The organism is Pseudomonas sp. NPDC089752 (genome assembly GCF_044748725.1).
In the GTDB taxonomy this organism is placed as follows: Bacteria; Pseudomonadota; Gammaproteobacteria; order Pseudomonadales; family Pseudomonadaceae; genus Aquipseudomonas.
The window spans coordinates 1-115,343 of record NZ_JBIVGP010000001.1; the positions used below are offsets into that span (position 1 = coordinate 1).

General features: G+C 62.0%; 86 protein-coding genes and 1 tRNA gene (1 of these 87 running past the window's edge). 50 read left to right on the plus strand and 37 right to left on the minus strand.

Translation table 11 applies throughout. The features are described 5' to 3' along the window. Together ACIPZF_RS00005 and ACIPZF_RS00010 are read left to right on the plus strand one after the other, a co-directional pair. Positions 1–10,593 (plus strand): amino acid adenylation domain-containing protein (locus tag ACIPZF_RS00005; RefSeq protein WP_400794052.1); only part of this gene is annotated, 10,593 nt, incomplete at its 5' end. A 65-nt stretch (positions 10,594–10,658) separates the two neighbouring features. Further along, positions 10,659–11,630 carry an alpha/beta hydrolase gene (locus ACIPZF_RS00010; RefSeq protein WP_400794054.1) on the plus strand — a complete coding sequence of 324 codons (972 nt, stop codon included), beginning with the start codon at positions 10,659–10,661 and terminating at the stop codon, positions 11,628–11,630. 49 nt (positions 11,631–11,679) lie between these two features. On the opposite strand, the gene ACIPZF_RS00015 is transcribed toward ACIPZF_RS00010, so the two are convergent. The 5 genes from ACIPZF_RS00015 to pvdM form a co-directional block, all read right to left on the minus strand. Further along, positions 11,680–14,160, minus strand: a complete 2,481-nt coding sequence (locus ACIPZF_RS00015) for a TonB-dependent siderophore receptor (RefSeq protein ID WP_400794056.1) — start codon at positions 14,158–14,160, stop codon at positions 11,680–11,682. Between the two features lie 103 nt (positions 14,161–14,263). Beyond that, on the minus strand, positions 14,264–15,925 hold the full coding sequence (locus ACIPZF_RS00020; RefSeq protein ID WP_400794058.1) for a cyclic peptide export ABC transporter: 1,662 nt from the start codon (positions 15,923–15,925) through the stop codon (positions 14,264–14,266). Between the two features lie 80 nt (positions 15,926–16,005). Next, the gene (locus ACIPZF_RS00025) at positions 16,006–16,872 is read right to left on the minus strand and encodes a formylglycine-generating enzyme family protein (RefSeq protein ID WP_400794060.1); all 867 of its coding nucleotides are present in this window, start codon (positions 16,870–16,872) and stop codon (positions 16,006–16,008) included. Positions 16,873–16,887: 15 nt separating this feature from the next. Continuing rightward, the gene (locus ACIPZF_RS00030; protein ID WP_400794062.1) at positions 16,888–18,159 is read right to left on the minus strand and encodes an aminotransferase class V-fold PLP-dependent enzyme; all 1,272 of its coding nucleotides are present in this window, start codon (positions 18,157–18,159) and stop codon (positions 16,888–16,890) included. Positions 18,160–18,176: 17 nt separating this feature from the next. Further along, complete coding sequence (gene pvdM, locus ACIPZF_RS00035; RefSeq protein WP_400794064.1) at positions 18,177–19,523, minus strand: pyoverdine-tailoring dipeptidase-like protein PvdM; 1,347 nt, start codon at positions 19,521–19,523, stop codon at positions 18,177–18,179. 213 nt (positions 19,524–19,736) lie between these two features. Here pvdM and ACIPZF_RS00040 point away from each other — a divergent pair, with 213 nt between their 5' ends. After that, positions 19,737–21,359, plus strand: a complete 1,623-nt coding sequence (locus tag ACIPZF_RS00040) for a PvdJ/PvdD/PvdP-like protein (RefSeq protein WP_400794066.1) — start codon at positions 19,737–19,739, stop codon at positions 21,357–21,359. Between the two features lie 27 nt (positions 21,360–21,386). Here ACIPZF_RS00040 and ACIPZF_RS00045 read toward each other — a convergent pair whose 3' ends face one another. Genes ACIPZF_RS00045 through ACIPZF_RS00055 form a run of 3 tightly spaced genes read right to left on the minus strand, consistent with a single transcriptional unit; the run spans position 21,387 to position 25,934 of the window. After that, complete coding sequence (locus ACIPZF_RS00045) at positions 21,387–22,790, minus strand: efflux transporter outer membrane subunit (protein ID WP_400794068.1); 1,404 nt, start codon at positions 22,788–22,790, stop codon at positions 21,387–21,389. 3 nt (positions 22,791–22,793) lie between these two features. Further along, positions 22,794–24,758, minus strand: a complete 1,965-nt coding sequence (locus tag ACIPZF_RS00050) for a MacB family efflux pump subunit (protein WP_400794070.1) — start codon at positions 24,756–24,758, stop codon at positions 22,794–22,796. Further along, the gene (locus ACIPZF_RS00055; protein ID WP_400794072.1) at positions 24,759–25,934 is read right to left on the minus strand and encodes an efflux RND transporter periplasmic adaptor subunit; all 1,176 of its coding nucleotides are present in this window, start codon (positions 25,932–25,934) and stop codon (positions 24,759–24,761) included. Positions 25,935–26,130: 196 nt separating this feature from the next. Here ACIPZF_RS00055 and ACIPZF_RS00060 point away from each other — a divergent pair, with 196 nt between their 5' ends. The 3 genes from ACIPZF_RS00060 to ACIPZF_RS00070 all read left to right on the plus strand — a co-directional run bounded on the left by ACIPZF_RS00060 (position 26,131) and on the right by ACIPZF_RS00070 (position 28,636). Beyond that, entirely contained in the window at positions 26,131–26,607 is a 477-nt protein-coding gene (locus ACIPZF_RS00060) for a sigma-70 family RNA polymerase sigma factor (RefSeq protein WP_400794074.1), read from the plus strand. Positions 26,608–26,779: 172 nt separating this feature from the next. Then, positions 26,780–27,256 (plus strand): histidine kinase, encoded by a 477-nt coding sequence (locus ACIPZF_RS00065; protein WP_400794076.1) that lies wholly within the window; start codon positions 26,780–26,782, stop codon positions 27,254–27,256. Positions 27,257–27,328: 72 nt separating this feature from the next. Beyond that, positions 27,329–28,636 (plus strand): MFS transporter, encoded by a 1,308-nt coding sequence (locus ACIPZF_RS00070; RefSeq protein ID WP_400794078.1) that lies wholly within the window; start codon positions 27,329–27,331, stop codon positions 28,634–28,636. 166 nt (positions 28,637–28,802) lie between these two features. Here the strand turns inward: ACIPZF_RS00070 and ACIPZF_RS00075 are convergent, their stop codons facing one another. Beyond that, the gene (locus ACIPZF_RS00075; RefSeq protein ID WP_400794080.1) at positions 28,803–29,090 is read right to left on the minus strand and encodes a hypothetical protein; all 288 of its coding nucleotides are present in this window, start codon (positions 29,088–29,090) and stop codon (positions 28,803–28,805) included. 108 nt (positions 29,091–29,198) lie between these two features. On the opposite strand from ACIPZF_RS00075, the gene ACIPZF_RS00080 reads away from it, so the two are divergent. Next, positions 29,199–30,458: a hypothetical protein gene (locus ACIPZF_RS00080; protein ID WP_400794082.1), complete on the plus strand. Its 1,260-nt coding sequence runs from the start codon at positions 29,199–29,201 to the stop codon at positions 30,456–30,458. Positions 30,459–30,527: 69 nt separating this feature from the next. On the opposite strand, the gene ACIPZF_RS00085 is transcribed toward ACIPZF_RS00080, so the two are convergent. Next, complete coding sequence (locus ACIPZF_RS00085) at positions 30,528–32,192, minus strand: electron transfer flavoprotein-ubiquinone oxidoreductase (protein ID WP_400794084.1); 1,665 nt, start codon at positions 32,190–32,192, stop codon at positions 30,528–30,530. A 555-nt stretch (positions 32,193–32,747) separates the two neighbouring features. On the opposite strand from ACIPZF_RS00085, the gene ACIPZF_RS00090 reads away from it, so the two are divergent. From ACIPZF_RS00090 to ACIPZF_RS00130, 9 genes are all read left to right on the plus strand, one after another. Then, positions 32,748–33,497, plus strand: coding sequence for an electron transfer flavoprotein subunit beta/FixA family protein (locus tag ACIPZF_RS00090; protein ID WP_400794086.1), 750 nt, complete (start codon positions 32,748–32,750; stop codon positions 33,495–33,497). Next, positions 33,498–34,427: an electron transfer flavoprotein subunit alpha/FixB family protein gene (locus ACIPZF_RS00095; RefSeq protein WP_110745645.1), complete on the plus strand. Its 930-nt coding sequence runs from the start codon at positions 33,498–33,500 to the stop codon at positions 34,425–34,427. Positions 34,428–34,505: 78 nt separating this feature from the next. Beyond that, entirely contained in the window at positions 34,506–35,327 is an 822-nt protein-coding gene (locus tag ACIPZF_RS00100) for a substrate-binding periplasmic protein (RefSeq protein WP_400794088.1), read from the plus strand. A 9-nt stretch (positions 35,328–35,336) separates the two neighbouring features. After that, on the plus strand, positions 35,337–35,690 hold the full coding sequence (locus ACIPZF_RS00105) for a DUF4398 domain-containing protein (RefSeq protein WP_400794090.1): 354 nt from the start codon (positions 35,337–35,339) through the stop codon (positions 35,688–35,690). Further along, positions 35,687–36,499: an OmpA family protein gene (locus ACIPZF_RS00110; RefSeq protein WP_400794092.1), complete on the plus strand. Its 813-nt coding sequence runs from the start codon at positions 35,687–35,689 to the stop codon at positions 36,497–36,499. Before ACIPZF_RS00105 ends, ACIPZF_RS00110 begins: the two co-directional genes overlap by 4 nt. 186 nt (positions 36,500–36,685) lie before the next feature. After that, on the plus strand, positions 36,686–38,128 hold the full coding sequence (locus tag ACIPZF_RS00115; protein ID WP_400794094.1) for a PLP-dependent aminotransferase family protein: 1,443 nt from the start codon (positions 36,686–36,688) through the stop codon (positions 38,126–38,128). A gap of 63 nt (positions 38,129–38,191) precedes the next feature. Continuing rightward, positions 38,192–38,638, plus strand: coding sequence for a hypothetical protein (locus ACIPZF_RS00120; protein WP_400794096.1), 447 nt, complete (start codon positions 38,192–38,194; stop codon positions 38,636–38,638). 121 nt (positions 38,639–38,759) lie between these two features. After that, on the plus strand, positions 38,760–39,014 hold the full coding sequence (locus tag ACIPZF_RS00125) for a YkgJ family cysteine cluster protein (RefSeq protein ID WP_400794098.1): 255 nt from the start codon (positions 38,760–38,762) through the stop codon (positions 39,012–39,014). A gap of 34 nt (positions 39,015–39,048) precedes the next feature. After that, complete coding sequence (locus ACIPZF_RS00130) at positions 39,049–39,654, plus strand: START domain-containing protein (protein WP_400794100.1); 606 nt, start codon at positions 39,049–39,051, stop codon at positions 39,652–39,654. A gap of 67 nt (positions 39,655–39,721) precedes the next feature. Here the strand turns inward: ACIPZF_RS00130 and gltA are convergent, their stop codons facing one another. Further along, positions 39,722–41,011: a citrate synthase gene (gltA, locus tag ACIPZF_RS00135; protein ID WP_400794101.1), complete on the minus strand. Its 1,290-nt coding sequence runs from the start codon at positions 41,009–41,011 to the stop codon at positions 39,722–39,724. 352 nt (positions 41,012–41,363) lie between these two features. Here gltA and sdhC point away from each other — a divergent pair, with 352 nt between their 5' ends. The 11 genes from sdhC to ACIPZF_RS00190 all read left to right on the plus strand — a co-directional run bounded on the left by sdhC (position 41,364) and on the right by ACIPZF_RS00190 (position 55,300). Continuing rightward, positions 41,364–41,750: a succinate dehydrogenase, cytochrome b556 subunit gene (gene sdhC / locus ACIPZF_RS00140; RefSeq protein WP_012315350.1), complete on the plus strand. Its 387-nt coding sequence runs from the start codon at positions 41,364–41,366 to the stop codon at positions 41,748–41,750. After that, entirely contained in the window at positions 41,744–42,112 is a 369-nt protein-coding gene (gene sdhD / locus ACIPZF_RS00145) for a succinate dehydrogenase, hydrophobic membrane anchor protein (protein ID WP_008091903.1), read from the plus strand. The genes sdhC and sdhD overlap by 7 nt, the downstream gene beginning before the upstream one ends. A 3-nt stretch (positions 42,113–42,115) precedes the next feature. Further along, complete coding sequence (gene sdhA / locus ACIPZF_RS00150; protein WP_172287553.1) at positions 42,116–43,888, plus strand: succinate dehydrogenase flavoprotein subunit; 1,773 nt, start codon at positions 42,116–42,118, stop codon at positions 43,886–43,888. An 11-nt stretch (positions 43,889–43,899) separates the two neighbouring features. Further along, on the plus strand, positions 43,900–44,604 hold the full coding sequence (locus tag ACIPZF_RS00155; protein WP_133331444.1) for a succinate dehydrogenase iron-sulfur subunit: 705 nt from the start codon (positions 43,900–43,902) through the stop codon (positions 44,602–44,604). Positions 44,605–44,850: 246 nt separating this feature from the next. Further along, complete coding sequence (locus ACIPZF_RS00160) at positions 44,851–47,682, plus strand: 2-oxoglutarate dehydrogenase E1 component (RefSeq protein WP_400794104.1); 2,832 nt, start codon at positions 44,851–44,853, stop codon at positions 47,680–47,682. A gap of 42 nt (positions 47,683–47,724) precedes the next feature. After that, positions 47,725–48,945 carry a 2-oxoglutarate dehydrogenase complex dihydrolipoyllysine-residue succinyltransferase gene (gene odhB / locus ACIPZF_RS00165; RefSeq protein WP_400794106.1) on the plus strand — a complete coding sequence of 407 codons (1,221 nt, stop codon included), beginning with the start codon at positions 47,725–47,727 and terminating at the stop codon, positions 48,943–48,945. 93 nt (positions 48,946–49,038) lie between these two features. Further along, on the plus strand, positions 49,039–50,475 hold the full coding sequence (lpdA, locus tag ACIPZF_RS00170; protein ID WP_400794108.1) for a dihydrolipoyl dehydrogenase: 1,437 nt from the start codon (positions 49,039–49,041) through the stop codon (positions 50,473–50,475). A 172-nt stretch (positions 50,476–50,647) separates the two neighbouring features. Beyond that, a complete protein-coding gene (gene sucC, locus ACIPZF_RS00175) occupies positions 50,648–51,814 on the plus strand; it encodes an ADP-forming succinate--CoA ligase subunit beta (protein WP_023629628.1) in 1,167 nt (388 codons plus the stop codon). After that, a complete protein-coding gene (gene sucD, locus ACIPZF_RS00180; protein WP_016393102.1) occupies positions 51,814–52,698 on the plus strand; it encodes a succinate--CoA ligase subunit alpha in 885 nt (294 codons plus the stop codon). The genes sucC and sucD overlap by 1 nt, the downstream gene beginning before the upstream one ends. 362 nt (positions 52,699–53,060) lie before the next feature. Continuing rightward, positions 53,061–54,374 (plus strand): branched-chain amino acid transport system II carrier protein, encoded by a 1,314-nt coding sequence (gene brnQ / locus ACIPZF_RS00185; RefSeq protein WP_400794109.1) that lies wholly within the window; start codon positions 53,061–53,063, stop codon positions 54,372–54,374. Positions 54,375–54,556: 182 nt separating this feature from the next. After that, on the plus strand, positions 54,557–55,300 hold the full coding sequence (locus ACIPZF_RS00190) for a DUF599 domain-containing protein (protein ID WP_400794111.1): 744 nt from the start codon (positions 54,557–54,559) through the stop codon (positions 55,298–55,300). Positions 55,301–55,367: 67 nt separating this feature from the next. Here ACIPZF_RS00190 and ACIPZF_RS00195 read toward each other — a convergent pair whose 3' ends face one another. Beyond that, positions 55,368–55,628, minus strand: coding sequence for a hypothetical protein (locus ACIPZF_RS00195; protein ID WP_400794113.1), 261 nt, complete (start codon positions 55,626–55,628; stop codon positions 55,368–55,370). Between the two features lie 147 nt (positions 55,629–55,775). Between ACIPZF_RS00195 and ACIPZF_RS00200 the strand changes: the two genes are divergently transcribed. The 4 genes from ACIPZF_RS00200 to ACIPZF_RS00215 all read left to right on the plus strand — a co-directional run bounded on the left by ACIPZF_RS00200 (position 55,776) and on the right by ACIPZF_RS00215 (position 59,496). Then, on the plus strand, positions 55,776–56,252 hold the full coding sequence (locus ACIPZF_RS00200) for a PaaI family thioesterase (RefSeq protein WP_400794115.1): 477 nt from the start codon (positions 55,776–55,778) through the stop codon (positions 56,250–56,252). Next, the gene (locus tag ACIPZF_RS00205) at positions 56,249–56,731 is read left to right on the plus strand and encodes a PaaI family thioesterase (RefSeq protein ID WP_400794117.1); all 483 of its coding nucleotides are present in this window, start codon (positions 56,249–56,251) and stop codon (positions 56,729–56,731) included. The genes ACIPZF_RS00200 and ACIPZF_RS00205 overlap by 4 nt, the downstream gene beginning before the upstream one ends. A gap of 70 nt (positions 56,732–56,801) precedes the next feature. Then, the gene (gene htpG / locus ACIPZF_RS00210; RefSeq protein ID WP_400794118.1) at positions 56,802–58,706 is read left to right on the plus strand and encodes a molecular chaperone HtpG; all 1,905 of its coding nucleotides are present in this window, start codon (positions 56,802–56,804) and stop codon (positions 58,704–58,706) included. 64 nt (positions 58,707–58,770) lie between these two features. Next, complete coding sequence (locus ACIPZF_RS00215) at positions 58,771–59,496, plus strand: dienelactone hydrolase family protein (protein ID WP_400794120.1); 726 nt, start codon at positions 58,771–58,773, stop codon at positions 59,494–59,496. A 30-nt stretch (positions 59,497–59,526) separates the two neighbouring features. Here ACIPZF_RS00215 and ACIPZF_RS00220 read toward each other — a convergent pair whose 3' ends face one another. Further along, positions 59,527–60,390 (minus strand): pirin family protein, encoded by an 864-nt coding sequence (locus tag ACIPZF_RS00220; protein ID WP_400794122.1) that lies wholly within the window; start codon positions 60,388–60,390, stop codon positions 59,527–59,529. A 114-nt stretch (positions 60,391–60,504) separates the two neighbouring features. Here ACIPZF_RS00220 and ACIPZF_RS00225 point away from each other — a divergent pair, with 114 nt between their 5' ends. Then, a complete protein-coding gene (locus ACIPZF_RS00225) occupies positions 60,505–61,509 on the plus strand; it encodes an amidohydrolase family protein (protein WP_400794124.1) in 1,005 nt (334 codons plus the stop codon). 47 nt (positions 61,510–61,556) lie between these two features. Here ACIPZF_RS00225 and acnB read toward each other — a convergent pair whose 3' ends face one another. Then, positions 61,557–64,166 (minus strand): bifunctional aconitate hydratase 2/2-methylisocitrate dehydratase, encoded by a 2,610-nt coding sequence (gene acnB / locus ACIPZF_RS00230; RefSeq protein ID WP_400794995.1) that lies wholly within the window; start codon positions 64,164–64,166, stop codon positions 61,557–61,559. 405 nt (positions 64,167–64,571) lie between these two features. Between acnB and ACIPZF_RS00235 the strand changes: the two genes are divergently transcribed. Beyond that, complete coding sequence (locus tag ACIPZF_RS00235) at positions 64,572–65,051, plus strand: DUF1289 domain-containing protein (RefSeq protein WP_400794126.1); 480 nt, start codon at positions 64,572–64,574, stop codon at positions 65,049–65,051. Positions 65,052–65,145: 94 nt separating this feature from the next. On the opposite strand, the gene queD is transcribed toward ACIPZF_RS00235, so the two are convergent. Further along, positions 65,146–65,502, minus strand: coding sequence for a 6-carboxytetrahydropterin synthase QueD (queD, locus tag ACIPZF_RS00240; protein WP_400794128.1), 357 nt, complete (start codon positions 65,500–65,502; stop codon positions 65,146–65,148). Positions 65,503–65,650: 148 nt separating this feature from the next. Here queD and ACIPZF_RS00245 point away from each other — a divergent pair, with 148 nt between their 5' ends. The 5 genes from ACIPZF_RS00245 (at position 65,651) to ACIPZF_RS00265 (ending at position 69,689) form a co-directional block, all read left to right on the plus strand. Continuing rightward, positions 65,651–65,959 carry a PepSY domain-containing protein gene (locus ACIPZF_RS00245; protein WP_400794130.1) on the plus strand — a complete coding sequence of 103 codons (309 nt, stop codon included), beginning with the start codon at positions 65,651–65,653 and terminating at the stop codon, positions 65,957–65,959. Continuing rightward, entirely contained in the window at positions 65,959–66,273 is a 315-nt protein-coding gene (locus tag ACIPZF_RS00250) for a PepSY domain-containing protein (protein ID WP_400794132.1), read from the plus strand. The genes ACIPZF_RS00245 and ACIPZF_RS00250 overlap by 1 nt, the downstream gene beginning before the upstream one ends. Next, complete coding sequence (locus tag ACIPZF_RS00255) at positions 66,274–66,942, plus strand: response regulator transcription factor (protein ID WP_400794133.1); 669 nt, start codon at positions 66,274–66,276, stop codon at positions 66,940–66,942. Further along, positions 66,939–68,258 carry a sensor histidine kinase gene (locus ACIPZF_RS00260; RefSeq protein ID WP_400794135.1) on the plus strand — a complete coding sequence of 440 codons (1,320 nt, stop codon included), beginning with the start codon at positions 66,939–66,941 and terminating at the stop codon, positions 68,256–68,258. The genes ACIPZF_RS00255 and ACIPZF_RS00260 overlap by 4 nt, the downstream gene beginning before the upstream one ends. Positions 68,259–68,531: 273 nt before the next feature. Next, entirely contained in the window at positions 68,532–69,689 is a 1,158-nt protein-coding gene (locus tag ACIPZF_RS00265; RefSeq protein ID WP_400794137.1) for an HPP family protein, read from the plus strand. Here the strand turns inward: ACIPZF_RS00265 and ACIPZF_RS00270 are convergent. Beyond that, positions 69,663–70,529: a LysR family transcriptional regulator gene (locus tag ACIPZF_RS00270; RefSeq protein WP_400794139.1), complete on the minus strand. Its 867-nt coding sequence runs from the start codon at positions 70,527–70,529 to the stop codon at positions 69,663–69,665. The genes ACIPZF_RS00265 and ACIPZF_RS00270 overlap by 27 nt on opposite strands. Before the next feature lie 181 nt (positions 70,530–70,710). Between ACIPZF_RS00270 and ACIPZF_RS00275 the strand changes: the two genes are divergently transcribed. Further along, positions 70,711–72,600 carry a propionyl-CoA synthetase gene (locus tag ACIPZF_RS00275; protein WP_400794141.1) on the plus strand — a complete coding sequence of 630 codons (1,890 nt, stop codon included), beginning with the start codon at positions 70,711–70,713 and terminating at the stop codon, positions 72,598–72,600. A gap of 6 nt (positions 72,601–72,606) precedes the next feature. Here the strand turns inward: ACIPZF_RS00275 and zapE are convergent, their stop codons facing one another. Together zapE and ACIPZF_RS00285 are read right to left on the minus strand one after the other, a co-directional pair. Then, positions 72,607–73,692: a cell division protein ZapE gene (gene zapE, locus ACIPZF_RS00280; protein WP_400794143.1), complete on the minus strand. Its 1,086-nt coding sequence runs from the start codon at positions 73,690–73,692 to the stop codon at positions 72,607–72,609. Between the two features lie 104 nt (positions 73,693–73,796). Next, positions 73,797–74,039, minus strand: a complete 243-nt coding sequence (locus ACIPZF_RS00285) for a hypothetical protein (protein ID WP_400794145.1) — start codon at positions 74,037–74,039, stop codon at positions 73,797–73,799. A 270-nt stretch (positions 74,040–74,309) separates the two neighbouring features. On the opposite strand from ACIPZF_RS00285, the gene ACIPZF_RS00290 reads away from it, so the two are divergent. Continuing rightward, positions 74,310–74,384 (plus strand) — tRNA-Gln (locus tag ACIPZF_RS00290). Between the two features lie 128 nt (positions 74,385–74,512). Here the strand turns inward: ACIPZF_RS00290 and ACIPZF_RS00295 are convergent. The 3 genes from ACIPZF_RS00295 to ACIPZF_RS00305 are packed head-to-tail and all read right to left on the minus strand — an operon-like array spanning position 74,513 to position 79,662. After that, positions 74,513–76,900 (minus strand): response regulator, encoded by a 2,388-nt coding sequence (locus tag ACIPZF_RS00295; RefSeq protein ID WP_400794147.1) that lies wholly within the window; start codon positions 76,898–76,900, stop codon positions 74,513–74,515. A 14-nt stretch (positions 76,901–76,914) separates the two neighbouring features. Further along, positions 76,915–77,376, minus strand: coding sequence for a response regulator (locus ACIPZF_RS00300; protein ID WP_400794149.1), 462 nt, complete (start codon positions 77,374–77,376; stop codon positions 76,915–76,917). 15 nt (positions 77,377–77,391) lie between these two features. Beyond that, positions 77,392–79,662 (minus strand): ATP-binding protein, encoded by a 2,271-nt coding sequence (locus ACIPZF_RS00305; RefSeq protein WP_400794151.1) that lies wholly within the window; start codon positions 79,660–79,662, stop codon positions 77,392–77,394. A 262-nt stretch (positions 79,663–79,924) separates the two neighbouring features. Here ACIPZF_RS00305 and ACIPZF_RS00310 point away from each other — a divergent pair, with 262 nt between their 5' ends. From ACIPZF_RS00310 to ACIPZF_RS00340, 7 genes are read left to right on the plus strand one after another with little or no spacing between them, the layout of a single operon-like run. Continuing rightward, positions 79,925–80,452: a spore coat U domain-containing protein gene (locus tag ACIPZF_RS00310; RefSeq protein WP_400794153.1), complete on the plus strand. Its 528-nt coding sequence runs from the start codon at positions 79,925–79,927 to the stop codon at positions 80,450–80,452. Positions 80,453–80,482: 30 nt separating this feature from the next. Next, positions 80,483–81,019, plus strand: coding sequence for a spore coat U domain-containing protein (locus ACIPZF_RS00315; RefSeq protein ID WP_400794155.1), 537 nt, complete (start codon positions 80,483–80,485; stop codon positions 81,017–81,019). A gap of 19 nt (positions 81,020–81,038) precedes the next feature. Continuing rightward, positions 81,039–81,572, plus strand: a complete 534-nt coding sequence (locus tag ACIPZF_RS00320) for a spore coat U domain-containing protein (RefSeq protein ID WP_400794157.1) — start codon at positions 81,039–81,041, stop codon at positions 81,570–81,572. A gap of 9 nt (positions 81,573–81,581) precedes the next feature. Continuing rightward, entirely contained in the window at positions 81,582–82,085 is a 504-nt protein-coding gene (locus ACIPZF_RS00325) for a spore coat U domain-containing protein (RefSeq protein WP_400794158.1), read from the plus strand. Positions 82,086–82,124: 39 nt separating this feature from the next. Next, entirely contained in the window at positions 82,125–82,901 is a 777-nt protein-coding gene (locus tag ACIPZF_RS00330) for a molecular chaperone (RefSeq protein WP_400794160.1), read from the plus strand. 54 nt (positions 82,902–82,955) lie between these two features. Beyond that, positions 82,956–85,301, plus strand: coding sequence for a fimbria/pilus outer membrane usher protein (locus ACIPZF_RS00335; RefSeq protein ID WP_400794162.1), 2,346 nt, complete (start codon positions 82,956–82,958; stop codon positions 85,299–85,301). Continuing rightward, positions 85,298–86,269, plus strand: coding sequence for a spore coat protein U domain-containing protein (locus ACIPZF_RS00340; protein ID WP_400794163.1), 972 nt, complete (start codon positions 85,298–85,300; stop codon positions 86,267–86,269). Before ACIPZF_RS00335 ends, ACIPZF_RS00340 begins: the two co-directional genes overlap by 4 nt. Positions 86,270–86,354: 85 nt before the next feature. On the opposite strand, the gene ACIPZF_RS00345 is transcribed toward ACIPZF_RS00340, so the two are convergent. The 8 genes from ACIPZF_RS00345 to icmH form a co-directional block, all read right to left on the minus strand. Continuing rightward, a complete protein-coding gene (locus ACIPZF_RS00345; RefSeq protein WP_400794164.1) occupies positions 86,355–87,503 on the minus strand; it encodes a M14-type cytosolic carboxypeptidase in 1,149 nt (382 codons plus the stop codon). Positions 87,504–87,634: 131 nt separating this feature from the next. Then, positions 87,635–87,892 carry a PAAR domain-containing protein gene (locus ACIPZF_RS00350; RefSeq protein WP_400794165.1) on the minus strand — a complete coding sequence of 86 codons (258 nt, stop codon included), beginning with the start codon at positions 87,890–87,892 and terminating at the stop codon, positions 87,635–87,637. Positions 87,893–87,937: 45 nt separating this feature from the next. Next, positions 87,938–88,744, minus strand: a complete 807-nt coding sequence (locus ACIPZF_RS00355; protein ID WP_400794166.1) for a DUF6708 domain-containing protein — start codon at positions 88,742–88,744, stop codon at positions 87,938–87,940. A 148-nt stretch (positions 88,745–88,892) separates the two neighbouring features. Then, complete coding sequence (locus ACIPZF_RS00360) at positions 88,893–89,684, minus strand: DUF6708 domain-containing protein (protein ID WP_400794167.1); 792 nt, start codon at positions 89,682–89,684, stop codon at positions 88,893–88,895. A 13-nt stretch (positions 89,685–89,697) separates the two neighbouring features. After that, positions 89,698–92,856, minus strand: coding sequence for a T6SS effector BTH_I2691 family protein (locus ACIPZF_RS00365; protein ID WP_400794168.1), 3,159 nt, complete (start codon positions 92,854–92,856; stop codon positions 89,698–89,700). Further along, on the minus strand, positions 92,856–93,785 hold the full coding sequence (locus ACIPZF_RS00370) for a hypothetical protein (RefSeq protein WP_400794170.1): 930 nt from the start codon (positions 93,783–93,785) through the stop codon (positions 92,856–92,858). The genes ACIPZF_RS00365 and ACIPZF_RS00370 overlap by 1 nt, the downstream gene beginning before the upstream one ends. Positions 93,786–93,787: 2 nt before the next feature. Then, on the minus strand, positions 93,788–95,899 hold the full coding sequence (locus tag ACIPZF_RS00375; protein ID WP_400794172.1) for a type VI secretion system Vgr family protein: 2,112 nt from the start codon (positions 95,897–95,899) through the stop codon (positions 93,788–93,790). An 18-nt stretch (positions 95,900–95,917) separates the two neighbouring features. After that, positions 95,918–96,754: a type IVB secretion system protein IcmH/DotU gene (icmH, locus tag ACIPZF_RS00380; protein ID WP_400794174.1), complete on the minus strand. Its 837-nt coding sequence runs from the start codon at positions 96,752–96,754 to the stop codon at positions 95,918–95,920. Positions 96,755–97,138: 384 nt separating this feature from the next. Here icmH and tssM point away from each other — a divergent pair, with 384 nt between their 5' ends. Beyond that, on the plus strand, positions 97,139–100,675 hold the full coding sequence (gene tssM / locus ACIPZF_RS00385; protein WP_400794176.1) for a type VI secretion system membrane subunit TssM: 3,537 nt from the start codon (positions 97,139–97,141) through the stop codon (positions 100,673–100,675). Between the two features lie 23 nt (positions 100,676–100,698). On the opposite strand, the gene ACIPZF_RS00390 is transcribed toward tssM, so the two are convergent. Then, entirely contained in the window at positions 100,699–101,214 is a 516-nt protein-coding gene (locus ACIPZF_RS00390) for a DUF4880 domain-containing protein (protein ID WP_400794178.1), read from the minus strand. A 439-nt stretch (positions 101,215–101,653) separates the two neighbouring features. Further along, complete coding sequence (locus ACIPZF_RS00395; protein WP_400794180.1) at positions 101,654–101,965, minus strand: DUF6124 family protein; 312 nt, start codon at positions 101,963–101,965, stop codon at positions 101,654–101,656. An 88-nt stretch (positions 101,966–102,053) separates the two neighbouring features. Here ACIPZF_RS00395 and ACIPZF_RS00400 point away from each other — a divergent pair, with 88 nt between their 5' ends. Beyond that, positions 102,054–102,761: a S24 family peptidase gene (locus tag ACIPZF_RS00400; RefSeq protein WP_400794182.1), complete on the plus strand. Its 708-nt coding sequence runs from the start codon at positions 102,054–102,056 to the stop codon at positions 102,759–102,761. A gap of 33 nt (positions 102,762–102,794) precedes the next feature. Here ACIPZF_RS00400 and ACIPZF_RS00405 read toward each other — a convergent pair whose 3' ends face one another. The 4 genes from ACIPZF_RS00405 to ACIPZF_RS00420 are packed head-to-tail and all read right to left on the minus strand — an operon-like array spanning position 102,795 to position 108,353. After that, positions 102,795–104,747, minus strand: a complete 1,953-nt coding sequence (locus ACIPZF_RS00405; protein ID WP_400794184.1) for an acetyl-CoA carboxylase biotin carboxylase subunit — start codon at positions 104,745–104,747, stop codon at positions 102,795–102,797. Then, positions 104,744–105,559 (minus strand): gamma-carboxygeranoyl-CoA hydratase, encoded by an 816-nt coding sequence (locus ACIPZF_RS00410; RefSeq protein ID WP_400794186.1) that lies wholly within the window; start codon positions 105,557–105,559, stop codon positions 104,744–104,746. Before ACIPZF_RS00410 ends, ACIPZF_RS00405 begins: the two co-directional genes overlap by 4 nt. Before the next feature lie 3 nt (positions 105,560–105,562). Then, complete coding sequence (locus tag ACIPZF_RS00415; protein WP_400794188.1) at positions 105,563–107,170, minus strand: carboxyl transferase domain-containing protein; 1,608 nt, start codon at positions 107,168–107,170, stop codon at positions 105,563–105,565. A 19-nt stretch (positions 107,171–107,189) separates the two neighbouring features. Next, on the minus strand, positions 107,190–108,353 hold the full coding sequence (locus ACIPZF_RS00420; protein ID WP_400794189.1) for an isovaleryl-CoA dehydrogenase: 1,164 nt from the start codon (positions 108,351–108,353) through the stop codon (positions 107,190–107,192). Between the two features lie 324 nt (positions 108,354–108,677). Here ACIPZF_RS00420 and ACIPZF_RS00425 point away from each other — a divergent pair, with 324 nt between their 5' ends. Then, positions 108,678–110,351 carry an AMP-binding protein gene (locus ACIPZF_RS00425; protein WP_400794191.1) on the plus strand — a complete coding sequence of 558 codons (1,674 nt, stop codon included), beginning with the start codon at positions 108,678–108,680 and terminating at the stop codon, positions 110,349–110,351. A gap of 57 nt (positions 110,352–110,408) precedes the next feature. Here the strand turns inward: ACIPZF_RS00425 and ACIPZF_RS00430 are convergent, their stop codons facing one another. Together ACIPZF_RS00430 and ACIPZF_RS00435 are read right to left on the minus strand one after the other, a co-directional pair. Beyond that, a complete protein-coding gene (locus ACIPZF_RS00430; RefSeq protein WP_400794193.1) occupies positions 110,409–110,615 on the minus strand; it encodes a hypothetical protein in 207 nt (68 codons plus the stop codon). Between the two features lie 183 nt (positions 110,616–110,798). Beyond that, positions 110,799–115,343, minus strand: partial view of a neuraminidase-like domain-containing protein gene (locus ACIPZF_RS00435; protein ID WP_400794195.1) — the 3' portion only. The gene runs 3,327 nt beyond the window's last position; only the last 4,545 of its 7,872 coding nucleotides appear in the window; its start codon lies beyond the right edge, outside the window — the gene reads right to left on this strand; the stop codon is at positions 110,799–110,801.

A 115,343-nucleotide genomic window follows, 5' to 3' on the forward strand; every position in this document is an offset into this window, starting at 1 on the left:
CTGTACGGCCCGACCGAGGCCGCCATCGACGTCACCCACTGGACCTGCCGCGACGAAGGCCTGGACAGCGTGCCGATCGGCCAGCCGATCGCCAATCTGGGCACCTACGTGCTGAGCAATGACCTGGCGCCGGTGCCGGCGGGCGTGGTCGGCGAGCTGTACCTGGGCGGTGAAGGCCTGGCGCGCGGTTACCACCGCCGCCCGGGGCTGACTGCCGAGCGTTTCGTCGCCAGCCCGTTTGGCGAGGGTGAGCGCCTGTACCGCACCGGCGACTTGGCGCGCCAGCGCGCCGACGGGGTGATCGAGTACATGGGCCGGATCGACCACCAGGTGAAGATCCGCGGCTTGCGCATCGAGCTGGGTGAGATCGAAGCGCGGTTGCTGGAACAGGACGAAGTCCGCGAAGCCGCCGTGCTGGCGGTGCAGATCAGCGGGGGCTTGCAGTTGGTCGCGTATCTGGTGCCCACCGACAAAACCTTGGTGCATGCCGGTGCCGATGCGCAGCAGGCCCTGCGTGAACACTTGAAAGCGCAACTCAAGGTGCACCTGCCCGAGTTCATGGTGCCCCACCATATGCTGCTGCTCGACCTGCTGCCGCTGAGCCCCAATGGCAAGCTCGAGCGCAAGGCGCTGCCCAAACCGGATGCCAGCGACGCGCAACGCCGCTACGTGGCGCCGCGCTCCGAGCTGGAAGCCCAGATCGCCCAGGTTTGGCAGGACGTGCTGAAGCTGCCACAGGTCGGTGTCACCGACAACTTCTTCGAACTCGGCGGTGATTCGATCATTTCCATCCAGGTGGTCAGCCGTGCGCGCCAGCTGGGTATCCGCTTCACCCCCAAGGAGCTGTTCCAGCACCAGAGCGTCGAAGCGCTGGCTGGCGTGGCGCGCCAGGGCGGCGAGGGCCTGGTGATCGACCAGGGGCCGGTGACCGGCGCGGCGCAGCTGCTGCCGTTTCAGCAGGTGTTCTTCGAAACGGTCAGCGAGCAACGCCACCACTGGAACCAGTCGGTACTGCTCAAGGCCGAACGCCGCCTCGAATCGGCACTGCTCGAACAGGTGCTGCAGGCGCTGGTCGCGCACCATGACGCCTTGCGCCTGGGCTTCAGCGAACAGGCCGAGGGCTGGCAGGCACAGCACCGCAGCATTGCCGAGCAGCGTCGGCAACCGCTGTTGCAGACCGCCCAGGCCACCGACGGCGATGCCCTGGAGGTGCTGGCCGAACAGGTACAGCGCAGCCTCGACCTGGCCCACGGGCCGTTGTTGAAGGCGTTGCTGGTAGACCTGGACGATGGCAGCCAGCGCCTGTTGCTGGTCATTCACCACCTGGTGGTCGATGGCGTGTCCTGGCGGGTACTGTTCGAGGACGTGCAGAACGCCTACCAGCAACTGGAGCGCGGCGAGCCCCTGGCGCTGCCGGCCAAGACCAGCGCCTTCAAGGCGTGGGGCGAACACCTGCAGGCCTATGCCGGTGAGCCTGCACGTCAGCAGGAGCTTGCCTACTGGCAGGCCAGCCTGTCGGGCGCAGCCAACACATTGCCGTGCGAGCGCCCTCAGGGCTCCTTGCAAAACCGCCACGCCGCTGCGGTGCGCGGCAACCTCGACAAGGGCCATACCCGGCAATTGCTGCAGGACGCGCCGGCGGCCTACCGCACGCAGATCAATGACCTGCTGCTGACCGCCCTGGCTCGCGTGATCGGGCGCTGGGCCGAGACGGAAGACGTGCTGATACAGCTGGAGGGGCATGGGCGCGAGGACCTGTTCGAGACCCTTGACCTGACCCGCACCGTTGGCTGGTTCACCAGCCTGTTCCCGGTGCGCTTGTCACCTGGTGGGCAACCGGGCGCGGCGATCAAGCGCATCAAGGAGCAACTGCGCGCGGTGCCGGAAAAGGGCATCGGCTTCGGTGTGTTGCGCTACCTGGGTGATGCCCAGGCCCGTCAGGCCTTGCAGGCGCTGCCGGTGCCGCGCATCACCTTCAACTACCTCGGGCAGTTCGACGGCAGTTTCGACAGCGCGTCCGCGGCATTGTTGAGCCCGGCCGGCGAGAGTGCCGGCCGCGAGCAAAGCCCGCTGGCGCCGCTGGGCAACTGGTTGACCCTGAACAGCCAGGTCTACGGCGGCGAGCTGCGCGTGACCTGGACCTATAGCCAAGCGATGTTTGACCACGCCACCGTGCAAAGCCTGGCCGATGACTACATGGCCGAGTTGCAGGTGCTGATCGCGCATTGCTGCGACACTGAGGTGCAAGGCGTGACGCCTTCCGACTTCCCGTTGGCGGACGTCTCGCAGGCCTGGCTGGACGCGCTGGCGCTGCCGGCACGGCAGATCGAGCACCTGTATCCGCTGTCGCCCATGCAGCACGGCATGTTGTTCCACAGCCTTTACGAGCGCAGCAGCGGGCAGTACATCAACCAGATGCGCCTGGACGTCCAGGGCCTGGACGCCGAGCGCTTCCGCCAGGCCTGGCAGGCCACCGTGGATGCCCACGATATCTTGCGTACCGCGTTCCTCTGGCAAGGTGACCTGGCGCAGCCGCTGCAACTGGTGCAGCGCCAATTGCAGGTGCCGTTTCGGGTAATCGACTGGCAAGGCCGCGAAGACCACGAGTTGGCCTTGGCACAACTGGCCGACGACGAACAGCAAGGGTTCGAACTCGACCGCGCACCGCTGCTGCGCCTGGTGCTGGTGCACCTCGGCGAGGGTCGCCAGCACCTGCTCTACACCCATCACCACATCCTCATGGACGGCTGGAGCAATTCGCAGCTGATGGGCGAGGTGCTGCAACGCTACCACGGCCAAGCCGTGCCTCAGGCAGGGCACTACCGCGACTACATCGATTGGCTGCAGCGCCAGGACGGCGAGGCCAACGCGCGCTTCTGGAAACAGCAGCTGGCCAACCTGGAGCAGCCGACCCGTCTGGCCAGTGCCATCGGCCAGGCGTCGGCCGAACAGGGCCAGGGTGATCATTACCTGACGCTGGATCCCTCGCGCCTGAGCGCCTTCGCCCGTGAACAGAAGGTCACCGTGAACACCGTGCTGCAGGCAGCCTGGCTGTTGCTGCTGCAGCGTTACACCGGCCAGCCCAATCTCTGCTTCGGCGCCACGGTTTCTGGCCGGCCGGCAGACCTCAAGGGCGTGGAACAGCAGATCGGCCTGTTCATCAACACCCTGCCGCTGATCAGCCAGGTCAGCCCCGAGCGTTTGCTGGGCGACTGGTTGCAGGCGCTGCAGGCGCAGAACTTGGCGCTGCGCGAGCACGAGCACACGCCGCTGTTCGAGGTGCAGCGCTGGTCGGGCCACGGCAACGATGCCTTGTTCGACACCTTGCTGGTGTTCGAAAACTACCCGATTTCCGAGGCGCTGCAGGAAGAAGAACGCGATGAACTGCGCTTCGGTGCGCTGACAACGCGCGAGCAGACCAACTACCCGCTGACCTTGTCGGTCGGCCTTGGCAGCAACCTGGCGCTGCATTTCAACTATGCCCGCGCGCACTTCAGTGATGCCACCATCGCCCGTATCGGGCGTCACCTGGAGCAACTGCTGGCGCAACTGCCGGATGCAGCGGGCAAAGCGCTGGGCGAGCTGCAGATGCTCGCCGACGACGAGCAGCAGTGGCTGCTGCACAGCTGCAACGCCCTGGCGCTGGACTACCCCGGCGAGCAGTGCATTCATCAACAGATCGAACAGCAAGCACGCCGCACACCCGACCAGGTCGCGCTGATCGCAGGCACCGAGCAGGTCAGCTACGCCGAACTCGACGCCCGCGCCAACCGCCTGGCCCATCGCCTGATCGAGCTAGGCGTCGGCCCCGAAGTGCGGGTCGGTGTGGCGATGGCGCGTTCCACCGAACTGCTGGTGGCGCTGCTAGCGGTGCTCAAGGCCGGAGGCGCCTACGTGCCGTTGGACCCGGACTACCCGAGCGACCGCGTGGCCTACATGCTGCAGGACAGCCGCGCCCTGGTGCTGCTGACCGAGGCCGAGTTGCTGGCGGGCCTGCCCACCGACGCGTGTGAGCACGTGCTGCTGATGACGGCGCACGACCCCCGTCTGGCGAGTTACCCCAGCACCTGCCCAGGCAGCGACGTAAGCGCTGATAACCTGGCCTATGTGATCTACACCTCGGGCTCCACCGGGCTGCCCAAGGGCGTGGCGATTGCCCACCGCAACGTCGCGGCGCTGATCGCCTGGACCCGCCAGGTCTACAGCCAGGACGACCTGCAAGGGGTGCTGGCCTCGACCTCGGTGTGCTTCGACCTGTCGGTGTGGGAGCTGTTCGTCAGCCTGGCCTGCGGGGGTTCCATCGTGCTCGCGCGCAACGCCTTGCACCTGCCCGAGCTGCCGTGCCGCGATCAGGTGCGGTTGGTCAACACGGTGCCGTCGGCCATTGCCGCTCTGCAGCGGGCAGGGCAGATTCCTCCCAGCGTGCGTATCGTCAACCTGGCCGGTGAGCCACTGAAGCAATCGGTCGTTGAGGCGCTGTACCAGCAGCCAGGCATCGAGCACGTCTACGACCTGTATGGCCCTTCGGAGGACACCACCTATTCGACCTGGACCCGACGTGAAGCGGGTGGCAAGGCCAACATTGGCCGGCCGCTGCACAACACTCGCGGTTATTTGCTCGATGCCCAGCTGCAGCCGGTGCCCGAAGGCGTGGCCGCCGAGCTGTACCTGGCCGGTGCGGGCATCACCCGTGGCTACCTGAGGCGACCTGGGCTGACGGCCGAGCGTTTCGTGCCCAACCCCAATGCGGCGCCGGGCGAGCGCATGTACCGTACCGGTGACCTGGTGCGTTACCAGCCAGGCGCGCTGCTGGAATATGCCGGGCGTATTGACCACCAGGTGAAAATTCGCGGGTTCCGTGTGGAGCTTGGCGAGATCGAGGCACGTCTGCTGGCCTTGCCTGGCATGCGCGAGGCCGCCGTGGTGGCGGTCGACGGTGCCAGTGGGCAACAGCTGGCCGCCTACCTGGTGCCCGGTGAGGTGCCTGCGGACCTGGACAACTGGCGCGAACAGCTGCGCCAGGCGCTGAAGGTGCAGCTACCGGAATACATGGTGCCGGCTTACCTGATCTTGTTGCCCAAGCTGCCCTTGACCCCTAACGGCAAGCTCGACCGCAAGGCGCTGCCGGCGCCGGATGCGGCGCAGATGCAAAAGGTCTACGAGGCCCCGGGCAACGCCCTGGAGCAAACCCTGGCGAGCATCTGGGAGCAGGTGCTTGGGTTGCCGCAGGTGGGGGTTGGCGACAACTTCTTCGAACTGGGTGGCGACTCGATCGTGTCGATTCAGGTCGTGCGCCTGGCCGCCCAGGCTGGCGTGGTGTTCACGCCCAAGCAATTGTTCGAACAGCAGAGCGTGCGCAACCTGGCCGCAGCCATTGCGGCAGCGCCGGACCAGGCGGCGGACGCTGCTGGCGACCTGCGCCAAGCGCAGCAAACCGAGCTGGCCTTCTGGCAGCGACAGTGTGCAGGCGCGGCGACCGTGCTGGGCCAAGGCGTGCCATCGGCGACCGTCTGGCAGCGCAGGATCGCCCTCGACATCCCTGCACTCGATCTGGCGGCGCAGGCCTACCGCTGCGTCCGGGGTGAACTGTTGCTGGCGGTCCTGGCCCAGACCCTGGGCGGCCTGCTGGTGCGTGTTACTGCCGCGTCGAACCGTCAGCTGTTCATCGCCGACGGCGTAGCGGACGGCGCCAGCTTCCCGTTGCGGCTGGACGCCGAAACCGAGCTGGCAGCGACCCTGCAGCAGGTCAAGGCCCAGTTGCGTGCGGTCACCCATGCCGGCCAAGGCTTTGCTGCGCTGCAGCACTCGACTGATCGCAGCATCCGCGAAGCGCTCGCCGCACTGGCTCAGCCCTGCGTGGCGTTCAGCGCAGGCCAGGCTGCTTCGATTGCGGCCTTCGAGGGGCTGGCTGTGCACTGGGCGGAAGAAGGCAAGGCCCTGCACTTCGTCGCTCGCCACCTGCCGGGCGACGAAGCCTGGTTCGACGCGTTGGTCGCCGGCTATCAGCACGCCCTGGCGGCGTTTTGCGAGCAATCCCAGGCGTCGGGGTGCCAGCCTTTGGTGCCGATCGACTTCCCGTTGGCGCGCCTGTCCCAGGCTGACCTTGATCGCCTGCCGGTGGCAGGCCAAGACATCGAAGACATCTATGCGCTGTCACCGATGCAGGAAGGCATGCTGTTCCACTCCGCCGGGGACAACGAAACCGGGCTGTACATCAACCAGGTCAGCCTGCCGATCGACGGTGTCGACCCGCAGCGCCTGCTGGCAGCCTGGCATTTCGTCTGCGAGCGCCACGACATTCTGCGCAGCAGCTTCCATTGGCAGGGCGACCTGGCCAAGCCGTTCCAGGTGGTGCATCGCCAAGTCGAGCTGGCCATGGCCGAGCATGACTGGCGCGGCCAGGCTGACCAGGCGCAGCGCTTGCAGGCCTTGGCCGAGCATCAGCTGGGCCTGGGCTTCGACCTTGGCCAGGCGCCGTTGCAGCGCCTGGTGCTGGTGCGCCTGGACGAGCAGCGTTACCAGCTGATCTGGACCAGCCATCACATTCTCATGGACGGCTGGAGCCAGTCGCGCCTGTTCGGCGAAGTGCTGCAGTACTACGCCAACGGTCAGGTGGCCGGGGAGGTGGGGCGTTATCGCGACTTCATCGCCTGGCTGGCCGACCAGGATCAGCAGGCGTTGCGGGGCTTCTGGGAGCAGCGCCTGGCGCAACTCGACCAGCCTACCTCGCTGAGCCAGGCCATCCACCCGCGCCACAGCGCCACCGCGTTCGGCCACCGTGCCCTGTACTCGAACTGGGACGTGCAGCAGACTGCGCGGATGCAGGCGTGGTGCCGCAACCAGCGGATCACCCTCAACACCCTGGTGCAAGGTGCCTGGCTGCTGGTGTTGCAGCGCTTTACCGGCCAACGCACGGTGACCTTCGGCGCCACCGTGGCCGGGCGGCCGCAGAACCTGGCGGGTGCCGACAACATGCTTGGCCTGTTCATCAACACCCTGCCGGTGATCCAGACCCTGGAGCCAAGCCAGCCACTGGAGCAGTGGCTGCTGCAACTGCAGGACTACAACCTGGATATCCGTGACCATGCCCATGCGCCGCTGGCCGATATCCAGCGTTGGTCCGGGCAAGGCGGCCAAGGCCTGTTCGACAGCATCATCGTGTTCGAGAACTACCCGATCGATGAACGTCTGAATGAGGAAGCCGACTCAGGCCTGAGTTTTGGCCAGTCGAAGAACCACGGGGTGACCAGCTTCCCGATGGACCTGGCAGTGATGGTCGGCGAGCGCCTGAGCATCGAGTACATGTACATGCTGGAGGCCTTCTCCGAGGTGGCGGTGGAGCAGATCCGCCACTGCATGGAGGTGACCCTCGAGGCCATGCTGGTGGGCGCGGGGCAAGCGCTGGGCAGCCTGCAGCGCCTGGCTGAGGACGAGCGTGGTGCGTTACTTGACTGGGGCCGCACAGCGGCCAGCAGCGCGCAGCCGCAGCTGCTGCCGGTGCTGATCCAGCGCCAGGCTCAGGCGCAGCCGCACGCCATCGCCGTGCAGTGTGCCGGCGCGTCGTTGAGCTATGACGAACTGGACGCGCGGGCCAATCGCCTGGCCCATGCCCTGCAGGCCCAGGGGGCTGGGCCGGAAGTGGTGATTGGCGTGGCCATGCCGCGTTCGGTCGACACCGTGGTGGCGTTCCTGGCCGTGCTCAAGAGCGGTGCTGCCTATGTCCCGTTGGACATCGCGTATCCACCCGAGCGGCTGGCCTACATGATGGAAGATTCGGCCATGGCGCTGCTGATCGGCCACAGCACGGTGAATGACCGCTTGCCGACCCCGCCAGGCCTGGCGAGCATCGCGCTGGACCACGTCGACCTGTCGGGTTACCCGGCCTCGGCGCCGCACAGTCAGGCGGATGCCGATACCCTGGCCTACCTGGTCTACACCTCGGGTTCCACCGGCCGCCCGAAAGGGGTGGCAGTGCCCCAGGGGCCGCTGAGCGGGCATTGCCAGGCCATCGCCAAGCTGTACGAGATGGACAGCAGCAGCTGCGAACTGCACTTCATGTCGTTCGCCTTCGATGGCGCCCACGAGCGGTGGTTGACCACGCTTTACAGCGGTGGCCGCCTGGTGTTGCGTGACGAGGAATTGTGGACGCCGGAGCAGACCCACCGCGTGCTCGTCGAGCAGGCGGTGACCATCGCCTGTTTCCCGCCGGCATACCTCAAGCAACTGGCCGACCATGTGCGTGAACGTGCAGTGGCCCCGGCACCAGTGCGCATCTACTGCTTTGGCGGCGATGCGGTCCCGGAGCAGACGTTCGAGCTGGTCAAGCAGACCCTGCGGCCGCAGTACTTCACCAACGGTTACGGCCCGACTGAAACCGTGGTCACCCCGGTCTTGTGGAAAACCCCGGCCAGTGCCCAGTGTGAAGCAGCCTACGCACCGATCGGCCGTGCCGTGGGCGAACGCAGCCTGTCGGTACTGGATGCCGACCTTGAACTGCTGCCGCGCGGCCTCGCCGGCGAGCTGTACATCGGTGGTCAGGCCTTGGCGCGAGGTTACTATCGCCAGCCGGCGCTGACCGCCGAGCGTTTCGTGCCAGACCCCCATGGTGCCCCGGGTGCACGGGTGTATCGCTCGGGTGACCTGGTGCGCCTGCGTGACAGCGGCGTGCTCGATTACGTCGGACGCATCGACCATCAGGTAAAGATCCGCGGCTTCCGCATCGAACTGGGCGAAATCGAAGCCAGCCTGCGCTTGCAAGCCGGCGTGCGCGATGCCCTGGTGGTAGTGCGCGATGGTCCTTCGAGCAAGCAACTGGTGGGGTATGTGGTCAGCGACGATGGCCGCGATTGCAGCGAACGTCTGCGGGCCGGGCTGCGCCTGAGCTTGCCCGAGCACATGGTGCCGGTTCAGGTGATCAGCCTGACCAGCTTCCCGCTCACGCCCAACGGCAAGCTCGACCGCAAGGCGCTGCCTGAGCCGCAGTTCGAAAGTGATGCCTATGTGGCGCCGACCACTGACGCCGAGGGCTGGATGGCGCAGATCTGGGCGCAGGTACTGCAGCTGGAAAAAGTCGGCATCACCGACAACTTCTTCGAACTGGGGGGCGACTCCATCCTCAGCCTGCAAGTGATCTCGCGGGTGCGCAACCACGCCGAGCTGCACATGGACTTGAAACTGCGCGACCTGATGCGCTACCAGACCATCAAGGGCCTGTTCGAGCAGAAGTCGGCCGGCAGCGTACGCCAGGGCGAAGATGTCACGCACCAGACCAGCGCCGGGCTGTTCAGCCTGCTGCCGATCCAGGAATGGTTCTTCGAACAGGACATGCAGGAGAAACACCACTACAACCAGGGCCTGCTGCTGCGTGCCCGTCAACCGCTGGACCACGACCGCCTCCAGCAGGCCCTTGGCCTGATGCTGCAGCAGCACGATGCACTGCGCTTGCGTTTCCGCGAGGAAAACGGCCGCTGGTATCAGCAGTACGCTGCACTGGAAACCCTGGACCCGGCCGATTGCCTGTTGCATTGCGCGGCGGCCGACGATCAGGAGGTCGCCGAGTTCGCCGACTGGGCGCAACGCAGCCTCGACCTGGAAAAGGGGCCGGTGATGCGCGTGGTGCATTTTGTCCTGGCCAATGGCGAGAGCCGGCTGTTGCTGGCCATTCACCACCTTGTGGTCGACACCGTGTCCTGGCGCATTCTGCTGCAGGACCTGCAACAGGCCTATCAGGCCTTGGCTGTCGGCAGCGAAGTCAACCTGCCGCTGCGCAGCAGCAGCTACAGTGCCTGGGTCGAGCGCCTGCGCGCGCATGCCCCGACCCTGGTGCAAACCGAGCTGGACTGGTGGTTGCAGCAGCTGGATCGGCCAAGCGTTGAGCTGCCGTGCGACAACCCGCGCGGCAAGGACGTGGTCGAGCACCTGGTGGGCCTGCCGGTGACCCTCTCGGAAAGCTGCACCACGCAGCTGCTCAAGCGTGTGCCGGTGGTGTACCAGACGCAGATCAACGATGTGCTGCTGGCTGCCCTGAGCCGGGTGCTGTGCCGCTGGAGTGAACAGCAAAGCGTGTTGATCCAGTTCGAGGGCCATGGCCGCGAGGACCTGTTCGATGAGGTCGAGCTGTCGCGCACCGTCGGCTGGTTCACCAGCATGTATCCGATCCGCCTGGAACCCGGCGTGGAGGCCGATTTCGGCCACTCCATCCAGGCCGTCAAGGCGCAACTGGCGGCCTTGCCGAACAAGGGCCTGGGCTATGGCGTGCTGCGTCACCTGGCGGAACCTGCGGTGTGCCAACGCTTGCAGCAACTGCCGCCGGCGCGGGTAACGTTCAACTACATGGGCCAGTTCGACCAGAGTTTCGACGACCAGGCGCTGCTGGTGCCCGCCGAGCAGGGAGCTGGGCAGTGCTACAGCCGCAAGGCACCGCTGGGCAACTGGCTGGAGATCGTCGGCCAGGTGTTCGATGGCCAGCTGACCCTGCGCTGCCTGTTCAGCAAGCGTCGCTACCGGCCGCAGACCATCGAGTGGTTGATGGCCGAGCTGCAGCGTGAACTGGAAGCGCTGGTGGCGCACTGCATGGAAGAAGCGCTGGCCTGATGGCCGTTTGACGATCCTCTCGGGCGAGCCTGGCTCGCCCCTTTTTTTTACAAGGAGTGCCTTCGATGGCATTGCACCCGGAACTGGACGCTTTTCTCGACCTTGCCGACGACGCTGCGGCGGGCGGCACACTGCCTTTTCATCAATCCACGGCGCAACAGGCGCGCGACGTCTTCGAACAGACCACCCGGCAACTGGCCTGGGCACTGCCGGAGGACGTCGCGTGGCGCGACCTGCAGGCCTTGACGCGTGACGGCCAGGCCTTGCCCTTGCGCTTGTATCTGCCGCGCGGGCGTGCGCTGGGCGAGCTGCCGGTGATGGTCTATTTCCACGGTGGCGGCTACGTGGTGGGCAGCATCGATTCGCACGACGGGGTATGCCGCGAGTTCTGCTCGAAAACCCCGTGTGCGGTGCTTTCGGTAGGCTACCGCAGGGCACCTGAACACAAGTTTCCGACGGCTTTGCACGATTGCGCCGATGCCTTGGCCTGGTTGCACGAGCACGGGCAGGCCGAGGGCCTGGACTGTGCGCGGGTCATCTTCGCCGGCGATAGCGTGGGGGCCTCATTGGCCGCGACCTTGGCCACCCAGGCCGTGCATCAACCGAGCGAAGTGGCGATCCGGCCAGTGTTGCAAATGCTCTGCTACCCGATGACCGATGCTTCACGGCGTAGCGTCTCGGTGGAGTTGTTCGCCGAAGGCTACCTGCTGGAGAGCGAGACCCTGGAGTGGTTCTACACGCAGTACGCCAACACCGCAGAGGATCGGCAGGACTGGCGCTTCTCGCCCTTGCTGACCCCGGACCTGCGCGGTGTGGCCCCGGCTTTGGTCGTGCTGGCCGGTTTCGATCCGCTGCTCGATGAAGGGCGTGAGTACGCCGCGCGGTTGCAAGCTGCTGGCGTCGAAGTCGCGTTGATCGAGTACGCGGGGCTGACCCACGATCTACTGCGCCTGCGTTCGGTGGTCAGTGAGGTGGCAGCGATTCACCAGGCACTGGCTGCGCGGGTGGGGGTAATGCTCGAGTCCGCGGCGGGTTGAATGCGAAAGGGCCGCTAAGCGGCCCTTTTTTTGTGGCTGTTGTGAGCGATCAGAAGGTGCCGCGCAAGGTCAGCATGTAGTTGCGTGGGGCGCCATACCAGTTGCCGCCATCGCTGGAGTCGACGGTCTGGTAGTAAGTCTTGTCGAAGATGTTGTTGGCGTTGACCTGGGCGGTCCAGTGATCGTCGATCTTGTACTCGACCAGGCTGTTCCACACCGCATAGCCCGCTTGGTCGAAGGAGTAGGCTTCAGCCGTGCTTAGGCCGCCGGTAGGCAGGCGATGCTGGACGAAGCCGCTCTTGGAACTGTCGCTCTGGATAGTCGCGCCGAGGCCGACTTTCCAGCGGTCGAAGTCACCCGGCAGCTGGTAGGTGGTGAAGAACTTGAACAGGTGCTTGGGCGTTTGCGAGCTGACGCGGCCACCGTCGAGGTTGGCGTTGTTGCCTGCGCGTTGCTTGTTGAGGTTCAGCGTGTAACCGACGATGGCTTGCCAGCCGGGTGCCAGTTCACCGGAGATCTCGGTGTCGATACCCTTGCTGATCACCTCGCCGGTTGCCACGTAATAGCCGGTACCGGTGCTGATGGCCTCGTTTTCGCGCTTGGTGTAGTACAGCGCCGAGGAGATGTTCAGGCGGCCGCCGAACAGTTCGCCCTTGGTACCGAATTCGTAGGTTTCACCTTCGATCGGGTCCAGGGGTTGGCCGCTCAGGCTCTTATAGGCGGTCTGCGGCTGGAAGATCTCGGCGTAGCTGGTATAGAGCGACCAGTCCTTGCTCACGTCCAGTACCAGGGCACCGAACGGGGTGATTTCGCCGCGGTTGCTTTCCTTGACCCGGGTGTCCATGTTGAAGCTCGGCACTACGGTGCGCACATTGTCGCGGTAATCCGAATAGCGCGCGCCCAGGGTCATGTGCAGTGGCTCGGCCAGTTGTGCCTTGAAGGTGGTGTACGCACCGGATTTGCGCTGATTCCAGTCAGGGTTGTAGTAGTAGATCCCGGGTTTGGCGGGCTTGGGCATGTTGCCGGCATCGCCGGTGGTGATGTCGAACGGCCGGTTGATGGCGCTCGGCGTGGTCAGGTCACTGTTGTCGGAATAGGTGCGGGCGACTTCGGAGTAGTCGGCACCGAACAGCAGCTCGTGTTGCAGGCCGAAGGCTTCGAACTTGCCAGAAACGTTGGCATCGAAGAGGTCCTGCTCGTTGGTGTAGCCGCGGATGAAGCGGGAGAAGGTGGTGAGGTTGGTGACCTGGTTGACCGAAGCCTTGACCTCGCCGATGTCCTGGGTGGAGTCGAACTTCGACTTGGTATAGCTGGTGTTGATCTTCCAGTTGTCGTTGAACGCGTGCTCGACCTTGGCGAAATACTCGGTGCGTTTATAGTTGTTGGACGACCAGTCGGCGGCCAGCGAGGTGCTGCGCGAGGCGCCGATCTCCTTGCCATCCTTGTAGCGCACCAGGCCGCGGTCCCAGTAGCCGTCCATGTCACGCCACTCGTAGGTGCCCCCTACGGTCAGCAGGGTGTCGGGGGTCAGGTCGGCTTCCAGGGTGCCGAAGACCACGTGTTTCTCGCTGTCGGCATTGTCATAGAAGTATTTCTTGTCCTCATAGGACATGGCCACCCGGCCGCGCAGCGCGCCGTCGAATGCCAGCGGGCCTGTGAGGTCGATTTCGGTGCGGTAATTGTCCCAGCTACCGGCCGACTGGCTGATTTTCAGCTGGTTGTAGGGCAGGGCACGTTTGCGCACCAGGTTGATGCTGCCACCCGGGTCACCGGTGCCACCGTACAGGCCGTCGGAGCCGCGCAACACTTCGACATGGTCGTAGGCGGTCATGTCAGGCAGGGTGTCGTAGGTCTCGTTACGCAGCATTGGCGCACCGCCGTCGGTCTGGATGCTACGAATGACGAAACCCCGGGAATAGATCTCGTTTTTCGAGTCGTTGCCACCGACCACGGTGATGCCGGTGGTCTGGTCCAGCACTTGAGTCAGGCTGCTGAGGTTCTGGTCTTCCATGCGTTGTTTGGTCATGACCGAAACCGACTGCGGCGTTTCGCGCAGGGTCTTCTGGGTCTTGCCACCAATGCTGGCGGTCCCGGTGGTGTAGGACGCGGTGCCTTCGGTGCTGGCGCCCAGGGTGTTGGCGGTGACCGAGGTTTCGTCCAGCTGCAGGCTGGAGCTGTTGTGTTCGGCGGGCGGCGGCAGGATGACGGTGTTGCCTTCGACGCGATAGCGGATGCCGGTGCCGCGCAGCAGTTGGCCAAGTGCGTCATTGGCTTCCATCGAGCCTTTTACCGGGCTGCTGCGCAGACCGCGCAAGGTTTCGGGGCTGTAGACGAATTGCAGCTGAGTCTGCGAACCCAGTTGACGCAATGCGGAATCCAGTGACTGGGCCGGGATGTCCAGGCTCACCACTTCGGCGTTGGCCTGGCTGGCGCAGGCCAGGATGATAGCGGCGCTCAATGTGCGCAGGGTCAGTGGCCGGAAGGTGGATGCACGCGGGTTGCCGATGCCTTTGGAGTTCTTGCTGATCATTGAGCTGCAGTCCGTCAAGTGTTGTAGTTGAGTTTAAGAATTATTGTGATTTCTAATGAGACGTACTTCTCATCCGGAACCGGAAAAAAAGATCACAAAATTTTCACAATTGCTCGGCCTCGACGGCGCGGTCACTCACTACACGGCCAGGCGCCATGCGCACCAGTTGGTCGGCGACATCGAAGTAGCGGTCATCATGGGAGATCACGATGATGGTCTTGCCCAACCGCTTCAGGTCGGGCAGCAACTCGGTGTAGAACACCCGGCGGAAGGCCGGGTCCTGATCGGCGGCCCACTCGTCGAACACCAGCACCGGGCGCTCCTCGACCCAGGCGTTGACCAGCGCCAGGCGCTTGCGTTGCCCGGTAGAGAGGTCGGTAGTGGTGAAGCTGCCATCTTGCACACTGACCTTGTGGGCGATTTCCAGGCGCTCCAGGTATTTGTTGGCATCGGCAGGGATTGGCTGGTCGCCCTGCACGACGTCATCGAACAGGTAGTAGTCGGCAAAGATAGTGGTGAACAGCTGGCGATAGTCGTCGCGGTTGCTGGCATCCACGGCGGCACCATTGAGGCGGATCTGGCCCTGGTCAGGGGTGTAGAGGCCGAGCAGCAGCTTGATCAGGGTGGTCTTGCCGCAACCGTTTTCACCGACGATGAAGGTGATCTCGCCCTCTGCGATCCGCAGGTTCACCGGGCCCAGACGGAAGGGTTGGACACCGGTAACGGCGGGGAAGGTGAAGCTGACGTTGTCCAGTTCCAGGCTGTGCATCCGGCCAGGCTTGGCCCGCGGCGCGCTGAGCAGCAGATGGGGTTCGGGCGAGGAAAACTGCTCGGACAGTTCGGCGATGCGGCGGAAGGCGATCTGTGCGCGGCTGACGATCGGCAGTGTGCCGACCAGGTGTTCGAGCGGGCCTTTCATGTACAGCAGCACCAGAACGAAACCGCTCATGACCGTGGCATCGTTGCTCGGCCAGTAGACCTGGAGGGCAAGCGCCAGGCCGATGACGACGAAGAACAGCATCGAACCAAAGGTCTTGGCGACCACGAAGATGTTGACCGATTTCACCTGCGTGTCGCAGATCTTGTCGGCGGTCTTCTGGATACCCGAGACGAACATTCGGTGGCGCCGCAGGCGGTGGATACGCAGTTCCTTGGCCCCCTCGGCGATGGCGTTGTAGTGCTTCTGCAGCTCATCCTCGGCATCCCGGGCGGCGAAGAACCCCTCGATGCCGCGTGCGCGGGCAACGTACTGGATGGCCGTTCCGATGGCGATCGCCACCACGATCATCAGGAACATCGGCATCGACAGCATCGCCAGGTAGCCCATGCAGCCCAGCGTGACGGTCAGCGAGATGGCCAGCGGCGCAAAGGCGAAGGCAAAATCGCTGACGGTGTCGACATCGTGGGTCAGCACCGGGATCAGGCGGTGGCTGCGGTAGCGTTCGATCTGGCTGATGGGGGCCGAAAGCACTTTTTCGCCCAGGCGCTTGCGCAGCGTGGCGATGATGTTCTGGCCTACATAGTTGGTGCCCATGTCGGAGAGGATGTTGCACAGCAGTGCCGTCACACACAAACCGCCGAAGGCCAGCAATGCGCCTTGGCCAAGGCCTCCTGCCTGATGCAGGGCGGTGTTGATGGTGGCCAGCAGCGCCGTGACACTCAGGCCACCGAGCATGCCCAGGAAAATCGAAGTGGCCACCAGGAGTCGGTAGGGTCGCAGCAGCTGCAATAGCTCGCTGAGTGCACCACGGTTTTTTACGGTCATGAGGCAGTCCAGTCGTTGACAATAGATTCCCTGTAAACGACTGGCTGCCTGGCTAATTTACCGCCTGGTCAGGCGCTGCTTCAGAGCTCGCGCGCCACCCGCACGCCGAGCCAGTCGCCGCGCACGGTCCGTATTGCCGTATTGCGGTTGCCCGAGCGCGAGAAGATCGGTGCTTCACCCCAATCATTGCCGCGTATCTGCGCGGTCTTGCAGTTCCCCTCCATCCAGGCAGTGCCGTCGCCGGGGGCGCCCTGGTAGCTGTCGTGCCAGCAGTCGGCGACCCACTCGTAGACATTCCCGTGCATGTCGTACAGGCCGAACGCGTTGGCCGGGAAGCTGCCCACCGGTGAGCTGTAGCTGTAGCCGTCCGCCGGGCCGTAGACGTTGGCGTGCTCGCTGATCTGGTAGTCACCCTTGGCGTCGAAGGGGAAGGGGAAGGGGCCGCTGCTGCCGGCGCGGGCGGCATACTCGCGCTCCGCTTCGCTGACCATGCGGTAGTGCTGGTTAGTCTTCTTCGACAGCCAGGCCACGTAGTGCTCGACGTCTGCGTAGCTCATGCACACCGCCGGCTGGCGCGGGCCCTGTTTGTAGCTGGGTTTGCCGTTGCTGCAGCGCCGGCCGGGGCGGTCATCGCCGTCGGCGAGGAGGGTGCCGGTTTCCTTCTGATAAGCGGCCCATTCGCCGGCGGTTACCTGGAAGCGGCTGATGGCGAAGGGTTTGGCAAAGGTCACCGGGTGCAGTGGGCTTTCGTCGTCCTGACGCCCCCTTTCGTCGTCGGGGGTGCCCATCATGAAGCGGCCTGCCGGCAGCACCACCATCTCCGGGCAGAGCGTGTCGCAATCGCGGAACACCGTGCCGGGTTTGTCACCGGGTGTTGCGGCAAGGGCCGGCAGGCTGCAGGCGGCCAGCAGTGCGGCCAGGGTCAAGTGATGCAGGGGTACGCTCATTGGCTAGGGCCTTGTTCAGAGTTGCTGGGTTATCAGGGCCATGGCCCGGTCGATCTGCTGCTCGTCATTGAGCAGGCTGGGGGCCATGCGGATCACCGCGCCGACGTCGCGGTACACCGCGTCACACATCACTTTGTTGGCAGTGAGGTGGGCGGCGATGGCGTCGGGGTCGCGATCCTTGATCCGGAAGAACGTGAAACCGGCCGAGTAACGCTCGCTGCGCGGCGTCACCAGCTGGATCTGGCGGTGCTCGGTGAGGCGCTCCTTGAGCAGGCTGTTGAGCTGGTGGATGCGTTGCTGTACGTCGGCCTTGCCCAGTTCCAGGTGCAGCTTGAAGGCCTCGCTGGCGGCCCAGCGGTGTTCGAAGGCGTGGTAGCCGCCGGGGGTCATGATGGTGGCGAAGTCTTCATCGCGGGAGAACGTGGGGATCGTCGGGGTGAGGTGCTGCATGCCGGTGGAGGCCGCGCAGATGATCCCCGTGCCGCGCGGGCCGAACATCCATTTATGGGTGCCGGCGATGAAATAGTCACAGTTGAAGTCGGCGAAGCGCGCGTTCTCCACACCGAAACCATGCACGCCATCTACCACGTAGAGGATGCGCTCGGCTTCGCTGCGGTTGCGGTTGTGCTGGCGCACCAGCTCACCGATCTCGCCCACTGGCAGCTTGACGCCGCTGCCTGAGTGCACCCAGGTCATCCCCAGTACCCGGGTCTTGGGCTGGATGGCTTTGTCGAGGGTGCTCAGCACCTGGTCGGTGGAGACCGTCCAGGGGTCGTCGAACAGGCGAATCCTGCGTACTGCGGTGCCCTCGCGCTGGCTGCGCGAGGCCAGGGTCTTGTGGGTGGAATAGTGCTCGTGCTCGCTGACCAGGATCTCCTGCTGCGGGCCGACTTCAAGGCCGCCGAAGATCATCGCCAGGCCCTCGGTGGTGCTGCCGGTCAGGGCTATCTGGCGAGGTTTCACGTCCAGGTAGCGCCCGGCCCACTCGCGGACTTCGTCCTCGCGCTGCCATTCGTACTGGCTCTCCCAGTCCATCAAGGCCGCGGGGTTGCGGTCGAGGTCGGCGCGGTGGCGGTCGATCGCCGCCTGAACCGGGCGCGGGTGGGCGGTGACCAGAAAGTTGGCGAAATGCATGATCTGCGGGTCGAGGGGGAACAGCGCGCGCAGGTTGCGCCATTTGTCGGTGCCGCTCAGCGCGTTGCTGTTGCCAGCCAGGGCCTCGGGCAGCAGTGGTAGGCTGGCGGCCAGCAGGCCGGCCTGCTTCAGGAAGCTACGTCGGTTGTTCATGATGGGTCGGGCTCGGATCAACGGTCGGCGACGGGGCGGGCAGACTTTTGCACCTGCTCCCAGGCCCGGAGGAAGTTGACCGCCCACAGCTTGGCGATGTCCGCCTCGCTGTAGCCACGGGTCAGCAGTTCGGCGGTGACGTTGCGAATTTCGCTGACGTCCTTCCAGCCTTCCAGTCCACCGCCGTCGTTGAAATCGGAGGCGATGCCGACGTGGTCGATACCGACCTTCTTGACTGTGTAGTCGATCGCATCCACGTACTGCTTCAAGGTAGCCTTGGGCTCTTCTTCGAGGATGCTGTACAGCGAGCTTGCGTACTCGCCGAAGCGCGACTCGGGCCAGACGGTGATCACCGCATCGCCCGGCATCAGCGCATTGGCGAGGCCTTGCAAGGGTTGCAGGTCGAAACGTGCACGCAGGGCTTCAAGCTTGTCCAGCACGGGCTTGGTCAGGGGCTTGAGGTACTGGCCGAAACCGACCACCTGGATGACGCCGCCGCTGTCACCGATCAGCTTCATCTCTTTGTCGGACAGGTTGCGCGGGATGTCCACCAGAGCCCGGGGTGCCGAGTGCGAGGCGATGATCGGCGCACGGGTCAGGCGGGCAACGTCCTCCAGCGCAAGCGTGGACATTTGCGAGACGTCGATGATCACACCCAGGTCGTTGAGGCGCTGAACCGCTTGCTCCCCCAAGGGTGACAGGCCGCCGAGCGCGTCGGCGGTGTCGTTGAGAAAGGGCAGCGGTCGCGAGGAGTCGGCCCAGTCGTTGTTGCCGACATAGCTGAAACCGAACATGCGCATGCCACGAGCTGCCCACAGGTCCAGTTGCGACAGGTCGTTGCCCAGTGGGTAGGCGTTGAGCATGCTGATGAAGATGGCGAACTTGCCTTCGCCATTGAGGCGACGGAAGTCATCGGGGGTATAGGCGATGCCGACCTGATTGGGGTAGTCGCGGACCATGCCGGTAATGATCTTGTAGCGGGCTTCCTGTTCTTGCCGGGCCGCGTCGACAAAGCCAGGGGTAGGGCGGTGCGGTGCGTTGGCGCCGTTCCAGATCTCTGGCCAGCCGAATACCGTGAGCGCCGCGCCGGACAAGCGACCGCGGTTGGCCTTCACCAGGTCGAACTGCCCGGGGCCGTCCTTGTCGGCTTCGTGACCAGCACTGCCCAGCGCCAGTGGCACGGTGACGTGGCTGTCGAACGAGAGCATGTGGTCGTGCAGCGCGTCGGCCTGCTGCACGATCGCCAGGGGGTAGCCGGCGTGCAGGTCGCGCCAGTAGAAATAGCCGGCGGCACTGCCCAGGGCAATGGTCAGGGCCATGGGCAGGCCGATGTACAAGGCTTTGCGGGAACGGGTCTTGGTCATTGCCATCTCGTTGCGCGGTGGGTCGGTGTGCGCTGCCAGCGCTCGGGGAGTGGCGGGCAGGGCTTGGGTATCAGGTGGACGAACAACGGCTCGGCAAATTTATCGCCGCTGCCTGGCGTGGCGAGAGAGGGCGTTAAATTTCGTGGGGTGGGCAACGTTCTAGCCTTGAACAGGCCGTGCTCCATGGCCGCAATGAATGCTCAGGTAGTGGCAATGACGATTTCTCGACGCGGGTTCATCGCCGGTGTGGCATTGACCGGGGTGGTCGTGCCCGGTGCGTTGTACGTACAGCATGTGCAGCGCCAGCGGTTCGACGAGCAGTTTCCGGAAACCCCGGGCGAAGCTGTTGTGGAGCTTGCCGATACGCCACTGCAGCGATTGGGCGACCAATTGCGCGGTATTTGGCACTGGCGTGCGCTGGGCGACGATGGCGGGTTGCAGGGGCTGCCTGCGGGTGACCTGGAGTTATTTCTGGATGTTGCCCCCAGTGGCCGAGGCCTGCGCGGCTATCTCGATACGCCCGATGGTCTGCGGGGTGTGAGCGAACCGCGCTACCGGGTGGTCGGCGACCTGCAGACGGACAAGCCCGGGAAACTGCGCTGGCGGCTGTTCTCGACCCGCTCGGGGCAGGCGCTCTATGAATGCCATGTGGTGCTCGACGAGGTCTGGGGCGGGTTCGGCAATGCCGGGCAGGCGACACTCAATGGGAAAATCGCTGCGCTCGATCGCGCGTTGACCCTGCCGGTCCAGGACAACCGATTCCTGGCGCTCAAGCGCAGCTTCCCCGAAGCCCGCGAACGCGCGCCGTTGTCGCCCGCGTTGCTGGCGGTGCTGATCGAGCCGGAGCATCGCCTGTTTCACCAGCTGTGGCATGCCTCGCGTGACAAGTGGCACAAACTGGACAAGGACAAACAGGGCGCATTGCGTGGCCTGGGCTGGCAGCCAGGGCCGCGCGACCACGAGCGTGATGCGCGTGGCCGGCACAAGGACCGTAACGGTTCGGGCGAGGACTTTTTCTTCATGCACCGGCATATGCTGCGCGCCGCCCGCGCGCACCAGGAGCTGCCGTCGTGGACGCGGTTCCCATTGCCGCAGCCGGAGCTCGAGCGCGACCGTGTCGGTTTCGCGCGCTACTTCGACAATCATGACGGTAATGCCTTGCCGCCCACCTGGCAGGCGGCGGGCGATGCGGCTTATACCCAATGGGTCCGCGATATCAAGACCCCCGATACCTTCTATGGCAACTTCCAGGTCTGGGAGTCGAAGTACAGCGACCCGGACTACCTGAGTACGCTGACCCTTGGCCAGTTCGGCTCGGAAATGGAACTGGGCCTGCACGACTGGCTGCATATGCGCTGGGCCTCGGTGCCGCGCGATCCGTCGAGTGGCCTGCCGGTGCCGATGGCGCGCAACCCGGAAGATTTCGCCGCGCGTTGGTTCGAGGCACAGAACGACTTCCTGGGCGATCCGTTTTCATCCCATGTCAATCCGGTGTTCTGGCACTTCCATGGCTGGATCGATGATCGCATCGAGGACTGGTTCCGTGCCCATGAACGTATCCACCCCGGGCAGGTGCAGCGCCTGGAAGTCAATGGGGTGCCGTGGTTTGCGCCGGGGGCGTGGGTGGAAGTGTCCGACCCGTGGCTGGGCCCGGATACCCACGGTTGCTCGACGGTGCCCGGGCTGCGGCCGGGGCGCAGTGTAGAGATGGACCCGGAGACGATGAAGCTGGCGTTGCGCATCATCTTTGCCGACGACGACCTGTTCGCCAGCCTGCGGCCAAGAGTCCCGCAACGTCCCTGGTACGCACGTCATCTGAAGTTGGCGCAGCGCTAAAAGCCCGGGCCATCCAGCCCTCGACCCTCAGCGCTGGACCTGCCAGCCCCCTCCCAACGCTTTGTACAGCGCCACGCTGCCCTGCAGGCGGGCCAGGCGCAATTGTGCTTGCTGGTCCTGGGCCAGGTACAGCGTGCGTTGGGTTTCCAGCACGGCCAACAGCGTTTCGGCGCCAGCGCCATAACGCTGCTGTGCCAGGTCGAAAGCCTGGCGCGCCTGCAGCACCTCTTCATCCTGCCACTGTCGTTGACGCTCCACGCCCTGGATGGCATTGAGCGCCTTTTCGACATCGGCAAAACCGGCCAGGATGCTGCTGCGATAGTCCTCGAGCAATTGCGCCTGCTCGCCTTCAGCCAACTCACGCGAGGCGCGTAGCCGGCCGTTGTTGAACACCGGCGCGACCAGGCCGGCGGTGAGCGTGTAGTAGGTGCTGTCGAGGAGCCTGGCGAAGGTGTTCGCGCCAGTGCCCAGGCTGGCGCCAAGGGTGAGTGTGGGCAGCATCGCGGCCCTGGCGACCTGGACATTGGCACTGGCGGCCGCCAGGCGTGCTTCGGCGGCCGCGATGTCCGGTCGGCGGGTCAGCAATTCACTGGGCACACCGCTGCCAATCGCCGGCCATTGCACGGTGGAGATCGTCTGGATGTAGGCGGGCAAGGCCTGAACCGGGTCACCGAGCAGGGTCGCGAGGGTGACGCGGCTGTCCTGCCACTGTTGCTCGAGCAGCGGTACCTGCCGCTCCTGCGCGGCCACCAGGCTGCGTTGCTGGGCAAGCTCCAGGCGCGTGGCGGACCCCGCGCTCTGGCGGGTTTCCACCAGGTGCAGCACGTCACGGGCATTGCGCAGGTTCAGGTGGGCGATGCGCAGTTGTTCTTCAAGGGCCAGGCCTTGCAGGTAGCTGTCGGCAACGGCGCTCACCAGGGTGAGCTCCACCGTCTGGCGGTCGAAGATGCTGGCGTCGAGTTCGCGCAACGCGCTTGCCCGCGCTGCGCGCAGGCCACCCCAGAAATCCAGTTCATAACTGGCCGTAAGCTGCGTTGCGAAGCTGCTGTAGGTTCTCTGGCTTCTGCTGACATCCAGCGCGTTGTTGCCGTGGCCATGCAGCAAACGCTGTCGGCTGCCGTCAAGGCCGAACTGCACTTCGGGCAGCAGCGGGGCGCCGGCGATCACCGCGCGGGCCTGGGCTTGGCGGACTCGGGCCGTGGCGGCGGCAAGGTCATGGGCATTGCGCCGGGCGCGCTCGACCAGCTGGTTCAGCTCGCTGCTGGCGAAGGTACGCCACCAGCGAGCCGAAGGCGGGCCGACCGTGGGCAGGGCAGTTGCACCTTGCCACGCTGGCGGGGCGGTGATGCCGCTTGCGGGCGTGGGTGGGGTGCTGCAGGCGGTGAGGCCCAGGTACAGGGTCAAGAGGCTGATGCGGCATGGCAGGGTCATGGTTTATTCGCTGGTAAGGGCTTTCACCGGGTCGAGTCGTGCGGCCTTGCGAGCCGGCATGAAGCCGAACACGATGCCGGTGACGACGGCGCAGGTGAACGCGCCGAGGATGGCGGGCAAAGCAAAGGCAACGGAGATGCTGGCCAGCATCAACCCACCACCGATCGCCATGGCCAGGATGATGCCGGTGACGCCGCCAACCATCGACAGCATCACCGCTTCGCTGAGGAACTGGCGCAGGATGTCGCGCTGGCGCGCACCGGTGGCCATGCGGATACCTATTTCGCGGGTACGCTCGCGAACGGTCATGAGCATGATGTTCATCACGCCGATGCCGCCGACCAGCAGCGAGATGGCGGCGATTGCCCCGAGCATCAGCGACAGGCTGTTCTGCGTGCGCGCTTCGGCCTGGATCAGTGCCGCGTCGTTGGTCAGTTCGAAATCGTCCTTGCCCTGATGGCGCTTGCGCATCAGGCGGTTTATCGCGGCCTCGGTCTCGGCCACCCGGGCTGAATCGGCGGCAGCGATGATGACGTACTCCGGGTCATGGCTGCCGAACAGGCGCATGGACGCCGCGGTGTAGGGCACCACGATGCGCTCGTCGCTTTTCTGGTCACCGGAACTGGCGCCCTTGGCGGCCAGGATGCCGACCACCTGGAACGGCACGTTGCCGATCAGCAGGTATTGGCCCAGCCCGTCGGTGCCTGCGGGCAGGAGTTTTTCGCGTACCTTCTGGCCGATCACCGCGACAGCGGCGCCACTGCGCTCATCAGCCTCGCTGAAGAAGCTGCCTTCGACCACGGGCCAGTTGAGGATCAGGGGGAACTCGACGTTGTTACCGCCCACATAGAACTTCTGATTGTTATTGCCGTGGCGCACCATCACGTCGCTGCCGATGACCGGCATGATGCGCTTGACCTGGGGCAGTTGGGCAATCGCCGCGACGTCATCGAGGGTGACGATGCCGCCCGGTTCGCGCAGTGTCGCAGGGCGGCCGTTGAGGTAGAGGATGTTGGAGCCGAACGCGGCCATCTGTGCCATGACCTGGCGCTTGCTGCCTTCGCCAACGGCCAGCATCACCACCACCGAGGCCACGCCGATGACGATGCCGAGCAATGTCAGGGCCGTGCGGAACCGGTTGACCCACATCACTCGCCAGGCCGCCTGCAGGGCTTCGAGCAGTTCGCCTTTCCAGGCACCTTGTTGGGTCGCGCCCTGGTCCAGGCGCTGGCGCAGGTCGTCGGCCTGCAGGCCCGGGTGGGTCTCGATGGGCGGCTGGTCGGCCGCCGAGTCGCTGATCATCAGGCCGTCGCGAATCTCTACCACCCGCCGCGCGCGCGCCGCCACTTCGCGGTCGTGTGTAATCAGGATGATCACATGGCCTTGGCTGGCCAGTTCGTCCAGCAGGGCCATGACCTCGGTACCGCTCTGGCTGTCGAGCGCGCCGGTCGGCTCGTCAGCGAGGATGATATGCCCGCCGTTCATCAATGCCCGGGCGATCGACACCCGCTGCTGCTGGCCGCCGGACAATTGGTGCGGGCGGTTGCCGGTGCGGCTGGCCAGGCCCAGGCGGCCTAGCAGGGCGGCGGCCCGCGCATGGCGTTCAGCGGCTGGTGTGCCGGCATAGATGGCGGGCATCTCGACGTTTTCCTGCGCCGAGCCCGACGGGATCAGGTGGTAGCCCTGGAACACGAAACCGAAGGCCTCCCGACGTAGCCAGGCCAGCTCGTCACTGTCCAGCTGGGCGACGTCCTTGCCGGCGAACAGGTAACTGCCGGACGTGGGGCGGTCGAGGCAGCCAAGGATGTTCATCAGTGTCGACTTGCCCGAGCCGGAAGCGCCGACGATGGCGATGAACTCGCCGGGATGGATGCTCAGGCTGATGCCGCGCAGTACGTCGACCTTGGGGCTGTCGATGCCGCCGTAGGACTTGCGGATATCGCGAAGTTCGATCAGGGGCGTAGTCATTCAACCTCCACTGGCCAGCGGTGCGCCGATGATCAGGCGTTCGCCTTCTTGCAGGCCGTCGAGAATCTGCACCCGCAGGCGGTCGCTGAGGCCGGTGCGCACCTGGCGTTGCTCCATCTGCCCATCCTGTCCCAGCACCTGGGCCAGGCGCAGGCCCTCGACTTCACTGTCGTCCAGCGCGGCCAGCGGCGCGGTCAGCACCTGGCTGGCCTGGCCGGCGACAAAGAACACCTGGGTGGTCATCTCGGCCATCAGCGCTCCGTCGGGGTTGTCCACGTCGAGCAGGACGGTGTATTGCACCACCTGGCTGCCGGTGGTGCCGCTGACCGCACTGGCTGGGCCGCCGCCTCCCTGGCTGGTCAGGGCCAACGGCTTGGGTGGAATCGGCAGGATCTGGCGCACGGTGCTGTTCCAGCGGCGCTTGCCACCGGCCAAGGTGGTGAAGTAGGCAGTCATGCCTGGCTTGACCTTGCCGATATCGGCTTCGGATACCTGCGCCCAGACGGTCATTGGGGACAGTTTGGCGATGCGCAGGATCAAGGGGGTTTGTTGCTGGGCATTCAACGTCTGGCCTTCGCGGGCATCCACGGCCACCACGGTGCCATCCATTGGGGCATAGATGCGCGTGTAGCCCAGTTCGGCCTCGTCGCTGCGCAGGCTGGCCTGGGCCTGGCGGATCTGGGCCTGGAACATTTCGATGCGGGCCTGGGTGACTTTGAGCTGGGCATCGGCTGCCTGCAGGTCTTCATCGCGCGTGGCACCGGCGGCGGCCAGCTCACGTTGGCGCTTGAGTTGTTGCTGGGCGAGCTGTTGCTGGGCGCGCTGTTCGGCCAGCTGCGCCTTCAGGTTATCGATGGAGAAGCGACCGGCGTCCAGGCGGGCCTGTTGCGTGGAAGGGTCGATTTCCACCAGCAACTGGCCTTTGCGCACCGTATCACCGGCTTCCACATGCAGTGTGCGGATCTGCCCGGACGCCTGGGCGCCGACGTCGACGTAGCGACGCGGCTGCAAGGTGCCGAGTGCGGTCACACTGCTTTCGATGTCGCCGCGGGCGACTGCAACGGTGCTGACCGGCAGTGCACCGAAAGGCAGGCTTTTCCACGCCAGCAGGCTGCCCAATGTCAGCAGGCCGAGGCCGCCCAGAAGGATACGTCGGCGGGTGTTGGGTAATCTCATGCGGACTTCCAGCCAAGGGTGGTGGCCACGCGCTGCCGGGTCAGGCGCGCACGGAGGTGCCAGTTAAACGAAGGCTGTTGGGGTGGATTTAGTAACGGGGACAGTGAGTTGCTGAGAATCATTATAATTTGTAAGATTGCAGGTTGATATTATTCAGACCCTGTCCCCTCCCGTCAGGACGCTCTCAGGTGCCTTCGTGGAACATTATTATCGCGAGCTGGTGAGTTTCCTTGCCGCGCGCCTAGGCAGTCGCCAGGCGGCCGAGGATATAGCCCATGACGCCTATCTGCGGGTGCTCGAACGCACCGATGCGCAGCAGATCGAGCACCCGCGCGCGTTCCTTTACCGCACCGCGCTGAACCTGGTTATCGATCGTCATCGGCGACACAGGTTGCGCCAAGTCGAGCCGCTGGAGGTGCTGGACCTCGATGAGCGCTGGCATAGCCCGGCGCCGGCCCAGAACATGCAGCTCGATCAACGCCTGGCCTTGATGCGCAAGGCGCTGGATGAACTGAGCAAGCCCTGCCGCGACAGCTTCCTGCTGCGCAAGCTCGATGGCCTTTCGCATCAGCAGATTGCCGGGCAGCTGGGCATCTCCCGCAGCCTGGTAGAAAAGCACATCGTCAATGCCATGAAGCACTGCCGATTGCGTATGCGCCAATGGGAATCCTGAAAAACGAGTAAATTGCGGGTGAAAATTCTGTGTGCTGGCAACTTGATTTCCAAGTGTTTCACGACAACTATCTAGATTGACCCCTCCAGGTGTTCGACCCTGGTGGTTGCCTGTTGCTGGCGCAGTTTGGTCAGGGAGCGTGTCCTATTCACCTGACTGCCCAGGTCCGACCATGACCAACAAGACCCTGCGCATCCTGATTGCCGACGAGCACCCTTACCAGCGCTTGCAGCTGGAAAAACTGCTCAATGGCCTGGGCTATTACCGCATCGCACCGGTGGAGAGCTTCGATGAGCTGCAGCGCCTGGTGCATTGCGCACTGCAGCCGTTCAACCTGCTCGTGGGCAATATCGAGCTGGCCAGCCATGCCGGGGTCGACCTGGCGCGCTTTTGCCGGGTCAGCACGCAGATCCAGCATGCCTTGCTCTACCACTCCCGTCATTTGAAGGTGCCTGCAGTGCCGCAGACCGAGCGCCAGGCGGTGAACGTGAGCTTGCCGCAGGTGCCGGACAACGAGGCCCTGGAGGCCTTCATGGCGATCATCGATGCACCGATACTGATCGGTAGACTGCCGATGCCGTCAGGCCTTGGCGGCGGGCCAGCGGCTTATCCCCGCAGGAACTTCGCCCATACCGTGTTCAACCGCTAGCGGGGGCGGTGCGGGGCAAGGCGGCGAGTATTTGCTATCCTCCTGGCCTTTGCCGATTCGCGGAACCCTGCCATGACAGCCATCGATACCGCTCGCCCGCCCAGGTTCAGCCGTGGCGACCACCGGACCCTGGGCCTGGCGGCGCTGGGCGGCGCGCTGGAAATCTACGATTTCATCATCTTCGTGTTCTTTGCCCTGACCCTCAGCCAGTTGTTCTTTCCACCCGAAATGCCCGAGTGGCTGCGCCTGCTGCAGAGCTTCGGCATCTTCGTCACCGGCTACCTGGCGCGGCCGCTGGGTGGCATCGTCATGGCGCACTTCGCCGATCATCTGGGACGCAAGCGGGTATTCAGCCTGAGCATCCTGATGATGGCTCTGCCATGCCTGCTGATCGGCGTGATGCCGACCTATGCCGACATCGGCTACGCGGCGCCGCTGATTCTGCTGGCGTTGCGCATTCTGCAGGGCGCCGCAGTCGGCGGTGAGGTGCCGAGCGCCTGGACGTTCGTTGCCGAGCACGCACCGCAAGGGCGGCGCGGTTATGCCTTGGGCTTCCTGCAGGCCGGATTGACCTTTGGTTACCTGCTGGGGGCGCTGACGGCAACGCTGTTGGCCCAGGCCTTCACCGCGCAGGAGATTCTCGATTACGCCTGGCGCTACCCGTTCCTGCTCGGTGGCGTGTTTGGTGTGATCGGTGTCTGGCTGCGCCGCTGGCTGAGTGAAACACCGGTATTCCTGGCCTTGCGCGAACGTAAGGAACAGCCGGTGGCGTTCCCGCTGCGGCGGGTGCTGGGCGAACACCGTGGAGCGCTGATCCCGGCCGCGCTGCTGACGTGCGTATTGACCTCGGCGGTGGTGGTGCTGGTGGTGATCACGCCGACGGTGATGCAGCAGCGCTTCGGCATGACGGCGGGGCACACTTTTGCCCTGAGTAGCGTGGGCATCGTCTTCCTCAACCTAGGCTGCGTGCTGGCCGGCCTGCTGGTCGATCGCCTGGGCGCGTGGCGGGCGCTGATGATCTACAGCCTGTTGCTGCCGCTGGGCATTGGCGTGCTTTACGCCAGCCTGGTGGGGCAGTGGGGCGTGACCTGGCTGGCCTATGCGTTGGCCGGGCTTTCATGCGGTGTGGTAGGGGTGGTGCCGTCGGTAATGGTCGGGTTGTTCCCGGCCGAGATTCGCGTATCGGGGATTTCCTTTACCTACAATGTCGCCTATGCCCTGTGGGCCAGCACCACGCCACTGGCGTTGATCGCGCTGATGCCGTGGAGCCCGTGGGTGTGCGTTGGCTTTTGTCTGATCATGGGCACGGTCGGCGTGTGCACGGCGATGTATTTCGGGCGCCGTGATCAAACGCCAGTGCTGCAGTGCCCGACGTCCTGATCCGACGATCGCCACACGGGCTTCATGCAGCCGCAAGAGACGTGGCTGACAGCCGGCCACTGATGGTTTGGGTAGCTTGCCAGGGTCCGAATCATCGGACCCTGTACCCACGCCAGAGGAGGCAAACGGCATGTATGGTTTTACCGTGCACTGGCAGGCACGCGAACTACTTCCACAGATACCGGCGAATATGGTGTTCGCCGGTGTTTCCAGAAAAATGAGAGAAACGGCGCAGGTGCTGACCCCAATGATCAGTTGGGGGAAGAACCGGGCCTACGTGTTCGATGACCGCATACAGCACCAGCATGCATGGCTGGTGGTTTATGGTGAGGGCGGGCAGGTCACCGGAGGCCATCTGCTGGCAGATTTTCGACACGTCCATGACATCCAGGAATCCCCCACCGGCGTAGCTTTGGATCTGTATGACGCCAAGGGTCGCCGGGTCGAAATCCATCACCTGCTACTGCAATCATTGGATGGAAAGCTGCGTCGGGGCGATGAGCTCGAAGGCTTGCCCGTGGGTATCCCCTTTTGCTTGAGCACTGGGCACGATGTTCTGACAGTGGACAGAGCTGGCGTTCGCGTTGCCGCGGCGTCCGATGCGCTGGCGGCGACCTGGTTGTTCAAGGATGGCCGCCTGACCAATCTTGAAACGCGTCAAGCACTGGGCATGGGCATCCGGCCATTGCCAGAGCCCCAGGAAGCGGACCATTGGCATCTGTCGCCGGCGGGTGAGCTGAGTTATGACGACGGTGCCCGCGGGCTGCTTGCCGACCCTTACTCGGGGGACGTTCGACTGCAGGCCCGAAGCGAGGTGGCGGCTGCCACGAGATGGCAGGTGAAGTGGCCGGGGCAGTTCGCACGCGGCAAGACCTCCGGCTTGCTGGTCAGCAAACTGGAGATTCATGTGCAGGTGGCCGATGAGTACAGGGCAGGCACCAGCGACAGGATCAGCTTCTCGATCAATGGCAGCCTGAGGCATCAGTACCTGGCCGACAACTTCGAATACAACGCTGCGTTGCAGGCCACCGTCGATTTGCCGTTGATGTTCCCGGGGCGGGCCGTGTTCGCCGATGACCTGGACAGCATCGAACTGTACCAGGAAAGTGTGGGTGGCTATGGCCCGGCTTGGCGCATGCGTTCCATGGACCTGGTGGTCAATGACCACATGATCAATCGTGTACTGGGGTCGGATAGCCCCTGGTTGCTACCGGCCAAGGGGGCGAATTGGACCGGCAAGGTGAATTGGCTCGACTGGCGGCAGGAGTATGGCACTACGCCGCTGGATTATGCGGGCTATACCTATCCGGTGAAGTGGACGCCTACGATTGGCGACTGGTTGGCCTGGCGTTCTTACGATCCTGCGACCATCGAGGGTGTATGCCAGCTGATCGGCGTGTCTGACGGTCAGGTGCTGGCCTACGATCTGAAAGGCGGGCACCCGCTGTACCTCAAGCCCAATACGGACAATGACGCCTATACCTGGGTTTACACCCCCCAGGGCAGCATCATCGTCAAACACTGGGACAAAGCTGCCTCGCGTGACCACTATATCCGCCACAGCCAGTTGGGCGCGGGGAAGCCGGTGGCGTGCGCTGGCGAGTTCACTATCCGGCGCATCACCACCCACCTGGTTGTACGGGATTTACTGGGCATGATCAACGACGCGTCAGGACACTATCAACCCGATGGCGGGGCATGCCTGGGGCATGTGCTCGAACGCTTGACCCAGCTGGGGTTCGATACCTCCGAGAGCCAAGTCCATACCCGCAATGGGCCATTCGAACCTGCCTCATCGAACAATGAGAAGCCGGCGGCCTGAGCGGTCTTCAACTGCGCGCAAAAAAGCCCCCAGGCTTACGCGCTGGGGGCTTTGGCAAAAGGGCGAAGGTTACATGTTCGGGTAGTTCGGCCCGCCTGCGCCTTCAGGGGTAACCCAGGTGATGTTCTGGGCCGGGTCCTTGATGTCGCAGGTCTTGCAGTGCACGCAGTTCTGCGCGTTGATCTGGAAGCGTTTGTTGCCGTCTTCCTGGGTGACCACTTCGTACACACCGGCAGGGCAGTAGCGTTGCGCCGGCTCGTCGTACAGCGGCAGGTTGCTGGCGATCGGAATGTTCGGGTCAGTCAGCTTCAGGTGGCAGGGTTGTTCCTCTTCATGGTTGGTGCTGGAGAGGAATACCGAGCTGAGCTTGTCGAAGCTGAGCTTGCCGTCCGGTTTCGGGTAGTCGATCTTTTTCGAGTCGGCCGCGAGCTTGAGGCAGGCGTAGTCCGGCTTGGTGTCGTGCAGGGTGAAGGGCAGCTTGCCGCCGAACCAGTTCTGGTCGACGTAGTTGAATGCTCCACCAAGCAGTGGGCCGAACTTGTGCAGCGCCGGGCCGAAGTTGCGGCTGGCGAACAGTTCTTCATGCAGCCAGCTGGCCTTGAACGCCTCGACGTAGGTATTGAGTGCGTCGCCGCCTTCGCTGCCGGCGATCAGTGCGTCGGCCACGGCTTCGGCGGCAAGCATGCCGGACTTCATCGCCGTATGGCTGCCCTTGATCTTGGAGAAGTTCAAGGTACCCAGGTCGCAACCGATCAGCGCGCCGCCATTGAACACCATCTTCGGCAGCGAATTCAGGCCGCCCTTGCAGATGGCGCGGGCGCCGTAGCTGATGCGCTTGCCGCCTTCGAGGTACTGCTTCATCACCGGGTGGTGCTTGAGGCGCTGGAATTCGTCGAACGGCGACAGGTACGGGTTGGCGTAGGACAGGTCGACGATCAGGCCGACCACCACCTGGTTGTTTTCCAGGTGATAGAGGAACGAGCCACCGGTATTGTCGGAACTGACCACGTCCAGCGGCCAGCCGGCGGTGTGCACCACCAAGCCTTGCTCGTGCTTGGACGGGTCGATTTCCCAGATTTCCTTGAGGCCGATGCCGTAGTGCTGGACGTCGGACTCGCTGTCGAGGTTGAAGCGCTTGATCAACTGCTTGCCGATATGGCCGCGGCAACCTTCGGCGAACAGCGTGTACTTGGCGCGCAGTTCCATGCCCGGGGTGTACAGGCCCTCTTTCGGATTGCCTTCACGGTCGACACCCAGGTCACCGGTGACGATGCCGCGCACCACGCCGTTGTCGTCGAACAGCGCTTCCTGGGCGGCGAAGCCTGGGTAGATCTCCACACCGAGGTTCTCGGCCTGCTGGGCCAGCCAGCGGCACAGGTTGCCCAGCGAGATGATGTAGTTGCCATGGTTGTGCATGGTCTTGGGCACGAACAGGTCAGGGACCTTGGTCGAGCTGCCAGCATCCTTGAGCACGTAGATGTCGTCGCGCTTCACTTCGGTGTTCAGTGGCGCGCCGAGTTCTTTCCAGTCGGGGAACAGCTCGTTCAGGGCGCGCGGTTCGAACACCGCACCGGAGAGGATGTGGGCGCCGACTTCGGAGCCTTTCTCGACCACGCAGACGCTGATCTCGCTACCGGCTTCGGCGGCCTTCTGCTTCAGGCGGCAGGCGGCTGACAGGCCCGCCGGGCCAGCGCCGACGATGACCACGTCGAATTCCATGTATTCGCGTTCCACTGGTTCTCTCCTACTCATCAAGGCTGTGCTGTTGCTAGGTCTTATGGGTGTGGGGTGATCATGCGCACCGCGCTTCACGGGAGCGGAGCTGTAGCAGCGCAGAGGATGGACTACACCGTTTTGTCTTGGCCGCGCATTATATCTACACCACTTGGCGGGTCCAATACAAACGTTTGTTTGAATTTGCCGCAGGCCAGTAAAATCACAGGAACGCGGCTGGAGGGTGACCGATTTGCCGTATTGACCGGATGGGGTGATGCGGTCAAGATACGAGCGGTTTTACGTTCGCCGTAGGCTTGCAGCCGGGCGCAGGTACACCTCTAAAAACCAGGTGTGGAGCAGGGTTTTGCGGCTTTTGGCCGGTTTGTAGTGGAGTTTACACGCCACGACAGAAAATGACCCGTGAGTAATTGCCGCAACGGTCGCGACAGGACTGTTCGGTCACGCTGAAGTTTACGCCTCCCAGTACGTTTTTAGAGGTGCCCTTGTACCCACGCGCATCGCCGGGCTCAGCCCCAGGCGACTATCTATTCACCGGAGAGTAACGAGGAATCCATGAAGGTTCTTGTAGCTGTCAAACGAGTGGTCGACTACAACGTCAAGGTTCGCGTCAAGGCGGACAACTCCGGCGTCGACCTTGCAAACGTCAAGATGTCCATGAACCCCTTCTGCGAAATCGCTGTGGAAGAGGCCGTACGCCTGAAAGAAAAGGGCGTGGCGAGCGAGATCGTGGTCGTTTCCGTTGGCCCGACCACTGCCCAGGAGCAGCTGCGTACCGCGCTGGCTCTGGGTGCCGATCGTGCCATCCTGGTCGAAGCCGCCGATGAGCTTAACTCCCTGGCCGTGGCCAAGGCGCTCAAGGCCGTTGTCGATAAAGAGCAGCCGCAGCTGGTAATCCTCGGCAAGCAGGCCATCGACAGTGACAACAACCAGACCGGCCAGATGCTGGCCGCGCTGACCGGCTACGCCCAGGGCACCTTCGCCTCCAAGGTCGAAGTCGCTGGCGACAAGCTGAACGTCACCCGTGAAATCGATGGCGGCCTGCAGACCGTTGCTCTGAACCTGCCGGCCATCGTCACCACCGACCTGCGCCTGAACGAGCCGCGCTACGCGTCGCTGCCGAACATCATGAAGGCCAAGAAGAAGCCGCTGGAGACCGTTACTCCAGACGCGCTGGGCGTATCGCTCGCCTCCACCAACAAAACCCTGAAAGTCGAAGCGCCTGCTGCTCGCAGCGCTGGCATCAAGGTCAAATCGGTGGCCGAACTGGTCGAGAAGCTGAAGAACGAAGCGAAGGTAATCTAAATGACTATCCTGGTTGTCGCTGAATACGAAAACGGTGCCGTAGCCCCGGCTACCCTGAACACTGTCGCCGCTGCCGCCAAGATTGGTGGTGATGTGCACGTGCTGGTCGCAGGCCAGAACGTCGGTGGCGTTGCCGAATCCGCCGCCAAGATCGCTGGCGTGGCCAAGGTGCTGGTTGCCGATAACGCCGCCTACGCCCACGTTCTGCCAGAGAACGTCGCGCCGCTGATCGTCGAGCTGGCCAAGGGCTACAGCCACGTGCTGGCCCCGGCCACCACCAACGGCAAGAATATCCTGCCGCGCGTTGCCGCGCTGCTGGACGTCGACCAGATCTCCGAGATCATCTCGGTCGAATCCGCCGATACCTTCAAGCGCCCGATCTACGCCGGTAACGCCATTGCCACCGTGCAATCGAGCGCTGCGGTCAAGGTCATCACCGTGCGTACCACCGGCTTCGACGCTGTCGCTGCCGAAGGTGGCTCGGCTGCCGTCGAAGCGGTGGGCGCTGCGCACAACGCCGGTATCTCCGCCTTCGTCGGTGAAGAGCTGGCCAAGTCCGACCGCCCGGAACTGACCGCTGCCAAGATCGTCGTTTCCGGCGGCCGTGGCATGGGCAATGGTGACAACTTCAAGCACCTGTACAGCCTGGCCGACAAGCTCGGCGCCGCCGTCGGTGCCTCGCGCGCCGCGGTCGACGCAGGCTTCGTGCCCAACGACATGCAGGTCGGCCAGACCGGCAAGATCGTTGCGCCGCAGCTGTACATCGCCGTCGGTATCTCCGGCGCGATCCAGCACCTGGCCGGCATGAAAGACTCCAAGGTGATCGTTGCGATCAACAAGGATGAAGAGGCGCCGATCTTCCAGGTAGCCGACTACGGCCTGGTCGCAGACCTGTTCGAAGCGGTTCCGGAGCTGGAAAAGCTGGTCTGATCCGGCTGCTTCACTTATAAAGAAGCCCGGCCCTTGTCATGAGGGCCGGGCTTTTTTTATGCGGGCAAGGAGTGAGGGATGGCGTTTCGCAAATCAGGCAAGGTGTTGGCATGCACGCTGGCGCTGTTGTCGCCGCTGGCAATGGCGGCAGGCAAGTGTGAGCGCCTGGTGGCGACCGGCAGCCCGGATGCGCCGCCTTATTCCTGGCAGGACCCGAAAGATCCGAAACACCTGATCGGCGCCAACGTTGATTTGTTGCGCCAGGTGGCCGGCGAATTGGGCGTCAAGGTGGAAGTGCTGAATGCTGGCCGGCGCGATCAGGCGTTGGAAGAGGTGCGCAGCGGGCGCATGGACCTGCTGCTCGATACGCCAATGCAGGTAGAGCAATTGACCGCGCTGGACTACATTCACCCGCCCTTGCAGCTCAACGAATATCTCGTCTGGACCCGACATGACGGCCAAGTGGAGTTCGAGGGCCCGGCCGACCTGGCCAATTACCGAGGCAGCCTCTCGGAGCGCGCCCGGTTGACCCCAGCCTTCAGCGCCTTTGCCAAAACCCAGCTGAAGCTGGAGCCAGCGCAGAACCTCACCCAGGCGTTCCAGAAACTGGTGCTGGGCCAGGTCGATTACGTCCTGGCTGGGCGTTACTCAGGCATGGCCATGACCCAGAGCCTGGGCATGAGCAACGACCTGATCGCGCGTGGCCTGCCGGTTGACCGTCCGGGCCTGTACCTGGCCGTTTCGCACAACTCGGCGTGCAATGACAGCTGGTTACGTGGGCAACTGGCAAAAAAGCTGACAGAATTGCCGATCTCCGGTGCGTCCGAAGCCGTGCTGCAACGTAACGTCGAGCGCTGGAAGGTGCAGATGCATGTGCAGGCGGACGCCCCCAAACAGTAGGAAGAGTGCGTGAGAACCCAATCACTGATCCTTGCCGTGGCCATGCTCGGCCTGGCCGGCTGCGCCAATGATCCGGCGCCCAATGAACAGATGCGTCTTTCCGAACAGGCGCTGGAGCAGGCCAAGGCGGTCGGGGCCACCGACCAGGTCGAAGAGCTGAAGCTGGCCGAAGACAAGCTTGCTCGGGCCAAGAGCAACATGCTTACCGAAGATTACCGCGACGCACGCATGCGCGCCGAGCAGGCCGAGCTGGATGCGCGACTGGCCGAAGCGCGGGTCCTGAACCAGAAGAGCGACGAGCAGCTGAGTGCATTGCAATCGCGGGTCAAGCGCTTGCGCAAGCAGCTGGAGGTGCAGCCATGATGCGTTTCAAATCGATGGCCGCACTGACCCTGCTGGCCCTGGCGGCCGGCCTGCAGGGTTGCGCCAGTCAGCGCAGCGAGGCGGCGCTGGACGATGCGACGACCGCCTTCCAGAAGGTCAAGGATGATTCCGACGTGCTGCGCAGCGCGCCGCGCGATGTGATCCGTGCCGGTGAATCGCTGGCCCGGGCCGAGCGCTTGTCCAGTTACGTTGGCACTGGCAGCGACGTGCGCCACTACGCTTATCTGAGCCAGCGCTACAGTGAAATCGCCAGTGAACACGCCAAATTGGCGTTGAACCAGGAGCGCATCGCCAAGCTCGACCTCGAACGCCAGCGCCTGCAGTTGGCCTTGCGTGAAGCCAAGCTGGCCAGCGTGCAGCAGCAGGGCAAGTGGGTCGAAACGCAGATCGCTGCGCTGGCCTCGGAGCAGGCTGACCGTGGCCTGGTCATGACCCTGGGCGATGTGCTGTTCGACACGGGCCGTGCGGACCTCAAGAATTCGGCCAGCCGCACTGTGCTCAAGCTGGTGCAGTTCCTCCAGCTCAATCCGCGTCGCATCGTGCGGATCGAAGGCTACGCCGACAATACCGGCGCGCCGGAGGATAACCTCAAGCTGTCGCGTGATCGGGCGCAAGCGGTAGCCGACATGCTGGTTGACCTGGGTGTCAACGAGAAGCGCCTGCAGGTTGAGGGTTATGGCGACCAGTATCCCATTGAAGCCAATGCCTCGGAGCGGGGCAGGGCGCAGAATCGTCGGGTGGAAATCGTCTTTTCCGATGACAAGGGTAAGCTCGCGCCAGCGCGCTGACTGGTGATGAAAAATGGGATCGAAATTCGGTCCCATTTTTTTTACGAAAGGTGAAGGGTTAATCGTTTCGACAGATGCCACGCAACTGTAATGTCGACTATTCTGCAATCTGTCCCAGTACACTTTGCAACTGTTACGGTATGCTCTACCGCCAGTGAGTCGCACAAAAACAACGAGTCGCCCGCCATGACCAACCTGCTGCTGTACCAGCGTATCGCCCAGCAACTGGCCGATGACATCCGTCGCGGTGTCTACCAGCCAGGCGAGCGCGTACCGTCCGTGCGCAAGATGAGCGCCCAGCTCAATGTCAGCCATGCCACGGTGCTGCAGGCTTACGCCAACCTTGAAGACCAGGGGCTGATCCGCGCCCGGCCGCAGTCGGGCTATTACGTGCACCAGACCCCGGCCCTGACCGCGCAAACGCCGGACATAGCCCGGGTCGAGCGCCCCGGCCTGGTCACCCGCGCCAGCATCATTCAACAGGTGCTCACCGAGGCGCGTCGCGATGGCGTATTCCCGTTCGGTGCGGCTGTACCGCATGTCGATTACCTGCCTGTGCGCGCTTTGCATCAGCAGATCGCCAAGGTCACCCGCTTTCACAGCCCGCGCGCGTTCAGCTACATGTTCAGCCCCGGTTTCGAGCCCTTGCGTCGGCAGATCGCGATCCGCATGCGCGATGCCGGTGTGCTGGTGGATCCGCGCGAAGTCATCGTCACCCATGGTTGTGTCGATGCCTTGCAGATGTCGCTGCGTGTGCTGACCCGCCCCGGCGATCTGATCGCCGCCGAATCGCCGACCTACTACGGGCTGCTGCAACTGGCCGACCTGCTCGGGCTGAAGGTGATCGAGATCCCCAGCGACCCGTTCACCGGCATCAGCCTGGAAGCCCTGCAGTTGGCGGCCAACCAGTGGTCGATCAAGGCTCTGGTGTTGACCTCGCGCCTGAGTAATCCGCTGGGCGGCACCATTCCCGAAGAGCGTCAGAAGCAGTTGTTGCGCCTGGCGTCGGACTTCGACATCCAGATCGTCGAGGACGATATCTATGGCGAACTGATGTTCGAGCAAGGCAAGACCAAGGCGCTCAAGGCGTTCGATCGGCTGGATCGGGTGATCTACTGCTCGAGCTTTTCCAAGACCCTGTCCCCCGGCGTGCGGGTCGGCTGGATGGTGGCGGGGCGTTATCAGGACGAGATCCAGCGCCTGCAGACCTTCACCACGCATTCGGCCTGCAGCGTGACGCAGATGGGGGTGGCGGCCTACTTGGAAAATGGCGGCTATGACCGCCACTTGCGCTATATCCGTCAGGAGTACCGCAAGAACCTCAGCGCTTACCAGTTGGCCGTGCAGCAGCACTTCCCGGAGGGCACGCAGATGACTCGGCCCACCGGCGGTTTCATTCTCTGGGTCAGCCTGCCGGGGCGGGTCAATACCCAAGAGCTGCACGTACGTGCACTGGAGCAGGGCATCAGCATCGCACCTGGCTTGATCTTCAGTAACACCGAGCAGTTCAACCACTGCATACGCCTCAACTGCGGCATTCCGTGGAACAAGGAAGCCGAGCGGGCGGTGATGACTTTGGGGTTGTTGGCTCAGCAATTGTGCAGGGAGCCGCAGCCCACACTTTTGTAAGGCTTGCCAGGCGCGAGCGGAACGGAGAGCATACGCACATTTCCAGCCTGGCTGCCGATGTCCATGAAACTGTTGCGTTGCGTTGCCCTGATCGTTTGCTTCATGCCGTTGTGTACGCTTGCTGGCGTAGCCCAGGCTGCGCAGCCAGCGGCGCAAGCGCAGCAGGGCAAGCATGCACCGGTAAAGCCGACGACCAAGCAGCCCGCCAAGCCCAAAGCCAAGCCAGCGCGCAAGCCGGTCAGCAAGGTGGCGTCCAAGCCGCTGCCCAAAGCCAAGCTCGATTTGAGTCTGCCCGAGGAAATGGTCAACGATCTCGAACCTGATGTCGGCAACTCTCCAACGCGTCGCAAACCTTTGCTGCCCGCCATGTTCACGGAGAAGCCGCAGAGCGACGACAGCCCGTTCCAGCTCAACGGCCGGTTGATCAGCAACGAAATGCAGCTGCAGATGCGCAACGACAGCCGTCGCGATGTCGAAGGCGCGGCCATCGACTTCGAGTTTCGGCAGTAGTGCCTGGCAACTGACTGCCAGGTCACGGCCGATTTCATCCGGCCAGCAATTTCAAACGTATGTTTGAGCGGTTACTATCCAGGGACGTTCGTCCCGTTCTGTTTCAGGGAGTCCTGTTGTCATGAATTGCCGTGAGGGCTGCGGTGCCTGCTGCATCGCCCCGTCCATCAGCTCTGCGATGCCGCGCATGCCCGAGGGCAAGCCAGCTGGTGAGCGCTGCCTGCACCTGACCGTTGAAAACCTCTGCGACCTGTTCGGCAAGCCCGAACGGCCAGCGGTGTGTGGTGGTTTCAAGGCAGATATCGAGGTGTGCGGCAATGATCGCGACGAGGCAATCAGGATTCTCGGTTGGTGGGAGCAGATGACGGCGGCGTGACAAGGCTGGATCTTCGACAACAAGGATAAAGATGATGAGATCGTTCAAGCGTATTGCACTGCTGTGTGGCATGGGTGTCCTGCTGGCGCCGGCCGCCTGGGCCGAGAACTGGCAAGTGGCCAAGGACGAGGAGGGGATCAAGGTTTCGCTCAGTGAGGTGCCAGGCTCCAAGTACAAGGCCTACCAGGGCGTGACCTTGATAAAGGCGCCGCTGGCCAAGGTCCAGGCGCTGCAGGAAGATGTGGCGGGGGCGTGCAAGTGGATTCACGAGTGCAAGTCGCAGAAGCTGCTCAAGCATGAGGGCGACCAAAGCTGGACCTACACCCAGTTCAACACACCATGGCCGGTGACACCGCGTGATTCGGTGCTGCATGTCACCACCCTCAAAGGTGCTGATGGCAGCCTGACCCGTAACCTGAAAGAAGAGCCGACCTATATCCCCGAAGAGAAGGGTTTCGTGCGGGTGGCCAAAGTTGAGGGCTTCTGGAAACTGGTGCCCAAGGGTGACGCTACCGAAGTAACTTACCAGGTGCACACCGAGCCGGGTGGCAGTGTGCCGGCGATGGTTGCCAACAAGTTCGTGGTCGATGCGCCGTTCAATACCCTGAAGGGGTTGCGCGAGCGGGCTGAAAAGCCCTGAGGGTCGCGTAGCGAATACAAAAAAAGGCTGCCCGAGGGCAGCCTTTTTTGCGTTCGGCTCGCTGAGCTTACTTGCGGTCGCTCAGTGCGACGATATCGCGCTTTTGCTCGCCGGTGTACAGCTGGCGCGGGCGGCCAATCTTGTACGGGCTGGAGAGCATTTCTTTCCAGTGCGAGATCCAGCCCACGGTACGTGCCAGGGCGAAGATCACGGTGAACATGCTGGTCGGAATGCCGATGGCCTTCAGGATGATGCCCGAATAGAAGTCGACGTTCGGGTACAGCGAGCGCTCGATGAAGTAAGGATCGGTGAGTGCGATCTCTTCCAGGCGCATCGCCAGTTCCAGCTGCGGGTCGTCTTTGATGCCCAGCTCGCGCAGGACTTCGTCGCAGGTCTGCTTCATCACGGTGGCGCGCGGGTCGCGGTTCTTGTACACGCGGTGACCGAAGCCCATCAGCTTGAACGGGTCGTTCTTGTCCTTGGCCTTGGCGATGTACTTGTCGATGTTCGAGACATCGCCAATTTCATCGAGCATGGTCAGCACGGCTTCGTTCGCACCGCCGTGGGCAGGGCCCCAGAGTGCGGCGATACCGGCGGCGATACAGGCGAACGGGTTGGCACCCGAGGAGCCCGCCAGGCGCACGGTGGAGGTGGAGGCGTTTTGCTCGTGGTCGGCGTGGAGGATGAAGATCCGGTCCATTGCCTTGGCCAGCACCGGGCTGATCGGTTTGATCTCGCACGGGGTGTTGAACATCATGTGCAGGAAGTTTTCCGCGTACGACAGGTCGTTGCGCGGGTACATCATCGGCTGGCCCATGGAGTACTTGTAAACCATCGCGGCCAGGGTCGGCATCTTGGCGACCAGGCGCACCGCGGAAATTTCACGGTGTTGCGGGTTATTGATGTCCAGGGAGTCGTGGTAGAACGCCGACAGGGCGCCAACCACACCGCACATCACCGCCATTGGGTGAGCGTCGCGGCGGAAACCGTTGAAGAAGGACTTCAGCTGCTCGTGAACCATGGTGTGGTTCTTTACAGTGCTGACGAACTGGGCCTTCTGCTCGGCATTCGGCAGTTCGCCGTTGAGCAGCAGGTAGCAGGTTTCCAGGTAGTCCGATTGTTCGGCGAGCTGTTCGATCGGGTAGCCGCGGTGCAGCAGCACGCCCTTGTCGCCATCGATGTAGGTGATCTTCGACTCGCACGAGGCGGTCGCCATGAAACCTGGGTCGAAGGTGAAGTGACCAGTGGCCCCCAACCCGCGGACGTCGATTACATCAGGACCAACGGTGCCGGTTAAAATGGGCAGCTCGACGGGGGCAGCGCCCTCGATGACCAACTGCGCTTTTTTGTCAGCCATGTGGCCTCCTATTAATGCTTGAAATCATCAGACAGTCCCCCCACGCAGGGCCCGCACCACTATAGAGAACTAAATTCGAATGTCAATTTGCCTAAAGGCTGGTTGAAAGGGGCCCTGAAGCCTGATTTTTCAAGAACTTCTCGCCCATTTACGCCTTTTGCTCGCTAAAGGCAATGCGCTATTTGGGCTACCCCGTCACGTTGTCATAAGCAGCCTAACTGTCTATACTCGGCACCCGACTCCCAGGGGCTTGCAAGCCCGAACTGCTGGGGGTCGCCGTTCCCTGGGTGGTGGGTACCTGACCAGTACACTTACCAACAACTTTGCCCTGATTCGCTAGGGGCTCTTCAGTGTGAAAAAAGCCGTGAAAAGCCAACGACCTGTAAACCTAGACCTAAGGACCATCAAGCTTCCTGTCACTGCGTACACGTCCATTCTGCACCGTATCTCCGGCGTCATCCTGTTCCTCGGCCTTGCCATCATGCTTTATGCACTGGGCAAATCGCTGGGTTCCGAGGAAGGCTTCGGCGAGGTGAAGGCGTGTCTGACCAGCCCGCTGGCCAAGTTCGTGACCTGGGGCCTGCTGTCCGCCCTGCTTTATCACCTCGTGGCAGGTGTTCGTCACCTGATCATGGACATGGGCATCGGCGAGACGCTGGAAGGCGGCAAGCTGGGCTCGAAAATCGTGATCGTCATCTCCGTGGTGCTGATCGTTCTGGTGGGAGTTTGGGTATGGTAACCAATGTCACGAACCTGTCGCGTTCGGGCCTCTATGACTGGATGGCGCAGCGCGTATCAGCGGTCGTTCTCGCGGCTTACTTCATCTTCCTGATCGGCTACGTGGTCGCCCACCCAGGCATCGACTACACCCAGTGGCACGGTCTGTTCTCCAATAACGCGATGCGGATCTTCAGTCTGCTGGCCCTCGTTGCCCTCGGCGCTCACGCCTGGGTCGGCATGTGGACCATTGCCACCGACTACCTGACGCCAATGTCGTTCGGCAAGTCGGCAACTGCGATTCGTTTCCTGTTCCAGGCGGTATGCGGCGTTGCGATGTTCGCTTACTTCGTCTGGGGTGTGCAGATTCTCTGGGGTATCTGATCCATGGCTAGCATTCCTACTATTTCCTTCGACGCCATCATCATTGGCGGCGGCGGCGCCGGCATGCGTGCTGCGCTGCAACTGGCTCAAGGCGGCCACAAGACTGCCGTGGTCACCAAGGTCTTCCCGACCCGTTCGCACACTGTATCCGCCCAGGGCGGCATCACCTGCGCCATCGCTTCGGCCGACCCGAACGACGACTGGCGCTGGCACATGTACGATACCGTCAAAGGTTCCGACTACATCGGTGACCAGGACGCTATCGAATACATGTGTCAGGAAGGCCCGGCTGCGGTCTTCGAGCTGGACCACATGGGTCTGCCGTTCTCGCGTACCGAAACCGGCCGTATCTACCAGCGTCCGTTCGGTGGTCAGTCCAAGGACTTCGGTAAAGGTGGCCAGGCCGCGCGTACTTGCGCAGCTTCCGACCGTACCGGCCACGCGCTGCTGCACACCCTGTACCAGGGCAACCTGAAAGCGGGTACCACCTTCCTCAACGAGTACTATGCCGTTGATCTGGTGAAGAACCAGGAAGGCGCCTTCGTCGGTGTGATCGCGATCTGCATCGAAACCGGCGAAACCATGTACATCAAGTCCAAGGCCACCGTTCTGGCCACTGGCGGTGCTGGCCGTATCTATGCCTCCACCACCAACGCCCTGATCAATACCGGCGACGGTATCGGCATGGCCCTGCGTGCCGGTGTACCGGTGCAGGACATCGAGATGTGGCAGTTCCACCCGACCGGCATCGCCGGCGCCGGTGTACTGGTGACCGAAGGTTGCCGTGGTGAAGGTGGCTACCTGATCAACGCCCACGGCGAGCGCTTCATGGAGCGTTACGCGCCGAACGCGAAAGACCTGGCCGGCCGCGACGTTGTCGCCCGCTCCATGGTCAAAGAGATCATCGCCGGCAACGGTGTGGGCCCGAACAAGGACCACGTACTGCTGAAGCTGGACCACCTGGGCGAGGAAGTGCTGCACAGCCGCCTGCCAGGTATCTGCGAACTGTCCAAGACCTTCGCCCACGTCGACCCTGTGGTCGCGCCGGTTCCGGTCGTTCCAACCTGCCACTACATGATGGGCGGCGTTGCCACCAACATCCATGGCCAGGCCATCACCATGGACGAAGAGGGCAAGGATCACATCATCCCGGGCCTGTTCGCCGTAGGTGAAGTGGCGTGCGTATCGGTTCACGGTGCCAACCGCCTGGGCGGCAACTCGCTGCTCGACCTGGTGGTGTTCGGCCGTGCTGCCGGCCTGCACCTGGAGAAGGCGCTGAGCGACGGCATCGAGCATCTCGACGCCAGCGACACCGACATCGATGTTGCCCTGAACCGCCTGAACAAGCTCAACGAGCGCTCCACCGGCGAAGACGTCGCCAGCCTCAAGCGCGAGCTGCAGAGCTGCATGCAGAACTACTTCGGCGTATTCCGTACCGGCGAGTACATGCAGAAGGGTATCGAGCAGCTGGCTGGCCTGCGTGACCGCATCGCCAACGTGAAGATCAACGACAAGTCCCAGGCCTTCAACACCGCGCGTATCGAAGCGCTGGAGCTGCAGAACCTGCTGGAAGTCGCCGAAGCTACCGCCATTGCGGCCGAAGCCCGTAAAGAGTCGCGCGGCGCTCACGCCCGTGAAGACTTCGAAGACCGTGACGACGAGAACTGGCTGTGCCACACCCTGTACTACCCGGGTGAGAAGCGCGTTGCCAAGCGTGGCGTCAACTTTGCGCCGAAGACTGTTCCAGCCTTCGAACCAAAAATCCGGACTTACTAAGGGTGGCTGCTATGTTGAAAGTCGAAGTTTATCGCTACAACCCCGACACCGACGCGGCCCCCAAGATGGAGTCGTTCGACGTCGATACCGGCGGCAAGGACTTGATGGTCCTGGACGTGCTGGCGCTGATCAAGGAAAAGGACGAGGGCTTCTCGTACCGTCGCTCCTGCCGTGAAGGCGTGTGCGGTTCCGATGGCATGAACATGAACGGCAAGAACGGCCTGGCCTGCATCACCCCGCTGTCGGGTGTGGTCAAGGGCAACAAGCTGGTATTGCGCCCGCTGCCTGGCCTGCCGGTCATTCGTGACCTGGTCGTCGATATGAGCATCTTCTACAAGCAGTACGAGAAGGTGAAGCCATTCCTGCAGAACGACACCCCGGCTCCGGCCATCGAGCGTCTGCAGTCGCCGGAAGACCGCGACAAGCTGGACGGCCTGTACGAGTGCATCCTGTGCGCTTGCTGCTCGACCTCCTGCCCATCGTTCTGGTGGAACCCGGACAAGTTCCTGGGCCCCGCCGCTCTGCTGCAGGCCTACCGCTTCCTGGCCGACAGCCGTGACACCAAGACCCAGGAGCGCCTGGCGTCCCTGGATGACCCGTTCAGCGTATTCCGCTGCCGCGGGATCATGAACTGCGTCAACGTTTGCCCGAAGGGTCTGAACCCGACCAAGGCAATCGGCCACGTACGTAACATGCTGCTGCAAAGCGGCACCTGATTCAAAGCGTTGCAACTGCAGTAAGCCGAGGTGCGGGTGGTGAGCCCGCACTGAGGTAAAACCTGAGCAAGGGCCCACAAAGCCTGCGTTCGATACCTATGAAGATATGAGACCAGCAGGGGCTTTCCGGGCTGGTACCCGGAAAATCAGCAAGATCCAAGTGGCGTGGTTCAGTCGCTGTGTTCGGACTTTTCCAGGTTTTCTATGGCTCTCGCCGATCAGTCCCCTAACCGAGGGTGACCAAGCATGCAAGAAAGCGTGATGCAGCGCATGTGGGAAAGCGCCCACCTTTCAGGTGGTAACGCTGCATATGTGGAAGAGCTCTACGAGCTCTACCTGCACGACCCTAACGCTGTGCCAGAAGAGTGGCGCACTTACTTCCAGAAGTTGCCTGCTGATGGCAGCACCGCTACTGATGTATCGCACTCGACAATCCGCGACCATTTCGTACTGCTGGCAAAGAACCAGCGCCGCGCCCAACCGGTATCTGCCGGGAGCGTGAGCAGTGAACACGAGAAGAAGCAGGTTGAAGTTCTGCGACTGATCCAGGCCTATCGTATGCGCGGCCATCAGGCTGCCAAGCTCGACCCGTTGGGGTTGTGGCAGCGCTCCGCGCCCGTAGACCTGTCGATCAATCACTACGGCTTGACCAATGCCGATCTTGATACGACCTTCCGTGCCGGCGACCTGTACATCGGCAAAGAAGAGGCGAGCCTACGCGAGATCGTCGACGCGCTCCAGAAGACATATTGTCGCACCATCGGTGCCGAGTTCACCCACATCGTCGATTCCGAGCAGCGCAGCTGGTTCCAGCAGCGCCTGGAAAGCGTGCGCGGCCGTCCGGATTTCTCCGCCGACGTGCAGGCCCACCTGCTCGAGCGCGTGACCGCCGGTGAAGGCCTGGAGAAGTACCTGGGCACCAAGTACCCGGGCACCAAGCGCTTCGGCCTTGAGGGCGGCGAGAGCCTGATCCCGATGCTCGACGAGATGATCCAGCGCTCCGGCTCCTACGGCACCAAGGAAGTCGTGATCGGCATGGCCCACCGTGGCCGTCTGAACGTGCTGGTCAACACCTTCGGCAAGAACCCGCGCGAGCTGTTCGACGAGTTCGAAGGCAAGAAGATGAACGAGCTGGGCTCCGGTGACGTGAAGTATCACCAGGGCTTCTCCTCGAACGTGATGACCACCGGTGGCGAAGTCCACCTGGCCATGGCGTTCAACCCGTCCCACCTGGAAATCGTATCGCCAGTGGTCGAAGGTTCGGTGCGCGCCCGTCAGGACCGCCGCAACGACACCGTCGGCGACAAGGTGCTGCCGATCTCGATCCACGGCGACGCGGCCTTCGCTGGCCAGGGCGTGGTCATGGAAACCTTCCAGATGTCGCAGACCCGCGGTTTCAAGACCGGCGGTACCGTGCACATCGTGATCAACAACCAGGTCGGTTTCACCATCAGCAACCCGCTGGACGCGCGCTCCACCGAGTACGCCACCGACGTTGCCAAGATGATTCAGGCGCCGATCCTGCACGTCAACGGTGATGATCCGGAAGCCGTGCTGTTCGTGACCCAGCTGGCCATCGATTACCGCATGCAGTTCAAGCGTGACGTGGTCGTCGACCTGGTCTGCTACCGCCGTCGCGGCCACAACGAGGCCGACGAGCCGAACGGCACCCAGCCGCTGATGTACCAGCAGATCAGCAAACAGCGCACCACCCGTGAGCTGTATGCCGACGCGCTGATCCAGGCTGGTCGTATCGACGCCGAACGTGCTCAGGCCAAGATCGACGAGTACCGCAACGCCCTGGACAACGGTCTGCACGTGGTCAAGAGCCTGGTCAAGGAGCCGAACCGCGAGCTGTTCGTCGACTGGCGTCCATACCTGGGCCACGCCTGGACCGCGCGTCACGACACGCGTTTCGACCTCAAGACCCTGCAAGACCTGTCGGCCAAGCTGCTCGAGCTGCCGGAAGGCTTCGTCGTCCAGCGTCAGGTGTCGAAGATCTACGAAGACCGCCAGAAGATGCAGGCCGGTGGCTTGCCGATCAACTGGGGTTATGCAGAGACCATGGCTTACGCCACCCTGCAGTTCGAAGGTCACCCGATCCGCATGACCGGCCAGGACATCGGCCGTGGCACCTTCTCGCACCGTCACGCGGTGCTGCACAACCAGAAGGACGCCAGCACCTACGTACCGCTGCAGAACCTGTTCCCGGGCCAGCCGCGCTTCGACCTGTACGACTCCTTCCTGTCGGAAGAAGCGGTACTGGCCTTCGAATACGGCTATTCCACCACCACGCCGAACGCGCTGGTGATCTGGGAAGCCCAGTTCGGCGACTTCGCCAACGGTGCGCAAGTGGTGATCGACCAGTTCATCACCAGCGGTGAGCACAAGTGGGGCCGCCTGTGCGGTCTGACCATGCTGCTGCCACACGGCTACGAAGGGCAGGGCCCGGAGCACTCCTCCGCGCGTCTGGAGCGTTACCTGCAGCTGTGCGCCGAGCACAACATCCAGGTCTGCGTACCGACCACCCCGGCACAGATCTACCACCTGCTGCGTCGCCAGGTCATTCGCCCGCTGCGCAAGCCGCTGGTGGTGCTCACGCCGAAGTCGCTGCTGCGCCACAAGCTGGCCATCTCGACCTTGGAAGACCTGGCAGAAGGCTCGTTCCAGACCGTGATCCCGGAAATCGACGCGATCGATCCGGCCAAGGTCGAACGCCTGGTGCTGTGCAGCGGCAAGGTCTACTACGACCTGTTGGAAAAACGCCGTGCCGAAGGCCGCGAAGACATCGCGATCCTGCGTCTGGAGCAGCTGTACCCGTTCCCGGAAGACGACCTGGTCGAAATCCTGGCGCAGTACAGCAACCTCAAGCACGCCGTCTGGTGCCAGGAAGAACCGATGAACCAGGGCGCCTGGTACAGCAGTCAGCACCACATGCGCCGTATCCTGGGCCGCCACAACAAGGCGCTGGTCCTGGAATACGCCGGCCGCGACGCCTCTGCCGCGCCAGCCTGTGGTTACGCTTCGAAGCACGCCGAACAGCAGGAAAAACTGCTGCAAGACGCCTTCACTGTTTAACGCCTTCGCGCACCTGAAACCGAATTTAAGGAAACACTGATAATGGCTATCGAGATCAAAGCCCCAACCTTCCCGGAATCGGTTGCCGATGGCACCGTTGCCACCTGGCACAAGAAGCCGGGCGAAGCCGTCAAGCGTGACGAGCTGATCGTCGACATCGAGACCGACAAGGTCGTCCTGGAAGTACTGGCCACCGCCGATGGCGTGATGGGCGACATCGTCAAGGGCGAGGGCGACACCGTCCTGTCCGATGAAGTGCTGGGTTCGATCGTTGAAGGCGGCGCTGCTGCCGCTCCTGCTGCTGCTCCAGCCGCTGCTGCTCCGGCAGCCGCTGCCGCCGACGCTGGCGAAGACGACCCGGTCGCAGCGCCTGCTGCGCGCAAGCTGGCTGAAGAGAACGGCATCGACCTGGCTACCGTTGCCGGCACCGGCAAAGGCGGTCGCGTCACCAAGGAAGACGTGGTGGCTGCAGTCGCCAACAAGAAGTCGGCACCTGCCGCTGCCCCGGCTGCCAAGCCGGCCGCTGCCGCCGCTGCTCCGGTCGTGACCGCCGCTGGCGATCGCACCGAGAAGCGCGTGCCGATGACTCGTCTGCGCGCCAAGATCGCCGAGCGTCTGGTCGAAGCCCAGTCCAACATGGCGATGCTGACCACCTTCAACGAAGTCGACATGACCGAAGTCATGGCCCTGCGTTCGAAGTACAAGGACCTGTTCGAGAAGACCCACAACGGCGTGCGCCTGGGCTTCATGTCGTTCTTCGTCAAGGCCGCCACCGAAGCGCTGAAGCGCTTCCCGGCCGTCAACGCCTCGATCGATGGCAACGACATCGTCTACCACGGCTTCGCCGACGTCGGCGTTGCCGTCTCCAGCGACCGTGGCCTGGTGGTACCGGTACTGCGTAACGCCGAGTCGATGAGCCTGGCTGAAATCGAAAACGGCATCGCCACCTTCGGCAAGAAGGCCCGTGACGGCAAGCTGTCGATCGAAGAAATGACCGGCGGCACCTTCACCATCACCAACGGTGGTACCTTCGGTTCGATGATGTCGACCCCGATCGTCAACCCGCCGCAGGCCGCCATTCTCGGCATGCACAACATCATCCAGCGTCCGATGGCCATCAACGGCCAGGTTGTGATCCGCCCGATGATGTACCTGGCGCTGTCGTACGATCACCGTCTGATCGACGGCAAGGAAGCGGTAACCTTCCTGGTCACCATCAAGAACCTGCTGGAAGATCCGTCTCGCCTGCTGCTGGACATCTAACCCTCTGGCTGCGTACCGTTCGGCCCCTGGCTTCGAAAGAAGCGGGGCCGCGCGGTTCGCGGCTTGTAGCTTGTAGCTGATAAGGAATCTTTTATGACCCAGAAATTCGACGTAGTGGTGATTGGTGCAGGTCCTGGCGGCTATGTGGCTGCCATCAAGGCTGCCCAACTCGGTCTGAAGACTGCCTGTATCGAGAAGTACACCGACGCCGAGGGCAAGCTGGCCCTGGGCGGCACCTGCCTGAACGTAGGTTGCATCCCGTCCAAGGCGCTGCTGGACAGCTCCTGGAAGTACAAGGAAGCCAAAGAGAGCTTCAACGTCCACGGTATCTCCACTGGCGAAGTGAAGATGGACGTGGCTGCGATGGTTGGCCGCAAGGCTGGCATCGTCAAGAACCTGACCGGCGGCGTTGCCACCCTGTTCAAGGCCAACGGCGTCACTTCGATCCAGGGCCACGGCAAACTGCTGGCTGGCAAGAAAGTCGAAGTCACCAAGGCTGACGGCACCACCGAAATCATCGAAGCCGAAAACGTGATCCTGGCTTCCGGTTCGCGTCCGATCGACATTCCGCCGGCTCCGGTCGACCAGAACGTCATCGTCGACTCCACCGGCGCCCTGGAATTCCAATCGGTACCCAAGCGCCTGGGCGTGATCGGTGCTGGCGTGATCGGCCTGGAGCTGGGTTCGGTATGGGCTCGCCTGGGTGCTGAAGTCACCGTGCTGGAAGCCTTGGACACCTTCCTGATGGCTGCCGACACCGCCGTGTCGAAAGAAGCCCAGAAGACCCTGACCAAGCAAGGCCTGGACATCAAGCTGGGCGCCCGCGTCACCGGCTCTAAAGTCAACGGCAACGAAGTCGAAGTGACTTACACCAATGCCGAAGGCGAGCAGAAGATCACCTTCGACAAGCTGATCGTCGCGGTCGGCCGTCGTCCGGTGACCACTGACCTGCTGGCCTCCGACAGCGGCGTGACCATCGACGAGCGTGGCTACATCTTCGTCGACGATCACTGCGCCACCAGCGTACCGGGCGTGTTCGCCATCGGTGACGTGGTGCGCGGCATGATGCTGGCCCACAAGGCCTCGGAAGAGGGCATCATGGTCGTCGAGCGCATCAAGGGCCACAAAGCCCAGATGAACTACGACCTGATCCCATCGGTTATCTACACCCACCCGGAAATCGCGTGGGTCGGCAAGACCGAACAGTCCTTGAAGGCAGAAGGTGTTGAGGTTAACGTAGGCACCTTCCCGTTCGCGGCCAGCGGCCGTGCGATGGCAGCCAACGACACCGGTGGTTTCGTCAAGGTCATCGCCGATGCCAAGACCGACCGCGTACTGGGTGTGCACGTGATTGGCCCATCGGCTGCCGAACTGGTGCAGCAGGGCGCAATCGCAATGGAATTCGGCACCAGTGCCGAGGATCTGGGCATGATGGTCTTCAGCCATCCAACCCTGTCCGAAGCGTTGCATGAAGCAGCGCTGGCAGTGAATGGCGGCGCCATTCACGTGGCCAACCGTAAGAAGCGTTAATTATAAGAAACCACGGCGGGCTGCCCGTCGTGAGTCTTGCGTGCATGACTCACCGCGGAACGTCCGCCGGACCGGACTACACGGGAAAACCCGGGGTCAACGGTCACAGGTGGTGCGGCGCCAGTAATGGCGCAGCGCCGAAGCGCAGTACCTAACGAAGACGGTAAAAAGCATGAATCTTCACGAGTATCAGGGTAAGCAGCTGTTCGCTGAATACGGCCTGCCAGTTTCCAAGGGTTTCGCAGTCGACACCCCTGAAGCTGCAGCAGAAGCCTGCGACAAGATCGGCGGTTCCGAGTGGGTAGTCAAAGCCCAGGTTCACGCTGGTGGTCGCGGTAAAGCGGGCGGCGTAAAGCTGGTTCGCAGCAAAGAAGACGCCAAGGCGTTCGCTGCACAGTGGTTGGGCAAGAATCTGGTTACTTACCAGACCGACGCCAACGGTCAACCCGTCTCCAAGATTCTGGTCGAATCCTGCACTGACATCGCCAAAGAGCTGTACCTGGGCGCTGTCGTGGATCGTTCGAGCCGCCGTATCGTGTTCATGGCTTCCACCGAAGGTGGCGTGGACATCGAGAAAGTCGCTCACGACACGCCTGAGAAGATCCTCAAGGCCACCATCGACCCGCTGGTCGGCGCTCAGCCGTTCCAGGGCCGTGAGCTGGCGTTCCAGCTGGGCCTGGAAGGCAAGCAAGTTCAACAGTTCGCCAAGATCTTCGTAGGCCTGGCCAAGCTGTTCAAGGATCACGATCTGGCCCTGCTGGAAGTGAACCCGCTGGTGATCAAGGCCGACGGCGACCTGCACTGCCTCGATGCGAAGATCAACATCGACGCCAACGCCATGTACCGTCAGCCTAAGCTGAAGACCTTCCACGACCCGTCGCAGGACGACGCCCGTGAAGCCCACGCTGCCAAGTTCGAACTGAACTACGTTGCCCTCGAAGGCAACATCGGCTGCATGGTCAACGGTGCCGGCCTGGCCATGGGTACCATGGACATCGTCAACCTGCACGGTGGCAAGCCAGCCAACTTCCTCGACGTGGGCGGCGGCGCTACCAAAGAGCGCGTTACCGAAGCGTTCAAGATCATTCTGTCCGACAGCAATGTCGCGGCCGTTCTGGTCAACATCTTCGGCGGCATCGTTCGCTGCGACATGATTGCCGAAGGCATCATCGGTGCAGTGAAAGAAGTCGGCGTCAAAGTACCGGTCGTCGTTCGCCTTGAAGGCAACAACGCCGAACTGGGCGCTAAAGTACTGGCAGAAAGCGGTTTGAACATCATTGCGGCAACCAGCCTGACCGACGCTGCTCAACAAGTTGTCAAAGCTGCGGAGGGCAAGTAATGAGCGTCCTGATCAATAAAGACACCAAAGTCATCTGCCAGGGCTTCACCGGCTCGCAGGGTACTTTCCACTCCGAACAAGCCATCGCCTACGGCACCAAGATGGTTGGCGGCGTGACCCCAGGCAAAGGCGGCACCACTCATCTGGGCCTGCCGGTGTTCAACACCGTGAAAGAAGCCGTAGAAGCTACCGGCGCTGACGCCTCGGTCATCTACGTACCGGCTCCTTTCTGCAAGGACTCGATCCTGGAAGCGGCTTTCGGCGGCATCAAGCTGATCGTCTGCATCACCGAAGGCATTCCTACCCTGGACATGCTGGATGCCAAGGTCAAGTGCGACGAGCTGGGCGTTACCCTGATCGGCCCTAACTGCCCAGGTGTGATCACCCCGGGCGAGTGCAAGATCGGCATCATGCCAGGCCACATCCACCTGCCAGGCAAGGTCGGTATCGTGTCGCGTTCCGGCACCCTGACCTACGAAGCTGTGAAGCAGACCACCGACGCCGGCTTCGGCCAGTCGACCTGCGTCGGCATCGGCGGTGACCCGATCCCAGGCTCCAACTTCATCGACATCCTGAAGCTGTTCCAGGAAGACCCGAAGACCGAAGCGATCGTCATGATCGGTGAGATCGGCGGTTCGGCTGAAGAAGAAGCTGCGGCCTACATCAAGGCCAACGTCACCAAGCCAGTGGTTTCCTACATCGCCGGTGTTACCGCACCTGCGGGCAAGCGCATGGGCCATGCTGGCGCCATCATCTCCGGCGGCAAGGGCACTGCGGACGAGAAATTCGCCGCACTGCAGGACGCTGGCGTGAAGACCGTGCGGTCCCTGGCTGACATCGGCAAGGCCCTGGCCGAGCTGACTGGCTGGGAAGCCAAGAAGTAAGTAACACGTAATACCCCCACGCGCACAAAGGCCACCTTCGGGTGGCTTTTGTCGTTATGCGGTCTTAGGAAAATTCGATCAAGCTCATCAGGAATTTCAACCAGACATTTGCTCGAATCAGCAATAAATTGTCGTCCAGCACAGACATCCAGACGACAAACATGTACGCACATCGGACAAGCAGCACTATTGCGGTGCGTTTGCCGGGTAAAACGGTTAATCTACGCGCTCACTCTGTGCCCGTACCCCAAAAGGGAACGACACGCTAAACGGGTCTGGCCTACCAAGCCGGGCAGCATTTCCCTCATCCATGGGGAAATCCCCTCTCGAATCCCGATTTCAGCAGTGTGGTACTACCCTAAATGAAAGTTTTGAAAGGCCAGGATATCCTGGCACTTGGCTTTATGACGTTTGCGCTTTTCGTAGGCGCCGGCAACATCATCTTCCCGCCTATCGTCGGCCTGCAATCCGGGCCCCACGTGTGGATGGCAGCACTAGGCTTCCTGGTGACTGCCGTGGGCCTGCCGGTCATCACCGTGGTCGCCCTGGCCAAGGTCGGTGGCGGCATGGATGCGTTGAGCAGCCCGATTGGCAAGTTCTTCGGTGGCCTGCTGGCGGCTGTGTGCTATCTCTCGGTCGGCCCGCTGTTCGCGACCCCGCGTACCGCGACCGTGTCGTTCGAAGTGGGCGTGGCGCCGTTGACCGGTGAAAGCCCGTTGGCGCTGTTCCTCTACAGCCTGGTGTACTTCATCGTGGTGCTGGCGGTTTCCATGTATCCGGGCAAGCTGCTCGATACCGTGGGCCGTTTCCTGGCGCCGCTGAAGATCATCGCCCTGGCCGTGCTGGGCATCGCCGCCTTCGCGTTGCCGGCGGGCACCATTGGTGAAGCGCAACCGCCCTACGCGGCCGCGGCCTTCTCCAAAGGCTTCTCCGACGGTTACCTGACCATGGATACCCTGGGCGCGTTGGTGTTCGGCATCGTGATCGTCAACGCCATCCGCTCGCGCGGCGTCGAGTCGCCGAAGCTGATCACCCGCTATGCCATCATTGCCGGCCTGATTGCCGGTGTGGGCCTGGCGCTGGTGTACATCAGCCTGTTCCGCCTGGGTGCCGGCAGCCACGATATCGCGGCCGACGCCACCAACGGCGCTGCGGTCCTGCATGCATATGTGCAGCACACCTTCGGCTCGCTCGGCAGTGGCTTCCTCGCCGTACTGATCGCACTGGCCTGCCTGGTAACGGCTGTTGGCCTGACCTGTGCCTGCGCCGAGTACTTCAGCCAGATTCTGCCGCTGTCGTACCGCGCGCTGGTGGTGATCCTGGCGGGCTTCTCGCTGCTGATCTCCAACCTGGGCCTGACCAAGCTGATCATGTTCTCGATCCCGGTGCTGACCGCTATCTACCCGCCATGCATCGTGGTAGTGGGCCTGAGCTTCGTCAAAGAGCTGTGGAATTCGCCAACGCGCATCCTTGCGCCGGTGATGCTGGTGTCGCTGGTGTTCGGCATGGTCGATGCGATCAAGGGCAGCAGCATTGCCCATGTGCTGCCGGACTTCATGGCGCACCTGCCGCTGAGTGACCAAGGCCTGGCGTGGTTGGTGCCGTCGGTGGTGACCCTGGCTGGTGCCGTGGTTTGCGACCGCATGCTCGGCAAGCCGCGCGAAGCGCTCGCCTGATGTGTTGACACCCGTGCCTGGCACCGGCCACAAGCCTCAGGGTGCCAGTTGCGGGTCGATACCCTAAGCCCCGTGTCCGTGAGGACGCGGGGCTTTTCGGTTTTTGGGGAGGGCTTTTCCGTGTTTGCAGGCTTGGCGCCAAGGGATCTAATCCAAGCGCGTCTGGCTTTTGGGATCCCTGCATGACTTTCATTGAAGAACACCTACTTAACGTATTCGCCGCTTTCTGGTTTGTCCTGTGCTGGAGCGGCTTTACCCGCTATGCCACCTGGAAAGGCCGCGATACCGTTTGCCTGGCCAGTGTCATGCACCGCTATCGGCAGGACTGGATGCGGCGCATGCTGCTGCGTGACGGCCGTATTGCCGATGCCAGTGTGATAGGTGGCCTTGAGCGCAATGCCTCGTTCTTCGCCTCCAGTACGCTGATTATCCTTGCGGGCATTCTTACCGTGCTGGGTGCCTCGGACCGCGCCGTGTCGCTACTGGCTCACCTTCCGCTGGTCCAGCAGGATTCTCAGGGCGTTTCGGAAATCAAGTTGCTATGCCTGGCGATGGTCTTCGTCTATGCGTTCTTCACGTTCAGCTGGTGCATGCGCCAATACAATTTTGCTGCCGTGCTGGTCGGCTCGGCGCCTGTGGTTGGCGAGCGTCTGGGCGATGAGCGGGAGCGCAAGGCGTTCGCTTCACGGGCAGCGAGCGTATTGTCGCTGGCCGCCAACCAGTTCAATTATGGTCTGCGTAGTTACTATTTCGGTATGGCCATGCTGACGTGGTTCATCAGCGCCTGGCTGTTCATGGTCGTGAGTGTTGCGGTGGTATTGATCCTGTATCGCCGCGAGTTCCATTCCAGCGTGCTGCAAGTGATGAGGTTCAAGCCAGCAGCAAGTACCAGCCCGGAAGTGAATCTCGAAAGTATCAGTTCCTGAAACGTTTAATCGCTAAATGGCAGGCACAAAAAAACCCGACATCGTCGGGTTTTTTCGTACAGCGCGATTACTGCTTGGCAGGTTCGGCTGGTGGGGTTGCAGGTGCAGCCTCTTCGGCAGCCTTCTGCTCGGCTTCAGCCTGATCTTTGGCGGCTTCGGCGTTTTCCTTGGCAGCGTCGTTCATCTTATCCTGAGCTTCGCCCATTTTTTCCTGGGCTTGCTCGGCGTGTTGCTGTGCGTCTTGGGCTTTGTCTTCGCTCGCTTTATCGCAAGCAGCCAGGCCCATGGCAGCAGCCAGCATCAGAGCAAAAGCAAATGGTTTACGCATGGGGGTGTTTCTCCTTGGTGGAATAAGTGACTTGTTCCTTCGAGTTCGAGCTTAGCGCATTAGTTCCGCATCTTTTACAGATATATAACACCGCGTTCCAGATAGACTTTTTTCTGATTTTATGCAGCGGACTCAGGACATGCAGCGATGACCGATTCGAATTTGCAGGCGATGGCTGAACGCTTCTTGTCGGCGTTAAAACATTGCCAAGTGTTACAGATGCAAGTTGCCCATGCTGACAGCGATGGCATAACCCTGTTGATGCCTTGGTCGCCCGCCATCGTCGGCAACCCGCAGACCGGCGCAGTGCATGGTGGCGCCCTGACCACGCTGATGGACACTACCTGCGGCATGGCCACGCTATGCGTGCTGCCGAGCTTCGAAGTGTGCCCGACCCTGGACTTGCGCATCGACTATATGCATCCGGCAGAGCCCGGCAAGGCCATCTACGGCCATGCCCAGTGCTACCGTGTCACTCGGGACGTCATCTTCACCCGTGGCACGGCTTATCAGGACGACCCCGATCGACCGATTTGTCACGTTGTCGGTACATTCATGCGCCTGGGGCAGGAAATCAAAGGCGGAATTCGTTTCGGCAAGAGCCTGAAGGAGGGCGGCGCATGATTCCTCTGGATGTCCGCAAACAGCTGAACGCAGCACATGCTGTGGGGGATTATCAGCCCTTGCTGGCCTTGATCCCCTACGCAGGCCTCATCGGCATCGAGTGCGAGCGCCAGGGTGAAGACCTGCTGTTCCGCCTTCCGGCCAACCCCGACAACATTGGCAACCCTTTGCTGCCGGCCATACATGGCGGGGTGATCGCAGGCTTCATGGAGCTCTCCGCGGCCCTCTATCTGCTCATCTACAGTGAAAGCGTCAGTATCCCGAAAATCATCGATTTCTCCATCGACTACCTGCGCGCCGGGCATTTTCGCGACACCTACGCACAGTGCCAGCTCTGGCGCCAAGGCCGGCGGGTGACCAATGTCGCGATCACCGCCTGGCAGGGTGATCGGCAGGCGCCGATCGCCACGGCGCGTGCGCATTTCAAGATCGAACCGGAAAAGCCCTTGAAATCGTCCGGGCAGCCCCCATCTGCATGACATCCGCCGCTAACGCAGGCCAAACCGGCCGCCAGGCGTCCCTTGCCATCAGATCGGAGTTTTGAAGACCATGAGTGTGGAAACACAAAAGGAAACCCTGGGCTTCCAGACCGAGGTGAAGCAGCTGCTGCACCTCATGATTCATTCGCTGTATTCGAACAAGGAGATCTTCCTTCGCGAGCTGATTTCCAACGCCTCCGACGCCGCTGACAAGCTGCGTTTCGAGGCCCTGGCCAAGCCGGAACTGCTCGAAGGCGGCGCTGAGCTGCGAATCCAGCTGAGCTTCGACAAGGACGCCGGCACCCTCACGCTCGACGACAACGGCATCGGCATGAGCCGCGAAGACGTGATCACCCACCTGGGTACCATCGCCAAGTCCGGCACCGCCGACTTCATGAAGAACCTCACCGGTGATCAGAAGAAGGATTCGCACCTGATCGGCCAGTTCGGCGTGGGCTTCTATTCGGCGTTCATCGTTGCCGACAAGGTCGACGTGTTCAGCCGCCGCGCCGGCCAGCCGGCCTCCGAGGGCGTGCACTGGTCCTCCAAAGGCGAGGGCGAATTCGAAGTCGCCACCGTCGACAAGCCAGAGCGCGGTACCCGCATCGTCCTGCACCTGAAGAAGGACGAGCAGGAGTTCGCCGATGGCTGGCGCCTGCGTAACCTGGTCAAGAAATACTCCGATCACATCGCTCTGCCAATCCAGTTGCCGAAGGAGCAGGCTGCCGCCGAAGGCGAAGAGCAGCCGGCCCTGGAATGGGAAGTGGTCAACCGTGCCAGCGCCCTCTGGACCCGTCCGCGTACCGAGATCAAGGACGAGGAATACCAGGAGTTCTACAAGCACATCGGCCATGACTTCGAAAACCCGCTGGCCTGGAGCCACAACAAGGTCGAAGGCAAGCTTGAATACAACTCGCTGCTGTACGTGCCGGCCCGTGCACCGTTCGACCTGTACCAGCGCGAAGCACCGCGTGGCCTGAAGCTGTACGTGCAGCGCGTGTTCATCATGGACCAGGCAGAGTCGTTCCTGCCGCTGTACCTGCGTTTCATCAAGGGTGTGGTCGACTCCAACGACCTGTCGCTGAACGTATCCCGCGAGATTCTGCAGAAAGATCCGATCATCGACTCGATGAAGACCGCGCTGACCAAGCGCGTGCTGGACATGCTGGAGAAGCTGGCGAAGAACGAACCCGAGCAGTACAAAGGCTTCTGGAAAAACTTCGGCCAGGTGCTGAAGGAAGGCCCGGCCGAAGACTTCGCCAACAAGGAAAAAATCGCCGGCCTGCTGCGCTTCGCCTCCACCCAGGACGAAAGCGGCGAGCAGAGCGTCGCCCTGGCCGATTACCTGGCCCGCGCCAAAGAAGGCCAGGACAAGATCTACTACCTCAGCGGCGAGTCGTACGCGCAGGTCAAGAACAGCCCGCACCTGGAAGTCTTCCGCAAGAAAGGCATCGAAGTGCTGCTGCTGACCGACCGCATCGACGAGTGGCTGATGAGCTACCTCAACGAGTTCGACGGCAAGTCCTTCGTCGATGTCGCCCGTGGCGACCTGGACCTGGGCAAGCTGGATTCCGAGGAAGACAAGAAAGCCCAGGAAGAAGTCGCCAAGGACAAGGAAGGCCTGGTCGAGCGCCTGAAGGGCGCACTGGGTGACAGCGTCGCCGAAGTGCGTGTGTCGCACCGCCTGACCGACTCGCCGGCGATCCTTGCCATCGGCGAGCAGGACCTGGGCCTGCAGATGCGCCAGATCCTCGAAGCCAGCGGGCAGAAGGTGCCGGAGTCGAAGCCGATCTTCGAATTCAACCCGACCCACCCACTGATCGAGAAGCTCGACAACGAGCAGAGCGAAGACCGCTTCGCCGAGCTGTCGCACATCCTCTTCGATCAGGCGGCCCTGGCGGCCGGTGACAGCCTGAAGGATCCGGCGGCGTACGTTCGTCGTCTGAACAAGCTGTTGGTCGAGCTGTCTGCTTGAGTTGATGCACAGGAAAGCCCGCTTCGGCGGGCTTTTTTCATGGTGAAGGCATAAGGAGTGCTTGATGAGCAAGGTAATCGTCGAATCGTTGGTCTATCACCTGTCCGGCAAGACCTACGAAAGCCGCCTGGTGTACGAGCCTGGTGCGCTGGGGCGCCCGGGCCTGGTGATGGCGCCGAACTGGATGGGCATCGGCGAAGGCGCCGAGCGCATTGCCAAGGAAGTGGCCGAGAAGGGTTATGTGGTAATGATCGCCGACTTGTATGGGCAATCGGTGCGTCCGTCCAATGCCGACGAGGCGGGGGCGGCGATGATGCCATTGAAGAATGACCGCGCCGAGCTGCGCAAGCGCATGCAGGAAGCCTTGGCGCAGTTGCTGGGCCAATCCAAGGCATTGCTGGAGCCGGGCAAGGTGGCAACCTTCGGCTTCTGCTTCGGTGGGTGCTGCGCCCTTGAGTTGGCGCGTACTGGCGCCGACCTGAAGGCTGCGGTGTCGTTCCACGGCACGTTGGATACGCCGAATCCAGAGGATGCCAAGCGTATCAAGGGGTCGGTATTGGTGCTGCATGGGGCGTCCGACCCACTGGTGCCGAAAGAGCAGCTGCCGGCGTTCGAGGACGAGATGAACGCGGCCAAGGTCGATTGGCAGTTGCTGAGCTATGGCGGCGCGGTGCACTCGTTCACCGACCCTAATGCCAATGTGCCGGGCAAGATGCAGTATGACCGCCGGACTTCCGAGCGGGCGTTCCGCGCGATGCACAATCTGCTCGCTGAAGTGTTCCAGCGCTGAGGTTGCCTTGGGGCCGCAAGGCGGCCCCAATCAGCGGGGCAGCTCGATACGCGACGTTTCACCCGGCACCGTCGGCCAATCGCCGGCAGCCCATTTGGCCCTGGCCCGCTCGATCAGCTCAGGGTCACTTGCGACGAAATTCCAGTTCATACGCCGCGGCCCATCCAGAGGCGAACCCCCAATCAGCACCAGCTGGCATTCCCCTTCCGCATAAAGAGTGACTTCTTCGCCCTCCGGCAGCACTACCAGGCTGCACGGCTCAACTTCCTCATCGTTCAGCATCAGCTCACCTTCGAGCACATACAGCCCTCTCTGCGCATGTTCATCGGGCACCAGCAGCGTTGTCGCCGGTTGCATTTGCACGTGCGCGTAAAGGGTAGGGGAGAGCACCGGCACGGGTGATTCCAGGCAAAAACCGCTGCCGGCGATCATGCAGATGCGCACACCCAGGTTCTCGCTAATCGGCAGGCTGGCTGCAGGATGATGGCTGTAACTGGGCTCGCTCTGCTCATCGGCACGAGGGGATGCCAGCCATACCTGCAGCCCATGCAAGCGCGAACCATGGGCCAGCGCGTCCGCAGGCGTGCGCTCGACATGTGCCACACCGCTGCCCGCGGTCATCCAGCTGACATCGCCTGGCAGCACCTGCTGGTTGGAGCCCAAGCTGTCCTTGTGCAGGATCGCCCCTTCGAACAAGTAGGTCAGGGTCGAAAGCCCGATATGCGGGTGCTGGCGGATGTCCATGCCATGGCCCGGCGCATAATCGGTCTCCAGCATATGGTCGAAAAACACGAAGGGCCCGACGCTGCGGCACTGAGCCGATGGCAGCGGGCGCAGGATCGGCTGGCCCTCGACCGATTCGGCACGCGGGCGGATGATCAAGGGGCTGCTCATGTGGGGCTCCAGGCGGGGTGCGGGAGCTCCCAGCATAACGGTTTGCCAGGCAATGCTGAACCGCCTGCAGCACTGCCGGGTCTACTCTGTTCATACTCGATAAGGAAGCTGCCCATGATTGCCAGAGCGCTGGCCTGCCTGCTGTTGTGTGGAGGGTTGTGCCAGGCGGCACAGGCGCGTGACTACCGCTACAGTGATGCCCACCTGCACTATGTGGACTTCTTCCAGGAAACCGAGGGCATGCCTGCCTTGATCATGGCGATGGACGACGCGGGTGTCGAGCACTCGATGATTTCCGGCGTTCCGGTGGCCAAGAAATGGCACGAAGACGAGCCCAAGCGTCCGCGCTACTACGCAGGTGATGACGCCGACGCCTATTGGTACAGCGCCACCGACACCTACGTTGCGGCTGCGCTGCAGAAGCTGCCTGAGGAGCAGCGCAAACGCTTCCATCCTTTTCTGACCGGCTTCAACCCGGTGGACAAGAACGCCGCCAACCATATCGAGCGCATGCTCGATCTTTATCCGGGGTTGTGGCAGGGGATCGGCGAAGTCTTCACTCGCCACGATGACCTGACCGCGCTGACCAGCGGTGACACACCACGGGCCAACAACGAGGCCATGACGCGCATCTATCATCTGGCGGCCGAGCGCGACATGCCGGTGCTGCTGCACTCCAACATCACCTCCAAGCGCGAGCGCAATCCGCTGTATCTGGCCGAGATCGAGGAGCCGCTGCGCAATCATCCGCATACGCGGTTCATCTGGGCGCATGCGGGCACCAGCATGGAAATCCATCGCCATCAGACGCAGATGGACTTTCTACTGCCGGTGCTGACGCGCTTGCTGGAGGACTACCCGAACTTGTATGTGGACTTGTCCTGGAGTGTGCTCAAACCTTATCTGCTGGATGACAACGGTGTGCCGCGCAAGGAATGGGTGGCGTTGGTCGAGCGTTACCCAGAGCGGTTCATGCTCGGCTCCGATGTCGTAGGGAAATTTGGCAGTGTTGGCGAGCAGATGCATGGCTTCAAGCCGTTCCTGGATGCCCTGCCGGAGGGGGTGGCCAAGCGGGTGGCGCGGGATAACTTCTTGGCGGTGTTGCCCAAAGCGCAATAAAAAAACCCGGCATTTCTGCCGGGTTTTTTCTTACAGCTTACTGCTAATCAAGCTTGAACGACTGGAATCTTCGCGTTGGCCGCGGCTTCGCGGAACTCGGCGATCTGGTCGAAGCTCAGGTAGCGGTAGACGTCGGCAGCCATGCTGTCGATGTCCTTGGCGTACTGCATGTACTCTTCGACGGTCGGCAGTTTGCCGATGATCGAAGCGACAGCGGCCAGCTCGGCCGAGGCCAGGTACACGTTGGTCGCGTCGCCCAGGCGGTTCGGGAAGTTACGAGTCGAAGTGGAGACCACGGTCGAACCGGTCTGCACACGTGCCTGGTTACCCATGCACAGCGAGCAGCCTGGCATTTCCATGCGCGCGCCGGCCTTGCCGTAGATGCCGTAATAGCCTTCTTCGGTCAGCTGGTGGGCGTCCATCTTGGTTGGCGGGGCCAGCCACAGACGGGTTGGGATACCACCCTTGACCTTGTCCAGCAGCTTGCCGGCAGCGCGGAAGTGGCCGATGTTGGTCATGCACGAACCGATGAACACTTCGTCGATCTTCTCGCCCTGTACCGAGGACAGCAGGCGGGCGTCGTCCGGGTCGTTCGGCGCGCAGAGCACAGGCTCCTTGACGTCGGCCAGGTCGATTTCGATGATTTCGGCGTATTCGGCATCGGCGTCGGCCGACAGCAGCTCAGGCTTGGCCAGCCAGGCTTCCATGGCCTGGGCGCGACGCTCCAGGGTACGTGGGTCGCCGTAGCCTTCGCCGATCATCCAGCGCAGCAGGGTGATGTTGGACTGCAGGTACTCGGCGATGGCCTTTTCCGGCAGCTTGATGGTGCAGCCGGCAGCGGAACGCTCGGCCGAGGCGTCGGACAGTTCGAACGCTTGCTCGACGGTCAGTTCGTCCAGGCCTTCGATTTCCAGGATGCGGCCGGAGAAGGCGTTTTTCTTGCCCTTCTTCTCGACGGTCAGCAGGCCCTTCTGGATGGCGTAGTAAGGGATGGCATGCACCAGGTCACGCAGGGTGATGCCTGGTTGCAGTTTGCCCTTGAAGCGCACCAGGATCGACTCTGGCATGTCCAGCGGCATGACGCCGGTGGCGGCGGCGAAGGCCACCAGGCCGGAACCGGCCGGGAACGAGATGCCGATCGGGAAGCGGGTGTGCGAGTCGCCACCGGTGCCGACGGTGTCCGGCATCAGCATGCGGTTCAGCCAGCTGTGGATGATGCCGTCGCCTGGGCGCAGCGACACGCCGCCACGGGTGCGGATGAAGTCTGGCAGGGTGTGGTGGGTGGTGACGTCGATCGGCTTCGGATAAGCAGCGGTGTGGCAGAACGACTGCATGACCAGGTCGGCCGAGAAGCCCAGGCACGCCAGGTCTTTCAGCTCGTCGCGGGTCATCGGGCCAGTGGTGTCCTGGGAGCCGACGGTGGTCATCTTCGGTTCGCAGTAGGCACCTGGGCGCACGCCCTGGCCTTCTGGCAGACCGCAAGCACGGCCGACCATTTTCTGCGCCAGGGTGAAGCCTTTGCCGGAGTCGGCAGGCTGCTCTGGTTTCTTGAACAGGTCGGATGCACCCAGGCCCAGCTCGGCGCGGGCTTTTTCGGTCAGGCCACGGCCGACGATCAGCGGGATACGGCCGCCAGCGCGGACTTCATCGAGCAGCACTTCGGTTTTCAGCTCGAAGCTGGTGACCAGCTCGTCGCTTTCGTGACGGCGCACTTCACCTTTGTACGGGTAGACGTCGATCACGTCGCCCATGCCCAGGTTGGTGCAGTCGAATTCGATCGGCAGGGCGCCGGCGTCTTCCATGGTGTTGTAGAAGATCGGGGCGATCTTGGTGCCGAAGCAGAAGCCACCGGCGCGCTTGTTCGGCACGTTCGGGATGTCGTCGCCGAAGAACCACAGCACCGAGTTGGTGGCGGATTTACGCGACGAACCGGTACCGACCACGTCACCGACGTAGGCCACCGGGAAGCCTTTGGCCTTGACCGCTTCGATCTGCTTCAGCGGGCCGACCGAACCAGGTTGCTCAGGCTCGATGCCGTCACGGGCCATTTTCAGCATGGCCAGGGCGTGCAGCGGGATGTCAGGGCGCGACCAGGCGTCCGGGGCAGGGGACAGGTCATCGGTGTTGGTTTCGCCAGGCACCTTGAACACGGTCAGGGTGTACTTGTCGGCGATCGCCGGGCGGGCGGTGAACCACTCGCCAGCAGCCCAGGACTCCAGCACGGCCTTGGCGTGGGCATTGCCCGCCTTGGCTTTTTCGGCCACGTCGTGGAAGGCATCGAACATCAGCAGGGTGTGCTTGAGCTGTTCGGCCGCGACGGCGCCCAGTTCGGCGTCATCCAGCAGCGCGACCAGCGTTTCGATGTTGTAGCCGCCCTGCATGGTGCCCAGCAGCTCGGTGGCGTGCTTGCGGTCGAGCAGCGGGGACTGGGCTTCGCCCTTGGCCACGGCGGAGAGGAAAGCGGCCTTGACGTAGGCAGCTTCGTCGACTCCTGGCGGAACGCGGTTGGTGATCAGGTCTACGAGGAAGGCTTCTTCGCCGGCCGGCGGGTTTTTCAGCAGCTCGACCAGGCCTGCAGTTTGTTCGGCGTTCAGCGGCTGGGGCACGATACCCAGGGCGGCACGCTCTTCGATGTGTTTGCGGTAGGCTTCAAGCACAGTTATTACCCTCATCAGTGGTCCCTAAAGGGAGTCCGGGACGCTCATCCAGCATTCCCTGCACCCATGCGCAATCACGGCTTCTTGGGCCGCCCAGCCAGGGTCGCAGAGAATCCTTACAGAAGCTGCTTTCAAAGTTTTACGCCTGCAGAACGGGGAGCTGATGAGGGCTGGCGCGGGCATGCGAGGGTGCATGGCCCGGGCCAACGCCGTTCTACCGGATGAACTGTGCTCGTGACGCTTTGAAAACAGCTTCCAACGGACATTGTTGCCTTGAAAAGGCGGAGTGATTCTACGGCAAATTATCGCGCAAGGTAAGGCGGCGAACATGACTTTAACGGGTGACCCTGGTTAGACAAAGGGCTAACATGGGCCTGTGTTCCTCCGCCAAGCCGTTGTTTTTTCATGTCCAACCAGTCCATCAAGACCCCTTGCGTCGGCCTTTGCTCCACGGTGTATGGAGACACGGTGTGCCGTGGCTGCAAGCGTTTTCACCATGAAGTGATCAACTGGAATGGCTATGACGAAGCGCAGAAGCGCGCGGTGTGGCTGCGTTTGGAGCAGCTGCTGGCGCAGGTGATGATGGCCAAGCTGGAAGTGTTCGACAAAAGTCTGCTGCGCCAGCAACTGCAGCAGCGCTCGATTCGTTTTGTCGAACAACAGTCGGAATATTGCTGGGCTTATCAGCTGATTGCCCGCGGGGCGCGGATGATTCGTGATGTGGAGGCTTACGGGATGGCCTTGCTGCCGGAGTTTCGCGATTGGGAGCTGCCGCAGTTGCGCGATGCCATCGATCGCGAGTTCTTTTTGCTCTCCGAGGCGCACTACCAGCGTTACATCGCGCCGAGCTTCCTGCGTGATGCCCTGGAAAATGGGCAAGGCTGAGTCGTTGCAGTGAAGCGGCCGGCCTCATCGCGGATGAATCCGCTCCTACGGTAGGAGCGGATTCATCCGCGATGGGGCCAGTGAAGATCCCCGATCAGTCGCCGGTATATTCGCACCCGCTGGTGCAAGTCTCGTGAATCCGCACCTTCGACAGCTCCGGCAGCAACGGCTTGACCTGTTCCCAGATCCACTTGGCGAGCACTTCGCTGGTCGGGTTCTCCAGGCCAGGGATGTCATTCAGGTAATTGTGGTCCAGTTGCTCATAGAGCGGCTTGAAGATCGCCTTGATCTCGGAGAAGTCACGAATCCAGCCGGTGTGCGGATCAAGCGGGCCGGTCAGGTGCAGGGCGACCTTGAACGAGTGGCCATGCAGGCGGCCGCACTTGTGCCCCTCAGGGACATGAGGCAGGCGGTGGGCCGATTCGAAGGTAAACTCTTTGAAGATTTCCACGCTGTCAGAACTCTGTGTGTAAATATTGCGCGCAGTCTACCAGCATGGCCGCTACAAGGCTTGACGCCAGCTGTTTTCAGGTTGAGTTAAGGACCGGTGGTTAATCTTGACCCCGTAGACACATTAAACATCTCGATGGAGAGACCCCATGAAGACTTTGACTGCCCTGTTCACCGCCGCTGCCCTGGCTTTCGGTGCCAACGCTGCCCTGGCCAAGGACGTCCAGCCTGACGAAGTGGTCAAGCTGGTCAATGCCAAGACCATCAAGTCGCTGGACGAGCTGAAAGCCGCCGCCGTGGCCAAGCACCCCGGCGCCACCGTCACCGATTCCGAACTGGAAGACGAGTACGGCCGCTACATCTACAAGGTCGAACTGCGCGACCAGCAGAACGTCGAGTGGGACGTCGACCTGGATGCCAAAACCGGTGAAGTCCTCAAGGACGCACGAGACAACTGATGATCCACTTACCCCGGCCGGCGCATTACCTGGCGCTCTCCCTGCTGGCCGTCTGCTCCATGGCCGTTGCCCGCGATCTGGACCAGGATGAAGCCCTCAAGCTGCGCCAGGAGGGTGTCATTCTGCCGCTCGAGCAATTGCTGGAGACCGCCCTGGGGCGTTACCCCGGGGCGCGTCTGCTGGAGGCCGAGCTGGAAGAAGACGATGATCGCTACGAATATGAAGTCGAGCTGCTGACCAGCGCAGGCGTGGTGCGCGAGATCAAGCTCGACGCCAGCACCGGTGCCCTGCTCAAAGACGAGGAAGACGACTGAATGCGCCTGTTGCTTGTCGAGGACAACGTACCGCTGGCTGACGAGCTGATGGCCGGCCTGCAGCGCCAGGGCTACGCCGTGGACTGGCTGGCCGACGGCCGTGATGCCGTGTACCAGGGCCAGAGTGAACCCTACGACCTGATCATTCTCGACCTCGGCCTGCCGGGGTTGCCGGGCCTGGAGGTGCTCACGCAGTGGCGGGCCGGCGGCCTGGCCACGCCGGTGCTGATCCTTACCGCACGCGGCTCTTGGGCCGAGCGCATCGAGGGGCTCAAGGCCGGTGCCGATGATTACCTCAGTAAGCCCTTCCACCCGGAGGAGCTGCAACTGCGCATCCAGGCACTGCTGCGTCGGGCACGGGGCCTGGCCAACCAGCCCACGCTCGAAGCCGCCGGCCTGCATCTGGATGAAAGCCGTCAGTGCGTGAGCCGGGAGGGGGTGGACATTCAACTAACGGCCGCCGAGTTCCGCCTGTTGCGCTATTTCATGCTGCACCCGCAGCAGATTCTGTCCAAGAGCCACCTGGCCGAGCACCTGTACGACGGTGAAACCGAGCGCGATTCCAACGTGCTGGAAGTGCACGTCAACCACTTGCGCCGCAAGCTAGGCCGCAGCGTCATCGAAACCCGCCGTGGCCAAGGCTATATCTACGCCGGGAGCACCGAGTGAAATCGATCCAGGCGCGCCTGAGCTTGGGGTTGGTGGCCGTGCTGGTAGTGGTCGGTGTGTTGCTCGCGCAACTAACGCTCTGGCTGTTCGAGGCCGGCCTGCAGCGTTACCTGGAAAACGGCCTGCGCAAGGAAAGCGAGAACCTGCTGGTAGCGCTGGTGCGTGGGCCGTCCGGCCTGCAGCTGGATGAGCGGCGCATTTCCGCTGCGTATCAACGACCCTTTTCTGGCTATTACTTTCGCATCGACTTCGACCAGGGGACGTGGCGTTCTCGCTCGTTGTGGGACCTGGACATGCCCAAACCATCGTCGCCCGGGCTTTCCGACAGCCACGAACTAGGTCCGGAAGGTCAGCAATTACTGGCGCTGCGAGCCGACTATCGGCGTTTGGGGCAGGACATCTCGATCAGCGTGGCCCAGGATTACTCGCCGGTGCGCGAGGGCTTCCGGCGCTTGCAGCAAATTGGCCTGGGCATGGGGCTGGTGGCCTTGATTCTGGTGCTGATACTGCAGCGCATCACCGTCACCCGCTCGCTGCGCCCGCTGGAACGCGCGCGCCGGCAGGTCGCCCAGTTGCAGCAGGGCCAGCGCTCGCAGCTGGATGCCGAAGTGCCCAGTGAACTGCAGCCGCTGGTGGGGCAGATCAACCATTTGCTCAGCCATACCGAAGACAGCCTGCGCCGTTCGCGCAATGCCCTGGGCAACCTTGGCCACGCGCTGAAGACGCCGCTGGCGGTGCTGCTCAGCCTGGCCTCCAGCGAGCGCCTGAAAGACCTGCCCGAGGTCCAGGCGCAATTGCGTGAACAGCTTGAGCAGATCCAGCAACGCCTGGCCCGCGAGCTGAACCGCGCACGCTTGGCTGGCGATGCGCTGCCTGGCGCGCAATTCGACTGCGACGCCGAGCTGCCGGGGTTGCTGGCCACCCTGGGCATGATCCACGGCGAAGGCTTGCTGCTCGAGCGCGATGTGCCGCCAGGGCTGTTGCTGCCCTGGGACCGTGAAGATGTCCTGGAGCTGCTCGGCAACCTGCTGGACAACGCCTGCAAGTGGGCGGACAGCGAGGTGCGGCTGGGGATCGCGCCGACTGGCGAGGGCTATCGACTGATGGTCGATGACGACGGCCCCGGCATCCCTGAAGGCCAGCGCCTGCAGGTGCTGGAACGGGGTTCGCGGCTCGATGAGCAGGTCGATGGACATGGCCTGGGGCTGGGGATCGTGCGCGATATCGTCGATGCCTGGGGCGGAACGTTGGCCCTGCAGGAAAGCCCACTAGGCGGCTTGCGAGTAAGCATCGAATTACCGCGCAAGGGCCGCTGACCCGATCCCCGTAGGAGCGGATTCATCCGCGATCACCGGCGCAGCCGGTGCCACCCACCGCGTCGCCTGCTTCGCGGCTAAAGCCGCTCCCACTGCAAAAAAATTGCAGTACAGCCGCATTTTTTTGAATTGGCCCAAGCCCGCCGCCTACCGGCACAATCCCCTCACGAAACCCTGCGGTTTCCATCTCTCCACGGACGGAGCCCCTAAGGGCCCAGGCCAATCCGGCTGGGCTTTCTTTTTAACTAAAAAAACATGACCACGATTACTTAAATGTCTGCCTTGCGTTCCGAAAGTCGTCTGCAGCGGCTGTTGCCGGCGCCGCTGAATATTCCCCCCAAACAATGGTTGCGTGCTGGAATCGGCGCTCTGCTCGCCCTGTTTCTCGCGGGCTGGCTGACCAGCCTGGCCTACGGCCCCGGCATTGCCTTGCACCTGCTGGGTCCGCTGGCGGCGTCTGCCGTGCTGGTCTTCGCCGTGCACTCCGGGCCGCTGGCGCAGCCGTGGCCGGTGCTGGGCAGCTATGCCCTGGCCGGCGTGGTTGGCCTGGGCATGCGCGAAGGTTTCGGCCCTGAGCTGTGGGTCGCGGCTGCGGCGTTGGGCATCTCGATCCTGGTGATGTGCCTGTTGCGCTGCTTGCATCCGCCTGGTGGTGGTGTGGCGGTGAGCGCGGTGCTGGCCGACTCGGGGCTGACGGCGCTGGGTGATCACCTGCTCGAGCCCGTCCTGCTCAATGCGCTGATCCTGGTAGCGGTGGCGGTGGTGTACAACCGCCTGACCGGCGTGCGCTACCCCAAGGGTGCAGCACCGCGCAAAGACCTGCACCACACCCACGACCCGTTGCCCAGCGAGCGCGTCGGGGTCAGCGGCGCGGACCTTGACCAGGCTCTGAAAGAGCTGGGTGAGTACGTGGACGTCACCCGCGACGAACTGGAGCGCATCATCCAGGCTACCGAGCAGCAGGCCCTGAAGCGCAGCCTCGGGGGTATCACCGCCGCCTCGGTGATGTCCCGCGATGTGCAGTTCGCCTCGCCAGACACCACCCTGGAGCAAGCCTGGAAAATGTTCGACAGCCATCACCTGAAAACCTTGCCGGTATTGCAGCAGGGCAAGCTGGTGGGCATCGTCAGCCTCAGCGACCTGGTCGGCCCGGCCATGCAGCGTGGCCAGTTCAGCTGGCGTGGGCTGTTCGGTCGCAAGGCGGTGCGCATGGAGCAGGTGATGAGCCGGCGGGTGATCAGTGTCGGTAGCCAGCACCCGCTTGAGCGACTGTTGCCGCTGTTGTGCGAGCAGGGCCTGCATTGCTTGCCGGTGCTCGACGGCGATCAGTTGGTGGGGGTGATCACCCAGACCGACCTCATCGCCGGCCTCAAGCGCCAGTTGCTCAGCGCCGCCGGCAGCGTTTCAGATCAGCGGGTCCCAGCGTTGTGACCAGTCGCTGGCGCCGGCGGCCACCAGCCGGCGCAACACCGCGAAGGCCTGTTGCAGGGCCTCGCTGTCGCGCTTGCGCGGGTACACCAGGAAGGTCGGGTAGGTGAATTCCGGCGCCTGCGTCACCCGCTCGAACACACCGTTGTCCAGGTAAGCCTGCACCACGCGAGTACGGAAATAGCCGCTGCCGCCCTGGTCGAGAATGAACTGCAAGGCCAGTGGCCCGAGGTTGAAGCTGAGCGCCGGGCGCGCACAGTCGGGCAGGGCGGCGTCGTGCTGGCGGCGGAAGGCTTCGCCCCAGTCGATGTAGATGTACGGTTCGGGCTGATCGACCCGGCGAATGCGGATCAGCTTCTCTTCCATCAACTGCTCCACCTGCAGCCCCGGGCCATAGGTCGGCTGATACACCAGCGCGGCGTCGAGCAGGCCCATTTCCACCTTGCGCAGCAACGATTCACCGTCGCTGACTTCGCTGCGGATGGCGTGCGTGGGTAGTTCACGGTGCAGAGCGCTGACCCAGTCGAGCAGTATCGGGTTGCCCAGGCTGACCTCGGCGCCCACGTGCAGCACCTGCTGGCAGCCCTCGGGCAATGGCAGGTCGCGGCGCGCCGCCTCCCAGGTCTGCACCAATTGGTTGGCATAGCTGACGAAGGCTTCGCCGTCGCTGGTCAGACTGGCGCCGTTGCGGCTGCGGACGAACAGCTGGCAGCCCAGTTGCTGTTCGAGGCGCTGCACGCGGGCCGTGATCGCCGTTTGCGAGACGAACAGGCGCTCGGCGGCGGCGACCAGGCTGCCGCTACGCACGATTTCCAGAAAGGTTCGGGCCTGATCGATATCCATGGGCTGCTCGGTGGTGGAAAAGGGCGCCTATTCTAGAGCCTTTGCACCGTTATGGGGCGCAATTGGCGTTCTCTGCAAATGTGCATATGGGTTGTGACTTTAGTCCCATGGCGGGCCCGGCGTGGCGGTCCATACTCAAGATTCGCCCTTCAATAACAACAAGTACCGGGTTGCCCTCGACATGACTTACCAGCACAGCTACGCCCATTCCATTGCCGACCCCGCCGCCTTCTGGGCCGAACAGGCCGAACACCTGGCCTGGTACCGCAAACCGACCCTGACCTTGCAGGAAAACGCCGACGGCACCCATCAATGGTTCGCCGACGGGCGCTTGAACAGCTGCTACCTGGCCCTGGACCGGCAGATCGAACTGGGCCGTGGCGAGCAGACGGCATTGCTTTACGACTCGCCGGTGACGGGTGTGCAGCAGGGGTTCACCTACAACCAACTGCGTGACGAAGTGGCGCGCCTGGCGGGCCTGCTGCGCCAGTTGGGTGTGGGCAAAGGGGATGGGGTGATCATCTACATGCCCATGGTGCCCCAGGCGGCCATGGCCATGCTCGCTTGCGCGCGGATCGGGGCGGTGCATTCGGTGGTGTTCGGCGGTTTTGCCGCCAACGAACTGGCGTTGCGGATCGACGATGCGCGGCCGACCCTGCTGCTGACGGCCTCCTGCGGCCTGGAGTTCGACCGGGTGATCGAGTACAAGCCCTTGGTCGACCGCGCCCTGCAGCTGGCGCGCCACCAGCCGCGTCATGTTCTGGTGCTGCAACGGCCCCAGGCCCGCGCCCAGTTGCAGGCCGGTCGTGACCTGGACTGGCAGGAAGCGCTGACGCGTGCTCAGCCGGTGCCGCCGGTGGAGCTGGATGCCGCCGATCCGCTGTACATCATGTACACCTCCGGCACTACCGGCAAACCCAAGGGCATCGTCCGAGAAAACGGCGGCAACGCGGTCGCGCTCTGCTATGCGATGCGCCACATTTATGGCATGCAGGCCGGGGATGTGTGGTGGGGAATTTCCGATGTCGGCTGGGTGGTCGGCCATTCGCTGATCGTCTACGGGCCGCTGATGAGCGGCTGCACCACGGTGTTCTACGAGGGCAAGCCGATTCGTACGCCGGATGCCTCGGCCTATTGGCGCGTGGTCGAGCAGTACAAGGTCAATGCGCTGTTCTGTGCGCCGACCGCCATGCGGGCGATTCGCAAGGAAGACCCGGACGGCGAACTGATCGCCCGGCATGACCTGAGCTCGCTGCGCCAGCTGTTCCTGGCCGGGGAGAAGCTCGACTCCAGCACCCATGAATGGCTGGAGCGGGTCAGCGGCAAGCCGGTGCACGACCACTGGTGGCAGACCGAGACCGGCTGGCCGGTGACTGCGCCTTGCGTCGGCCTGCCAGGCAGCGCGGCGCGGCCAGGGTCAAGCAACCGCGCAGTGCCGGGCTATCACGTACGCGTGCTGGATGACGACGGGCATTTGCTCGGCCCGAACCATCAGGGCGCGATCGTCATTGCCCTGCCGTTGCCGCCTGGTTGCAGCCAGACCTTGTGGGGTGACCACGAGCGCTACCTGCAGGCTTACCTGCGTACCTATCCGGGCTATTACCACACCGGCGACGGTGGCTATCTGGACGACGAGGGTTTCGTCTACATCATGGGCCGCACCGATGATGTGATAAACGTCTCTGGCCATCGCCTGTCCACCGGCGAGATGGAAGACCTGGTGGCGCGCCATCCGGCGGTTGCCGAGTGCGCGGTGATCGGTGTGCATGACGAGATCAAAGGGCAGGTGCCGCTGGCGCTGGTGGTGCTCAAGGATGGTGAGGGCATCGGCGAGTCGCAGTTGCTGGTCGAACTGGTGGGCAGCGTGCGCGAGGAGATCGGTGCGCTGGCGTGTTTCAACCGGGTGCGGTTGGTGAAGCGGTTGCCCAAGACCCGCTCGGGGAAGATCTTGCGGGCGGTGCTGCGCAAGATTGCCGATGGGCAGGATTATGTGCCGCCGTCGACCCTGGATGATCCGGCGGTATTGGGGGAGATCGAGGCGGTGCTGGCGGATTTGCCCAGGGCTGGCTGAACTGGCCTATTCGCGGGGCAAGTTAGGCCCTACCTGATGCAACTGCCCCAACCGGCTGCGAGTACGCATCAAGTCGGCAATCGCCCCGCCCAGGCTTTTTTCCAGTGGCCTGCGCCCGATCACCGTCACCTGCCGGTCCTGGTCATACAGCACATCGACCAGGTTGACGAAGCGCTGCTGCGCCGCCAAAGAACATTCCGAAAGGTCATCCAGCCCATCGATTACCCAGGTGTCGTACTGCTGGGCAAGCTGCAGATAATCGATCACCGCCGTGGGCTGCTCGCACAGGTCATCGAAGGCGAACATCACCTGGCTGTCACTGATTCCCAGCGCCCGCAGCTTGCGTTTGTTCACTTCCAGAAAAACCGGTTGCGTGGCGGGCACATTCAAGGCCTGGCGCTGCACCGCGGCGCCCGGCCACACATAGTGCCCCTGGGTAAAGCGCTGATGCTCACGGTTGGCCGGCAAGCTGCGAAAATCAGTGTCGCCGCCGACCTCGAGTACCTCCATCCGGCCGTTGATCAGGCGGATCACCGGCAAGAAACGCTCATGGTACAGCGGGTTGGGCAGCAGCCCTTCGGGCGCGTAATTGGAGGTCACCAGGACGAAGATGCCACGCTCGAACAACGCCGTGAACAGGCGGGTGAGCAGCATGGCATCGCCAATGTCATGCACATGGAATTCGTCGAAGCACAGCACCTGGCAGTCGCCCAGCAATTCGTCCAAGGTCGCGCCGAGCGCATCGTCCAACAACCGATGACGGTGCATCCCCTGATGCAGGCGAGCGAAGAAGTCATGGAAGTGCAGGCGCTGCTTGGCCTCGACCGCTATCGCCTGGAAGAAACCGTCGAGCAGCCAGCTCTTGCCTCGGCCTACCGAGCCATGAAGGTACAGGCTGCGTGGCTCGCCATCCGGCAGCCGCGCCAGTTGTTCGGCCATGCTGTGGATGACACGTCGCTGACCATCGCTGAGCTGATAACCACGGCTGCGGGCCTTGTCTTCGAACCAGCTGAGCAGTTCGCTGTTGTTGGAGGATGCAGCACGCCGACGCAGGCCGAGCTGGCGCAGTGGGGTAGGAATCCAGGCTGACAAACGCGAAGCTCCTTGGGCGAAAGAGGGCAGGGTGCAGCTTGCCCCAGCTCGGCCATTTTGACCAACGCAAAAACTGCTGCGCATCGATCGGCTACCGCGATAATTCAGCTTTTGCGCTCTAGCTGGCGCTCGATCATGTACTTGACGGTCAGCCGCCGCTCCTTGAGCTGGCGCAGGTCGTCATCCTGGAAGTTACCCGCCGAGATCGATTCGGCAGCGAGCACCTGGTTGTCGATATCGATGTATTCGTCGAGCAGACGGTCCAGGGTCTTGTCCTGCTGGCGGCGCTGTTGGACGATTTCGCGGGGGTAATGCAGGTCCTGGTACAGGTCGTGGGAAACGGGCATGGCATCCTCCTTGGTCGAAGCAGATCGCTTATCTGATTGGAAGGAAGGAATGCCAATCTGTTAAAGCGAAGCGGCGGAAAAACGACGGGTGGTTGCTCGAGACCGCATTGGACCAGGTGAAAAACACTAACTTGCTGTTTTAAAGCATTTTTTTTGCGTCAGGGGGTTCCCAGGTTGAAAGAATGTTGTTAAAGTGCCGCGCATTCCAAGACAACAACCCAGTTGTCACTCAGTTGGAATTGTCAGAGCAGCTCACGCTGCATCCGATACAGGGGCGTCGCCAAGCGGTAAGGCAGCAGGTTTTGATCCTGCCATGCGTTGGTTCGAATCCAGCCGCCCCTGCCATTTTTCAAACACCATTTCTTAATTCAGTGCAGATTATGTCGGCGCTGGGTTTTGTCGTTTCTGTCGTTTGTGCCGGCCCTTTCGCGGGCAAGCCCGCTCCCACAGGGGCCGGTGCAAACAATGCAAAACTACCTGGCCACCCGCAGCAGCTCATCCAGCACCCGCGCCAACTCTTCAGCCTGCACCGGCTTCTGCATCACCAAACTGTCTGGCAACTCCAGCCCCTGCAACTCCGCATACCCGGTGAGAAACACCACCGGCAACCGCGGATGCCGTTCGCGCGCCGCCAGCGCCAGCTGTGCGCCATTGAATTCGGGCATGGCAAAGTCAGTGAGCAACAAGTCGATACCGTCATCCAGCAGCGCCAGCGCCTGTTCGCCGTTGTGCGCCTGGCGCACCTGATAGCCATACAGGCGCAGCACATCGCCGAGCATGTCACGTACCAGATGGTCATCATCCACCAGCAGCACAGTGCGGTCGCGGCCACTGTCGCTGATCGCCTGAGAGGCCACCGGGGCAACCGGCTCGGCCGCCAGCTCATGCTTCACCGCCGGCAAGTACACGGCCACTTGCGTGCCGTGGCCTGGTTGGGTCTCGATGCGTACCCCTCCGCCTGATTGCTTGGCAAACCCGAACACCTGGGCCAGGCCCAGGCCAGAACCTTTGCCGATGTCCTTGGTGGTGAAGAACGGCTCGAATACCTTGGCCACGACCTCTTCGCTCATGCCGCAACCGGTGTCACGGATGCTCAGCATCACATACTCGCCGGGCTCGGGGTCTTCTGGACGTTGTGGACGGGCCTTGATCCGCGTGTTGCGGGTCGCGAGCGTCAGCTGGCCGCCTTCGGGCATGGCATCGCGGGCATTGATCGCCAGGTTGAGAATGATCATTTCGGTCTGGGTAGGGTCGGTCAGCGCTTGCCACAGGCTGTGGTCCAGGTCCAGGCGCACGGAAATGCTGCCGCCCAAGGTCCGACGCAGCAATTCCTCCAGGCCGGTCAGGGTGCGGTTCATGTTCAGCGGCACCGGCTCAAGGCGCTGGCGGCGGGAGAACGCCAGCAGTTGCGAAGTCAGCTTGGCGCCACGCTCGCCGGCTTCACGAATATGCGTCAAGCGACTGCGGGCCTTGTCCAGGTCTCCCTTGCCCAGGTCACGCTCCAGGAAGCTCGCGCCGGTGAGGATGACCGTCAGCAGGTTGTTGAAGTCGTGGGCGACCCCGGCTGTCAGTTGGCCTACCGCCTCCAGTCTCTGCATTTGCTGCAACGCCGCCTCGATCCGCTCGCGCTCGGTGATCTGTTCGCGCAAGCGGTCATTGGCTTCGGCCAGGCCCAGGGAAGCTTCGCGTTCGCTGGTGATGTCGCGCGCCACCACATAGAGCAGCGTGTCTTCCGGTACCACAACCCAGGACAGCCAGCGCAACTGGCCACCGGCATGCTGGATGCGGCCGACGAAGCGGGCACTGGTGCGACCATGGGCGAGGGCGGCCAGCTCGGTCAGCAGCGACTCCTGGTCCGGCTCGGGCAGCAAGTGCAACAGCGAGGTCTGGCTCAGGCGTTCGCGGGACAAGCCCAGGCTCGCCTCCCAGGCCGGGTTCAAGGCAACCGGGGTAAGGTCCTTGTTGAGTACGGCGAGCAAGTCCTGGGACAGCTCCCAGGCCCGGTCGCGTTCGCGGGTGCGGCGCTCGACCCGTTCGCCGAGCATCTCGTTGAGTTGCTTGAGCGCCTGGGTGGCCAGGCGCTGGGTGTGAATGTCCTGCAAGACACCGGAAAATCTCGTGCACTGGCCGTTGACGAACTGGCACTGGCCGCTGCTGAGCAACCAATGTGGCTCACGGCCATTGGGCTGGGCAATGCGGAATTCGACCCGGTACAGGCCATCGCTGTCCGGGCGCATGGCGAACTCTACGGCGTCACGCACACGGGGCAGGTCGTCTGGGTAGATGCCGGCATAGAACACCTCAAGGGTCATCTCGGTGTCGACGGGCAGGCCGAACAAGGTCTTGCAGCGGTCGTCCCAGACCAGCCGCCCTTCATGCGGGCGAAAATCCCAGGTGCCCATGCCGGCCGCATCAATGGCGATGCGCGCACGTGCCTCGAGATCCGCCAGCGCCTCCTCGGCGCGGCGCCGACGCTGGCGCTCCTGCACCTCGGTCAACGCCCGGCGCACGGCCTTGGGCAGCAGCGGCAGGTTTTTCTTGAGCACATAGTCAGTGGCGCCCAGGCGGATCATTTCCACGGCGTGCTCTTCGCCGTAGATGCCCGAGAGGTAGATGAACGGCGTGTCCGGCGCAAGGCGCTGGGCGATGGCCAGCACCGCGGTGCCCGATGAGCCAGGCAATACACAGTCACAGAGAATCAGGTCATAGCTGGCCTCACGCAGGGCGTGCTCGGCCGCGATGTGGTCGAACACCAGCCGCGATTGCACGTGCAACCCGCTGCGCTCCAGGCTCAGCAAGGTCAGCTCGGCATCCAGCGAGCTGTCTTCGACCATCAACAATTTAAGCGGCGTTGGCTGCATCTTCGCGGCGGGCCTCAGTTGCTGCCACGCCGGTTCAGGCGCAGCGAGCCGGGCGGGGGTTCGTTGAGCACGGCCCAGAACACGCCAAGGTCGGAAATCGCCGCCACGAATTCCTTGAATTCCACGGGTTTGACCACGTAGGCATTGACGCCGAGCTCGTAGGCGCGCAACAGGTCGGGCTCCTCGCGCGATGAGGTCAGCATCACCGTCGGGATGCTGCGCAGCTCGGCGGTGGTGCGCACTGCCTTGAGCACTTCAAGGCCGTCGACTTTGGGCAGTTTCAGGTCCAGCAGCAGCACTGCCGGGTTGCCGTCGTCGCGATCAGCGTAGGCGTTGCGGCGCAGCAGGTAGTCGAGGGCGTCGGCACCGTCGCGCAGGACGATGACTTCATTGGCCAACTGGCTGCGTTCCAGTGCCAGGAGGGTCAACTCCAGGTCCCGGGGGTTGTCTTCGACCAGCAGGATAGGTTTTAGCATGATGATTCGGGTGCCTCAGGTGTTCGCTGGGTTACGGGGAAGTGTGAAATGGAAACTGGCGCCCTGATCGACCTGGCCTTTGGCCCAAACCTGGCCATCGTGGCGCTCGATGATGCGACGTACGCTGGCCAGGCCGATTCCGGTGCCCTCGAAGTCTTCCATGCGGTGCAGACGCTGGAACACGCCAAAAAGTTTGTTGGCGTAGGCCATGTCGAAACCGACACCGTTATCGCGAATATAGACCTCCGTTTCGCCTGCATGCAGGCGCGCGCCGATTTCGATGCGCGCAGGTTCCCGGCCACGGGTGTATTTGATGGCATTGGCGATCAGGTTGTGCAGCGCCAGGTTGATGAACGCCGGGTCGGCGAACACCTTCGGCAGTGGTGCGATATCCCAGACAATCTCGCGTCCTTCATAGTCGGGGGCCAGCTCCTGGCGGATGGCTTCGACCAGGGCGTTGAGGTCGACATCCGACAAGCGCAGCGCCGAGCGTCCCATCTGCGAGAAGTTGAGCAGGTTGTCGACCAGGCTGCCGGCGAATTGCGCTGCCTCCTCGATGTGCTTGAGAAAGCGCCGGCCGCGTTCGCTCAAGCCCTGGCCTTCGATCTCGCCAAGCAGCTCGGTGTAGCCGGCGATATGGCGTAACGGCGCGCGCAAATCGTGGGACACGCTGTAGGAGAACGCTTCGAGTTCCTTGTTCGAGCGCTGCAGCTCGTTGGCCAGTTGCGCCAGCTCTTCAGCCTTGCGCAGCACGATCCCCAGCACTGCGGTGCGCAGCTCGTTCACGCCTTCGATCATCAGCGGGTCCCAGGGCTCGCAGTAGCCGCTGAGCTGCTCTTGCCAGTGCTCGAAGCTGTGCCTGGGGTTGAGCGCGCCTTGCGGGCCGATGTGCTTGTCCGGCTTGCCGGCCCAGTTGACGGTGCGCACTTGCTCGGGCCGGAACCACAGCAGGTAATGCGAGTGGATCTGCGAGATGGCCACGGCCAGCACGCCACCGGCGTGCCCGGCCAGTTCAGGCAGGTCGTCGATGTCGCGGCGCACGTTGTCGCTGTAAAAAACCGTTTCGTCCTCCCGCTGGCCCAGCCAGTGCACCAGGGCGGTGACCTGCGCGGCAGGTGGCGTCTGGCCGATCAAGTCGCAACGTTCGGCGGAAATGACGGCCGCGCCGCTGGCCCCGGCAAATGCCAGCAGCACTTCGGGCAAGGCGCGCAGGCCGTCGCTGACGCTGTCGTGGTCGGCCATGGACGAGATCATCCGCACGATGTGCTGGCGCAGGTCGAGCAGCTTGCGCGTACTGGCATGGGACTCGCGCGACTCGATCTGCAGCGACAACACGCTGGCCAGCAGCTCGCAGGCGGTGCGGGTGCGCAGTTCGACCGGGCGGGGCTGTTGATCGTGGCACGAAACAAGGCCCCACAACTGGCCGTCGACCACGATCGACAACGACATCGAGGCCAGGGTGCCCATGTTGCGCATGTATTGCAGGTGCACCGGCGAGACGCTGCGCAAGGCGGCGAACGTCATGTCCAGCGGCTTGCCGGTGCGCGGGTTGGCGGCGGGCACCAGCGGCGAGGCCTGGTAATTGGCATCCTCGATCACGCGGATGCGGTTGACCCGGTACAGCTCCCGGGCCTGGCGTGGGATATCGGCCGCTGGGAAGCACAAGCCGAGGTAGCGCGGGTAGCCGTCGTCGGCCACTTCAGCGAGCACCTGGCCATTGCCGTCGGCATCGAAGCGATAGGCCTTGACCCGGCCAAAACCGGTGATGCGCTTGATTTGCAGCACCGTCTGCTGCAGCAGCTCTTCCAGGCTGCCAGCATTGTTGAGGCTGCTGACGAAACCGCGTACCAGCGGGTAGTAGTCGCCTTGGTCGGCAATGCCTGGGGCCTGGCGCAAGGGTTCGAACTCGGCGATCAGCACCTGGTCATGGCGGTGGGTGAGCAGGCGCAGTCTGTCGTTGCTGGGCGCGCCCGCGCGCAGGCGGACATCGCCGATGTGAAACGGGAAGACGTCGTCACTGGGCAAGCGCTCGAGCTGGGCGCGCAGGTCGAAGCTGTCGCTGACCACGTCGGCGAAGGTACAGCCCACCAGCTCCTGGGCCGGCACGCCCAGCCAGCCTTCGACGTTGGCGCTGGCCTGGAGGATGCGCAGGTTCTGCTCGTCCAGCACCAGCAGGAAACCATGGGGCTGGATGCTGCCTGGGACCTGGATCGGCTCCTGGGCGCAGCGTTCCACGGCTTCGGCGAAGGCGATGTCTACGGTCGTCAATGGATACGCTCCTGTCATGTTCGTCCATGCATGGCGCGCATGCGTCTACGGTCGGCTCGATGGTCGAGGTGTACCGTAACAGAATGTGCACTGGTTTGCCGGCCCCTGGCCATTGGAGGCGCTGAATGTTCAGGGGTTCGCTGCGCGCAGCGAATTTGTCGAGGATTTTTCATAGGCCGCTAGCGCTTTGTCGTTAGCACAAAAGAATGGCACCCAGCCATCACGGCCTTGCAACTGGCTGCTACGCTGAAATTCAGCATAGAGGAACAAGGAACATGAAGTGACGGAACGCTTTCTGGCCGCGCTGTTGGGCCTGTTGTTGAGCGGCAGTGCCGTGGCGGCGGACTTCCTCGTCGAGGTACGGGTCCTGGTGCAGCGGGGCTGCATGCTGGTCAACCAGCAACGCGATGCGGGCGCACAGGCCCTGGGGCAAATCGACCTGGGTGAGGCTGCTCGCCTGGACGGTCCGGGTGCGCCATTGAGCGGTGTGCTGCTCAATCGTCGTCCTCCGCGCCTGGAGTGCAATCCCGATACCCCTTACCAGGTGCGGGTGGACGGTGGCCAGCATGGGGGCGTGGGGGAGGTGCGGTTCCTCGCCAGTAGCGATGCCAAGGCCCGGCCGATTCCCTACCGCCTGTACCGCGACGCAGCCTGGCGCGAGCCTGTTACCGTGGGTGAAGCACATGCCGCCCGTGTGCCGGACAGCGGCACGGTCGAGCTGCCATTGTACGCGCGAATCGACAAGATGGCCTGGGTGCCCCGCGCCGGGCAGTACGCCGACCTGGTCAAAATCACGGTTACCTGGTAGCGAGGCCGCCATGCACAAGGACGTCATGCCATGAACCGCACTTCGCTCCTGCTGCTCAGCCTTGGCCCGCTGCTGCTGCCCGCTGGCACGGCGCACGGCACCACCACCGGATTCATCCAGGCGCGCCTGGTCATCAGTGCGGCCTGCCAGATCAGCAGTGGCGACCAGCCGCCCGCCACCCTCGGCAATCCTGGGTTGATGGACTTCGGCCAGCGCGGCCCGAACTGGGACCAGCCACTGCGCACGCGGGTCGACGAGGCAGGCGGCGAGGGTAGCCTGCAGATCAGCTGCACGCCCCAGGTCAGGGCCTTCAACGTGCGCATCAATGCCGGCATGAACGGCAGCGATGGCGTGCGCCGGCTGAGCAATGGCCGCGAAATGATCCCCTATCAATTGGCCGTCGACCCGGGTGGCAACAGCCGCTACGGCATCGGCCAGGCCCGCGCCTTCACCATCAGCAGCACCGATCAGATCCCGATTCCCATCTACGGCGTGGTGGTGGCGCAACCGCGCTCGCTGCCGGCCGGGCTGTACCGCGACACCCTGAGAGTGACCCTGGACTGGTAATCAACGCAAGGAGACTCCGATGCGAACGAACCTCACCCATTGCATCCTCGCTGGCCTCGGCCTGGCATTGGCATCCCACGCCCAGGCCGCCACAGTGACCGGGACCATCAGCTCGACCCTGACCTTGATTTCGGCTTGCCAGGTCAATGGCAGCACGGGCACCTCGGGGTTGAACTTCGGTACCCTCAGCTTCGGTACCCAGGAGGCATTGTTCACCACCGCCAACGGCCAGGTGCTGGGCGGTGGTGGCGGTGCCATGAGCATCCTCTGCTCGGCAGGCACGGTACCAGCGATCCGCGTAAGGGCAGGGGCCCATGATGGCGCCTCTAGCGGCGGCACGCGGGCACTGGCTGACGGTGCCGGCAACTTCGTGCCGTATGACTTCTATACCGACACCGGGCGCACTCAGTTGCTGGCAATCGACGGCACCATCACGCTGCCGACCAGCACGGGCGTGGCGCAGACCGTCAACCTCTATGGCCAGGCACGCGGCAAGGCAGGCCTGCCGGCCGGGGTGTACACCGACACGGTGGCCGTCGAGCTGTCGTTCTGAGCCGCCGCCATGCGCAGCTGGATGTACGGCTGCTTGACCGGGCTTGGGGTGTTGCTGGCGCCGCCACTGGATGCCGCGACCACCAGCACGTTCCAGGTCTCGGCGACGATCGCCGCGGGCTGCCTGGTGGTCGGCGGTGTCACCAGCTATGGGGTGCTCAATTACGGCACGCAGTCGGCGTTGTCGACCGGCATTCTCAGTACCGCCTTGGGCGGCACCACGGTGACTTTCCAGTGCACCCCTGGCGTGAGCCTGAGCATGAGCCTGGACGCTGGCCAGAACGGCGTGAGCGGCACGCGCTACCTCAAGCGCGGCGGCGGCACCCAGGTCTTGGCGTATCAGCTTTACCAGGACGCGGCGTACAGCCAGAACATCGCAGTCGGCCAGAGCGTAGCCCTGAACACCAGTAACCCGGCGGCGATCAAGCTGTCGGTGTATGGCCGTACGCAGCTGACTGGCCTGCTGCCGGCGGGCACCTACACCGATGTGGTGCAAGTGGCGGTGACCTGGTGAAACAACCGGGCACTCAGACAATCGAGCAAGGAGAGCGGTATGTGGGCAGGCGCGAAGTGGGCGCAGGGTTTGATCGGGTTGTTGCTGTTGGCGAGCCTGCCGGTGGGGGCGGCGACCTCGGTGTTGATCTGGCCGATCGACCCGGTACTGGAGGCTGACCAGAAGGCCGGCGCGTTGTGGCTGGAGAACCGCGGCACGGCCCCGGCCAGCCTGCAGGTGCGGGTGTTCGCCTGGCGTCAGGGCGACTACCAGGAACAGTTCCAGGCCCAGCGCGAGATCATCGGCAGCCCGCCAGTCGCCACCATCGCCCCGGGTCAGAAGCAATTGATCCGCCTGACCCGCACCGGCAGCTCACCGGCGGGCCAGGAACAGGCCTACCGCATCATCATCGATGAAATCCCATCGCCACTACCCACCGACAACGCCAGCCAGGGCACCACAGCAGCCATTCGCCTGCAGATGCGTTACTCGGTGCCACTGTTCGTCTATGGCGAGGGCTTGTGGGGCAAGCCGGACCCGGAAGGTAAACGCAATGCCAGTGGCGTGGGCAAACCGCAGCTGAGCTGGCGCCCGGTGATGGTGCAGGGCAAGCCGTATGTAGAACTGCGCAACAGCGGCCCGGTGCATGCCCGCCTGACCGACGTGGTGGTGCAACAGGGCAGCCAGGCCAAGCCGCTGGCCGAAGGTTTGCTCGGCTACGTGCTGCCCGGCGCCAGCATGCGCTGGCCGGCCCCCGTGGCACCGAGCAGCAGCGGCGTGTTGAAAGGGAGGGTGAACGGCCAGGAAACGGCCGAAGCGATCCGGCAAGGGCAATGAGCCCTTTCTTGAATGATGGGCCAGGGAGGACCCGGCAATGGTCGGAATCCGTGTGTGAAATGGCTGTCGCGGGCGACGCGCCGCTGGTGCCTGGGGCTGGCCGTGATCGGCCCCGGCCTGGCTGTGGCCGACGACCTGCCCCCGCCGCCCACCGAAACCGCCGCCATCGCCGACGCCACGCTGTACCTCGACCTGTTGGTGAACCAGGTGCCCAGAGCTGAATTGGTGCCCGTGCAGCAACGGGCCGGGCGGCTGTATCTGGACAGCGAAGTGCTGCGCGCCGCCGGCATCGCCGTGCCAGGTGCCCCCCAGGGCGAGGTGGCGCTGGATGGCGTAGACGGCTTGCACACCGACTACGACAGCCAGAACCAGCGCCTGCTGCTGCAAGTGCCGCCGGCATGGCTGCCGGACCAACAGGTCGGCGATCGCAACCTGTACCCGGCCAGCGACGCGCGCAGCAGTTTCGGCGCGCTGTTCAACTACGACCTGTACCTCAACGACACCGACGATGGCGGCACTTACCTGGCCGCCTGGAACGAGCTGCGCCTGTTCGACAGCTGGGGCACCTTCGCCACCACCGGCCAGTGGCGCCAATCGTTCAACGGTGCGCAAACCGACGACAGCCGTCAGGGTTTCCTGCGCTACGACACTACCTGGCGCTTCACCGACGAGCAGCGCCTGCTGACCTACGAGGCCGGCGATTTTGTCACCGGTGCCTTGCCCTGGACAAGCTCGGTGCGTGTGGGCGGCCTGCAACTGTCACGCGATTTTGCCGCACGCCCGGACCTGGTCACGTATCCGCTTCCGGCCTTCGCTGGTGAGGCAGCGGTGCCGACGTCGCTGGATCTGTTCATCAACGGCTACAAATCCAGCAGCACCGAGCTGCAACCCGGCCCCTACACACTGACCAATGTGCCCTTCATCAATGGTGCCGGTGAGGCCGTGGTGGTGACCACCGACGCCCTCGGTCGCCAGGTGTCCACCACTTTGCCGTTCTACGTTACCAGCAGCCTGCTGCAAAAGGGCCTGTCCGACTTTACGGTGGCCGCGGGCAGCCTGCGGCGTGACTACGCCGTGCGCGATTTCAGCTATGGCCCCGGCGTGGCCTCGGCCAGCTTGCGCCATGGTGTCAGCGACTTCTTCACCCTGGAAAGCCATGTCGAGACGGCCGAATCGCTGCTGCTCGGCGGCCTCGGTGGCAACGTGCGCCTGGGTAACTTCGGGGTGCTCAACACGGCACTGGCGCAGAGCCAGTTCGACGGCGAAAAGGGCCATCAGGTCGCCCTCGGCTATCAGTACAACAGCCAGCGCATTGGCTTCAGCTACCAGCGCCTGCAACGCCACGGCGACTATGCCGACCTGAGCCGTGTCGACAGCCCCGAGATTCAATTGAGCCAGCGCAGCGAGCAGGTCACCCTGAGCCTCAACCTCGACCGCTTCGGCAGCCTGGGTGCCGGCTATTTCGATGTGCGCGCTGGCGACGGCACGCGCACCCGGCTGGTCAACCTCAGCTGGAGCAAGCCGCTATGGGGCAACAGCAGCCTGTACCTGTCGGCCAACCGCGAAGTCGGTGACAGCCAGTGGGCGGTGCAGGCGCAGCTGGTGATCCCGATCGACTTCAGCGGCACCCTGGCCGTGAGCATGGAGCGCAGCAAGGACGGCGAAAACCTGCAACGGGTCAACTACAGCCGCGCGGTGCCGGTGGCGGGCGGTGTGGGCTACAACCTGGGTTACGCCACCGGTGGCGACCGTGATGCCTACCGCCAGGCCGACGCTACCTGGCGCCTGCAATCGGTGCAGCTGCAGGCCGGCGTGTACGGCACCAGCGGTGAGATGACCCGCTGGGCCGACGCCAGCGGCTCACTGGTGTGGATGGATGCTGGCGTGTTTGCCGCCAACCGCATCGACGATGCTTTCGTGGTGGTCAGTACCAACGGCTATGCCGATGTGCCGGTGCGCTATGAAAACCAGGAGATCGGGCGCACCGACAAGGGTGGCCATTTGCTGGTGCCGTACAGCAGCGGGTACTACCGAGGGAAATACGAGATCGACCCCATGGACCTGCCGCCCGACGTGCTGGCGCCGAATGTCGAACAACGTGTCGCGGTGCGCCGTGGCAGTGGCTACCTGCTGGAATTCCCGCTCAAGCGCGTGCTGGCGGCGAGCCTTGAATTGGTCGATGGCAATCGGCAGCCGCTCAAGCTGGGCAGCAAAGTTACCCACCAGGAGAGTGGCAGCCAGGCGGTGGTCGGCTGGGATGGTCTGGTGTACCTGGAGAACCTGTCGCCGCATAACCGCTTGCAGGTCGAGCTGGAGGGGGGAGGGCAGTGCCAGGTCGAGTTCGAAATGCCAGAGGCGGAGGGCTCGATCCCATTGATCGGCCCGCTGGTGTGCCGATGAAAGCTTTACGCCGCGGGCTATGGGGCGCCATGCTTTGGCTGCCGGCAAGTTCGGTGTGGGCGTTGTGCGCGTCTGTACCGACGTTGCCTGCAGGATTCGGCACCATCAACTCGACGCTGGTGCGGACCACGGTGCAGACCGCCTCGACCACCAACTCGGGGCTTCAGTGCACGGGATCGTTGCTCAGCCTGCTCAGTTCCGGTGATCACTTTTATGCCACCATCACCTCCAGCACGGCGGGGCTGGTGGGCCCGACCGGCGATGTGATCGGCTATACGCTTTACGCGGACAACAGCACCAGCTACCCGATTACCCGTGGCGTGGCCTTCGACTTCGCCCGCAATGGCATCCTCGACCTGCTGGGCCTGCTCAACGGCACCACGCCCAAAGCCGTGCCGCTGTACCTGCGCACCCAGATCGGCAGCAACGTGGCGGCGGGTGTGTACCAGGAGACGCTGACGGTGGCGTGGAGCTGGAACTACTGCTCGGGAATCGGCATCGGCGCCATCTGCCTGGGGCGCGACATCGGTTCAGGCAGCCAGTCGCTGACCGTGACGCTGACGGTGAGCAACGACTGCCAGATCACCACGCCCAATATCAATTTCGGCAGTGCACCGGTGGTGGCCGGGTTCGGCACGGTGAGCCAGAGCGTCAGCCTGTCGTGCACCAAAGGCAGCAACTACACGGTGGGGCTGGATGACGGCCAGAACGTATCGGGCGGGCGGCGGCGGATGAAATCGGCGGCCAACAATTACCTGGCCTACGACATCTTCAAGAGTGCCGGAGCCGTGCGCTGGGGCTCGGTGAGCAGCGCGCGGCGGTCGAGCAGCGATGCCGATGTGAACCCAGGGGCGGGCACCGGGACCGGCAGCCAGGTGTTCAACTACAACGCCAAGGTCTATACCGACCAGGCGACACCACCGGCCACGACCTATACCGACAATGTGATTCTTGATGTGCAGTTTTGACGTTGGTCTGCTGTGCCGGCCTCTTTAGCGGGCTCATCGGGGCCCCCAGTGGGAGCGGCTTCAGCCGCGAAGAGGCCGACCCTGATCAGCGCAAATCCCCAACCATCTTCAGCAACGTCTCCAACACCGCTCCGGCCAGCGCCTTCGACCGCTCCCCCGACCAGCCAGTAACTGGGTCAGGCGCATCATCATGATCCTTGAACGGCATCTCCAAGGTCAGCGACAAGCAGTCATACGCCATACCCACCGCATTGCACGCCAGCGTCGTGTTGGCCTGGCCAGGCTCGTCGCGGGTGTAGCCATATTTCGTCTGGAAGTCCGGCGTTACGCTGCACAAGGTAGTGCGGAACTGCTCCTCCAACTTGGCCAACCGCGGTGTATACCCCGGATTCCCCTCACACGCCGCCGTGAATACATGCGGAATTTCCTCATCCCCATGCACATCGATGAACGCATCAACCCCATACTGCTTCATTTGCGCCTGGGCAAAGAACACCTCTGGGCTCAGCTCGATACTTGCATCCTGCCAGGCCCGGTTGAGGTCTTTGCCCTTGAAGTTGGTGCGCAGATGACCGTGGAAGGCGCCATCGGGGTTCATGTTAGGAATCAGGTACAGATCGGCTTTTTGCAGCAGTGCTTGAACAGTTGCGTCATTGGCCTGCAGCCGGTCGATCACACCCTCCATGAACCACTCGGCCATGTGTTCACCCGGGTGCTGCTGAGCGATCAGCCACAGCTTGCGCTTGCCCGCTGCGCCATCGCCTGCACGCAGTAGTGGAATGTCACGGCCCTCGACACTGCGGCCATGGGCCAACAACTCGACGCCTTCGATCTGCTGAGCACGTTCGATCAGTTGGTTATGGCGTGCGCGCGGGTAGGGTTCGAAGTAGGCGAACCAGATCTGCTCCTGCTCGGCCTTCACTTCAAAGGCCAGGGCCTTGCCATCGAACTGGCTGGGCACACGGAACCAGGTCTTCTGGTCGTAGGACGCCACGGCGTTGTACCCCGCCCAGGCATTCTTGTAGGAAGACTCGCTGGCGTTGTCCAGGCTGAAGCGGTGGACCTGGCCTGGGGTGAGGCCGCTGACCTTGAAGTGGAACCACTGGAAGTGGCCGCTGTGGGTATCCGGGCGGATGGCCAGGTGAACCTGAGCCGGGTTGCCGGCATCCAGCACCTGGATGTTGCCGGAATCGAAATCGCAGGTGATCTGCAGGGGGGGCAGCGTCACGGTCATTGGCGGGCTCCTTGGGCATTGTTGTGGGGGTACTGTACACCGCTTGAACAGTCGAGGAAGCGGAGTTTACTGGTTGTAAATGAGCATTCCGAGGCAAGGCTTTTCAGGCAGAGCCTAGTGAAGGGGGCAGATCACTCGACCAACCAACTGGCGTCGCCTTCGATCAGCGTACCGCCATGGCTGGTGGTGTCACCGACACGGGCAGCGGGGCTGCCTTCGATGAGCAGGTGGCTGGCACCGGTTTCGATGATGGCGCCGCAGGAAATCTTGTCGCCGATGCGGGCGATGGGGTTGCCGTTGACACAGGTGGAGGGGGCGCCGGTGATGACAGTAGTTTTGCCGTGGAGGGGGCAGTCGTGGAGGTGGCCGACCAGGACGATGGGGGGCATTAGTGTTCCTTGAGTATTGTGGTTGCCAAAGTTGCCGCAGGCGGGTCAGTGCTGAATGCTCTGTTTATCGAGCGCTACAGCAGCTTCTGGATCTGGGGCAGTCCTTGATTCCAGGTCCATTTCAGGGGGCCAGACGACTTTGGGGGCCAAGCGATAGGGGAATTGATACCAGCGCAGGTCGTTGTGGGCGTCGGGCTCTTGCGCAGGGACTAACGCGCAGGGTTCACCTTGCATGTAGGAGCAGATAAATGCCCAGGCGTATTCATCTGCGGCGTTGGTCGTGAGATGAAAGCGGTCTATCACTTTAGTTGTGCCGGGCCTAATGATTGACAGCATGACGCCGACTGTAAATGTCATTCTCCCGTTGGAATGCTGCGACCAACGCTCAGCTCTTGCCTGAGACCAGTCGTAGGCAACGGGGACTGCCCGCCATCTTACAAAAGGGTTCCACGGCTCGTAGGTGAATTTGTAGGCATAAATCTTTTGCCTTGCCCTATTGAATCGAATGGGTTCGTCGCGTGGAGGTAGGAAGCTTAGTTTCAGGCACAGGGCAATGCACCAGATGTAAAATATCGAAATGAGGTATATGAGTGCTGAGGCTTCGTCGTCTCCCTTTGTAAGCGCTACTGATAATAGGAATGGTAGTGCGGGGGCGGTCAAAATCGGGCACAGGGCCATTAACAAGTAGCTATCTCGTGGGATGGCCCTGGTTCTTGGCGTTTCCAGATATATTTGATCCAGATGGTTAGGCTTGAGGGTTCCAAGTGAACTGACGGTTTTGGGCGGTTCAGTGGGTAATGCCAAGTCTTCTCGCCAGCCTTCGCAGGCGGGATGTAGTAGAGGTTGAGCCATGGCGATTCTCCTGCAGGGTAAATGTCGCCGTATTTGATTGCGTTTTTGCGCGCGCTGAGAATTTCGCGTTTATCGAGTCAGTATTTGAAAAGAGTGCCAAGCTGGAGTGTCAGGGCTCTTGTGTACTGATGGCATAGTACTTTTCGCATCAAGCATTACTCAAATCTGCCTCCTTGGCAGACCTTGACTCAAGGTCCATTTCACTAGGCCAAGCTACTTTCGGAGCCAGGCGTGAGGCGAACTCACACCAAAGTACATCGTTGTGGTCCTTCGGTTCACCGGGAGGGGGAAGTGCAGAAGGGCCTTCTTGCATGTAGGTACATATATACGACCAGGCATGCTCATCTGCGCCCATCGTCGTAAGATGAAATCGGTCTATCACCTCAGTTGTTCCTGGACGAATGATTGATAGTACTACCCCACATTTGAAGATCAGCCCGCCGTCAGGTAGTGCTCCGCTCTGCGCCCAGCGTTCGGCCCTTACCTGGAGCCAATCGTAACTGGTTGGAGTCACTCTGGTTTTTTCGAAAGGGTTCCACCAGCAATATATGTAATTGTAGGCATAAATCTTTTTTCTTGCTCTATTGAATCTAATGGGTTCGTCGCGTGGAGGTAGCGCACTTAGTTTCAGGCCGTATGTTAGGCACCATATGTAATTCAGTAGGAGTGAGAAGAATACTGCAGAGATGCCTATGTGCTGGCTGGAAAGGCTTTCTGCTAATATGATTAGAATTGGAGGTCCAGTGAGTGCTACTCCTATTACTATCAGGAAATATAAGTTCCTTAATATGGCGGTTTGTCTTGAGATTTCTAAGTATATAGAATCGATATGGTTTGGTGTCATGCCCCCAAGCGATGGTGTTGTGTTTGGAGTTTCATTAGGTAATGATAAGTCTTCCCTCCAGCCTACGCATGGTGGATCCAGTAGAGGTCGAGTCATTAGATTATTCCTATTAGGAGAGCTTGTCTTTTTTGATTGTGATTTTTGCGTATCCTTGATTGTCGCTTTGGTCGGGCCAGTATTTCAGGGACAGCTCTAGAGCTCGAATGTCATGGTTCTCTCGCAACTTAAGATTGCCGCGAATGTTAAGAGTCTCACGCTTTTCATCGAATCTGGGTGTCGGATCAGGTAGGCGGATTTGGGTGAATATTCTATGGGCTTCACTGGAAGACTTGATTTGGTGGTTGCTGCTGTTAGAGGAGAGTAATATCGCCTTAGAATTGGTTTGGTAAAGTGTGATTTTCCATTCGCAATATGATGAGGTGGCGTTGAAGTGAGGAAGGGAAAACGAGTATTGCAATATTAATTCGGCCGGCAGGGAGGCGTGATCGCGAAGTAACAGGTATGGTAAGTCTGACTCGTCTTGAATGTGGGGTGAGTGAAAATCAACCGCAATCGATATATCGGCGTCCATCCCAAGAGCTGCGGAATTTAGCGCGCCTATCGCGTCGTCAACTTGTTCCGCTTCGACCCATTGTTGGTGCTTGGTTGGAATTCCCCATCGACTGTTTCGAGCCCATAGTTCCAGCTGTTTTGATTCCTCCCGTTTCGCAAGCGTGGCTGCAGCGTAAGCGGCCATTCCAAGTATTATCACACCTCCAAGAGGGCCAAGAAGAGTACTGGCAGCAATCGCTGCACCTACGCCGGCAGCGGCTGCGAAAAAGGCTGCAACACTAGCCGCTGTATAGAGTTTAGATGATGTTTCGTCGCCTTGTTTGGCGGTTCTTATAGCTGCATGAGTGAATTGCTTAGCATCTGCTATGTTTGCAAGCGCTGCAATTGCGCTGCCATATCTAACGATCCTTGTGGCTAATGTGACGGTGGTGCCTACTCCAGATGCGGCCGCCTTGGGTGCTAGAATTTCAATTGCAAATCCTGCCGATTCAATGCCTGCCCCCAGCGCGCCCAACGATGATGAGCCAATGGCTGCGAGAAGTTCCGAACGGATATGCGGGTTGTCCGCTAGCTTTTCATAATTAGTTCGCAAGCTGTCCTGGTGAAGCCAGATGCTCCCCAGGGCCAGTAACAAACCGGGCCCACTTGTATTGGAGGCGGCACCGCGCAGCCCACGAAACCCGTCACTCGCCAGCTGCTGAGCCGCATCGGCGGTCAGCTTGACGCTCTCCATCGCGCGCACTGCGCTGTTTCGGAATGCCCCTTCGCCGATTGAAACTTCACGCAGCAACTCGCCCACACCACCTGCAGCACTTTCGCGCAAATTCTTCAAACGCGCCTGCAAGCTTTCTGCACTCTCCAGCGTCCACACCACCACATCTACCAGTTGCTTCCGGTTGCCAGCGGACGCGATATGAATGGCGCCACTGAGCACCATCGCCCGAACCTTCCGCCCTGCGGGCTTGCGGAACTGTTCCTCCAGTTGGCTGAGGTACGCGTCGGTACGTTCCTGCAGCGCTTCGTTGAGCACGCTCAGGTATTCGCCGAGGGTCAACGTGACCTTGATCTGGGTGACAGGTTGGCCGGCGAACAATAGAAAGGCGGCGCTGTGGGCGTGGCCTATCAGCTTCTTGGTTCCACCGGAGATATGCTGTCCCAAAGCGTTACCCGCGCTGGCGGTGGCGGCAAGGAGCTGGCCGATCGCATCCTGCGTCGGCTTGATCATCAGCCTTCCACCGTCCTGGCTGGTCAGGATCCCTTTGATCGTGTCATGCAGTTTGGAGGCGTCGTCGCCGATGAGGGCCTTTCCAAGTTGCGACAGTAGATCCTGATGCTTGGCGACCAAGGCTTGGTACAGGAGACTTTTAGGGTCTTCAAGCAGTTGCTGCCACAACTCTTGCGTGGCGCCGAGTGGCGAATCTTCTGCAGGAGGCGCTTCGGTAGGGCCGCCGGCGAGGCAGGCCGACAACATGCGGATGAAGTATTCAGCTGACAGTAGATTGGTGACGCTGTAGTCGAAGTGGCCGATGCGCTGAAAGGCGCGCTGCGCGTAGAAATGGGTGTATTGGGCGCCAACCTGATCAATCATCGATTGCCAATGGTCAAGCTCGCTGTCGTAGGCACGCTGGAAGGCCGCGCGCGCAGTTTCGTCGTATCGTTCCTCCAGGCGTTCCCGCGCTTCAATACGCTTGCGCTCGATGGCGCGTTGGCCTTGCACTTCTATATCTACAGGAGGCATGTAGACCTTCGCGCTGATCGGGCTGTCGTTCCAGCGCTCGATGTCCTTGGCATGCTGCTCGGTATCTTCCAGCGCCTGGGCAGCGGCCCTGGCCTGGTTCAGTTCGCGAATGCCCAGCAATGCCTGGGACGTGAAATATTCGAAATGGCGCTGCGGCTCGGCGCGCCACTCCTGCATGGCCCGGACCAAGTCCGTGCGCTGTGCGTTGGCTTCCGTGACCATGCCGACGGGGTCGGGCAGGGTCAGCGCCAATACCCCGTTGTTCAAGGCTTCCTGCTGAATGATGGTGCGCACATGATTCCGGGTAGCCAGTGAGCGGCTTATGCGCGGGTAAAAACCGTGGGCGCTGATGAACTTGCCGGTGTGGGCCGTTGCATATTCCAGCACCTCGCTCAGCCCCAGCTCGGTCTCCGTCATGGCAATGCCAATGCTGCCGGGGTCGTTGCGTGCTGTGCCAAGGTCGAGCTCGATGAAGCGCTCGGTGCTGTCGGCCTCGCCGTTGACGATGCCCTGCTGGTAGCAGTCAAGTACATCGCGCGGCCAAGGATCGTTGGCGAAGGCGAGCCAGGCTTTGCTGAACAGTTGGGTATCGATGTTGATGAAGGACGCGACGACATCGTGATGCTGGGTTCGGCAAGCTTCCGCCAGCGGCCTGCCTGCGGCCAATGGCATCTGTGAAGCCGGGAACCGGCGCAGCGCGCCCTCTGGGGTCACTTGATAGGCATGCCAGATCGCCTTGTCTAACAGTACGTAGACATAGCCCTGACGCAGTGTTCGCAACTGGTTGGTGCGCATCTGTACATAGGTGATCTCGCTGTCGTGCGAAACACGGTAAGACTGGGTTTCCTGCGGGTGCGGCGCGTAAGCCTCGCGCAACAGCAGAATGGGCAGGCCGGAGCGCTCGCAGGCATTGCAGGTGCCGTAGGGGTTGGGGATTTCTTCCTGCGTGACGATGCTGATGGTTTGGCTGATGCTCATCAGTAGCTCCTTGCGGGTGGCAGTGCGGCGACGATCTGCTGCCATGCAGAGTCGTTATATGAAGCGAATGTGGAAGCCAGGCGCTGTTGGCCTGAAGCCGCGTTTGCCACGTCGCCTTGAATGGTGGGATGGAGCAGCAGTCTTGGGTGAACCATCAACAAGTGCAGGCACAGGCAATGAACATCAGCAGGGTCGTACAAGCCTCGCTGATGAGCTTCGAAGATCAGGTTAAAAACGTACGCGGGGGTAGGGAGGGCGCGCGAAACAGAGAGGCGAGTGGGCGGATTGGTTTGTTGCAGGTGGTTCAAGCGGCGCCAGGCTGCGAGCAACTGGACTACCTGCGGTGCGATGTGCTGGACGTCCTGGGCGATCTGCGGTATCTCCAATTGGCCACTCTCCGGCCGGCTTTCCAGGGACCTGAAACCACCATTGCTGTCTGGATAGAGCCAGCAGCGAATAGGCCCGAGCAGGGCTCCCGCGTTGTTCATCGCGGCATGCAGCAACTCGAAGCGGGTAGGTTCAAACCAAGGGGCGGCCCTCGTTGTACCGCGAGGCGATAGAGCATGACACTGCTGTGCGATCTGTTCGGCCACCCGCTCGGCAGAGTGTTCGCTGAGTAACCATGCGCAGATATAGCGCTTATGCGCGTGTGTTTCATGCGTTGCGTAGTTCGCACTAGCGGCAATGTATTCGCATGGTTTTCCTCTGCAGCCACTCAACGTGATCAGTGCTGGCCAATGATGCGGCGTATGGTTCAAGTCACCACGTGCAACTTTTGTGACAGCCTCACGTCCCAGCGTAGTGGTGAGGCTTGCAAGGCCCAGTGGGTGGTCAGGATCGCACTCGGCAGTTGGGTCGACCAACAAGTAACTGAATTCCTTGGCCTCGCGATGTTGGCTCAAACGTTCGTTCAGGTGGGCAAGGTTCATGCTCACTGCTCGGTGCATTTGTCTGCATCCTGCATTACTTGGCCAGTCACCGATAGTGCATTGCCGGAACCTGTCGCCTCAGTCTTGATCGGGCCTTTGATGAAGACGTGGGTGCCATCCAGCGTAATGCCATCGGCGTCGATGCGAAGGGTGCCTCCAGGCGCTTTGAGCGTGATGCTCTGTGAGGCGTCGAGTTCAAAGGTCTGGGTGTGGTGCCGTACCGCCTGGCCAGCGGTGATATCGATGACCTCCTGCACCCGTTGCACATATTGGCCACCGACCTCGACCGTATGGTTGGCCTTGATGCTGTCCTGGCGGTTGTTGCCCACTGCTTCGATGCGGTCTAAAGCAATCGCGACGTGCTGATTTCTGCCAATGCTGACTGATGCGTTCTGGCCGATGATGACGTCTTCGTTATTGCCGACTGTTTTGCATCGGTCACAGCCGATTGTTATTGATTCGTTACGTTCGACCTGCTCCGTGCGGTCATTGCCAACCTGCGTGGTTTCATCGTGCTTGACCACGTTGTTCTGGTCGCGCTCGGCGTGGATGAACACCTCCTGCTTGCCAAGTTCATCTTCGAAACGAAGCTCGTTGAAGCCCTTACCCTTGTGGGTCTGGCTCTTGATCGTCATGCGTGTCTTGTGTTTCGGAAGGTCGTAGGGCGGTAGCTGGTTGCCGCAGTAGGTGCGCCCGGTGATCATCGGTTGGTCGGGGTCGGCATTGACATACTGGATGATCACGTCCTGGCCGATACGTGGGATGGCCATCGAACCCCAACTGCCCCCGGCCCAACCTTGCGAAACGCGAACCCAGCAGGAGCTGAATTCGTTATCCTGGCTCTCGCGGTCCCACGGGAAGCTGACCTTGACCCGGCCCCACTCGTCGCAGTAGATCTCTTCGCCCGGTGGCCCGACCACGGTGGCCATCTGCGGACCATCGATGCGGGGTTTGGGCAGTGGGGCAGGGCGCCATTCGGTCAGGCCAGGCACCAGTACGGCGGTTTGTTCGTACTGTGTACTCTGGTCGACCCCGACGGCCTCTTCCTGCAGGCTGGTGAACTGCCTGCCCTCATGTTCCACGCGGGTCACCCGCCAATGCATATTCAGGTCGTCACGCGGGTGATCGGTGAGGGTGAAACTCAGGCCCGGCTGCAGGCGTACATCGTCACCGGTGACTTCGGCGAGGCGAGCATCGTGGCGCAGTGCAGTGATGCGGTTCTCGGTAAACGGCTTGCCTACCGCATCGCGCTTGTAGCGGCCGGGGTAGTCGAAACGTTCGTAGCTGGAGGATTGATGCTTCAGTTCCGCGCTGGGCGCATGGGCGCTGTGCTGCTGGCGGTAGGCTGGGTTGGTGAAGGTGTAATCCCGTTGTACCTGGCGCGAACTGCGCACCTGCTCGCTGTAGCGCAGGCGCCGCAGGCATGGCTTCGGTTGGTCGCCACCACCGGTGGCGTGGTACAGCACAGTATCGGGGCCACTCGGCCGGTCATCCTCATGGAAACCTTCGTCGTCATCCTCGGTTTTGATGACACCGTGGCCGATCATGCCCATGGATCGCAGCCGGTCTGTGATCAGCAGCTTGTGCTGGTTAGGGCTGTGCTCGAAGCGGTAGACAAACCCTTCTTCTGCAGCCAGTCGGGCGATGAATTCGAGGTCGGTCTCGCCGGCCTGTACGCAAAATTCGCGGGTCTGATGATCGGACATCGCGCGCAGTTCGAACTGCTGGATACCTTGGCGCTGAAGCATTATTTCCAGAATTTGCGGCACGCTCTTATGCTGAAAGATGCGCCAGTTGGAGCGCAGGTCTGCGCGTGCCAGCTGAGGTTCGATCAGGGCATGGTAATAGGTGCGGTAGAAGCCGCTTTCACCTTGGCTGAAGCTGCTGACCAAACCGTGCACGTAGCGCAGCGGTCGTTCACCTTTCCAGATGGTGAACAGCACTGGCTTGTCGAGGAGCCTGCCGAAGTCGATATCGTCTTCGTGGCTGACCAATTCCAGATTGAGTGCGAAAGGTTTACAGAGTTCTTCCGTGAGCGTGAACGACACCACCTCGAACTCAGCCCCACCGACCAAGGGCTGAAAGGTGTAACGCAGGTCAGAATGGCAAGTCATGTTGGCTCCTGAGCACGGTCAAGGCTGCAAGATGGAATTAAGGGATGTCAGTACGTTCTCGGTCATCAAGTGAAGTTGATAGCTGTAATAGCTGTACATCGCCACAATAGTGCCGGCGCCGGCTAATAAAGGACTCCACCATGGCCAGTATTTGCGTTTGCGAGCATTGCAGGGAGCAACATTGCTGATTGTGTCGGGAAGCAACTCTGGAAGCGGTCCGCGCAGTTCACGGATGGTCCTGCGCAGGCTTGTTATATGTTTTTCACGCTCTTTGCCATCGTTGGGGTCCATGGCGTACTTCCCCCTCAGCCCCATGCAAAGCACCACATAGATAAACTCCAGTACGTGCAGGAAGCGCTTGGGCTCTTTATTCAGTCGGGCTATCAGGTCATACAGTTTCTCGCCGCCAAGCGCATCATCATGGAAGACACTGAGAAGTGATTGTTGGCTCCATTCGGACTGCCTGCCCCACGTTGTGAGCATTACAGTTTCATCGAGGTGAAGGCAGAGTGCATAGGAGTAGGCGGAGATCAGCACAGACTCATAACGAAGCTGGCGCATCTCTTCGAGAATAGTGGTCACTGCAATATGGACCCGCCGATAAAGCTCTGTCACATCGTCGTGATGGTCCAGCGTCTTCAGGCGCATGGCCAGCCCGAGCAGAGGCATGGCGGCATCGCACATGGGGTTCATCAAGCCGGTGCGCAACGTGAAGTCGGGGTCGGCAGGATAGGCGTCTGAGAAATTGGAGGCGCTAGTCAGCGCAGCAGGTCCATCTTTGGCGCCGCCTGGAAAATCGATTCGTCTTGTCAACACTGGGCGTAATCCGTTCGGCTCCATTGAGCGAGTTGTCATTTGTTCACTCCTTTTCGCACCGTGCAGCAGTACTCGACCTCATTTTCGCTGTGGTTAAGCGTGTAGGAAAAATCCTTGATTGCAGTATTCGCCTTTATATTTGTAGGAACTTTCCTACAGATAAATGTCTTTTTTGATGAAAGTTCCTACGGTCTTTGTCTGTTGTTGCTTAATATGTTGGTGTCGTAGCTTTCTTGTTAAAAACGATGCTCGCTACGAGCGACTTAGGTCGAGAGTAAAAGTGTAAGTTTATATTTATTTGTATGATGCGGCGGGCTGCACTACTCTCTCGCGGCGCTTGATGTTTGGAACAGGTCTTTCTGGGCTGGCCTCCATCGAATTGCGCCGAGTCTCGCAGCGCGTAAAGCAACTAGGCAGGACCCAATGAACAAACCATGGAAGCTCTTGAGTGTCTGGCGTTCTCCCCCAGCCACCCCCCTCCTGCCGCTCGCAACGGGAATCGTACTGACCCTCATGCTGATCGGCATCTGGTGGCTCGGCCCTCATTGGGCCTGGGGTGAATACCATCCGCTGGCCCGTGTGGAATATCGGGCGGTCGCCAGCTTAGTGCTAGTCATAGTGCCGATGCTTTGCGCGTTGCTCGTACTGCGCGCACGCTTTCGACGGCTACAGTTGGAGCGCGACCAGGCTGCCGCCGCTGAAGCAGACCCGAGCCTCACCTATATCCAGGATCAGCAGCGGGCCCTCGATCGACAGCTTGCACGCTACCTCGACCACGCAGGCGGACATCGGGCCTTGTATCAGTTGCCGTTTTATCTGGTGCTTGGCTCAAGGGGCGCAGGCAAGAGCAGCCTGGTCGAGCGTTCCGGCCAATGCTTCTCCCTGACCCATATCGACAAAGCTCAGGCCCTTGGCCGGCAGGAAGATCCATCCGCTTATGCGGTGGATTGGTGGGTCAGTGACGATGCAGTCCTCATTGACCCTCCAGGGGATTTCCATACCCATGGGGGAGACCCCTTTGGGCAGACCAATGCAGACGACCCTCCCAAGCCGCCTGCAGGTACTCAAGCCAAGCTATGGATGCACCTGCTGCATTGGCTCGTGCTCAACCGCAAGCAGAGGCCGCTCAATGGGTTGGTATTGGTCGTCGACCTCGCAGCAATCCTGCATGCCTCGCCGCAAGACCGCTCGGCACTGGCGCACCTGCTGCACGCACGCCTTCGCGAGTTGAACAGTGAACTGGGCATGCGCCTGCCTCTGTACGTCGTGCTGAGCAAGGTAGATTTGCTCACGGGGTTCGAAGAGCTGTTCGGCAAGCTGAGTAGCTTGGAACGCGAGCGAATTTTTGGTTTTTCCTTCAGCTTGCGAACGGACAGCACTACCGATGCCTGGCGCGATCAAGCCGCCAATCAATACGACCTGATGATCAACCGTGTGCAGCAGCATGCCTGTGATCGGATGGGTGATGCGCTCGATCAGGACCTGCGCGATCGCCTGTTGTCATTCCCAGCGCAATTGGCAGGGTTGCGCCCGGCCCTGTTGGGTTTTCTGCAAGAAACGTTGGCAAGTGACCGACCGCCAACCCCGGCTCTGCTGCGTGGTATGTACTTCACTTCGGTCTTGCAGCAAGGGGGGCCCGATAATGCATTTGTGCGGCAGGCTGCCCAGCCCTATGGCAGCCCTGCGCCGCTTGTAGCCAGCAGGCGGCAAGGGAAGGATGTGTATTTCGCGCAGCAGCTTTTTCAACGCGTCGTTTACCCAGAGGCTGGATTAGCTGGCGATAATCAGGAAACCACCCATTACAGACACCGGCGGCTGTGGATTGGCAGCGGGGTCAGCATGCTGGCGGTTGCAGTCGCGGGGGCAAATCTGCACCGCTTTTTCGATATCAACCAAGCCAACACTCACAGCATTCTGGTCAAGAGCCAAGCTTTCAGCATGGGTGAATCAGACGAGCAGCTCGACCCAACCGGGCGAGACTTGCTAACGCCGCTGCAACAGATCCGGGATGCGGTATCGGTGTTTGGCGACTACCGCTCGGCATGGCCAGGTGTGAGCGACGCTGGGCTCTACCAAGGACGAGCCATTGGTCCGAGGGTCGATGAGGCTTACCTGAGGCTTCTGTCCCGGCGTTTTCTACCGGCGTTGGCCAGTGGCCTGGTAGATGCCATGGAGGCCGCTCCACCGGGCAGTGAACAACAGATGGCGCCACTGAGGATCTTCCGCATGATCGAGGACCGGCCACACCGGCGCGCGCCGTGGGTGGAGGCCTGGATGGCGCGTGTGTGGCAAAGCGCGTTCCCTGGTCAAGGGCAGGTTCAGCGTGACCTGATGCGCCACCTTCAATACGCCCTTGAGTATGCTGATGCCGATCTGCGGGCGTTTCATCCGCGTGTCGCTGAGGTCCAGCGAAATCTGCGCTCGGTCCCTTACCCGCAACGGCTGTATGCCAGCCTCAAGCATGAATCGGGGTCGGTGCTGCAGGCCGATCTGGATCTGCGCCAGCACGTGGGTCCGGCTTTTGACGTCATCTACTCAGGCAGTGAGTACACTCGGCTGGCGCCTCTGCTGACGGCAAAGGGTTTCAACGTGTTCTTTGGGCCGCGTAGCCAGCAGCTGAGCGAGATGGCCATGGTCGATCAGTGGGCTTTGGGTGATCGCCAGCAACTGGGCAGCTCCGAAGCCGACCGCGCAGCACTGGCTGAGCAATTGAACAACCTCTACAGCGCTGACTACATCGCCAGTTGGCGACAGGCATTGCAGCAGCTTTCGGTGACCGATTTCAATAGTCTGGACGGTGGTGTTGAAGTGCTGGCGCAACTTACTGGCCCTGCAGCACCTTTGCGTCGGCTTCTGGAGACGGTGCGCGAGAATACTCTCATCCAAACACAGCCTGCTTCAATTGAAGGAGACCAGCAACCAGGGGCTCAGGCAGCAGATATTCGTCGGGCCTTCGCCGGTTTGAACGAGATGCTCGAAAAGCACGGAGAGCGCCCCAGTCACTACGATGAGACCCTCGCGGCCATCAAGGCGGTGCTCGATCATGCGAGGGCAGTTCAGAAGGATCCTCAGCGGGGCAGTGCAGCGCTCGAAGCGGTACTCCAACGTTTTTCCAGTAAAGGGGCCGACCCGATCACCGCATTGCAGCGGGTCGCATCAGGTCTGCCTGAACCCATTCGCCAACACATTTCGTCAGTTGCCGAGCAAATGGCTTCTGTAATGATCAACGAAGCTTTACAAGAGCTGGACCTTCGCTGGCAAACCGATGTTTACAGCTTCTTCGAGCAGCGCTTGGCAGGGCGTTACCCGTTCACGGCACAGCCGTTCGATGCCTCGCTGGAGGATTTCGAAGCTTTCTTCGGGCCGGATGGGAAGTTGCAGCAATTTCACACCGACTATCTGGATGCGTTTCTGCTGGACAGCGCCACTGCACTGGCTATCAACGACTCAGGTGGCTCGCTGATAAGGCATGAGGTCAGAAAGCAATTGCAGGCGGCTGCAGATATTCGCGAAACCTTCTTCGATAACCGCGGTAACCTCAACGTGCAGTTCAGCATCGAGCCCTTGGGCCTGAGCCGCAACCAGCGCACCAGCCTGCTGGAACTGAGTGGGCAACAAATCGCCTACACCAGCGGTTCTCGGCACAGCGTAAGCATCACCTGGCCAAACGCACAGCTTCAACGCAGCACATTGACGCTGCTTCGGAGCAACGGCCAAATGAGCTCCCTGGAATCCCATGGGCCTTGGTCAGTGTTCCGCTTGCTAAGCCGTGGCGGGCTCAATGGCCGTACCCCCACCAGTGTGGACCTCAGTTTCACGGTCGGGGATGGAGCGGTGCGCTACAAGGTGAGCGCGGAAAAGGCCTACAATCCAATTACCCAGCAACCCTTCAAGGGCTTCAAGCTGCCGTTTAGCCTCATTGATCATTCCGCTTCGAACGGGTTGCAGGCTTGGCGATAAGCCCGTCAGCAAGCTGATCTTGCTTACGCCCAAAGGCCAAAAAGCAACAGTGCTGCAATCCCCAACCCCACAGCAATCGAACACCCTCCCAACGAAAGCGCCGCACGCCCTTGCCGATACCACTCGTCCTGCCCTAACTCGCGCGCCGGCGCCAGCAAACGGCGCCAACGCAGTTCAGTGTCATGAAAGGCCTGCAGGTGTGCCGGGTCGGCATCAAGCCAACGGCGAAAGTCGATTCGTTCGCAGGAAGTCGCAGCAGGGCTCTGCAGCCGCACATACCATTGCCCGGCAACGCTGGCCAAAGCATCGTCTTGTGGACGAGCTGCTTGCAGCGCTTGGTTCATGTGCCGTTCGATGCTCAGCAAGGGCAAATCGAGGCGATTGGCGATGCTGGCGAAATCCAGCTGATCGAGGCGGTTGAGCAGGAACACTTGTTGGACCCGGCGCGGCAAGCGCTTGAGGCCATGCAGCAGGGCGTCCTCGGCGTCATGGCCAGCAGCAGGCGTGGGGTGCTCAAGGGGCAGCAACAGGCGGCTCATGGACAGCTCCTTGCTCAAGGGGGGGAGGGGTGGGGGCATCTTCCTTGATGCGCAACCAGCGTAGGCGAAACGAGATTGATTCTCAAGTGCTGATTCCGCAAAGTTTTGTAATGAGCGTTCACGCTCTGACACACTTTTGCTATCATCGCCGCCATCAACGATCTTCATTAGCCTGAAGAGCCAAAAAAAATGACCCGGCAAAAAGCCGGGTCAAAAACCGTGATTAGCCTGATGAGGAGATAATCTGAGAGCGACCTAAGCTTTCAGGTTATCCAGCTGATCTTGCGACCAGCTGAGTGCAATAATAATCGTTATCATTTGCCAGTCAAATGATTTTTCTCTTATCCGGTAAAAAACTTTTACCGGAGCGCTTCCTTGTGCCGGCAATCGGGGCTTTTGCCGTTACCCGGCCATCACGTTTTTCCTTTCTTTCATACCTCTACACACCGATTTGCGCGGCGCGCTTGTGCTCCAGCAGGGCCCGGGCCATGTCCATCATGTGCATCAGCGCGAAGGTCAGTTCGCGCTGGCTGCCTTCTTGATGGCTGGCTGTTTCATGGGCTGTGGCGGCGGCGCAGCGCAGCAGTGCGATGGCGTGCTCCTGGGCCTGCTCGCTGCTGACGCCGTCGTGCAGGGTCCAGATGCGGTTGTGTTCGCTGGGGCGGGTGGGGTTGGGATTGAGGTAGTAATCGAGGGCGCGGCGGGCTGCTTCGCTGTCGAGTTCTGTTTCGTCGTTTTTCGGTGGTTTCATCCTGATACCTGCTTATGCCAATAGGAAAAAGGTCCGCGTTGATTTTAATACCTGAAGTATTTTTTGGCTTTGAGATAAATAATACTGAATGTTTATTGAGCGCCGGAGGGCAGTCCGTATCGTGCCAGCGATGAATATGGATAAATGGATTGCCCTCGTCCGTGACCGGATGGAGGAGCTCGATATCTCCCAGGAGCAGCTCGCCGAACGCGTTGGGGTTTCCCAAGGCAGCGTGGGGCACTGGGTGAACAAGCGGCGTCAGCCCAAGGTCGATTCGATGAACCGGGTGTTCGTCGAACTGGGCATGCCGCATTACCACGTCAGCCTGCAGTTGCGCGTGCTGGGTCAGGTGGGAGAGGAGAGCGCCCGCTACGAAATGGACGATGCGGATGACGCCATCGACCTGATGCAGTACATCGTATGTTTTCGCTATCCGTTGCTGGCCTGGGACCGCTTGGGTGCACTAGAAACCGACGAACCTGTTGTCTACGAACAGACCGAGTATCTGGCGCAGGGCAAGGCGTTCTGGCTGACCGTGGAAAATGATGCGATGAGCACCGCCAGCGGCCGTAGCGTGCCACAAGGGATGCGCATTCTGGTGGACCCGGGGCTCGAGGCAGCGCCTGGGCGACTGGTAATTGCGCGCCAGCCGGGAAAATCGGCGATATTGCGTGAGCTGGCCGAAGAGGGCGGGCAGCGGTACCTGAAGGCGCTGAACAGCAGCTATCCGGCCCTGGTGTGCGAGGAAGGTTGTGAGTTTCTGGGCGTGGTCGTGCGGGTGCACGGCATCTTCTGAAGTTGTGGGGCCGCCAAGCGGCCCCCCTCTACATCATTCCACCAGTTCGACCAGTGCCGTCCCTTCGCTGACCATATCCCCTTCCTGGCAGAACAACGCCTTCACCGTGCCGCCATGCGGTGCGCGGATGCTGTGCTCCATCTTCATGGCTTCCAGCACCACCAGCGCCGTTCCGGCTTCCACCACCTGGCCCGGCTGGACCAGCACGCGCACGATGCTGCCGTTCATCGGCGCCCCGAGCCCACCCTGGTGGCTATGGCTGGCCTCGGCTTCGGCGATGGGGTCGAAGGCCTCGACCGCCTGCATCTCGCCATCCCAGCGCAGGAACAGCGTATTGCCCCGGCGTATCGCCAGATAACGTCGACGCACCCCATCGGCACCCAGGCTCAGGTGTTCGCCGTCCAGTTGCCAAGCGGACGCAGGGTGATGCTCAAGGGCAATCGCCTGGCTTTCACCACCACTGCGCAGGTGCAGGCTGCTGTGCGCCGGCAGGCCCAGGCGCAAGCCGTTGCGCTCGGCCCAGGGCGAGCAGTTGTCGTCGACACGCTGATGGGCTGGCTGGCCTTGCAACCACGCCTCACCGGCTGCTTGCCAGAAGCTTGCGGGCAACGCCTGCGGTGCTGGTAGTAAAACTTCCTGATGGCGCGGGATAAATCCGGTGTCCAGCTCGGCTGCGGCGAATGCTGGATGGGCAAGGATGCGCCGCAGGAAGGCAATATTGGTTTTCAACCCGCCGATGGCAAACTCATCGAGCATCGCCAGCAAACGCAGGCGCGCCTGTTCGCGGTTCTCGCCCCAGGCAATCAGCTTGCCCAGCATCGGGTCGTAGAACGGCGACACCTCGTCACCTTCGCTGACCCCGCTGTCCACCCGGCGGCCTTCACCTGGGGCCGACTCGCGGTATAGCGTCAGGGTGCCGGTGGCCGGCAGGAACTCGTTGGCCGGGTCTTCGGCATACAAGCGCACTTCGATGGCATGGCCGATCAGCGGCACCTGCTCCTGGCTGATCGGCAGCGGCTCGCCACAGGCGACGCGGATCTGCCACGCTACCAGGTCGAGGCCAGTGATGGCTTCGGTGACCGGGTGCTCCACCTGCAGGCGGGTGTTCATCTCCATGAAGAAGAACTCGCCACGGGCGTCGAGCAAAAACTCCACGGTGCCAGCGCCGACATAACCGATGGCTTGGGCCGCGCGCACCGCCGCTTCGCCCATGGCCCGGCGCAGTTCAGCCGAGAGCCCTGGAGCTGGCGCTTCCTCGACCACTTTCTGGTGGCGGCGCTGGATCGAGCAGTCACGCTCGTTGAGATACAGGCAGTTGCCGTGCTGGTCGGCGAACACCTGGATTTCCACGTGGCGTGGTTTGAGCACGTACTTTTCCACCAGCATGCGCGCATCGCCGAACGACGACTGCGCCTCACGCTGGGCCGAGGCGAGGGCATCGGCCAGCTGGCTTTCCTCCTCGACCACTTTCATGCCCTTGCCGCCCCCGCCGGCGCTGGCCTTGAGCAGCACCGGGTAGCCGATGCGCTCGGCCGCTGCACGGAAGGTTTCCAGGTCCTGGGCTTCGCCGTGGTAACCGGGCACCAGCGGTACGCCGGCTGCTTCCATCAGCGCCTTGGCGGCCGATTTGCTGCCCATGGCATCGATGGCGCTGGCCGGGGGGCCGAGGAAGATCATCCCGGCATCTTCGATGGCGCGAGCGAAACCTGCGTTCTCGGAAAGAAAGCCGTAACCCGGGTGAATGGCCTGGGCGCCGCTGGCCTTGGCCGCAGCGAGCAGTTTGTCGACGACCAGGTAGCTGTCGGCAGCCTTGCTGCCGCCCAGGTCCACGCGGGTGTCTGCTTCACGGCTATGGCGGGCATCGCGGTCGGTGGCGCTGTGCACGGCCACGGTGGTCAGGCCCAGGGCCTTGGCGGTGCGCATTACCCGGCAGGCGATTTCGCCGCGGTTGGCGACCAGCAGGGTGGTCAGTGTCGGGCGGCTCATGGGCGCGGCTCCTTCTTGGGTTCGGTTTGCCAGGCGGGGCGACGCTTTTCCAGGAAGGCGCGCAGGCCTTCCTGGCCTTCGGCGCTGACGCGAATGCGGGCGATGGCGTTTTCGCAGTAGCGGCGCAGGGCCGGGCTGAGTTCGCCGTCGTCGACTTCGCGCAGCAGGTCCTTGGTGGCGCGCAGAGCCTGCGGGCTGTTCTGCAGCAAGTTATCCACCCAAGCCTCGACCTGCGTTTCCAGCTCAGCGGCAGGGTACACCTCAGCCAGCAAGCCCAGTTCACGGGCGCGCACGCCGCTGAAACGCTCGGCAGTCAGGGCATAGCGGCGCGCAGCACGTTCGCCGATGGCCTTGACCACGAACGGGCTGATCACCGCCGGGGCCAGGCCGATGCGCACTTCCGACAGGCACAGCTGCGCGTCCTCGGCGCCGATGGCCATGTCGCAACAGCTGATCAGCCCCAACGCGCCGCCAAAGGCCGCGCCTTGCACCACAGCCAGGGTCGGCACTTTGAAGCGGTGCAGGGCATACATCAGCTCGCCCAGCTCGCGGGCATCATCCAGGTTGGTATTGAAGTCCAGCTGCGCCGACTGCTGCATCCAGGCCAAATCGGCGCCGGCACTGAAATGCCGGCCGCGACCACGCAACAGTAAAAAGTGCAGGCTGGCATCGTCGGCCAGTTGATCGAGGGCGACGATCAGTTCGCGGATCATCTGCGCGTTGAAAGCGTTGTTCTTGTCCTCGCGGCTCAGCCACAGGGTGGCGAAGCCGCGCGGGTCGCGCGTCACTTCAAGGGTGCTGAAATCGCTCATCGGTCACATCCGGAAAATGCCGAAGCGGCTCTGTTCGATTGGCGCGTTGAGCGCGGCGGACAACGCCAGGCCAAGCACGTCGCGGGTTTGCGCCGGGTCGATGACGCCGTCGTCCCACAGCCGGGCGCTGGAATAGTAAGGGTGGCCCTGGTGTTCGTACTGGTCGAGAATCGGCTGCTTGAGCCGGGCTTCATCCTCGGCGCTGAAAGCCTGGCCGCTGCGTTCGCTCTGTTCACGCTTGACCTGCGCCAGCACCCCGGCCGCCTGTTCGGCGCCCATCACGCCAATCCGCGCGTTGGGCCACATCCACAGAAAGCGTGGGTCGTAGGCGCGGCCGCACATGCCGTAGTTGCCAGCACCGAAACTGCCGCCGATGATCACCGTGAACTTCGGCACCTGGGCGCAGGCCACCGCCGTCACCAGCTTGGCGCCGTGCTTGGCGATGCCGCCTTCTTCGTACTTCTTTCCGACCATGAAACCGGTGATGTTCTGCAGGAACAGCAGCGGAATGCCGCGCTGGCAGGCCAGCTCGATGAAGTGCGCGCCTTTCTGCGCGGCCTCGGCGAAGAGGATGCCATTGTTGGCGAGGATTGCGACCGGATAGCCGTGCAAATAGGCGAAGCCGCACACCAGGGTGGTACCGAACAGCGCCTTGAACTCATCGAACACCGAGCCATCGACCAGACGCGCGATCACCTCGCGCACATCGAACGGCTGCTTGGCATCGGCCGGCACCACGCCATAGAGCTCTTCGGCGCCATACAGCGGTGCGACCGGGGCCAGGCGCTGCAGCTTGCCGAGCTTGTGCCAGTTGAGGTTGGCGACACTGCGCCGGGCCAGGGCCAGGGCGTGTTCGTCGTTGTCGGCATAGTGGTCGGCCACGCCGCTGGTGCGGCAGTGCACATCGGCGCCGCCGAGCTCTTCGGCGCTTACCACCTCACCAGTGGCGGCCTTCACCAGCGGTGGGCCGGCGAGGAAGATGGTCGCCTGCTGGCGGACCATGATCGCTTCGTCGGCCATCGCCGGCACATAGGCGCCGCCTGCGGTGCACGAGCCCATGACCACGGCGATCTGCGGGATGCCCAGCGCGCTCATGTTGGCCTGGTTGAAGAAGATCCGCCCGAAGTGCTCGCGGTCGGGGAACACTTCATCCTGGCGCGGCAGGTTGGCGCCGCCGGAGTCCACCAGGTAGATGCACGGCAAACGGTTCTGCAGGGCGATGGTCTGTGCGCGCAGGTGTTTTTTTACTGTCAGCGGGTAGTAGGAGCCGCCTTTGACCGTGGCGTCGTTGGCCACGATCATGCATTCCACGCCTTCGACCCGGCCAATGCCGGCGATCACACCTGCGGCGGGCACGTCTTCGCCATACACCTCATGGGCGGCCAGCTGGCCGATTTCGAGGAAGGGGGAGCCCGCATCGAGCAGGCGATTTATCCGTTCACGCGGTAGGAGTTTGCCGCGCGATGTGTGCCGCTCCTGGGCTTTCGGCCCGCCGCCCTGTGCCACTTGGGCGAGCAGGCCGCGCAGGGCCTGGACCTGTTCGAGCATGGCCGCGCTGTTGCCGGCGAACTCCGCCGAACGCGGGTTGATCTGGGTGTGCAAGGTAGCCATGTGCGCCCGTCCCTTGTGCTCAGCGGGTTTCGTTGAACAGTTCGCGGCCGATCAGCATCCGGCGGATTTCGCTGGTGCCGGCGCCGATTTCATACAGCTTGGCGTCGCGCAGCAGGCGGCCAGCCGGGAACTCGTTGATGTAGCCGTTGCCACCGAGAATCTGGATCGCTTCCAGGGCCATTTGGGTTGCGCGCTCAGCGGTGTAGAGAATCACCCCGGCAGCGTCCTTGCGAGTGGTCTCGCCACGGTCACAAGCTTGGGCCACAGCATACAGATAGGCGCGGCTGGCGTTGAGCTGGGTATACATGTCGGCGATCTTGCCCTGGATCAGCTGGAACTCGCCGATGCTCTGGCCGAACTGTTTGCGGTCGTGGATGTACGGCACCACCAGGTCCATGCAGCTTTGCATGATGCCGGTGGGGCCACCGGACAGCACCACGCGCTCGTAGTCGAGGCCGCTCATCAGCACCCGCACGCCGCCGTTGAGTTGGCCGAGGATGTTTTCTTCCGGCACTTCGACGTCATCGAAGAACAGCTCGCAGGTGTTGGAGCCGCGCATGCCCAGCTTGTCGAACTTGTTGCTGCGGCTGAAGCCTTGCCAGTCGCGCTCGACGATGAACGCGGTGATGCCGTGGGCGCCCTTGTCCAGGTCGGTCTTGGCGTAGATCACGTAGGTGTTGGCGTCGGGGCCGTTGGTGATCCAGGTCTTGCTGCCGTTGAGCACGTAGCGGTCACCGCGTTTTTCGGCGCGCAGCTTCATCGACACCACGTCGGAGCCGGCGTTGGGTTCGCTCATGGCCAGGGCGCCGATGTGCTCGCCGCTGATCAGCTTGGGCAGGTATTTGAGCTTTTGCTCGTGAGTGCCGTTGCGGTTGATCTGGTTGACGCACAGGTTGGAATGGGCGCCGTAGGAGAGGGCCACCGAGGCCGAGCCGCGGCTGATCTCTTCCATCGACACCACATGGGCCAGGTAGCCCAGGCCAGCACCGCCGTATTCCTCGGAAACGGTAATACCGAGCAGGCCCATGTCGCCGAACTTGCGCCACATGTCGGCGGGGAACAGGTTGTCGTGGTCGATCTGCGCGGCGCGTGGCGCCAGCTCGGCGGCGACGAAGGTGCGTACCTGGTCACGCAGCATGTCGATGGTTTCGCCCAGGGCGAAGTTCAGGGAGGGGTAATGCATGGGGGGCACCTTCTTGTTCTTGAAATATGGATTGCACCGTAGCTCATTGACGGAATCACGGCCTCTGTGGGAGCGGGCTTGCCCGGCGAATGCATCAGCTGGGCCGCCATCATTGCCCGAATGATCGCTTTCGCGGGGCAAGCCCGCTCCCACAGGGTTCAGAGTCGATCGTCGAGAGCGGTGTCGTTTTCACCTTTACGTTAACGTAAGCCTGTCATGAATCACTGTCAATCTACTCATCACCTTTACGTAAACGTAAATCTGCGCCAGAGTATTCGTCGCTTGTTTCAGCCGTGCCCAGAACAACCACAAGAAGGGACACCCATGAGTCAACTCAGCTACACCCGAGGTCGCCAGGACCACCCTTTGCTTACCGCGACCATCGGCCAGGCCTTCGATGCCACCGTGGCCCGTTTCCCCGACCGCGAAGCGCTGGTGGTGCGCCACCAGGGTGTGCGCTACACCTGGCAGCAGTTGGCCGAGCAGGTCGATACCCATGCCCGCGCCTTGATGGCCCTGGGCGTGACTACCGGCGAGCGGATCGGCATCTGGGCGCCCAACTGTGCCCAGTGGTGCATCCTGCAGTTGGCCAGTGCGCAGGTCGGCGCGATTCTGGTGAACATCAACCCGGCCTATCGGGTCAGCGAGCTGGAGTACGTGCTGCGCCAGTCCGGCTGCCGCTGGCTGGTGTGCGCCGACGCCTTCAAGACATCCGATTACCACGCGATGGTGCAGGAACTGCTGCCAGAGCTGGCGACCGCAGCGTTGGGCGAGCTCGCCAGCGAGCGCCTGCCTGAGCTGCGTGGGGTGGTCAGCCTGGCAGTCAATCCGCCTAGCGGCTTCCTGCCCTGGCAACACCTGGCCGAACGGGCAGGGCAGACCTCCGTCGAAGCCTACACCGCGCGCCAGCATAGCCTGCAGATCGACCAGCCGGTAAACATCCAGTACACCTCCGGCACCACCGGTGCGCCCAAGGGCGCCACGCTCAGCCACTACAACATCCTCAACAACGGTTTCATGGTAGGCGAGAGCCTCGGCCTGACCGAGCGCGACCGCATGGTGATCCCCGTGCCGCTGTACCACTGCTTCGGCATGGTCATGGCCAACCTCGGCTGCATCACCCACGCCAGCACCATGATCTACCCCAACGACGCCTTCGACGCCGAGCTCACCCTGCGCGCCGTCGCCGAAGAGCGCGCGAGCATTCTCTATGGGGTGCCGACCATGTTCATCGCCATGCTCGACCACCCATCACGCCCGCAGCTGGACCTCTCGACCCTGCGCAGCGGCATCATGGCCGGCGCCACTTGCCCGATCGAAGTGATGCGCCGGGTGATCGACCAGATGCACATGGCCGAGGTGCAGATTGCCTACGGCATGACCGAAACCAGCCCGGTGTCGCTGCAGACCGGCCCGGACGATGAGCTGGAACTGCGCGTGACCACGGTCGGCCGCACCCAGCCGCAGTTGGAGACCAAACTGGTGGACGTCGACGGGCGCATCGTCGCGCGCGGCGAGATCGGCGAGCTGTGCACCCGGGGTTACAGCGTGATGCTCGGCTATTGGGACAATCTGCAGGCGACGGCGGATGCCATCGACCCGTCCGGCTGGATGCATTCGGGCGATCTGGCGGTGATGGACGAGCAGGGGTATGTGCGCATTGTCGGGCGCAATAAGGACATGATCATTAGGGGCGGGGAGAACATCTACCCGCGCGAGCTGGAGGAGTTCTTCCACACGCACCCGGCGGTGGCCGAGGCGCAGGTGGTGGGGATTCCGTGCAGCAACTATGGCGAGGAGGTGGTGGCGTGGATTCGTCTGCATCCGGGGCACAGCGTAACTGCGGATGAGCTGCAGCAGTGGTGCAAGGCGAGGCTGGCGCATTTCAAGGCACCCAGGCATTTCCGCTTTGTCGATGAATTCCCGATGACGGTAACGGGGAAGGTGCAAAAGTTTCGCATGCGTGAAGTCAGTGCGGCAGAGCTCTCGGTGCGATAAGGCGCTGCTCCGGTGTTCTGGTCCAGGCCTGAACACCGGAGCACTTCTCTGATTTGGCTACAACAGATTCACCAGGTCACTGATGTCGCTGGCGCCCTCCAGTTCGCTGATAGATAAATCGACGTCGAACGCTTCTTTCAGGTAGGCAGGGAGTTTGCTGGCGTTACCGACGATCTCCTTGATGAGCGTGGAGTCCTCGAGGTCTTCCACTTTTTTTCCATACTTTTTGGCGAGCAATGCCTTGACTTCAGCTGTTGTGGCCATGGTGTGATCCTCGTTTTCTGGTCAGTTGTCGTGTGGTTTACAGGGGTAAGCAGCTAGCAGAACGGGCGTGTTCGTAATCACCTCTCATCAAGTCTTCAAGGTAGGGGGCAAGTGTCGACCACCATCACGCCGGGACGCAGTGCCCGCTAAAAGCTGGGCGCTGCGCCGACGTTGAGGGCAAGGTCAGGGCTTGGTTATCACTTCGATGTCCGCCATAGCGTGGAAGTAGATAATGCTCTCCGAGGTACTGGTTGCTGAGTTGCGTTTAAACAGGCTAACCGTGAAGTGCTCGGGCGTTAGCAACTCACCAGTGAAATAATCCCCGTTCTTTTTGGAGACCCGGACATACGAACCCTTCAGCTTCTTCGCAAGGGTCCTCAATTCTTCCACCGACTTCACGCTTTCGTTGGTAGCCGCCTCGACATTGGGGGCTGTTTCTGTTTCTGTTTCTGTTTCTGTTTCTGTTTCTGTTTCTGTTTCTGTTTCTGTTTCTGTTTCTGTTTCTGTTTCTGTTTCTGTTTCTGTTTCTGCTCCTGTTTCTGCTCCTGCTCCTGCTTCTGCTTCTGCTTCTGCTCCTGCTTCTGCCTCTGCTTCTGCCTCTGCTTCTGCCTTAGTGGCTTGCTCGGCATCTGCGGCTTTGGCAACTTCGGGTGCTTTAACCTTTGCAAGCAGCTGCTTGACCTGCGTCGTGAAATCCTTCCCGCCATCCATTGCGCTGTAGCTGATCTCGACCACGATATCGGTGACCAGGCACTTGCCATCAGCATCGAATAGCGGAGCGTTCTGCTGGAAGTCAGGTTGGTCGGCATTCGGGAACGACAGCACCCAGCTCGAGATCGCGCCTGTGCCCTCGAACGGTTGATAGCGAGTTTCATCCTTGGGTGAGGGTTGCAGGTCGAAGTTGCGGGTGATTTCCTTGGCCGACCAGATGGACACTTGCTGGTTCGGTCGCAGGTCGCGCAGCAGGCTCTGCTCGCTGCCTTCTTTGGTTGAATAGAGCCGCTTTGCGCCAGCCTCGTCATTGCTGAGCAGGACATTGTTCGTGGTTTGGGTCAGCATGGCTGCCACAGGTCCGGACAAGGACTTGGTACCGTTCTTGAACGTCAGCACGATTCGTTCGATCCGGCGCAGGTAGTGGCCCGGATACTGTTCGTCGAAATGCCGGGACATCAGTTCGAAGGGAACTTTGCCTGCCTTCAGGTGCTCTTGCAACTTGTCGCTGGTCCAGCCCATCACTTTGCACACCGACAAGTCCAGGCGGATATCCAGCGGCCGTTCGTTGTTGGTGATCGCCGCAACATCCATCTGCATCAAATCGCGTTCCAGCGCCTCCCCGGCGAGCATGCCGCGCCAGTTGTCGAGCCAGCCATCAGTGCGGATCCAGGTGCTGCGGAAATCGCCTAGCTCGTATTGCAGGCAGGCCTCGGCCATCAGGCACAGCGACAGGGTAGCGTCGTAGGCGGTGCTGTAAATGTCCGCCAGCCGCCCGATCAGCCAGAGGTAGGTCGGGTGGCTGGCAAATACCGTGGTCATGACCTGGAACTCTGCACGGTGGGCCGCAATCGTCGCTCGGGCCTCTTCAACAGCAATGTGCGCGGCACGAATATGGATGTCCTGCTCAAGCAACTGCTGGTCGATGACCCGTAGTTCCAACCTTGCTTGATCAGCTTGGAATTGCCATTCCTGGCTGCGCAGTTGATAGCCAGCTTGTCGGTGCAATTCGTTACTGGTGGTCTCAAGTATCTTGCCGAATATTTCGGTGCCCGTTGCCAAGGCTAGCACCGCACTCGCAGGCTCGGAACCACCGAAGGCCAGGCCAAAGATCTTGGGGATTCCATCCGTCACCCCGGCGGCAGCCTGGAAGGGTATGGACATCGCGTACTGTGCTCGTGACGCATAACCGATACCGATAGCGGCTTCTTCCAGAGGGGTGATGCCGACCTCCACGAGGCCTTCGTAATAGCCCAGGCGTTGCTCAACCATTCGTTTGCTGGCCAGCAAGGTATCCCGCCCGCGCTTTGCCGACTCCAGTGCCTGCGCCTGCAGGCGGCAGGGGAACTCGAGCAGGTTGATGATATTGGTCTTGCTCAGCAATGCCAGTTTCTGCGCGCCCTCGCTTTCGTAAAAGCGCAGCTGGGTCTGCCCCAGCTCGATCAATTGCAGCACCGCCGCATCGGCGCTTTTGCGCACTTCTTCGTACCGGCAGGGAGGTACCGGGCGTGCAACCTTGATGCCGCCACCCACCTCGTGGCTGGGGCCGCCATAACCCAGGGCCAGCTGGTTGTAGGCACTTGGTTCAAGCAGCACGCTCGCAGGCTTGCCATCGAGGGTCAGGCCGTGACGAAGGTTGAACAGCCGGTTGCGCAGCAGGTCGCGCAACTCGGTCAGCTTGTTGTTGAGCGGTGGCACGAAGTCTGTCGAGCGGGCAGCGGCCAGTGCAAGTGCGTCTTTGGGCGCGGTAGAGAACTGCTCGGGTAGTGGGCCGATCAGGCGCAGCGCCTTGTCATAGCAAATGGCGGCTTCCACCAGCGTGTCGCGGGTAAGCTGGCGGTACAGGTCGTCACCCTGGCGCTTCCAGCTCTCGGCCACGAACAGGTGCAAAGCCTTGCGATAGCGCTGGGGGGCGGCGTAAGCCAGCAGGTCGGGGTCGTTCTCCGCCTGGCTGGCAGCCAAGGCAGTCGGGCCGCTGATCGGTTGGGTCATCCAGTAGGGCGGAGCATGATCGCCCGCAGGTGCCCATGTGCGATAGGGGTCGAACAAGTGACGAGTACACCAGCGCCAGGCTTCGCGGTACTCGCGGTTCTCACGCAATTGCCAGGCCACCAGGAACGGCACGTGGAAGAACAGCTCCCAGAAATAAAGGCCATTGGCGCTGTTGAAGTCGACAGTAGTGCGATTGTCCGCTGAGGCGAGTGCGGGCTCGGGCAAACACTGAGCTTCCCACGAAAGTGCGCGTTCTACCGACTGAGTTGCCAGTGCTACCAGTTGTTTGCCAAACAGGGTATTGAGGCGCAGGTTCGGAACCATCGTGTCGGCCAACTTCATGTTGGCTTCGGTAAAATCGATATACAGTGCCTGCTCTTTGTTTCGCCTGATCTGGACGCTGGGTACCGCGTCGTCTGGGTGCTCTTTCCACTCAAAAGGTTGAGAGGCAGAGCCGATCTCTTGGTTTTTGTCGTCATACACCCTTAAGGTGAATGTGTAACGAGTGAGATCATGGGGCAACGGGCACCGGAAGACTACACGTCCATCGCCCTTGGCAGAGAGTGTGTCTTCGAGCTGCATGGTGTGTGTGGGGTCAAGGTACAGAAGTATCTTTCTGCAGGCTTCGGGGTGCAGGTGGCGTAGACGAACAGCTGACTCCAGCGAGAGGTCAGCAGGCAGCTCGACACCATTGTTCTTCAATGTTTCAACTTCTTGCTGAACAAGGGCAGTCACAGCATCGGCGCGGTTCAAGGTGCACGCTTTATTGATTGCATTTTCCAGGGTGATCGAAGTGTCTGGGTCCCCAGCGTCGGGGAGTTCAAGGAGCTGATTGAGCGACCGTTCTGTAATGTGCCGATTTTTAAGAAGAAGCCGTTTGAAGGTGCTGAATGTTTCTTCGGGTGTGATGGCAAAGGATCTAAGCGTATCGAGCTTGAGAGCGCTAAGGAGATTATTGTCTGAGGCAGATAAAGTCCACGTAGCAGTGTTGGCTGTTGGGCTTTCTATATTGAGGGTGACAGGGAGATCGCTGGCATGAGAGATAGGGCGCAGCGGTAGCTTGGTTTCCTTACGGCGCTCCCCAAAGTCGGCAATGAAGTAATCGATGAGTTCAAGGATTTCCTTAAGCGTGTAGTCGTCGTAAGAATGCCAGTGTACGGTGTATGTTTTGGTCTCTCCTGGCGCTAAATTGCTTACTCTGAGTTGATTATTGCCAGGGGTGCTGATAGTCTCGATGTTTTTTATGTCCTGGCTAATAGATTTTATCTTAAAATTAGTTTTGTATTCATAGATTATGGAGAGCCCTGGTTCTGTGGTTTTCTTCTGGTAGCTCGCCATAACCTCCAGGATGGGGCCGTATGCAGGGTGTGTTAAGATGATTTTTTGTTCACTGTTTTTAAACTTGACTTCAAGCCCGGAGTTGACAATGATTTCCATTTCTTGAGATTTTGCATGCGGCTGCGGATCAAACTGGAAGCTCGGGGTCTGCGGTGCTTCATACACTTCAAGCTGATCGCTAGAAAGCCCTTTCCATACGGGTGTTAGTTCCCCTGCTTTTTCGAACGTCATTAACGGACCGACGTAGGGGTGCTGAACAACACGAGGGTCGCGGAAAAAACGCAGCCAGTTGGAGACCAGACTTTTTTCGATAGTCATGCCGGATTCTGATGTTGCATCCAGTGTTCTATGTTCCAGCAACAGCAGGTCTTTGCTGATGATGAAGTATTTGTTGTCTTCTTTCCACTTCTCGATGTCATTGGGGGAAGGCGTGTCAGCAGACGCATTGTCAAACAGGAGCACTGTCAACCATGGGTCGTTGACCCGATTACCCATGTTATTGACCATTACGGCTAAGCCTGGCTTGTAGTCTTTAGTCTTTAAAAAAGCATTGCCAGCAGTCGAACCCTGTACCGGCTCTGCCAATTCTTTTTGGGTATTGAAGTTGCCATTTTTATCGTGCCCATCCAGCCGTAGCAATTCATTTGGCGGGCTCCAGGCCCCATCGGTTTGCTGATAGGTGAAACA

Coding starts and splice junctions, on each gene's coding strand:
- icmH (WP_400794174.1), bottom strand. CDS start 96,754: ATGACAACTCGCTCAATGGAGCCGAACGGATTACGCCCAGTGTTGACA.
- ACIPZF_RS00040 (WP_400794066.1), top strand. CDS start 19,737: ATGACGATTTCTCGACGCGGGTTCATCGCCGGTGTGGCATTGACCGGG.
- ACIPZF_RS00095 (WP_110745645.1), top strand. CDS start 33,498: ATGACTATCCTGGTTGTCGCTGAATACGAAAACGGTGCCGTAGCCCCG.
- sdhA (WP_172287553.1), top strand. CDS start 42,116: ATGGCTAGCATTCCTACTATTTCCTTCGACGCCATCATCATTGGCGGC.
- ACIPZF_RS00030 (WP_400794062.1), bottom strand. CDS start 18,159: ATGAACAACCGACGTAGCTTCCTGAAGCAGGCCGGCCTGCTGGCCGCC.
- ACIPZF_RS00400 (WP_400794182.1), top strand. CDS start 102,054: ATGTTTATTGAGCGCCGGAGGGCAGTCCGTATCGTGCCAGCGATGAAT.
- sucD (WP_016393102.1), top strand. CDS start 51,814: ATGAGCGTCCTGATCAATAAAGACACCAAAGTCATCTGCCAGGGCTTC.
- ACIPZF_RS00325 (WP_400794158.1), top strand. CDS start 81,582: ATGCGCAGCTGGATGTACGGCTGCTTGACCGGGCTTGGGGTGTTGCTG.
- ACIPZF_RS00055 (WP_400794072.1), bottom strand. CDS start 25,934: ATGAGATTACCCAACACCCGCCGACGTATCCTTCTGGGCGGCCTCGGC.
- brnQ (WP_400794109.1), top strand. CDS start 53,061: ATGAAAGTTTTGAAAGGCCAGGATATCCTGGCACTTGGCTTTATGACG.
- ACIPZF_RS00120 (WP_400794096.1), top strand. CDS start 38,192: ATGAAACTGTTGCGTTGCGTTGCCCTGATCGTTTGCTTCATGCCGTTG.
- ACIPZF_RS00420 (WP_400794189.1), bottom strand. CDS start 108,353: ATGCATTACCCCTCCCTGAACTTCGCCCTGGGCGAAACCATCGACATG.
- tssM (WP_400794176.1), top strand. CDS start 97,139: ATGAACAAACCATGGAAGCTCTTGAGTGTCTGGCGTTCTCCCCCAGCC.
- ACIPZF_RS00250 (WP_400794132.1), top strand. CDS start 65,959: ATGATCCACTTACCCCGGCCGGCGCATTACCTGGCGCTCTCCCTGCTG.
- ACIPZF_RS00235 (WP_400794126.1), top strand. CDS start 64,572: ATGTCCAACCAGTCCATCAAGACCCCTTGCGTCGGCCTTTGCTCCACG.
- ACIPZF_RS00395 (WP_400794180.1), bottom strand. CDS start 101,965: ATGAAACCACCGAAAAACGACGAAACAGAACTCGACAGCGAAGCAGCC.
- ACIPZF_RS00320 (WP_400794157.1), top strand. CDS start 81,039: ATGCGAACGAACCTCACCCATTGCATCCTCGCTGGCCTCGGCCTGGCA.
- ACIPZF_RS00300 (WP_400794149.1), bottom strand. CDS start 77,376: ATGCTAAAACCTATCCTGCTGGTCGAAGACAACCCCCGGGACCTGGAG.
- ACIPZF_RS00045 (WP_400794068.1), bottom strand. CDS start 22,790: ATGACCCTGCCATGCCGCATCAGCCTCTTGACCCTGTACCTGGGCCTC.
- ACIPZF_RS00090 (WP_400794086.1), top strand. CDS start 32,748: ATGAAGGTTCTTGTAGCTGTCAAACGAGTGGTCGACTACAACGTCAAG.
- ACIPZF_RS00405 (WP_400794184.1), bottom strand. CDS start 104,747: ATGAGCCGCCCGACACTGACCACCCTGCTGGTCGCCAACCGCGGCGAA.
- ACIPZF_RS00410 (WP_400794186.1), bottom strand. CDS start 105,559: ATGAGCGATTTCAGCACCCTTGAAGTGACGCGCGACCCGCGCGGCTTC.
- ACIPZF_RS00125 (WP_400794098.1), top strand. CDS start 38,760: ATGAATTGCCGTGAGGGCTGCGGTGCCTGCTGCATCGCCCCGTCCATC.
- ACIPZF_RS00305 (WP_400794151.1), bottom strand. CDS start 79,662: ATGACAGGAGCGTATCCATTGACGACCGTAGACATCGCCTTCGCCGAA.
- ACIPZF_RS00330 (WP_400794160.1), top strand. CDS start 82,125: ATGTGGGCAGGCGCGAAGTGGGCGCAGGGTTTGATCGGGTTGTTGCTG.
- ACIPZF_RS00110 (WP_400794092.1), top strand. CDS start 35,687: ATGATGCGTTTCAAATCGATGGCCGCACTGACCCTGCTGGCCCTGGCG.
- ACIPZF_RS00390 (WP_400794178.1), bottom strand. CDS start 101,214: ATGAGCCGCCTGTTGCTGCCCCTTGAGCACCCCACGCCTGCTGCTGGC.
- lpdA (WP_400794108.1), top strand. CDS start 49,039: ATGACCCAGAAATTCGACGTAGTGGTGATTGGTGCAGGTCCTGGCGGC.
- ACIPZF_RS00070 (WP_400794078.1), top strand. CDS start 27,329: ATGACAGCCATCGATACCGCTCGCCCGCCCAGGTTCAGCCGTGGCGAC.
- ACIPZF_RS00115 (WP_400794094.1), top strand. CDS start 36,686: ATGACCAACCTGCTGCTGTACCAGCGTATCGCCCAGCAACTGGCCGAT.
- ACIPZF_RS00315 (WP_400794155.1), top strand. CDS start 80,483: ATGAACCGCACTTCGCTCCTGCTGCTCAGCCTTGGCCCGCTGCTGCTG.
- ACIPZF_RS00200 (WP_400794115.1), top strand. CDS start 55,776: ATGACCGATTCGAATTTGCAGGCGATGGCTGAACGCTTCTTGTCGGCG.
- ACIPZF_RS00010 (WP_400794054.1), top strand. CDS start 10,659: ATGGCATTGCACCCGGAACTGGACGCTTTTCTCGACCTTGCCGACGAC.
- ACIPZF_RS00340 (WP_400794163.1), top strand. CDS start 85,298: ATGAAAGCTTTACGCCGCGGGCTATGGGGCGCCATGCTTTGGCTGCCG.
- ACIPZF_RS00275 (WP_400794141.1), top strand. CDS start 70,711: ATGACTTACCAGCACAGCTACGCCCATTCCATTGCCGACCCCGCCGCC.
- ACIPZF_RS00265 (WP_400794137.1), top strand. CDS start 68,532: ATGTCTGCCTTGCGTTCCGAAAGTCGTCTGCAGCGGCTGTTGCCGGCG.
- ACIPZF_RS00160 (WP_400794104.1), top strand. CDS start 44,851: ATGCAAGAAAGCGTGATGCAGCGCATGTGGGAAAGCGCCCACCTTTCA.
- ACIPZF_RS00190 (WP_400794111.1), top strand. CDS start 54,557: ATGACTTTCATTGAAGAACACCTACTTAACGTATTCGCCGCTTTCTGG.
- ACIPZF_RS00360 (WP_400794167.1), bottom strand. CDS start 89,684: ATGACTCGACCTCTACTGGATCCACCATGCGTAGGCTGGAGGGAAGAC.
- ACIPZF_RS00015 (WP_400794056.1), bottom strand. CDS start 14,160: ATGATCAGCAAGAACTCCAAAGGCATCGGCAACCCGCGTGCATCCACC.
- ACIPZF_RS00270 (WP_400794139.1), bottom strand. CDS start 70,529: ATGGATATCGATCAGGCCCGAACCTTTCTGGAAATCGTGCGTAGCGGC.
- ACIPZF_RS00075 (WP_400794080.1), bottom strand. CDS start 29,090: ATGGATTTCGACCCGGCGACCCTTGGCGTCATACAGATCCAAAGCTAC.
- ACIPZF_RS00155 (WP_133331444.1), top strand. CDS start 43,900: ATGTTGAAAGTCGAAGTTTATCGCTACAACCCCGACACCGACGCGGCC.
- ACIPZF_RS00370 (WP_400794170.1), bottom strand. CDS start 93,785: ATGAACCTTGCCCACCTGAACGAACGTTTGAGCCAACATCGCGAGGCC.
- ACIPZF_RS00345 (WP_400794164.1), bottom strand. CDS start 87,503: ATGACCGTGACGCTGCCCCCCCTGCAGATCACCTGCGATTTCGATTCC.
- ACIPZF_RS00130 (WP_400794100.1), top strand. CDS start 39,049: ATGAGATCGTTCAAGCGTATTGCACTGCTGTGTGGCATGGGTGTCCTG.
- ACIPZF_RS00295 (WP_400794147.1), bottom strand. CDS start 76,900: ATGCAGCCAACGCCGCTTAAATTGTTGATGGTCGAAGACAGCTCGCTG.
- ACIPZF_RS00195 (WP_400794113.1), bottom strand. CDS start 55,628: ATGCGTAAACCATTTGCTTTTGCTCTGATGCTGGCTGCTGCCATGGGC.
- ACIPZF_RS00425 (WP_400794191.1), top strand. CDS start 108,678: ATGAGTCAACTCAGCTACACCCGAGGTCGCCAGGACCACCCTTTGCTT.
- ACIPZF_RS00365 (WP_400794168.1), bottom strand. CDS start 92,856: ATGAGCATCAGCCAAACCATCAGCATCGTCACGCAGGAAGAAATCCCC.
- ACIPZF_RS00205 (WP_400794117.1), top strand. CDS start 56,249: ATGATTCCTCTGGATGTCCGCAAACAGCTGAACGCAGCACATGCTGTG.
- ACIPZF_RS00220 (WP_400794122.1), bottom strand. CDS start 60,390: ATGAGCAGCCCCTTGATCATCCGCCCGCGTGCCGAATCGGTCGAGGGC.
- ACIPZF_RS00225 (WP_400794124.1), top strand. CDS start 60,505: ATGATTGCCAGAGCGCTGGCCTGCCTGCTGTTGTGTGGAGGGTTGTGC.
- ACIPZF_RS00255 (WP_400794133.1), top strand. CDS start 66,274: ATGCGCCTGTTGCTTGTCGAGGACAACGTACCGCTGGCTGACGAGCTG.
- gltA (WP_400794101.1), bottom strand. CDS start 41,011: ATGGCTGACAAAAAAGCGCAGTTGGTCATCGAGGGCGCTGCCCCCGTC.
- ACIPZF_RS00020 (WP_400794058.1), bottom strand. CDS start 15,925: ATGACCGTAAAAAACCGTGGTGCACTCAGCGAGCTATTGCAGCTGCTG.
- ACIPZF_RS00025 (WP_400794060.1), bottom strand. CDS start 16,872: ATGAGCGTACCCCTGCATCACTTGACCCTGGCCGCACTGCTGGCCGCC.
- ACIPZF_RS00215 (WP_400794120.1), top strand. CDS start 58,771: ATGAGCAAGGTAATCGTCGAATCGTTGGTCTATCACCTGTCCGGCAAG.
- ACIPZF_RS00100 (WP_400794088.1), top strand. CDS start 34,506: ATGGCGTTTCGCAAATCAGGCAAGGTGTTGGCATGCACGCTGGCGCTG.
- ACIPZF_RS00285 (WP_400794145.1), bottom strand. CDS start 74,039: ATGCCCGTTTCCCACGACCTGTACCAGGACCTGCATTACCCCCGCGAA.
- ACIPZF_RS00050 (WP_400794070.1), bottom strand. CDS start 24,758: ATGACTACGCCCCTGATCGAACTTCGCGATATCCGCAAGTCCTACGGC.
- htpG (WP_400794118.1), top strand. CDS start 56,802: ATGAGTGTGGAAACACAAAAGGAAACCCTGGGCTTCCAGACCGAGGTG.
- sdhD (WP_008091903.1), top strand. CDS start 41,744: ATGGTAACCAATGTCACGAACCTGTCGCGTTCGGGCCTCTATGACTGG.
- ACIPZF_RS00355 (WP_400794166.1), bottom strand. CDS start 88,744: ATGGCTCAACCTCTACTACATCCCGCCTGCGAAGGCTGGCGAGAAGAC.
- odhB (WP_400794106.1), top strand. CDS start 47,725: ATGGCTATCGAGATCAAAGCCCCAACCTTCCCGGAATCGGTTGCCGAT.
- pvdM (WP_400794064.1), bottom strand. CDS start 19,523: ATGACCAAGACCCGTTCCCGCAAAGCCTTGTACATCGGCCTGCCCATG.
- ACIPZF_RS00065 (WP_400794076.1), top strand. CDS start 26,780: ATGACCAACAAGACCCTGCGCATCCTGATTGCCGACGAGCACCCTTAC.
- ACIPZF_RS00430 (WP_400794193.1), bottom strand. CDS start 110,615: ATGGCCACAACAGCTGAAGTCAAGGCATTGCTCGCCAAAAAGTATGGA.
- ACIPZF_RS00350 (WP_400794165.1), bottom strand. CDS start 87,892: ATGCCCCCCATCGTCCTGGTCGGCCACCTCCACGACTGCCCCCTCCAC.
- ACIPZF_RS00375 (WP_400794172.1), bottom strand. CDS start 95,899: ATGACTTGCCATTCTGACCTGCGTTACACCTTTCAGCCCTTGGTCGGT.
- sucC (WP_023629628.1), top strand. CDS start 50,648: ATGAATCTTCACGAGTATCAGGGTAAGCAGCTGTTCGCTGAATACGGC.
- ACIPZF_RS00415 (WP_400794188.1), bottom strand. CDS start 107,170: ATGGCTACCTTGCACACCCAGATCAACCCGCGTTCGGCGGAGTTCGCC.
- ACIPZF_RS00245 (WP_400794130.1), top strand. CDS start 65,651: ATGAAGACTTTGACTGCCCTGTTCACCGCCGCTGCCCTGGCTTTCGGT.